At 41.4% G+C, this 115,343-nt stretch carries 101 protein-coding genes, 5 tRNA genes and 3 pseudogenes (2 of these 109 only partly in view); 22 read left to right on the top strand and 87 right to left on the bottom strand.

Features of this window, described 5'->3' with window-relative positions; all coding sequences use genetic code 11:
• The 14 genes from tnpC to srtB all read right to left on the bottom strand — a co-directional run.
• Positions 1–806: the 5' portion of an IS66 family transposase gene (tnpC, locus tag A8805_RS09015; RefSeq protein ID WP_109710252.1), read on the bottom strand. 796 nt of this gene lie to the left of the window's left edge; 806 of the gene's 1,602 nt are visible here — the first part of the coding sequence; its start codon is at positions 804–806; its stop codon lies beyond the left edge, outside the window.
• 62 nt (positions 807–868) lie between these two features.
• The gene (tnpB, locus tag A8805_RS09020; protein ID WP_109710254.1) at positions 869–1,222 is read right to left on the bottom strand and encodes an IS66 family insertion sequence element accessory protein TnpB; all 354 of its coding nucleotides are present in this window, start codon (positions 1,220–1,222) and stop codon (positions 869–871) included.
• A complete protein-coding gene (gene tnpA, locus A8805_RS09025) occupies positions 1,212–1,622 on the bottom strand; it encodes an IS66 family insertion sequence element accessory protein TnpA (RefSeq protein WP_109710256.1) in 411 nt (136 codons plus the stop codon). The genes tnpB and tnpA overlap by 11 nt, the downstream gene beginning before the upstream one ends.
• Positions 1,623–1,755: 133 nt before the next feature.
• Positions 1,756–2,148, bottom strand: a complete 393-nt coding sequence (locus A8805_RS09030) for an EamA family transporter (RefSeq protein WP_109710258.1) — start codon at positions 2,146–2,148, stop codon at positions 1,756–1,758.
• Positions 2,145–2,876, bottom strand: coding sequence for an amino acid ABC transporter ATP-binding protein (locus A8805_RS09035; protein ID WP_109710260.1), 732 nt, complete (start codon positions 2,874–2,876; stop codon positions 2,145–2,147). Before A8805_RS09035 ends, A8805_RS09030 begins: the two co-directional genes overlap by 4 nt.
• Positions 2,864–3,529: an amino acid ABC transporter permease gene (locus A8805_RS09040; RefSeq protein ID WP_109710263.1), complete on the bottom strand. Its 666-nt coding sequence runs from the start codon at positions 3,527–3,529 to the stop codon at positions 2,864–2,866. Before A8805_RS09040 ends, A8805_RS09035 begins: the two co-directional genes overlap by 13 nt.
• 33 nt (positions 3,530–3,562) lie before the next feature.
• Positions 3,563–4,360 (bottom strand): transporter substrate-binding domain-containing protein, encoded by a 798-nt coding sequence (locus tag A8805_RS09045; RefSeq protein WP_109710265.1) that lies wholly within the window; start codon positions 4,358–4,360, stop codon positions 3,563–3,565.
• Between the two features lie 32 nt (positions 4,361–4,392).
• On the bottom strand, positions 4,393–4,935 hold the full coding sequence (locus tag A8805_RS09050) for a CD3072 family TudS-related putative desulfidase (RefSeq protein ID WP_109710267.1): 543 nt from the start codon (positions 4,933–4,935) through the stop codon (positions 4,393–4,395).
• Positions 4,936–5,215: 280 nt separating this feature from the next.
• Complete coding sequence (locus A8805_RS22960; protein ID WP_278321233.1) at positions 5,216–5,386, bottom strand: group II intron maturase-specific domain-containing protein; 171 nt, start codon at positions 5,384–5,386, stop codon at positions 5,216–5,218.
• Between the two features lie 390 nt (positions 5,387–5,776).
• The gene (rpsR, locus tag A8805_RS09060; RefSeq protein ID WP_109710270.1) at positions 5,777–6,043 is read right to left on the bottom strand and encodes a 30S ribosomal protein S18; all 267 of its coding nucleotides are present in this window, start codon (positions 6,041–6,043) and stop codon (positions 5,777–5,779) included.
• Positions 6,044–6,226: 183 nt separating this feature from the next.
• Positions 6,227–6,670 carry a single-stranded DNA-binding protein gene (locus A8805_RS09065; RefSeq protein WP_109710272.1) on the bottom strand — a complete coding sequence of 148 codons (444 nt, stop codon included), beginning with the start codon at positions 6,668–6,670 and terminating at the stop codon, positions 6,227–6,229.
• A 14-nt stretch (positions 6,671–6,684) separates the two neighbouring features.
• Entirely contained in the window at positions 6,685–6,972 is a 288-nt protein-coding gene (rpsF, locus tag A8805_RS09070; protein ID WP_109710275.1) for a 30S ribosomal protein S6, read from the bottom strand.
• Positions 6,973–7,101: 129 nt separating this feature from the next.
• Complete coding sequence (locus A8805_RS09075; RefSeq protein WP_109710277.1) at positions 7,102–7,290, bottom strand: DUF951 domain-containing protein; 189 nt, start codon at positions 7,288–7,290, stop codon at positions 7,102–7,104.
• Between the two features lie 119 nt (positions 7,291–7,409).
• Positions 7,410–8,180, bottom strand: a complete 771-nt coding sequence (gene srtB / locus A8805_RS09080; RefSeq protein ID WP_109710279.1) for a class B sortase — start codon at positions 8,178–8,180, stop codon at positions 7,410–7,412.
• A 152-nt stretch (positions 8,181–8,332) separates the two neighbouring features.
• Here srtB and A8805_RS09085 point away from each other — a divergent pair, with 152 nt between their 5' ends.
• The 5 genes from A8805_RS09085 (at position 8,333) to A8805_RS09105 (ending at position 13,671) form a co-directional block, all read left to right on the top strand.
• Positions 8,333–9,313 (top strand): glycosyltransferase family 2 protein, encoded by a 981-nt coding sequence (locus A8805_RS09085; RefSeq protein WP_109710281.1) that lies wholly within the window; start codon positions 8,333–8,335, stop codon positions 9,311–9,313.
• Positions 9,314–9,403: 90 nt separating this feature from the next.
• The gene (locus A8805_RS09090) at positions 9,404–10,273 is read left to right on the top strand and encodes a helix-turn-helix domain-containing protein (RefSeq protein WP_109710283.1); all 870 of its coding nucleotides are present in this window, start codon (positions 9,404–9,406) and stop codon (positions 10,271–10,273) included.
• Positions 10,274–10,589: 316 nt separating this feature from the next.
• Positions 10,590–12,698 carry a hypothetical protein gene (locus tag A8805_RS09095; RefSeq protein ID WP_109710285.1) on the top strand — a complete coding sequence of 703 codons (2,109 nt, stop codon included), beginning with the start codon at positions 10,590–10,592 and terminating at the stop codon, positions 12,696–12,698.
• A 163-nt stretch (positions 12,699–12,861) separates the two neighbouring features.
• Positions 12,862–12,932: transfer RNA gene (locus tag A8805_RS09100), tRNA-Cys, on the top strand.
• A gap of 214 nt (positions 12,933–13,146) precedes the next feature.
• Positions 13,147–13,671, top strand: a complete 525-nt coding sequence (locus A8805_RS09105; RefSeq protein WP_109710287.1) for a hypothetical protein — start codon at positions 13,147–13,149, stop codon at positions 13,669–13,671.
• Between the two features lie 453 nt (positions 13,672–14,124).
• Here the strand turns inward: A8805_RS09105 and A8805_RS09110 are convergent, their stop codons facing one another.
• Positions 14,125–15,150 (bottom strand): LacI family DNA-binding transcriptional regulator, encoded by a 1,026-nt coding sequence (locus A8805_RS09110; protein ID WP_109710289.1) that lies wholly within the window; start codon positions 15,148–15,150, stop codon positions 14,125–14,127.
• Positions 15,151–15,456: 306 nt separating this feature from the next.
• Between A8805_RS09110 and A8805_RS09115 the strand changes: the two genes are divergently transcribed.
• The 8 genes from A8805_RS09115 to A8805_RS09150 all read left to right on the top strand — a co-directional run bounded on the left by A8805_RS09115 (position 15,457) and on the right by A8805_RS09150 (position 23,425).
• The gene (locus A8805_RS09115) at positions 15,457–16,338 is read left to right on the top strand and encodes a sugar phosphate isomerase/epimerase family protein (protein WP_109710291.1); all 882 of its coding nucleotides are present in this window, start codon (positions 15,457–15,459) and stop codon (positions 16,336–16,338) included.
• A 1-nt stretch (position 16,339) separates the two neighbouring features.
• Positions 16,340–17,275, top strand: a complete 936-nt coding sequence (locus A8805_RS09120; protein WP_109710293.1) for a sugar kinase — start codon at positions 16,340–16,342, stop codon at positions 17,273–17,275.
• A gap of 20 nt (positions 17,276–17,295) precedes the next feature.
• Entirely contained in the window at positions 17,296–18,792 is a 1,497-nt protein-coding gene (locus A8805_RS09125; protein ID WP_109710295.1) for a sugar ABC transporter ATP-binding protein, read from the top strand.
• A 29-nt stretch (positions 18,793–18,821) separates the two neighbouring features.
• Complete coding sequence (locus A8805_RS09130) at positions 18,822–19,802, top strand: ABC transporter permease (protein WP_109710298.1); 981 nt, start codon at positions 18,822–18,824, stop codon at positions 19,800–19,802.
• A 26-nt stretch (positions 19,803–19,828) separates the two neighbouring features.
• Positions 19,829–20,860, top strand: a complete 1,032-nt coding sequence (locus A8805_RS09135; RefSeq protein ID WP_109710300.1) for a sugar ABC transporter substrate-binding protein — start codon at positions 19,829–19,831, stop codon at positions 20,858–20,860.
• A 72-nt stretch (positions 20,861–20,932) separates the two neighbouring features.
• On the top strand, positions 20,933–21,952 hold the full coding sequence (locus tag A8805_RS09140) for a zinc-dependent alcohol dehydrogenase (RefSeq protein ID WP_109710301.1): 1,020 nt from the start codon (positions 20,933–20,935) through the stop codon (positions 21,950–21,952).
• Positions 21,953–21,971: 19 nt separating this feature from the next.
• Positions 21,972–22,748 carry a GolD/DthD family dehydrogenase gene (locus A8805_RS09145; RefSeq protein WP_109710304.1) on the top strand — a complete coding sequence of 259 codons (777 nt, stop codon included), beginning with the start codon at positions 21,972–21,974 and terminating at the stop codon, positions 22,746–22,748.
• A 230-nt stretch (positions 22,749–22,978) separates the two neighbouring features.
• Positions 22,979–23,425 carry an acyl-CoA thioesterase gene (locus tag A8805_RS09150; RefSeq protein ID WP_109710306.1) on the top strand — a complete coding sequence of 149 codons (447 nt, stop codon included), beginning with the start codon at positions 22,979–22,981 and terminating at the stop codon, positions 23,423–23,425.
• 84 nt (positions 23,426–23,509) lie between these two features.
• Here A8805_RS09150 and A8805_RS09155 read toward each other — a convergent pair whose 3' ends face one another.
• From A8805_RS09155 to A8805_RS09240, 19 genes are all read right to left on the bottom strand, one after another.
• The gene (locus A8805_RS09155; protein WP_109710308.1) at positions 23,510–24,109 is read right to left on the bottom strand and encodes a hypothetical protein; all 600 of its coding nucleotides are present in this window, start codon (positions 24,107–24,109) and stop codon (positions 23,510–23,512) included.
• A gap of 18 nt (positions 24,110–24,127) precedes the next feature.
• Positions 24,128–26,527: a glycoside hydrolase family 3 C-terminal domain-containing protein gene (locus tag A8805_RS09160; protein ID WP_181392785.1), complete on the bottom strand. Its 2,400-nt coding sequence runs from the start codon at positions 26,525–26,527 to the stop codon at positions 24,128–24,130.
• An 83-nt stretch (positions 26,528–26,610) separates the two neighbouring features.
• Positions 26,611–29,499, bottom strand: a complete 2,889-nt coding sequence (locus A8805_RS09165) for a glycoside hydrolase family 3 protein (RefSeq protein WP_109710310.1) — start codon at positions 29,497–29,499, stop codon at positions 26,611–26,613.
• 173 nt (positions 29,500–29,672) lie between these two features.
• Complete coding sequence (locus tag A8805_RS09170) at positions 29,673–30,986, bottom strand: ATP-binding protein (protein ID WP_109710312.1); 1,314 nt, start codon at positions 30,984–30,986, stop codon at positions 29,673–29,675.
• Complete coding sequence (locus tag A8805_RS09175; protein ID WP_109710314.1) at positions 30,987–31,694, bottom strand: LytR/AlgR family response regulator transcription factor; 708 nt, start codon at positions 31,692–31,694, stop codon at positions 30,987–30,989.
• A gap of 751 nt (positions 31,695–32,445) precedes the next feature.
• Complete coding sequence (locus tag A8805_RS09180; protein ID WP_109710316.1) at positions 32,446–32,874, bottom strand: hypothetical protein; 429 nt, start codon at positions 32,872–32,874, stop codon at positions 32,446–32,448.
• Positions 32,837–33,073: a helix-turn-helix domain-containing protein gene (locus A8805_RS09185; RefSeq protein ID WP_181392786.1), complete on the bottom strand. Its 237-nt coding sequence runs from the start codon at positions 33,071–33,073 to the stop codon at positions 32,837–32,839. The genes A8805_RS09180 and A8805_RS09185 overlap by 38 nt, the downstream gene beginning before the upstream one ends.
• A gap of 366 nt (positions 33,074–33,439) precedes the next feature.
• Entirely contained in the window at positions 33,440–34,078 is a 639-nt protein-coding gene (dhaL, locus tag A8805_RS22525; RefSeq protein ID WP_242992311.1) for a dihydroxyacetone kinase subunit DhaL, read from the bottom strand.
• A gap of 3 nt (positions 34,079–34,081) precedes the next feature.
• Positions 34,082–35,089: a dihydroxyacetone kinase subunit DhaK gene (locus A8805_RS22530; RefSeq protein ID WP_242992312.1), complete on the bottom strand. Its 1,008-nt coding sequence runs from the start codon at positions 35,087–35,089 to the stop codon at positions 34,082–34,084.
• An 18-nt stretch (positions 35,090–35,107) separates the two neighbouring features.
• The gene (ptsP, locus tag A8805_RS09195; protein WP_109710321.1) at positions 35,108–36,754 is read right to left on the bottom strand and encodes a phosphoenolpyruvate--protein phosphotransferase; all 1,647 of its coding nucleotides are present in this window, start codon (positions 36,752–36,754) and stop codon (positions 35,108–35,110) included.
• Between the two features lie 9 nt (positions 36,755–36,763).
• A complete protein-coding gene (locus tag A8805_RS09200; protein WP_109710323.1) occupies positions 36,764–37,027 on the bottom strand; it encodes an HPr family phosphocarrier protein in 264 nt (87 codons plus the stop codon).
• A 146-nt stretch (positions 37,028–37,173) separates the two neighbouring features.
• Positions 37,174–38,202 carry a PTS fructose transporter subunit IIC gene (locus A8805_RS09205; RefSeq protein WP_109710325.1) on the bottom strand — a complete coding sequence of 343 codons (1,029 nt, stop codon included), beginning with the start codon at positions 38,200–38,202 and terminating at the stop codon, positions 37,174–37,176.
• A 28-nt stretch (positions 38,203–38,230) separates the two neighbouring features.
• On the bottom strand, positions 38,231–38,527 hold the full coding sequence (locus A8805_RS09210; protein WP_109710327.1) for a PTS fructose transporter subunit IIB: 297 nt from the start codon (positions 38,525–38,527) through the stop codon (positions 38,231–38,233).
• A 12-nt stretch (positions 38,528–38,539) separates the two neighbouring features.
• The gene (locus A8805_RS09215) at positions 38,540–39,025 is read right to left on the bottom strand and encodes a PTS sugar transporter subunit IIA (protein WP_109710330.1); all 486 of its coding nucleotides are present in this window, start codon (positions 39,023–39,025) and stop codon (positions 38,540–38,542) included.
• Positions 39,026–39,487: 462 nt separating this feature from the next.
• Positions 39,488–40,402 carry a cupin domain-containing protein gene (locus A8805_RS09220; RefSeq protein WP_109710332.1) on the bottom strand — a complete coding sequence of 305 codons (915 nt, stop codon included), beginning with the start codon at positions 40,400–40,402 and terminating at the stop codon, positions 39,488–39,490.
• A 12-nt stretch (positions 40,403–40,414) separates the two neighbouring features.
• Positions 40,415–41,296 carry a class II fructose-bisphosphate aldolase gene (locus A8805_RS09225; RefSeq protein WP_109710334.1) on the bottom strand — a complete coding sequence of 294 codons (882 nt, stop codon included), beginning with the start codon at positions 41,294–41,296 and terminating at the stop codon, positions 40,415–40,417.
• A 131-nt stretch (positions 41,297–41,427) separates the two neighbouring features.
• A complete protein-coding gene (locus tag A8805_RS09230; RefSeq protein WP_109710336.1) occupies positions 41,428–43,392 on the bottom strand; it encodes a BglG family transcription antiterminator in 1,965 nt (654 codons plus the stop codon).
• A gap of 322 nt (positions 43,393–43,714) precedes the next feature.
• Positions 43,715–44,710, bottom strand: coding sequence for a VOC family protein (locus tag A8805_RS09235; RefSeq protein ID WP_109710338.1), 996 nt, complete (start codon positions 44,708–44,710; stop codon positions 43,715–43,717).
• Positions 44,707–45,711 (bottom strand): Gfo/Idh/MocA family protein, encoded by a 1,005-nt coding sequence (locus A8805_RS09240; RefSeq protein ID WP_109710340.1) that lies wholly within the window; start codon positions 45,709–45,711, stop codon positions 44,707–44,709. Before A8805_RS09240 ends, A8805_RS09235 begins: the two co-directional genes overlap by 4 nt.
• Positions 45,712–46,121: 410 nt before the next feature.
• Between A8805_RS09240 and A8805_RS09245 the strand changes: the two genes are divergently transcribed.
• On the top strand, positions 46,122–48,608 hold the full coding sequence (locus A8805_RS09245) for a LuxR C-terminal-related transcriptional regulator (RefSeq protein WP_109710342.1): 2,487 nt from the start codon (positions 46,122–46,124) through the stop codon (positions 48,606–48,608).
• A gap of 28 nt (positions 48,609–48,636) precedes the next feature.
• On the opposite strand, the gene A8805_RS09250 is transcribed toward A8805_RS09245, so the two are convergent.
• The 12 genes from A8805_RS09250 to A8805_RS09305 form a co-directional block, all read right to left on the bottom strand.
• A complete protein-coding gene (locus A8805_RS09250) occupies positions 48,637–49,485 on the bottom strand; it encodes a class C sortase (RefSeq protein ID WP_109710344.1) in 849 nt (282 codons plus the stop codon).
• Positions 49,482–50,357 carry a class C sortase gene (locus A8805_RS09255; protein WP_181392787.1) on the bottom strand — a complete coding sequence of 292 codons (876 nt, stop codon included), beginning with the start codon at positions 50,355–50,357 and terminating at the stop codon, positions 49,482–49,484. The genes A8805_RS09250 and A8805_RS09255 overlap by 4 nt, the downstream gene beginning before the upstream one ends.
• A 105-nt stretch (positions 50,358–50,462) precedes the next feature.
• A complete protein-coding gene (locus tag A8805_RS09260; protein ID WP_109710348.1) occupies positions 50,463–51,989 on the bottom strand; it encodes a SpaH/EbpB family LPXTG-anchored major pilin in 1,527 nt (508 codons plus the stop codon).
• 39 nt (positions 51,990–52,028) lie between these two features.
• Positions 52,029–53,762 (bottom strand): SpaH/EbpB family LPXTG-anchored major pilin, encoded by a 1,734-nt coding sequence (locus A8805_RS09265; protein ID WP_109710350.1) that lies wholly within the window; start codon positions 53,760–53,762, stop codon positions 52,029–52,031.
• A gap of 167 nt (positions 53,763–53,929) precedes the next feature.
• On the bottom strand, positions 53,930–58,486 hold the full coding sequence (locus A8805_RS09270) for a SpaA isopeptide-forming pilin-related protein (RefSeq protein ID WP_109710352.1): 4,557 nt from the start codon (positions 58,484–58,486) through the stop codon (positions 53,930–53,932).
• Between the two features lie 531 nt (positions 58,487–59,017).
• Positions 59,018–59,088 (bottom strand) — tRNA-Cys (locus tag A8805_RS09275).
• A gap of 6 nt (positions 59,089–59,094) precedes the next feature.
• Positions 59,095–59,166 (bottom strand) — tRNA-Glu (locus A8805_RS09280).
• Between the two features lie 162 nt (positions 59,167–59,328).
• Positions 59,329–60,114, bottom strand: coding sequence for an SDR family oxidoreductase (locus A8805_RS09285; RefSeq protein ID WP_109710355.1), 786 nt, complete (start codon positions 60,112–60,114; stop codon positions 59,329–59,331).
• A 16-nt stretch (positions 60,115–60,130) separates the two neighbouring features.
• Positions 60,131–61,093, bottom strand: a complete 963-nt coding sequence (locus A8805_RS09290) for a transketolase family protein (RefSeq protein ID WP_109710357.1) — start codon at positions 61,091–61,093, stop codon at positions 60,131–60,133.
• Between the two features lie 2 nt (positions 61,094–61,095).
• Positions 61,096–61,965: a transketolase gene (locus tag A8805_RS09295; RefSeq protein ID WP_109710359.1), complete on the bottom strand. Its 870-nt coding sequence runs from the start codon at positions 61,963–61,965 to the stop codon at positions 61,096–61,098.
• A gap of 16 nt (positions 61,966–61,981) precedes the next feature.
• Positions 61,982–63,034 carry an alcohol dehydrogenase catalytic domain-containing protein gene (locus A8805_RS09300; protein WP_109710361.1) on the bottom strand — a complete coding sequence of 351 codons (1,053 nt, stop codon included), beginning with the start codon at positions 63,032–63,034 and terminating at the stop codon, positions 61,982–61,984.
• Between the two features lie 2 nt (positions 63,035–63,036).
• On the bottom strand, positions 63,037–64,482 hold the full coding sequence (locus A8805_RS09305) for an MFS transporter (protein ID WP_109710364.1): 1,446 nt from the start codon (positions 64,480–64,482) through the stop codon (positions 63,037–63,039).
• A gap of 368 nt (positions 64,483–64,850) precedes the next feature.
• On the opposite strand from A8805_RS09305, the gene A8805_RS09310 reads away from it, so the two are divergent.
• Entirely contained in the window at positions 64,851–65,777 is a 927-nt protein-coding gene (locus A8805_RS09310; protein ID WP_181392788.1) for an AraC family transcriptional regulator, read from the top strand.
• Positions 65,778–65,971: 194 nt separating this feature from the next.
• Here the strand turns inward: A8805_RS09310 and A8805_RS09315 are convergent, their stop codons facing one another.
• A complete protein-coding gene (locus A8805_RS09315) occupies positions 65,972–67,099 on the bottom strand; it encodes an ROK family transcriptional regulator (RefSeq protein WP_109710368.1) in 1,128 nt (375 codons plus the stop codon).
• Between the two features lie 231 nt (positions 67,100–67,330).
• On the opposite strand from A8805_RS09315, the gene A8805_RS09320 reads away from it, so the two are divergent.
• Positions 67,331–69,352 (top strand): methyl-accepting chemotaxis protein, encoded by a 2,022-nt coding sequence (locus A8805_RS09320; RefSeq protein ID WP_109710370.1) that lies wholly within the window; start codon positions 67,331–67,333, stop codon positions 69,350–69,352.
• Between the two features lie 80 nt (positions 69,353–69,432).
• Here A8805_RS09320 and A8805_RS09325 read toward each other — a convergent pair whose 3' ends face one another.
• Entirely contained in the window at positions 69,433–70,536 is a 1,104-nt protein-coding gene (locus A8805_RS09325) for a DUF3810 domain-containing protein (RefSeq protein ID WP_109710372.1), read from the bottom strand.
• A 118-nt stretch (positions 70,537–70,654) separates the two neighbouring features.
• Positions 70,655–72,817 carry a methyl-accepting chemotaxis protein gene (locus tag A8805_RS09330; RefSeq protein ID WP_109710374.1) on the bottom strand — a complete coding sequence of 721 codons (2,163 nt, stop codon included), beginning with the start codon at positions 72,815–72,817 and terminating at the stop codon, positions 70,655–70,657.
• A gap of 335 nt (positions 72,818–73,152) precedes the next feature.
• On the opposite strand from A8805_RS09330, the gene A8805_RS09335 reads away from it, so the two are divergent.
• Entirely contained in the window at positions 73,153–73,776 is a 624-nt protein-coding gene (locus A8805_RS09335) for a recombinase family protein (RefSeq protein WP_109710376.1), read from the top strand.
• Positions 73,777–73,824: 48 nt separating this feature from the next.
• On the opposite strand, the gene A8805_RS09340 is transcribed toward A8805_RS09335, so the two are convergent.
• The 14 genes and pseudogenes from A8805_RS09340 to A8805_RS22965 all read right to left on the bottom strand — a co-directional run.
• Positions 73,825–74,673, bottom strand: a complete 849-nt coding sequence (locus tag A8805_RS09340; protein WP_181392789.1) for a TIGR03943 family putative permease subunit — start codon at positions 74,671–74,673, stop codon at positions 73,825–73,827.
• Positions 74,670–76,247: a permease gene (locus A8805_RS09345; protein WP_109710381.1), complete on the bottom strand. Its 1,578-nt coding sequence runs from the start codon at positions 76,245–76,247 to the stop codon at positions 74,670–74,672. The genes A8805_RS09340 and A8805_RS09345 overlap by 4 nt, the downstream gene beginning before the upstream one ends.
• The gene (locus A8805_RS09350; RefSeq protein ID WP_109710383.1) at positions 76,244–77,056 is read right to left on the bottom strand and encodes a metal ABC transporter permease; all 813 of its coding nucleotides are present in this window, start codon (positions 77,054–77,056) and stop codon (positions 76,244–76,246) included. The genes A8805_RS09345 and A8805_RS09350 overlap by 4 nt, the downstream gene beginning before the upstream one ends.
• Complete coding sequence (locus tag A8805_RS09355; RefSeq protein ID WP_242992313.1) at positions 77,053–77,718, bottom strand: metal ABC transporter ATP-binding protein; 666 nt, start codon at positions 77,716–77,718, stop codon at positions 77,053–77,055. Before A8805_RS09355 ends, A8805_RS09350 begins: the two co-directional genes overlap by 4 nt.
• Before the next feature lie 26 nt (positions 77,719–77,744).
• Positions 77,745–78,689: a metal ABC transporter substrate-binding protein gene (locus tag A8805_RS09360; protein ID WP_242992316.1), complete on the bottom strand. Its 945-nt coding sequence runs from the start codon at positions 78,687–78,689 to the stop codon at positions 77,745–77,747.
• A 140-nt stretch (positions 78,690–78,829) separates the two neighbouring features.
• The gene (locus tag A8805_RS09365; protein WP_109710390.1) at positions 78,830–79,138 is read right to left on the bottom strand and encodes a hypothetical protein; all 309 of its coding nucleotides are present in this window, start codon (positions 79,136–79,138) and stop codon (positions 78,830–78,832) included.
• A gap of 134 nt (positions 79,139–79,272) precedes the next feature.
• Complete coding sequence (locus tag A8805_RS09370; protein ID WP_207657684.1) at positions 79,273–80,316, bottom strand: AEC family transporter; 1,044 nt, start codon at positions 80,314–80,316, stop codon at positions 79,273–79,275.
• Positions 80,317–80,498: 182 nt separating this feature from the next.
• Positions 80,499–81,965, bottom strand: coding sequence for a xylulokinase (gene xylB, locus A8805_RS09375; protein ID WP_109710394.1), 1,467 nt, complete (start codon positions 81,963–81,965; stop codon positions 80,499–80,501).
• Between the two features lie 94 nt (positions 81,966–82,059).
• Entirely contained in the window at positions 82,060–83,544 is a 1,485-nt protein-coding gene (locus tag A8805_RS09380; RefSeq protein ID WP_109710396.1) for an L-fucose/L-arabinose isomerase family protein, read from the bottom strand.
• Between the two features lie 70 nt (positions 83,545–83,614).
• Positions 83,615–84,232: a DUF4867 family protein gene (locus tag A8805_RS09385; protein WP_109710398.1), complete on the bottom strand. Its 618-nt coding sequence runs from the start codon at positions 84,230–84,232 to the stop codon at positions 83,615–83,617.
• An 88-nt stretch (positions 84,233–84,320) separates the two neighbouring features.
• Positions 84,321–85,154: an AraC family transcriptional regulator gene (locus A8805_RS09390; RefSeq protein WP_109710400.1), complete on the bottom strand. Its 834-nt coding sequence runs from the start codon at positions 85,152–85,154 to the stop codon at positions 84,321–84,323.
• Positions 85,155–85,187: 33 nt separating this feature from the next.
• Entirely contained in the window at positions 85,188–85,946 is a 759-nt protein-coding gene (locus A8805_RS09395; protein WP_109710402.1) for an ABC transporter ATP-binding protein, read from the bottom strand.
• A 3-nt stretch (positions 85,947–85,949) separates the two neighbouring features.
• Positions 85,950–88,271, bottom strand: a complete 2,322-nt coding sequence (locus tag A8805_RS09400) for an ABC transporter permease (protein ID WP_109710404.1) — start codon at positions 88,269–88,271, stop codon at positions 85,950–85,952.
• Between the two features lie 77 nt (positions 88,272–88,348).
• Positions 88,349–88,456 (bottom strand): annotated as a pseudogene (locus A8805_RS22965) (PadR family transcriptional regulator); the annotation flags it as partial.
• A 352-nt stretch (positions 88,457–88,808) separates the two neighbouring features.
• Here A8805_RS22965 and A8805_RS09410 point away from each other — a divergent pair.
• Positions 88,809–89,123 carry a TetR-like C-terminal domain-containing protein gene (locus A8805_RS09410; protein WP_181392791.1) on the top strand — a complete coding sequence of 105 codons (315 nt, stop codon included), beginning with the start codon at positions 88,809–88,811 and terminating at the stop codon, positions 89,121–89,123.
• Positions 89,124–89,348: 225 nt separating this feature from the next.
• Here the strand turns inward: A8805_RS09410 and A8805_RS09415 are convergent.
• Together A8805_RS09415 and A8805_RS09420 are read right to left on the bottom strand one after the other, a co-directional pair.
• A tRNA-Asn gene (locus A8805_RS09415) sits at positions 89,349–89,420 on the bottom strand.
• Between the two features lie 34 nt (positions 89,421–89,454).
• Positions 89,455–89,527: transfer RNA gene (locus tag A8805_RS09420), tRNA-Ala, on the bottom strand.
• 227 nt (positions 89,528–89,754) lie between these two features.
• Between A8805_RS09420 and A8805_RS09425 the strand changes: the two genes are divergently transcribed.
• Positions 89,755–90,468, top strand: coding sequence for a flagellar brake protein (locus A8805_RS09425; protein ID WP_181392792.1), 714 nt, complete (start codon positions 89,755–89,757; stop codon positions 90,466–90,468).
• A 65-nt stretch (positions 90,469–90,533) separates the two neighbouring features.
• On the opposite strand, the gene A8805_RS09430 is transcribed toward A8805_RS09425, so the two are convergent.
• The 5 genes from A8805_RS09430 to A8805_RS09450 all read right to left on the bottom strand — a co-directional run bounded on the left by A8805_RS09430 (position 90,534) and on the right by A8805_RS09450 (position 95,697).
• A complete protein-coding gene (locus A8805_RS09430; protein WP_109710408.1) occupies positions 90,534–91,562 on the bottom strand; it encodes an XdhC family protein in 1,029 nt (342 codons plus the stop codon).
• Positions 91,563–91,583: 21 nt separating this feature from the next.
• Complete coding sequence (locus A8805_RS09435; RefSeq protein ID WP_109710410.1) at positions 91,584–92,402, bottom strand: CvpA family protein; 819 nt, start codon at positions 92,400–92,402, stop codon at positions 91,584–91,586.
• 8 nt (positions 92,403–92,410) lie between these two features.
• Positions 92,411–93,604 carry a DUF5711 family protein gene (locus tag A8805_RS09440; protein ID WP_109710412.1) on the bottom strand — a complete coding sequence of 398 codons (1,194 nt, stop codon included), beginning with the start codon at positions 93,602–93,604 and terminating at the stop codon, positions 92,411–92,413.
• A gap of 70 nt (positions 93,605–93,674) precedes the next feature.
• Complete coding sequence (locus A8805_RS09445) at positions 93,675–94,814, bottom strand: LysM peptidoglycan-binding domain-containing protein (protein ID WP_109710414.1); 1,140 nt, start codon at positions 94,812–94,814, stop codon at positions 93,675–93,677.
• Positions 94,815–94,929: 115 nt separating this feature from the next.
• Complete coding sequence (locus tag A8805_RS09450) at positions 94,930–95,697, bottom strand: transposase (RefSeq protein WP_109710416.1); 768 nt, start codon at positions 95,695–95,697, stop codon at positions 94,930–94,932.
• Between the two features lie 304 nt (positions 95,698–96,001).
• Here A8805_RS09450 and A8805_RS09455 point away from each other — a divergent pair, with 304 nt between their 5' ends.
• A complete protein-coding gene (locus tag A8805_RS09455) occupies positions 96,002–96,538 on the top strand; it encodes an HD domain-containing protein (RefSeq protein ID WP_109710418.1) in 537 nt (178 codons plus the stop codon).
• A 59-nt stretch (positions 96,539–96,597) separates the two neighbouring features.
• Here the strand turns inward: A8805_RS09455 and A8805_RS09460 are convergent, their stop codons facing one another.
• From A8805_RS09460 to A8805_RS09505, 11 genes and pseudogenes are all read right to left on the bottom strand, one after another.
• Complete coding sequence (locus tag A8805_RS09460; RefSeq protein ID WP_109710420.1) at positions 96,598–97,533, bottom strand: transketolase family protein; 936 nt, start codon at positions 97,531–97,533, stop codon at positions 96,598–96,600.
• Positions 97,521–98,357, bottom strand: coding sequence for a transketolase (locus A8805_RS09465; protein WP_109710422.1), 837 nt, complete (start codon positions 98,355–98,357; stop codon positions 97,521–97,523). Before A8805_RS09465 ends, A8805_RS09460 begins: the two co-directional genes overlap by 13 nt.
• Before the next feature lie 183 nt (positions 98,358–98,540).
• Complete coding sequence (gene fsa, locus A8805_RS09470) at positions 98,541–99,194, bottom strand: fructose-6-phosphate aldolase (protein WP_109710424.1); 654 nt, start codon at positions 99,192–99,194, stop codon at positions 98,541–98,543.
• Between the two features lie 263 nt (positions 99,195–99,457).
• Positions 99,458–100,576, bottom strand: coding sequence for a LacI family DNA-binding transcriptional regulator (locus A8805_RS09475; RefSeq protein WP_109710426.1), 1,119 nt, complete (start codon positions 100,574–100,576; stop codon positions 99,458–99,460).
• Between the two features lie 36 nt (positions 100,577–100,612).
• The gene (gene recR, locus A8805_RS09480; RefSeq protein ID WP_109710428.1) at positions 100,613–101,209 is read right to left on the bottom strand and encodes a recombination mediator RecR; all 597 of its coding nucleotides are present in this window, start codon (positions 101,207–101,209) and stop codon (positions 100,613–100,615) included.
• Between the two features lie 2 nt (positions 101,210–101,211).
• A complete protein-coding gene (locus A8805_RS09485; protein WP_109710430.1) occupies positions 101,212–101,565 on the bottom strand; it encodes a YbaB/EbfC family nucleoid-associated protein in 354 nt (117 codons plus the stop codon).
• A gap of 3 nt (positions 101,566–101,568) precedes the next feature.
• Complete coding sequence (dnaX, locus tag A8805_RS09490; protein ID WP_109710432.1) at positions 101,569–103,143, bottom strand: DNA polymerase III subunit gamma/tau; 1,575 nt, start codon at positions 103,141–103,143, stop codon at positions 101,569–101,571.
• A 63-nt stretch (positions 103,144–103,206) separates the two neighbouring features.
• Positions 103,207–104,286, bottom strand: a complete 1,080-nt coding sequence (locus tag A8805_RS09495; protein WP_109710434.1) for a 6-phosphofructokinase — start codon at positions 104,284–104,286, stop codon at positions 103,207–103,209.
• A 224-nt stretch (positions 104,287–104,510) separates the two neighbouring features.
• The gene (locus A8805_RS09500; RefSeq protein ID WP_109710438.1) at positions 104,511–105,272 is read right to left on the bottom strand and encodes a tRNA threonylcarbamoyladenosine dehydratase; all 762 of its coding nucleotides are present in this window, start codon (positions 105,270–105,272) and stop codon (positions 104,511–104,513) included.
• Positions 105,273–105,274: 2 nt separating this feature from the next.
• A pseudogene (locus A8805_RS23110) lies at positions 105,275–105,394 on the bottom strand (hypothetical protein); the annotation flags it as partial.
• Between the two features lie 286 nt (positions 105,395–105,680).
• Complete coding sequence (locus A8805_RS09505) at positions 105,681–106,301, bottom strand: peptidase C39 (RefSeq protein ID WP_109710440.1); 621 nt, start codon at positions 106,299–106,301, stop codon at positions 105,681–105,683.
• Positions 106,302–106,474: 173 nt separating this feature from the next.
• Between A8805_RS09505 and A8805_RS09510 the strand changes: the two genes are divergently transcribed.
• Positions 106,475–107,818, top strand: coding sequence for an ISNCY family transposase (locus A8805_RS09510; protein WP_109710442.1), 1,344 nt, complete (start codon positions 106,475–106,477; stop codon positions 107,816–107,818).
• 318 nt (positions 107,819–108,136) lie between these two features.
• Positions 108,137–109,071, top strand: a pseudogene (locus A8805_RS23115) (DDE-type integrase/transposase/recombinase).
• A gap of 56 nt (positions 109,072–109,127) precedes the next feature.
• Here the strand turns inward: A8805_RS23115 and A8805_RS09520 are convergent.
• The 6 genes from A8805_RS09520 to A8805_RS09545 form a co-directional block, all read right to left on the bottom strand.
• The gene (locus tag A8805_RS09520; RefSeq protein WP_109710444.1) at positions 109,128–110,279 is read right to left on the bottom strand and encodes a Gfo/Idh/MocA family protein; all 1,152 of its coding nucleotides are present in this window, start codon (positions 110,277–110,279) and stop codon (positions 109,128–109,130) included.
• A 311-nt stretch (positions 110,280–110,590) separates the two neighbouring features.
• Complete coding sequence (locus A8805_RS09525; RefSeq protein WP_109710446.1) at positions 110,591–111,544, bottom strand: phosphoglycerate dehydrogenase; 954 nt, start codon at positions 111,542–111,544, stop codon at positions 110,591–110,593.
• Between the two features lie 89 nt (positions 111,545–111,633).
• Positions 111,634–112,269: a bifunctional 4-hydroxy-2-oxoglutarate aldolase/2-dehydro-3-deoxy-phosphogluconate aldolase gene (locus A8805_RS09530; RefSeq protein ID WP_109710449.1), complete on the bottom strand. Its 636-nt coding sequence runs from the start codon at positions 112,267–112,269 to the stop codon at positions 111,634–111,636.
• An 85-nt stretch (positions 112,270–112,354) separates the two neighbouring features.
• Positions 112,355–112,933 carry a glucose-6-phosphate isomerase family protein gene (locus A8805_RS09535; RefSeq protein ID WP_109710451.1) on the bottom strand — a complete coding sequence of 193 codons (579 nt, stop codon included), beginning with the start codon at positions 112,931–112,933 and terminating at the stop codon, positions 112,355–112,357.
• Between the two features lie 13 nt (positions 112,934–112,946).
• Positions 112,947–113,888 carry a shikimate dehydrogenase family protein gene (locus tag A8805_RS09540; protein ID WP_109710453.1) on the bottom strand — a complete coding sequence of 314 codons (942 nt, stop codon included), beginning with the start codon at positions 113,886–113,888 and terminating at the stop codon, positions 112,947–112,949.
• A gap of 18 nt (positions 113,889–113,906) precedes the next feature.
• On the bottom strand, positions 113,907–115,343 hold the 3' portion of the coding sequence (locus tag A8805_RS09545; RefSeq protein WP_109710456.1) for a xylulokinase. It continues 111 nt past the right edge of the window; only the last 1,437 of its 1,548 coding nucleotides appear in the window; its start codon lies off the right edge, out of view; the stop codon is at positions 113,907–113,909.

The raw sequence follows: 115,343 nt of genomic DNA on the forward strand, positions 1-115,343 counted from the left end.
TCCTTAAGTACCTGAATGGGCGTTTCATCCATCATTAAGAATCTTCGTTTCAGAAGTTCCCGATGGAAGTAATCATACATGGGCTGCATGTATTCCTGACCTGCTGTTAGGATCCAGTGAACCATGGAAGTTCTGCCTATGGGTGCAGACTGCTGCTGGAAGTCCTGCTCCTGTCTGTACAACGGAATGTATAATCCGTATTTTCGATAAAGTATATATGCAAGCAATGACCCGGAAACATAGCTTCCGGGAATCAGTGCAGGAGTGCCGTTATCTTTAATGAACTGAGACTCTTCCGTATCCTTACATTCAGGACAGGTATAGGTGGTAGCGATATACTCAATTCGTTCCAGTTTGGGCGGAATATAGACTATCTCGCTTCGGATAACTTCGGTACCGATGGCTAACATTTCACTGCCACAAAGAGGACAGATCTTATCTTCATCGGATAGAGTATCTGCCAGAACCTGTCTGGTGGGGATATCCTTGAACTGTTCCTCCAGGGTAGGTTTCTTCTTTCGGGATTTCTTGGACTGCTCCACAACTTCGGGCTCGATGAGTTCCACCGGTTTTTCTTCTCCCGGAAGATTTTCAAAAAGACTCATCTGACCAGTCACCTCATCCATGCGACGCTCGCTGGAGGAACCAAACATTTTTTGACGAAGCCATGCAAGTTCAGCTTTAAGGTTATCATTTTCAGACTGCTGTCTGGTAATGGTATCATTCAGCACTTTGATTGTCATATTCAGTTGTGAGATCATATCTTTAAGTTCTGAAAGCTGGATATCTTTGCTGCTCCCTGTCATGCTTTTACTCCTTCATCTGATGGTTTTATTATACCACAAAAGGAGCGAAAAATCCAGTAAAATCAAGGGTTCCAGGCAGTCTGGAGAGCTTTCGGCTGTTCAATATCCAGGCCTGACATCAGCCAGTCGAACTGTTTCCAGGTAATGGATCTTACCTCGGATTTGTTTCTGGGCCAGCGGTATCTACCCTGGACAACATCCAGTTTTTTATAGAGCAGAACATATCCGTCCGGCTCACGTAATAGAACCTTGATACGGTCACAGCGTTTCCCGCAAAACATGTAGAGGGAACTGCCATTGGGTTCTTCCTTTAACTGATCTACAACAATGGCACATAGACCATCTATGGATTTACGCATATCGGTATAGCCGGTTACGATGTAGATGTTTGTTGCGAGCGAAATATCACCAAGCATTGTTTATCCCTCCAATACGTTTCAAGGTGCTTTGAATCAGATGTTCATCGGCACCATTAAAGATCCGGAGTGTGATATTTCCTATCAAAAGTTCTGCAGCAACTGCCGGAACTGTTCTTGGAGTTGGCAAGCTAACATTTTGCTCTATCAGTTGGCTGGAAGCTGGCTTAGGTTTTGGAATCAAATCTACCTTTACAACCTCCTGAATATTTGGTGATGCGTTCGACTTAGCTTCTGATTCAGGAAAGGTATATCCACTTTTGCGGAGCTTACTTACCCAGTTGTAGAAGTTACCGGGATGAACCCCATTCTTCACACACCACTGGTAATCGGAGAACCCGCTCCTGCGGCACTCCATGATCAGTTTGATCTGATCAGCTTTACAAACACGGTTACTCATAATGATTGTACTCCTTCAAAATAAAGTGAAATGCTCGCTTCCAGTACAACAGGTGCGGTGAAATGTTAGCATTTCCTAGCAATCATTATAAAGATAAATTCGGGGTAAGAAAATCTACCCCGAAATTAAACGCTTACGAAATAAAAACATTTGTAGAAGATAAAATCGCCCCTTTTGTCGCAGTTGTATGTGCCAACCCTATATACAGAAATGAATATTGAAAAACCGTTTGACATAATGCAATTATAATAATTTTCATTACTGATTTTACTTTTAGTTCTTTTCTGGTATTTTTTTTTAGAAAACACTGTTCTGACTTAAAACAATTTCCTCCTATAGTTATAATCCCTGAAACAGTAAAAACATAACCTGCAAACAGAATCTGTCCATATACATCCCTGCTAGAAATTTTAGCTATACTATACCCCAGTTTTATAACAGAGAATAGGCTTGCCCATAAAAAATTGCTAATCAATGCAGCAATCCAAAAGAACTTTTTACTATTTATAATTTTTGTTATCATCATAGGTTTCCGAATTCTACCATTTTAAGAAATTCAGTTACATTTTCATTTTTGCTATGATGAAAGATCTCATCACAACTTCCCTGAACTTCAATAACACCATTGTATAAAAAAGCAACTCTCGTTGCAAAATGACTTATTGCGTTTAATTGATGTGTTACTATTAGCATTGTTTGCCCTTCTTGAGCTAATTCATTTATAGTTTGAAAAACTTCATGTGCAAGTTCCGGATCCAAAGATGATGTAGGTTCGTCAAATGCGAGAATTTCAGGATCCATTGCAAGCGCCCGAGCAATTGCAACACGTTGTTTTTGTCCTCCAGATAACGTTAAAGGATATTGGCACGCCGCTTCTTCTAATCTTACTTTTTTTAATAAATCATGCGCTTTTTGTTGAGCATCATTCCTATCTAATTTCTTAGTAATCATTAATGGTTTAATAATATTTTCTTCGACTGTATAATGCGGAAATAGATTGAAATTTTGAAAAACCATACCAATTGTTCCAACAACTTCATGCTTATTCACAATTTTCTTATCTTTTATAAAAAGTTCTCCTGATTGATAATCCTCAAGACCTGCAATACATCTTATTAAAGTACTTTTTCCTGACCCGCTTGATCCAACAATTGCAACAACATCCCCTTTATTAACACTTAAATTTACACCCCGTAAAACTTCTTTTGAATCAAATGATTTTACTAAATCTTTTACTTGAATTACTGCTGCCATGTTGAAGCCCTTCTTTCTAACCATTTTGCAAAAAAAGTACAGGAGTATGTAAGAAGAAAGTAAAGAACTCCTAACAGTATATATATCTCAAACGGATGATATGTTTTTGCATAAACTTGATTTCCTAATTTTGTTAATTCAATGACCGGCAAAACTGATACTATTGATGTTTCTTTAATTATGGAAGAAAAACCATTCATAAACGATGGTATGGCTATTCTCATTGCTTGTGGCAAAACCACATGGATATTTGTTTGCATTGGTGTAAATCCTAACATATGTGCTGCTTCATACTGCCCTTTATCTACAGCTAAAATCGATGCTCGCACATTTTCTGATAAATATGATCCGCTATTTAATCCCATTGTAATAATTGCAGCCAATATTGGTTCTAATCTCATTCCTAAACTCGGTAGTCCATAATACACAAAAAACAATTGAACTAATAGAGGGGTTCCTCGAAACACCTCTACATAAATGCCTAAAACAATTTCAATTATTTTAGGCATTTTTTTACTTCTGCAGGTTCCCACAATAATCGAAATAAAAGTGCCTAGTACAAAACCAGCCACTCCTATTTCAATCGTTATTTTCAATGCTGCAGGAAGTAATGAAGCATACGGTATTATAACTGAAAAATCTAATTTACGCATTACTACACTCCACTTCCAAATAAATTATTCAAACTATGAAAACCATTTTCCCACTATTTCATCGTATTGTCCACTATCCTTCAATTCATCCAACGCTTTGTTAAAAGCATCAGTAAATGCTTTCTTTCCATTTCCGATAACACCAGCAACATTGATGGTATTAATCGGTTCTTTTACGATAAAAATTTCATCTCCATCAGAAACCTTTTCATTTGCCCATGTACCCTCAACTACTTGCGCATCTATGTTACCGTTTTGAAGATCGGCAAATGCTTCAGAATGTCTATTATAAGGAGCTGATGTCACGTGAATACCTTCTTCTTCCAAACTTTGAACTGCATATTCAGAAGTACTTCCTGAATGACTACCAACTTTTTTTCCTTCTAAATCTTCTTTTGATTTAATACTAGTATCTTTTGTCAAGATAACTTCATCAACCGCATAATAATTTTCTGTTACGCATAATATTTGATCTGCCCCGTCAGCTTCTTCTGGAGACATACCAGACATAATAATATCAAAATCTCCGTTTTCTAATCCTGCAATCAAGCCTTCATATGGTGTATTTACAAATTCTAATTTGACTCCCAATTTTTCTCCAATCGCATTTGCAAGATCCACATCAAACCCTTCAATATCGCCACTTTCATTAATAGATTCAAATGGTGGATATTCCGGACACATTCCAACCTTCATTATCCCTGCCTCTTGTAAATCAACTAATGAAGTGTCCTCTTTAGATTCTGACTCTTTACTGCTCCCTCCACATGCTGTAAGTGCACATGCTAACATTGCTACTCCTAGTGTTACTGCTAAAACTTTCTTTTTCATTTCATTTTCTCCCTTGTTTTTTTATGTAATATTTACATCATTTGTAATATACTAAGATAAGATGACATATCCGTTTCCTCAATTCCATAAAACGGTACATCAAGCGAATGTTTTCTTAGTAGCAAAGATAATTCCTCAATCATAATTCCATTTCCTTCTTTTATTTCCACCGAATCTATCTTTTCTTGGTAATTATTAACTTCGTTTAATTCGCCACTCCATTTCCCTTTTGAAGTATAATTTACTCCACATGTAGGACTGTAATCCGCACCAATTACAGCTCTAATTTCATATCCATGATTTGAGTAGTCTACAACTTGTTCTACAATTGGATTTAATAATTCTTTACACTTATTTCTATAGGATAAAAAATCACATTGCTCATAAACAACTCCCCATCTTTGAGAACCATACATCGCCATTTCAATACACGGAAGTTGGATAATTCCATATCCCTTTTCTACTAATTTACCAATTAAACTGGATCCCCCAGCCTCATTTGCTATTCCAATTACCTTTGCATTCACATTTAGCAAACAATGTGCAACAAGAATCATTTTCTTTTCTCTTTTCATATTCCACCTCTCATAATTCGGACTTTTTTATGATAGCATTCTGCTATGCAATTGTAAAATTCATATTTTCTATATATATATTTCTTTTTTCTATGCATCTTATATACGTTATTCTGGTCTCCTGTTTGTGGATATTCTTGTTTTGTTATCACAGTTTTGCGGTTACTTTTTGAATTAATATAACTCGAACGCTTTATTTTGATATGCCCCTTATACGATAGACTGGGCTTGTCAACATTTTTCAGACACAAAGTTAAGTTGATTTTATGAATTCCCTCGCTCAAATTGTACAGAAGAAACATAGGCCAGTGCAGTTTGGGTGACGATGTTTTGCCCATCTTTGAAGTAATAAATATAAAGTATTATTAACATAGGAAAAAGCATAGCTTGCTACCGTGTGTTTATGATAGTTTGTCCATCCTCGGATTACCCCAAATGGATAGGGTAACATTATAGAAATATATTAGGCGACTTCTTGTCGCACTTGGCTGCCCCTATCAGAATGTAGGATGGTTCCTTCCAGCTTATAACGACGTGTGACCCCATGAAGGGTATCAATGCAGAGTTTCTGGATAATTGTCAGCGAATTGTTCATATGCAACCTCCTTCTTTTTTCTTTATAGTAAGACAGAAAAAAGATCCTCAAATGTATGAGCATCTTTTTAATGATTATTTGACTTTATCTCTTAAAATATGATATATGATGAATGAACGTAAAAAAACCGCTATTGCTTACGCAATAACGGTCTTTATCATTTGCTATATCTGTTTTCCAACCGAACCCTTTTGCAATTGCTGTTAAATTGGAACTGCCTGTCCGCAAACGCCCTATTTATAAGGCCTAATCCTGAACGTATGGCATCAAAGCGATATGACGTGATCTCTTAATTGCTACTGTGAGAGCTCTCTGATGCTTAGCACAGTTTCCTGTAATTCTTCTAGGAAGAATCTTACCTCTCTCTGAGATGTATTTTTTCAGCTTTACTACGTCTTTATAATCAATTTCATTATTCTCTTTTCCACAGAATACGCACACTTTTTTTCTTCTGCGTGCCGGGCCTCTTTTCTTGAAGCCGCCTTCTGGTCTACTGCCTTTTTCGTAAGCCATTTCTTTTACCTCCTATATGATATGATGGTATCTGTTCAGAACCATGAACAGATACGCCGCAAGCCCATGAAAATCGCCTTTGGCGATGGGGCTTGCTATTGCATGTTCAATGTTTTCACAGGTCCCGTGAGTAAATGCACAGACCTGTACTGAACAGTTATATATGATGGTACAATCAGTGTTCTAATTAAATGGTAACTCCTCATCAATTCCATCCGGGATGTTCATGAATCCGTCACCTGCATCAACACTTGGTGAAGGGCTTGGCGCTGCCTGCTGGAAAGAGCCTCTATTTGCTTCGCTCTCGCCTCTGCTTTCAGCAAACTCCTGTTCCTCAACAATTACTTCTGTCGTGTATACTTTTGCGCCTTCTTTATTTGTGTAGCTTCCGGTCTGAATACGGCCTGAAACAGAAACGCGCATGCCCTGGCGGAAATACTTCTCCGCGAACTCTGCTGAACGGCCAAACACAACACACGGAATAAAATCCGCTGTAGGTTCATTGTCCCTCTTAAACCTGCGGTCCACAGCTACTGTATATCTCGCAACAGCAGTTGCACTGTCACCTTGTGAATATCTAACTTCAGGGTCTCTTGTCAGACGTCCTACCAAAACCACTTTATTCATATATACCTCTTTCTCTATGCTTCCTGTCTAACGCATAAATATCTGAGTACGTTGTCCATGATGCGGATACGTTGTTCAACTTCTCCGGGGACATTGCTTTCAGATTCGAAGTGGATGAAGTAGTAATATCCTTCTTTCATCTTCTGAATTTCGTAAGCAAATCTTCTCTTACCCCATTCATCGACATCTGTCACATTGCCGCCGAAACGTGCGATTAAACCTTTCACCTTTTCAACAACTTCTGTTCTAGCGTCATCTTCGATTTTTGCACTGACAACAACAGCTAATTCATACTTGTTCATGTCTTTTGCACCTCCTTATGGTCTCTGGCTCCCGCATTGTGCGGGAACAAGGAAAATTAAATATCCGAGGACATAAAAATCCTACGGGTACGTCACGATTAATTATGATACCATAAGAACACGCTTGTATCAAGCCTTTTTTCGAATTTCTTTTGTGTTTTTTTCCACTAATTTGCGCGGAACCATAATCTGATGTCCGCATCCTTCGCATTTCAGCCGGAAATCAGCACCAACTCTCAAAACTTCCCATTCACGGCTGCCGCAAGGATGTGGTTTCTTCATACGGATAATATCTCCAATATCAAATCTGTCTGCCATAATCATCCTCCTCATCTTCTTATAGTAATCTGAATATTCTGAAAACGGACTGCACCCCAAGGGTACCGTCCTTGTTAAGCAACCTCACTACGGTTGCTAACCAACGACATGCAAAAGGGTCAGTCCCCTATGAGTACACCTTGGAGTAAGAATCTGTCATCTTCGTTTACATTTGTACAGGTAGACAGACTTACAATCTTAGACCTGACTCCCACTGCCGCGTCGGTCTGATAATTAGAAGATCTTTTACACAATTCTAAGTAATCAACATAATCCTGCTCTGTGGGATATGCAATCTTGTAATTATTAGTCTGATCATTTACAACTCCCGCTGAAAAAACCTGGTATGTAAACTTATCTCCTTTTGGTGTATATATGTAGAAATACGGATGCTCCTTATAAAACTCTTCACTTGCATATTCATTCAATTGAGAGAACATCTCTCCTCCCATCTGCAGGTTGTGCCCGTAGATGAATGTGTTGCGGTCGACAAATTCCGGGTTGTTACGCATGTCCATAAAAATTGCACCTAATTTATTATCGCTGGCAGAAAATGTTTTTGTAAGGTACTCTTCATTGTCTGCACTTTTCACGATAGGATAACTGATAACAGATGGTGCGTCAAATCTAATCCACCCCACTGTGTCAGGGTTTTCTTTCATCAATGCATCAAAGTCTACCCGAAATCCATCCTCTTCACCTTTATCATCAACTGTAATTGCCAGTTTTTTTACTTTATCATACTCTTTTCCACCAGAGTAATACGGCACCAGTGCCATAATAAGCTGATACACTGAAATAACAAGCACACAAACTGCAACGATCAGTACCACTGTGGACATAACCTCTCCAAAGAGTCCGTTCTTCTTTTGCTTCTTTTTCCTGCTCATTATATATTCCTCCCTTTCACCCTGAGTATTATACCATATCTTATTGAACATTAGTAGTTCAATAAGATATACTTCTTGCACAGGGTCTGGGAATAGTGTAGTATAAAATTATATATATTTGTGAGTGAGTAAGTAAGGGGGATATACTTTTTATGGATGAGATTGCAATTCTGATTCCATGCTACAACGAAGGTAAAACAATTGTTAAGGTAGTGAACGACTGGAAGCAGGCACTGCCCGGGGCAGCGATTTATGTCTACGATAATAATTCATCAGACCAGACTGCAGCATTGGCTAAGGAGGCAGGTGCAATCGTCCGCCACGAATACCAACAGGGCAAGGGAAATGTAATCCGCCGCATGTTCAGAGAGGTTGATGCAACGGCTTATCTGATGGTTGACGGGGATGATACTTATCCTGCCGAATTTGGAAAAGAAATGATTGAAAAGATTTTGAACCGCCATGCTGACATGGTGGTTGGTGACAGGCTTTCCTCCACATATTTTACAGAAAACAAACGCCCCTTCCATAACTTTGGCAATTCTATAGTACGTAAATCCATTAATAAGTTATTTAAAAATAATATTAAGGATATTATGACCGGATACCGGGCATTCAGCTATAATTTTGTCAAGACTTTTCCTGTATTGTCCAAGGGCTTTGAGATAGAGACAGAAATGAGTATACATGCAGTAGATAAAAATATGCAGGTGGAGAATGTTATCATTAATTATAGGGACAGACCGGAAGGCAGTGAATCTAAATTAAACACTTATACAGATGGGATGAAGGTTTTAAAGACGATTATCCGGCTTTACCGCAGCTATAAGCCTCTGGGCTTCTTTTCTGTTTTCGCCCTTTTTCTCACAATTGTGAGTACCATTTTCCTAATTCCCGTAATTACTACTTACGCACAGACCAGGATGGTCCCGAACTTTCCAACTTTGATTGTTTGCGGTTTTGTCTATCTGGCTGCAATGATATCCCTTTTTACCGGGCTTATTTTATCTTCTATTGTCCACCAGGACAGACAGAATTTTGAAATCCGGCTGGTTGCATGCCAGCACCGCTATGAACAAATCAAGAAGGACGAGAATCCGTCCGCTAAAAATGAAGACCTTCTTGAACATTAATAGTTTAATAAATATAGACTCCGAATAAGACAGAAGGATGCTCTGAAACCATTATCTTGCGCAAGGAACGTACACAGGGGGAATGAAACGATGAAATCAGACTTCGATTATTTCGTTGAAATAATGCCAACAGATATGTACTCTGGAACGAAGGCAACTATTTATCAAAATATTGCCATCTTTGAGCCAAAACAATATGTTATAGGAAAGGTGTTCTGTGTTGATGATTACCACTTTATTCTGTTCTTCGAAAAGTCGCCTGTTATAAGAGTCAAGGATGTTGATTACCGTTTAGAAAAGGGTGATTTGCTTGTAGTTCAGCCCTGGGATAAACTCACCACCATTTCCTGCGGTGAATATGGACAATGTAAATATATTCACATTGCAGTAAAAAGAAACTTTTTCCAAAAAATTTCTACCGAAATAGCAGCCGGAGAGGTATTTACGTTTCAGCGCTTCCAGGGGCGTTACAGTCATCACTTACTGGACTTAATTGGTGACTTTAAACTGGAGCTGAAGAATTACGGCAATTCCTGCCCTCAAATGCTTCTTAGCATTTCTACTCAGATCGTGTTTCAGCTCATCCGGGATTTAGGGGGAACTCACACAAAAACCAATGAAAAGATGAACAAGGATAACCCCTGCATCCAGGAAGCCATCCGGTTAATGCAGGAATGTTATGCGACCAACATCAGCATTATTGATATCTGCAATCTCATCTATTTAAGCCCCAATCATTTTAACCGAATGTTTAAAGAGCATACAGGACGCACACCCCACCAGTACTTAATCGATATCCGATTGGAAAAGGCGAAGGAACTGTTGAGAACAAAAGATTTTTCCATTGAAGATACTGCCAGATTATGCGGCTTTATAAACGCAGGACATTTTGCAGTGACCTTTAAGCGTAGTACACAGCTATCACCATCAGAGTACAGAAAAATCCATTCCCAAAAATAAAATAATGTTTTGTTTGATACTGTTTGCCAATCCGGTAAACAGTATTTTTTATGCCGCTCCCCCAAAAAGTACTTTTTGAAAAATGAATGATATTTTTAAAAAGCAAAATGCTTTTGTAATGTGGTAATTTAATAAAAATGTTTATTTAAACCTAGAACAAGTCTGTATTCACACAAGTAACACTGCGAATTGCAAATACTCCTTTAGGGAGGAGGTTAGATGAAATATGGATGATATATCCGGCGGATTTGGTGCTTTAAGGTAAAGCGCAGCTGCCATAAGCCACAGGAACAAATAATAATTGAGGAGGACAGGAATGAAGAAAGGGAAATTATTGTCTTTGGCATTGTCTTTGCTGTTATTGATTGGGCTATGTCCAACAACAGCTTTTGCAGCCGAAGCAGGGGAGAAACTATGGGTAAATGGCGTTGATGTTATCACCGCACCGGGTAACACTGTACCCTGCGGCGGAGGTACAGCTTCTTACAATGCAGAGACCCAAACACTTTTATTGGACAATGCTACAATTGATACCAGCCATAACGGCAACGGAATTGCTGCCGGAGAATACTTTAATGATAAAGAACTTACGATTGAGCTAAATGGTACAAATGTAATCGCTCCGGCTGCCGGACAAGGTATTCATATGGGAATCTATATTTTCGGAAAACTTAAGATTTTAGGAGCCGGCAGTATGGAGATTACTACCGGACCATCAGGCATCACTGAATACACAAATGGAATCTATGCCTTTAGCGGCTGCACCATCAGCGGGGTAGGAATTTCTTTAACAGATACGTCAGAACCTGCTACAGGTAAAGGTAATTCCGGTATTGATGTAAATTCTGTAGGCTCCTCTTTTATGTGCAATGGAGCATCTATCAACATTTCCGGATATGAAGTGGGTATCAACGAACCTACCGGACATGTTAACATCATAAACAGTAACATTTCCATAACAAATGCCAATCGAGGAATAAACGGCGGTGTCGACATTGATGATTTTAAAATTCAAAACAGTACAGTCGATTGCACTACATCCGGCGATAACGGAGTTTCTGTAGCAAACGGGTGTGATATTCTGATTGATAATTCCAGGCTGACCCTGACAAGCGGTTCTGCAAATGCTATTTACTCTGCTGCTTCACTAAAAATCGAAAATGGGTCTGAAATCAATGCAACTGGGGGATGGACTGCTTTATATGGCGAAACCTCCGTCAGCATTAGCAACAGTATAGTAGATGCGGTAAGCACCAATGATATCGGTATTTTCTCCAGGAACTCTATTCAACTGACCGGCGGTCAAATACATGCAAAAGGTGGTACTGGTTTCGCTGCAATTGCAGCAAGAGTTGTAAAAGGCGCAGATGAAACAGCCGAGTCTAAAATTGTACTTACCAGTCTTTTTGAGAAAGATGGCGGAAAAAGTGTTTTCTCCGACTGGTTTGCCCATAGCAGCGGCCAGACCAGAAGCTGGACTTCCTTTGTTGCTAAAGATACGGCTGCTATTGAAGTAAACACAAATGGCGGCTTAGCCAATGCTTTAAACGAAGTCTGGCTGGCCGAAGATCCTTGCTTCTTTGGTCACGATTACAGTACGGAATTCACAATAGACACCCAGCCTGCCTGCACAACAGACGGCTCCAAATCCATGCACTGCTTACGCTGTGGAGACAAAACCGATATAACCGTTATTCCAGCTGCCGGACATACTGAAAGTGACTGGATTATTGATAAGCAGGCAACTTTCACGGAAGAAGGGGCCCGCCATACAGAATGTACTGTCTGCAAGGCCATCTTGAAAACTGAAGCAATTGCAAAGTTTCCTTCCCAGAAAACATTTGTGCATACTGATACAGGAATCAGTATGGAATACGAGGATGGTTCTGTATTTGACGCTCAAGCGGAACTGGTTGTGACACCCCAATCAAAGGACGAAATGAGCAAACTGAACGGCACAATTGATAAGGCTGCCAAAGGACTTACACTAGCCGGACTTTATGATATACAATTACTAAAAAACGGCGTTGCAATTCAGCCTGACGGAAAAGTAAGAATAAGCATTCCTTTAACCGATGCAATGAAAGCAATGACGGATTTAAAGGTAGTTTACATCAATGATGACGGTAATGTAACCATTATCCCCAGTCAAATTGTTGATGGAAAAATTATATTTACAACCGACCATTTCAGCTATTATGGCATAATCGGAAAAGCAGCGGCTACCCCGGAACCTAAGCCGGAGCCCAAGCCAGAACCTGAAAAGAAGACCCCCACTAAGACTACGGATGGGAAAACAAAAGCCAGCGCTGTTAAATCCAAGACCCCTCCGACGGGAGACGCACTTCGAGTCCTCCCACTGGTCATCTTAATTTTTGCCTCTTCCATAATAATTCTTAAAAAGCGCAAACTAATTAGTAAATAAAAATATTTTAACATGCAGAATCACCACCCGCCAAACTATCACTGGCTATTGGGTGGTGATTCTATTTTGTCATTTTCCAATGGGTAATCTTGACAAATTTTCAGACTTTTGGTATAATTTAAGTGTTGTCTGAGTAAGGTATGTTATAAACCTTTTTGGATTCGGCGCAGTAGCCAAGCGGTAAGGCGTGGGTCTGCAACACCCTGATCACCGGTTCAAATCCGGTCTGTGCCTTTTTGTGATGCTCTAAATGCTTGAAAATCAGCACTTAGAGCATTTTCTTTTTGATAAAAGTTGTACAGGCTTGTTCCGTTGGCTTTTTGTGAGCACTTTTACCATATAGTTATTATCTTTGGGATTTCCACCAACATCTCATATAGGGGTACATCGTAATAGATATGGTGGTAGAATATCCTTTCTAGAACTTTTGAAGGGAGTTATTCTTTCTATGCTAAGAAGAGTTAGATTTTATAATGTTGGTAAAGCAGACTACAATTTTATAAAAAAAGAAGAGTTAGTAGTTTACAAACATTTTAGAGGTGAGTCATTATCTGAAAAACAGTATATTTGGTTGGGGTTAAAAGAAGGTAACAAAGCCCCTCATGTTTATTCAGAGTGGAGTAGATATGTACGAAAAAAACATAAGAGTAAAAGCAAAAGTGAGTTAGTTGATTTTTCTAGCTATTTAGAGTATATGGAAGACTATGTAAGTATGGTTATATCAGTATCTAATTTGTTTTATGATGGTGTTATAATTGGTGTAGGTATCACGGCTATTTTTAATGGTATAGGGTTCTCATATAGCAGTGGAGTTGCTTATTGGGTATCGTCAGTTGTAGTTCTTTTGGTTGTAAGTGTGATATTAGTAGGTGTATTGTGGGCATTACATTCGTACAATTCAAAAAAACGTATTATAAAGATGTTCTATAAGGATTATAGGAGAATAATAGACTCTCTTATTGATAAGAAGTAGATGGGGTCTATTCGTATCACCTGTAGTGTACAAACCGCCACTTAAAGAATAGTTTTCCTGGCTAGAGTATGAGGTGTAACGACTTTTTTGAACATACCTAGGTTTTGCAGTTATATTTGCAACTGCCAGCTACATATACCATGATAGTTTCACGTAAACAAAAAAGGTCCCGGAGTTGCAGCTCTGAGACTTTTTTACTTTACGCTAGTTGTGCCGCCGTCTAATCATTTACAGATGATGCAGCAAGCAACACCTGCAATAACAGCGGTATAAAAAGACATAATGGTATCTGTTATGTAATCCAGACTTTCGGGTGTTTATTAGGTTAAGATGAAGTTATTAACGCTACTTTTGGTCAGTATCTTGGATTCTTGAAATAGTTCAAATCTAGTCGCTCCTATAAAAAGAATGTCAGTGCATTAATTCAACCGGCAGTCTTTATTAACTCTTGCATTACAAGGAGTCCTGAGTTGCAATCGTAATTGGAATTTCCACATCTTTATTCTCAGGTTTTTGTCTCTTTATTAAACGTTCAAATAAAATTTTCACCAGTTGATACCCTTGAAAGTCAGGACTCTGACCTAAGGCAAAGTCCACGGTGCCATTTTTTAACAAAACCAAAGTATCCGGAATTAAATCATGGCAAACCACTGCTATTTTATGAGAAAGATTTAGCAGATTAAGGGCACTTCCCACCCCTGCAATCCCCCCGCCTGTAATATATAATCCCTTTAAATCCGGATGCTGATTGCAGTACTCCAGTGTAATTTTAAAAGCATCATCTTTACGGTCCTGATTCTCCTGAACCTCTAAAACATGAAGAGGGGAAGAGGATTCCTTTAACTTATTCAAAAACCCCTGCAGCCGGCTCTGATGGCATGATAACCGGTAGGAACTAATAATGACCCCCACATCTCCTCCTGAAGGCAGAAGCTTCATAAGCAGCCCCGCTGCTGTTCTCCCGCCCTTTTGATGATCTTGTCCTACAAAACAAAAATCATTGGTTCCTTCAATTTTAGAATTAAAAGTAATAAAGGCAATCCCTCTGTCCACAAGCTGATTAATCTTATCTCTGACTGTCTGGTCATCAATAGGAAGCACAGCTATTCCGGCCGCACCTTCTGATTCTAACTCATTTAAAATACTAATCTGCTCAGCAGGCTCCAATGAAATGAGCATTTTTATGACAATCTCAATCCCAAATGCCTGAAATTCATCCTGAGCCTTCTTAATGCCCGCAATCATTTCCTGGATATATGGGTTATATTCGGGAGTCAGAACAATCCCTATTTTAACGCGAGCTTTACTTTGTACTAATGCCTTGCCTAAAAAGTTGGGTTTATAATTAAGTTCTTTTGCGATTTTCAGAACTTTTTGGCGTGTCTCTTTTTTCACACCCGGGCGGTCATTCAGTACTTTATCAACGGTTCCTCTGGAAACATTAGCAAGCTCAGCGATTTCTTTAATTGTAACAGCCATAGTATTCCCTCTCCCCTTAAAGTAATAGTTAGTAATAATATAATATATCAGAAGGCAAATGTCAAAGCATGTGCACGAGCACATACAGCTATTAGGAAATATATAGGGAAACCCCAAAATATGTATAATATGCACAAAAAAAATTTTTATTATTAATAAAAATGCACATTGCAATTAAAAAAATATAATGATAATATATATATACAAAATGTGCACGAGCACAATTGATAGAATCTCATATTTTTGTGAAGATTACATCAAAAATACATTTTATTAGGCACGAGCACAAAGAAAGGATGATTAAAAATGAAATTTGGAACAGGATACGCGTATTGGGGAACTAACTGGGAATGTGATTATTTAACACTAACAAAAAAAGTGGCTGATATTGGATTTGATATTCTTGAAATTGGCGCTGACCACTTATATGATATGTCCGATCAGGAAATTGCAGCCTTAAAAAAGGCTGGTGAGGAAAACGGAATTGAATTCACCACGAACAGCGGACCATCCAAGGAGAACGACTTTTCCTCCGCAGATGCAGGGGTTCGGGAACATGCCCTGATATACTTTAAAAAAGTACTGCAAAACATGAATAAACTGGGTTCTAAAGCCTTAGTCGGCGCTATCTATTCTTTCTGGCCAACAGATTTTGTTGATACAGACAAAGAAGCTGCCTGGGACAGAAGTATTGAAGGCTTAAAGAAATTAAGTAAAACAGCAGAAGAATTAGACATTGAGTGTGCTCTTGAAGTTTTAAACAGAAACGAGACTTATATTTTAACGGATTGTGCAGAATCCATTGAATATGTGGAAAAGGTTGGAAGTGATAAGATTACTCTTTTGTTAGATACTTATCATATGAACATTGAAGAAGATAATATATATGATGCCATCCGCAAGGCCGGAAAGTACTTAGGACACCTCCATGTAGGAGAATGTAACCGCAAACTTCCTGGAATGAACAACAGTATTAACTGGCCGGAGATTGGAAAAGCATTGCGTGATATTGATTACCAAAAAGCAGTGGTAATGGAACCATTTATATTAAAGGGCGGGCAAGTTGGCCGTGATATCCGGGTATGGAGAGATTTAAGTGACCAGGCAACACCGGAGCAAATGGACCACTATATAAAAGAATCGCTGGTATTTTTAAAGAAATGTTGTCTTGGTATAGGAGGAAAATAGAATGCTGGATATTCTTGTTATGGGTGAGATGCTTGTTGAGGTAATGAGAACTAAGGAAGACGCTCAGTTATATGAGCCGGATTTATTTAAAGGACCATTCCCAAGCGGCGCACCTGCAATATGTATAGATGCTGCCGCAAGACTGGGATGCAAAACTGCTTTGATCGGCGGCGTGGGAAAGGACGATTTTGGTAAATGTCTCTTAGACAGGCTGAAAAAAGATGGTGTAGATTGCAGTCATATTATTGAGAGTGAAGAAAAAGCTACCGGTGTAGCCTTCGTTACATATTTTGGTGATGGCTCAAGAAAGTTTATTTATCATATGGGAAATACTCCTGCGGTGGAGGCAAAAGCTCCTAAATCCGGCGAGTTTACAGATGTGAAATTTATGCACATTATGGGGTGCTCTCTCATGGCAAATAAAGAGTTTGCACAGGAAATTTTAAAGACCATGAGAATGCTTGCTAAAGCCGGCACTAAGATTTCCTTTGACCCGAACATCAGAAAGGAACTTTTTACAGATAGTTCTATTCATAAAGTAATTAAGGAAGTCATGGATAATACCAGTATATTTCTTCCGGGAGTCGAGGAACTTCTCATGACATCTGGACAAGCTACTATAGAAGATGCTGTGAAAAAATGTTTTGAAAGTCCCAGGATGGAAATCCTTATTCTAAAGAATGGTTCAAAAGGAAGTACTATTTATACCCGGGATGGGATAAAAAAGGTTGGAGTATACAAGGTGAAGCAGCTGGATGCCACAGGTGCGGGCGACTGCTTTGACGGAGCATTTTTGGCCGGCCTTGTACAGGGAAAGGAAATCGAAGAAGCGGCTAAAATGGGAGCTGCAGCCGGAGCCTTAAACGCTGCTGCTTTTGGACCAATGGAAGGTGATATTACTCCTGATACAGTAAGGAACATGATTGAGAATAACTGAGATATAAGGGAAGGAGATGTATGATGGAAAAGATTGAGTATAAATTGAAATTGGAACATATTTCAAAGTCTTTCCCAGGGGTAAAGGCATTAGATGATGTCAACATTTCTCTAAGGCCAGGTACGGTACACGCTGTTGTAGGAGAAAATGGTGCAGGAAAATCAACGTTGATGAAGATTATTAATGGACTCTATCAGCGTGATGAGGGAAAAGTTTTTCTGGATGGAAAGGAAGTGCATTTTTCCGGCCCTTTGGAATCCTCAGAAGCAGGAGTTGCCATGATATATCAGGAGTTGAACTTTTTCCCGGAACTTACAATAGCTGAGAATATATTTATGAAGCGTCAGCCGGGCAGTGCCGGATGTGTAAAGTGGAAAGAGATGAATAAGCAGGCTCAGGAAATTTTAGATGAAAATGACTTGTCCTATGACCCTAAAATGAAAATCAGGGAATTGTCCATTGCGAGCATTCAGATGCTGGAGATTGTAAAGGCAGTGGCATTTAAGGCACAGGTCATTATTATGGATGAACCCACCTCCTCCATTTCCGATAAAGAGGTGAAGCTGCTGTTTGAGACCATTGAACGGTTGAGATCACAGGGAATCAGCTTTTTGTATATTAGCCATAAAATGGAGGAGATTTTTAAAATAGCGGATGATATCACGATTATCCGTGATGGAAAAAGTATTATATCCGGGCCTGTAAGTGATTTTACAGAAGACAGTATTATAGCACACATGGTTGGACGTTCCATTGACAACATATATCCAAAGGAGGAAATACCCGTTGGAGAAGTTGCCTTTGAAGCAAAGAATCTTTGTAGTGAAGGCATGTTCAAGGATGTTTCCTTTCAGGTTAAAAAAGGAGAGATTGTGGGTATGGCCGGCCTGGTAGGAGCCGGAAGAAGTGAGGTCTGCCGGGCAATTTTCGGACTGGATCCTTTAGATTCAGGAGAAATAGAGCTGCACGGTAAATCTTATACTCCTAAAAATGTATCACATGCTATAAGAAATAAAATTCTTATGATTACAGAGGACCGTAAGAAGGAAGGCATTATTGGAGTCAGAAGCTGCCGTGAGAATATAACAATTGCAAGCCACCGGGTCCGCAAAGGTGTATTCATGAACCTGAAAAAGGAAATAGAGGAAGCAGAAAAGATGTCAGATCTTTTGAAGGTAAGGTTCGCGGGAATAGAAACCCCCATCGGCTCTCTGAGCGGAGGAAATCAGCAGAAAGTACTTCTGGCCAGATGGCTGAGCCTGGAAAGTGACTTGCTGATTTTGGATGAACCTACCCGAGGAATCGATGTAGGGGCCAAGCTTGAAATTTATAATATCATGATGGATTTAGCGAAACAGGGATATGCAATATTAGTGATTTCTTCAGAGCTGCCCGAGCTTTTGGGAATGTGTGACAGGATTTATGTTATGAACCAGGGCTATATGACAGGCTGCCTGAATCGTCAGGATTTTTCACAGGAAAAAGTTATGCAGTTGGCTACCATGGGTGAAAAATAATTAAAGAAATATGGAAAAAGGAGATAGATATGAAAAAGAAAGTAAAGCCAAATGTTAGGAGATATTCTTTAATATTGATTTTAATTGCCATGGTTGGTATTTGTTCCGTATTATCAGATAGTTTTTTGACTACAACAAACCTTACAAACATCTTAAAGCAGGTAAGTATTGTTACCATCTGTGCATTTGCCCAGGGTATGATTATTATCACCGGTGAAATAGACCTTTCCATTGGATATTTAGCGGGAATGTCAGGAACCTTTGCCTGTATTTTATATGTTGCTACCGGCAATCTTGTACTTGCCTTTTTATTTGGGATATTCTTAGGAGCTTTGGTTGGTGCAGTCAACGGGTTGTTTGTAGCACACTTTAAGCTGCCTGCCTTCATCGTAACATTGGCAATGCAGTCCGTTTGCTTTGGTGCTGTTAACTTTTACACCGGAGGACAGAATGTATATAAAATCGGTGATTTCAAGATGTTAGGACAAAGTGATTTATTTGGATTCCTTCCAATTACTGTATTCTTTATGCTGCTTATGCTTGCGATTACTCATGTAGTACTTAGATATACAAAGTTTGGACGTTACTTATATGCAATCGGAGGAAACTCAGAGGCGGCAAATGCCGCAGGTGTGCAGGTCCGTAAGATGAAATGGATTGTCTTTATTGTTTCAGGTATCTTTGCTGCTATCGCCGGTATGGTTATGATGGGACGTCTCAATGCCGGAATCCCCAGTGAAGGAAGAGGATTTGAAACAGATGCGATTACTGCAACAGTCATCGGCGGGACAAGCTTTTCCGGTGGTGCGGGTACTGCTTTTGGAACTTTCTTAGGTGCTCTTATTATCGGCGTATTGAATAACATTATGAATCTGCTTGGGATTGATTCCTATGTGCAGATGATTGTAAAAGGTTTCATTATTATCGTAGCGGTTCTTGTTGACAGCTTCTCCAAGAAGCAAGGCAGAACTATTAAAATTATGGCATCAACTTTTGATGTAAAAAAGTAACCATATATTAAAAAAGGAGGATTTTTATGAAAACACGAAAAATCATGAGTCTGTTTCTGGCAGGCGTACTGGCACTGGGGTTATTAGCGGGATGCTCCGGCAAAAAAGATGCTGCTTCTGAGGACAATACAGCTTCCTCTAGCGAAACAAAGACCGACAGCGAAAGTAAGGATGGCTTTAAAGTAGCATTTCTTCCCACCGATATGTCTGCTACATTTGCAGCATGGCTGGCTGAAGAATTAGACACAGCATTCTCAGCTTATGATGACATGACACTGACCACTATGGATTCAAAAAATCAGTTAGAAACACAGCTTAGCAACCTTGAGACCTGCGTTTCACAGGGATATGATTACATTATTTTATTGCCTTTAGAGCCGGCAGCAGAAGATGATATTGTAGCTGACTATATCGAGCAGGGAACACCCATTATGATGATTAACCTGGATGATTTGGGCGTAGAAAAGGCATCCAGCGTTATTGCAAATCCATATGACCTTGGAACTGTTGTATCAGAGTATGCGAAGGGCGAGTTAAAGGATGATGCAAATGTTGTTGTATTATTAGGACCATCCGGAAATACCGATTCAATTGAACGTAGGAGAGCTTACGAAGATGTTCTTTTCTCACAGACAAAGATTACAATCTTAGATGAGCAGATTGGCGGCTGGGAGAAGTCAAAGGGTATGGAACTGATGGAGAACTGGATTCAGGTACATGGCGATAAGATTGATGCAGTTATTTCTATGAATGACGCTATGGCAATTGGCGCTTATGAAGCAGCTAAAGCGGCTGGTATTGAAAAGAATGTCAAGTTCTTTGGTGTAGACGGACTGGCAGATGCAGCCGTTGCTATTGAAAATGGTGAAATGAATGCTACTGCATTACAGGATGCTCAAGTTATGGCAGAAGAAGGCGCCAGAGTATGTCATGAAGTTTTAACAGGAGAAAACAAAGAAGGATTTGAAAAACTTCAGATTCCGGTAACATTGATTACAAAAGACAATGTTGATGAATTTATTAAGAGATACACCGAGAACGGTATGCTTACAGAATAATAGCTGCGATAAACTTTTACTGGTATTCCTGGCATCTGCCGGGAATACCTGCTATTTATCAGGAGGAAGATCATGAAACAGGCAATATTGACAAGTGCAAAAACAATTGAATTTAGCGAAATAGAAAAACCGGTAATAAAATCAAATGAAGTTTTAATGAAAGTAAAGGCACTGGGAATCTGCGGTTCTGATATTCACGCATATTATGGACAGCATCCTTTTATGTCCTTCCCAATACGCCTTGGACATGAAATGGCCGGTGAAGTAATTGAAATAGGGGCTGATGTTTCCGGTATTGAGATTGGCGATTTGGTAACAGCAATGCCTCAGGACTTTTGTGGTGAATGTGAGCCTTGTAAGGCCGGAAGATATAATATATGCAATACTTTGGATGTTATCGGATGCCAGACTCCGGGAGCTGCATGTGAGTATTTTAATGTAGATGCAGCTCTGATCAAAAAAATGCCTGAAAGTTTAAACGCAGAGCTTGCAGCTACCATTGAGCCTGCTGCTGTCGGCGTTCATGCGGTAAGAAGGGGGCAGAGCGTAAAGGGTGCAAATGTAGTTGTAATGGGTGCAGGTACCATTGGAAACGTAACAGCTCAGGCCGCCTTGGCAGAAGGCGCAAAAAGTGTGTTGATTTCAGACCTGTCTGACTACCGCTTAGAAATCGCAAAAGAATGTGGAATTCCTCATACAGTTAACACGGGAAATGTTTCCCTGAAAGACGCCATTGAGGAGGCTTTCGGCGGGGAAGGTGCAGATATCTTCTTCGAATGTGTAGGCGTAGGCGCAACAGTAAACCAGGCCATTGAGCTTTCAAAAAAGGGCCATGATATTATAATAGTTGGAGTATTCGGATCTACACCGGCTATTAACTTAGCATGGGTTCAGGATAGAGAATATAGACTTATAGGTTCTTTAATGTATGTAGAAAAAGACTTTCAGGATACCATTGACTATATGGAAGCTGGAAAAATTAATATGAAGCCCTTAATATCTAAGAAGTTTACATTTGATGAATATGATAAAGCCTTTGAATATATTGAGCAAAATAAGGATACCAGCTTAAAAGTAATTATAGAAATGTAAGGGAAAAGGCAGGTTAATTATGAGCGATTGGAAATATAAAAACTTTAATGAAGATTTTTCACTAAAAAATAAAACAGCAGTCATAACGGGGGCTGCGAATGGAATCGGAATAGAAATAGCAAAAATGTTTGCCAGAAAAGGTGCTGACATCGTTAGCTTCGATATGAAACGTTCCCTTGAACTGGAGGAATATGTCATAGCTCAGGGAAGAAAAGTACTCTCTGTCACCGGCGATATTACCCGGCAAGCAGACATTGACGCTCTTGTAAATGAAACAATACAGACATTTAAGAAGATTGATATACTGGTAAATTGTGCAGGGGTAGGCTTTTTAGAAATGGCTGCAGAAAGCACAGATAAGGTATGGGATTTAACCATGGCTGTTAACCTTACAGGAACTACCAACATGTCACTGGCAGTTGGAAAGACTATGATTGAAAATAAAGAAGGATGTATCATTAATATAGCGTCACAGGCAGGGGTTGTGGCCCTGGAACGCCACCTGGCTTATGGAACTTCTAAAGCAGGCGTTATCCAGATGACAAAACAACTGGCATTGGAATGGGGGCAATATAACGTTAGAATCAATGCTATTTCCCCTACTATCATACTGACTCAAATGGGTGAAATGAACTGGAATAACGAAAAGGGCGAGGCTTTTAAGAAATCCATACCCTCCCGCCGGTTCGGTTATCCTGAGGAGGTTGCCGCTTGCGCTGTTTACCTGGCAAGTGATGCTGCCAGCTTGTTCAATGGGGCTAATCTGGTGCTTGACGGAGGGTATACAATTACCTAAAAGCTGGGACAGAATTACATAATTTAGAATCTCTGTAAAAACCGTTTTTATATGATAATAGCCGGACATGAAACCTAAATTATAAGGTATCTTGTCCGGCTATTTCTAACTGCTTAAAGTATTACCAGGCTATTGAGCATTAGAACTTCACATCGTACCGTTTACAGTAGCTGAAAATCCTGTTAAGATGTGACATATAAATTAAAATCCATCGAGAAGGAGCAGAGCTTATGAACATAAAACCTTATGTCAGGAAGACGCATTATTACGAAACTGACCAAATGGCCATTATCCATCATGCCAATTATATCCACTGGATGGAGGAGGCAAGAGTCGACTTCATGGAACAAATGGGCTTTAGCTACGAGCGCGCGGTAAGCACAGGAATTGACTTTGCACTGCTTGGTATTTCCTGTGAATATAAATCTATGGTTCGTTTTGGAGACACTGTAAACATCCAAGTCTCCATATCCGCCCTGTCTGCTGCTAAAATGACAGTTCAATATGAAATCACTGACGCTGCTACCGGCAAGCTAAGAACAGTCGGGGAAAGCAGTCATTGCTATTTTGATGCCAACAAAAAGCGCCCGGTTTCCTTAAAAAAAGTACTGCCGGAATTATATGATTTATTTGCTGAGCTCTATGAATCCACTACAAATTGTATGGATAAACGATAATAATAAACTCAAAAAGCAATAATTCTTTCCTTAACTATATGAACGGAATTATTGCTTTTATTATTTAACTGTCAAACTAAGATACTATGCTTTTTTCTGTTTAAAGATAATTTTCATAATCGGAAAGAATACCCAGAAGGATATAACAGAATTTATAAGCATTGTTATAATATCTGCCGCAGTCATCCCGGCACCTTTTCCCATTACATCCATACAGAAGTTATAAATCGGGGTTTTATAAAGTCCCTGGAGAGCCGCAGCACCTACGGAGATAATTACCCATGCCACGAAATACCAGAATGCTGCCTTTCCTACACTGGAGTTGGACTGAAAGGTTACATTCCTCTGTAAGAAAAAGTTGATAATCTGAGCCAGCAGCAAGGTAATTTCTACTGCCAGAAAATAAGCCAGACCACCTCCCCCTCCGTTTGCAATAGATCCGGCTGCATAGTCAAACACATAATAAATACTTCCATCCAGGTTTTGTCCCACCGGTAATATTTGAAAACTGGTGCCGACCAGTGCAGTATAACTGAATACCCATTTAATTGCAGGCATCAGAACCATCTGAAGCACAGTCACTCCATTGCTGATAACAAAAAATATAATAAACTGGGCAATCCCAGGATGCTTCTCTTTAAATTTTTCCCAAAAGCTCCGGCTGCTTTTTGCTTTTTCTTCCATATTTATTCTCCCTTTCCATTACTTCCGGTTTGCAAAAAACCCTTTTATTAAATGCCCCATCCCTTTAAAGAAATGTCCATTCACGACTTCCGCCATGGCTCTTGCCATATCCATACTTACCATGCCGCCGGTCATTTTCGCAATTCCACGGAATGGAATATTATAAATGAACAGAATATTTAAATCTGGTTCTCCTTTTGCCATACTCTTATTTTTCAAGTGTTCCAGTATGCGTAAAATCAGTCTGGCAAGGCCGCTTTTTGCATAACGCATCTGGCAGAGAGCGTCATTAATATCTAACCCTTTATTTCTATCCCACCTGCCGTCAGGTATAGGCCCGCCCAGAAGATCTTCAAATTCTTCATCTCCTACTTCTGCAACCTGCCCTGTATAGTAAGAAGACAGCTCTTCTTTCTTATATGGAAGCCTTGCTTCCGTACCTTCTATACTTACTTCTGTACTCAGGGAAACTTCTGCCACATTAGGGCCTGCCATAATCCTGTACGAACCGCCTTCTACTTCCCATTTATTTGTTATTACATTATAATAGCGGAATGCCTTATCATCCAGAGGGATCGTGACTGTCTTGCTCTCCCCTGCCTTTAGATACACCTTTTGAAAACCTTTCAGCTCTTTGGCAGGACGGAAAATTTTACCGTTTGGCTTTGATATATAAATCTGCACTACCTCGGCACCATCTACACTTCCGGTATTTTGAATTGTAACATGGACTTCGTTTTCATCTGCCTGGATATCAGAGTAAGCAAATGAGGTGTAGCTAAGTCCATATCCAAAGGGAAATAATACGGGTATGTCTGCGGTTTCATAATAGCGGTATCCCACAAACAGCCCTTCACGGTATTCAGAAGTCTTCTCTTTCCCCGGCCAGCAATGGTAGATAGGGGTATCTTCGTAGCTAACAGGATAGGTTTCACTTAATCTTCCTGACGGGCATACTTTTCCTGTTAAAACATTTGCTACAGCTCCGGCTCCGGCCTGACCTGCCAGATATCCATGTACCATACCCTTTACCAGATTCAGCCAGGGCATCTCCACAGGTGCTCCGGCGGACATCACAACAACTATATTGGAATTGGCCTTCTGCACTGCTGCCAAGAGATCAATCTGATTATAGGCAATTTTCATATGCTCCCTGTCCATCCCTTCGGTTTCGGCCAGTTCATCCAGCCCCAGGTAAAGCAATACTACGTCTGCACGTTTTGCCAGCTCTGCTGCCTTTCTTTCCAGCTCCTCGCTCATTTTTCCATTCCGGATAAAACCTTGCTCATAACCTGCAAACTCTACCCATTCCTCAGTCTTCCATACATCCAAAGGACTGTCCAGCTTTGTGGAATTTACAATACTGGAGCCTGCCCCCTGGTACCGGGGTTTATCTGCAAAATCTCCAATAACTGCTACCTTTGTGCCTTGCTTCAGCGGGAGAATATTATCCTCATTTTTAAGCAGAACCACACATTCCTCAGCTGCTCTTTCTGCCATCCCATGATGTTTCTCAATGTCAAATCCTTTTCCGGTTTTTCCTTCCACCGCCTTTTGTGTATCAAAAATGACACTGAGAAGTTCATCCACTCTTCTATCCAGCAGCTCTTCGCTTAATGTCCCTTCCTTCACAGCCGCCATCAGTTCTCTCATGCCATCCTTTCCGGTTGTGGGCATTTCCAGATGACTTCCGGCTTTTACTCCATCGGTATGGCTGTTGCTGCCGCCCCAGTCAGATACTACAAAGCCGTCAAATCCCCATTCATCTACAAGAATCTCCTGCAGCAAATGCTCATTCTCATTGGCATAGACACCATTAATCCGGTTGTAGGAAGTCATAATGGATTTTGATTTCCCTTCTTTTACCGCAATTTCAAACCCGGTTGTATAAATCTCGCGGAAGGTCCGCTCATCCAGTACAGAGTCATTGGACATACGTCTCAATTCCTGGCTGTTGGCCGCAAAATGCTTGGGGCATGCAGCTACTCCCTTGCTCTGGATTCCTTTTACATATCCTGCTGCCATCTTGCCTGCCAGATATGGGTCTTCGCTGAAATATTCAAAGTTTCTTCCACACAAAGGGCTTCTCTTAATGTTCAGTCCCGGCCCAAGAAGTACATTTACTCCCTGAGACACGGCTTCCTCTCCCAGGTAGCTTCCCAGTTCTTCTCCCAGTCCGGGATTCCAGCTATTGGCCACGGTGGCTGCTGTAGGAAAACAAGTTGCGGGAACACTGGCATTTAATCCAAGGTGGTCCGATTCCCCGGCCTGCCTGCGGATGCCGTGAGGCCCGTCGGACAAAGTCATAGATGGGATTCCCAAACGCTTTATATCTACAGTCTGCCAGAAATCTTTCCCTGACAGCAAGGATGCCTTTTCCTCCAATGTCATCTTACCAATTAATTCCTGGTATCTCAAAATGTTACCTCCTATTTCACACCTGTAAGGAAAAGGGAACCGGATGTATTATCCGATTCCGCATTTCCTATAGATGACTTGTTTTATTCCAATCTTGCATCTTTTGTTTCTACTGCTCTTTTCCGGAACCTTTTAATTAATACAACCTCAAGTGCAACAACAACTGCTGCAAGAATTACATCAATTACAATTGCTGCAATCTGCCAGGACATTAACCCTGTCTGAATATTGTCTGCATCATAAGCACGGCTGTTTACTACAGTGTACAGAATATTATGAACTGCATTTCTCATTGCCTGAACACCTGTTGCACTCTTCTGGTCCACGACATGGTTTGTTGCTGTGTCATAAGCCACCAGCATGGCATCTGTACCATTTCTGATTGCTTGATCAGCAGTCATATAACCGTATACACCGAAATAATCTGTAAGCACAAATCCTTTGAATCCCCATTCGTCACGAAGTACGGTATTACAAAGTTCTGTACTGCCGCCAGCCCAGCGTGCTCCGATATAGTTGAAGGAAGACATAACAGCCTTTGCGCCTCCGTCTTTTACGGCTATTTCAAAAGGTTTCAGGTATATCTCACGGACAGCCTGTTCATTTGTCCATGTACAAAGCATATTGTTACGGTTTGTTTCTTGGTCATTTAATGCAAAATGCTTAAGATAAGCATACACACCTTCTTTTTCAGCACCAATTACTGATTGTGCCGCTATATGCCCTGCAAGAACTCCATCCTCTGAATAATACTCGAAGTTACGTCCTGCAAATGCACTTCTGTGTGTATTCATAGCTGGTGCATACCAGCCGGATACTCCCATCTCATCCGCCATTTTTCCGATGCTTTCTCCGAAACGCTCTGCAATCGCTTTGTTCCATGTATTAGAAATCATCACTGCTGACGGAAAGCCGATAGAACCTGTTCCGGTAAAGTTATTATTGATAGAGGCAGGTCCGTCACAGTCGATAGTCTGCACCTTAGAAATACTGCTTGCTGCCGGTGTCTGATATCCTGACAGAGCAATAACCGTATCCATCTCACTGAGTGTCATTTGATCCAGCAAAGTATCCCACTGAGGATCATCATAGTCAGCACCACGCAATGCCTGCAGCTCAAGACCATTGTCAGCCCCTGTAACAGGCATTTCATCTGCTTCATTATTGTAATCCTCTGGGTTATAATTACTGTTGTTAATAAATTCTGCTTTTTTCTCATCCGAAATAGACAGGCTTGCAGGAGCAGCAGTTGCCTCCTCATAATTTGCAAATCCATCTGTACGTGACAGGTATGTTATATCTCCTACCGCATAGTCAAATTGGTTTGTTGCAACTGTCTCATCTGTAGATCTCTTATTATTTTCATCATAAACAATTGTATTGTCTACAGTATAGGTATCCTCGTCAATCACATGGTGAGAATCAGAACGAATAGAAATTCCATACTCTCCACTTTCCAGTACATAGGCCTTTGCACCCTTATCATCATAAGAAGCCATGTCCTCTGCCTTGAAGGAAACCGTAATTGTCTCGGATGCTCCGGCTTCCAGCATATCTGTCTTTTCAAACGCAACCAGATTTGCCACAGCCTTTTCAATTCCTCCATTTGTATACGGTGGGTTATAATACACTTCCACTACGTCCTTACCAGCAGTATCACCAGTATTTGTCACTGTGACATCAAAAGAAATTACTCCATCCGCCTCTGTGATTTGTCCCATTTCCTGTTCAAAAGTAGTATAGGACAGTCCATATCCAAAAGGATACAGAACATGCTCATCATAATTGATAAGCCCTTCATCTGCCGCCGTTTCCCAGAAACGATATCCTACGTAAATACCTTCCACATAATTAACAAAGGAAGGGAGCGTAGTTACCTCCTCATCAGAAGCGAAGGTCTTTGCGGTATATGCAAATTCATCCATATTGTCATAATCGAAGACTCCAAAGTTATTGGATGTAGGTGTGTTATCTAAATCATAGACAAAGGTATCACTTGTCTTTGCTGACGGATTTACATCACCGCTCAGCACTTCTCCCAATGCCGTAAAGCCAGACTGGCCTGTACCCGGGCACCATACAGCACTTTTAATCTGCTCATAATCATTGATAAACCCAAGCTCCATGGCATTTGCACCATTATATACTACAATAACATCATCAAAATTGGAACATACCAAATCCAGCATATCTTTCTCTGTCTGACTTAACTGAAGATAATGTTCTCCATCCCCGAAATCTTTATAATCTGAAGAATTATCTGTATATGTAACCTGACTTACATCTACAGGAAGGTCTGCACCTTCACCGCCTACACGTGTAATCACAACCATTGCCGTATCAGAAAAATCTTTTGCAGATTTCAGCAGCTCATCACTGTAGGAATCCGCAGTCGGCTCCGGCAACGTCCAGTCCTGAGCCCACATTCCTACTTCCGGGCGGTCTGAACGGAAGGTTGTATAGAAATCAGAAAGCTCATCATTCAGTTCAAATCCCGCATCTGTCAGTCCCTGCAGCAAAGTCTTTGTCTCATAAGCATCGGACAAAGAACCCGATCCTGTTCCCCCGTAGCATGGGTTTGTGGAAGCCCATCCAAATACGTTCAGATTCTTATTTTCTGTTACTGGGAGAAGGTTATTTTCATTCTTTAATAAAACGATTCCCTCCTCGGCAATTTCAGTACACAATTCTGTCGCTGCATCTGAAGTTTCTTCTGTAATTGTTCCATTTCCTGTTGCCAGCGAAATCATGCTGTACATAGGTCCGAAGCAAATCATGTTTACGACGATTACCAGAGCCAGCAGAATTGCAATTCCTGCTTCTCCTCTGATGAACTTCTTCTTTGCCTTTTCCAGCTTCATACATGCAACAATTACAATAATTGCAAGTACAAGTACAACTCCAAAACCGATAAGATACGGTTTACACGAGTTCAAGACGTTTATGACGTCATCCATGTTAATTTTTAACATCTCATTTCCTCCCTTGTCATCTTTTATCTTTATTCATTATATTGCTTTACACGTATTTTTCACATTTTTAACACAAACTGTACTTTTTATGAATAAACTGTTAATACCTTGTATGTTTCTAACAAATTAGAACGCTGGATTTTGTACATTGTGCACTATCCAGCGTTCCAACTTTATAATGGTATCAATATTTTTAAGCAAAACCAATCATCTTCTGCAGTGATATCAACTTCTCCTTTATACTTATGCACTGTATACTGCAGGCTCTTCAGCCCATATCCGTGAAACTCTCTTTTCTTTTTTGTAGTAACCGGAAAATCCTTTTCAAATTGCAGCGTACCTTCATAGTAATTTTCGAATCTTATTATTAAGAAACTTCTTTTAGAAAATGCGCTTACGTGTATCAGCCGTTTTTCCTTATCCACAATTTTCTTCTCACATTCAATGGCATTGTCCAGCGCATTTCCAAAAATAGAGCAGATGTCCATAACATCCATAAAATCAAACAATGTGCCGTCAACAACGCAGGTAAAAGATATCTCATGCTGCTGGCAGTACAGGCCTTTACTCATAAGAAGCGTATCCAGTACCTTATTTCCTGTTTTATACTGGACTTCATAATTAATAATCTCCTGTTCCATCCTGTCCAGGTACTCATTCCGTTTTTCCCTGTCCTCCTCAGCTCTGAGCGCAATAATATGATGCTTTAAGTCATGATATTTATAATGAATCAAATCCAATGTCTTTTGGGACTGCCGGTATTGCATATACTGGCTCTCAAGGATTTTCTGAATACTTTCTAATTCTCCCCGCACCTTCTGATTCCGCCACTGTACATGAAAGGCATATAAAATTGCCAGACCTGCCACATCCGCAAAGGTACGGATATTAAAAATCTCCCGGCTGTACATGCCGCTAAATGGTGTGTTAATGGCCACAAACCCCAGATTACTTATAAAGAAGATGCCGCCTGTTATAATAACGACCTCCCAGAGCTCCCGTACATCTATATCCAGCCTCTCACCCCGGGGCAACAGAAGCCGGTTCATTCTCCAAAATACAGCATAAATGATTCCATAAACAATGATCAGTATCATACACCTGCTTAAAAGTCCTTTATCATCATATACATTTCCCCAATAAAGAGAAAGCTGCCATTCCATAGAAGCTGCCGTCTCTGCCATGATAAATGCAAAGGCTCCGCAATATACCGCATCTTTCCAGTTTACTTCACAGGTCAGGTAAAGAAAGAGAATCATCAGAAAGATGGCTGACATCATACATAGAATCCACCAGACTCCATCCAGCCCTCCGGTAAAGCCAAGAAAAAGCCCCTGAACAAGAAGGGCTGTTACGCAGAGTACTCCCAGCTTCACACCATGGAGCTTCCTTTTCATATAAAAAATGAAAACCATACAGGACAGCCACTCCGCCAGCGCCGTATAGAACCGCGGAATATCCGGCAAGGTTATTCCAATATCATTCATTTACTTCACCTCTCCCCAATATTTCGTCAGATCCTGCATAAAACTTTTCAAACCGGAACGGCTCAGCAAAAGCGCTTCCCCTTTCACTATGGCACACTTATCCTTTATCCCCTCCACATGCTCCAGATTAATCAAATAACATTTGTTCCCTCTGGAAAAATTGAGCTTTTTTAACTCTTCCTCTATAGACTTCATAGTGCCACTGGAAACAACCTCCTCATCTTTCATATGAAAAATCAAATTATGCCCCTGGCTCTCTATATAATAAATGTCGGAACTCTCCAAACGGCGGATTCCACCCTTGACCGGCACTATAATATGTCTGGCATGACGTTTTTTCATTCGCTCAATTGCCCTGCCCAACTTCTGCGCAAAGGCAAAATAATGAACCGGCTTCAGGACATAGTCAAGAGCATCCACTTCATATCCCCGGATGGCGTACTGTGTCATATTCGTAATGAAGATGATAATTACCTCGGAATCCTTTTTACGGATTTCTTCGGCAGCCGTCATTCCATCCACAAACTTCATCTGAATATCCATAAAAATAATATCAAATTGCGCCCTATATTCCGCAGTGATACCATCTCCATCCCGATAGACGGTGATCTGCAGTTCCTCTTTCTTTTCTGCCTCATAACGCTTCAGATATTCCACTATCTGATGTGCATAAATTTCTTCATCTTCCACAACTGCAACTCTAACCATATTCAGACTTCCTCATTCCACAAATTCTGTCCTATGCCACCCATGCTGGATTCTTTCATCCCCTCAGTAACATGACTGCACTTTTCTTCTATTATATATATTTCACAGATATATTCAATGGGGAAGTTTACGGATGATTTATACGAGATTTGTAGAACTAAACTATTTATTCACCGAAATGTCAATGATGTAGTACATCATAATGTAAATCAGATGTAGATTTATTGCCTGTAATTGATTATAATAAGAATTACCGATTACATTGGGAGGAAAGAAAATGTTGAAAAATATTGTACTGATTGTAGCTCTTTTATGTTCTTGTGTCTATATGACACTGTTCTGGATTTCTAATAAAAAAGCAAATCAAATTGCTAACAAATTTCAAAAGCTGTTTATAGCCGTAAGCGCAATTTTATTAGTGCTGTATATTATTTTATAATAGCACAATTTTGATTCTCTCGTTTTCCGGCTTATAATTTAAGGTCTCCTATGAACTTATGTTATCATAGAAGACCTTGGCGGTAATTCTCGCTTTAATTTATAATCTTTACTCTCACATTTTGACCAAAATTAAACGGCTTTTACAAACTGATAAAGTTAAGTTGTGATTACCTATATTGAGTAACTCTCTAAATCAGAAAGTATAATATCCTTTTTGCACTCGGAAATACCGATTCTACAGTTGTTTATGGATAAATAGTTATTGTTTCTGATACATAATTAAAATCACTTTTTCGCTGATATGCCACTGTTATTCAAGGTTACTAATCTCCAAGATTTGTAAAGGCCTTATCTCCGTTTCCTCCCCCCTTTCTATTACCTCTCCCTTCTTGTGCATATATTTAATTTTAAGCCTTTTTCCTTTTTCAACATCAAAGCCTCTCTGAATCTCACTTCTTTTTATTATTATTTTGGGGGCATACCATCTTTCCCTGTCATCATCATAAGCAGCATCTTTCTGAAAGATTAGATACTCTTTATTAAAATCAATAACTTCTCCTCTAGAAATACCGATAATCTCTGTTGTATAATCCCTATAGAAAAGATAGCCACTAATAAAAATAATTGATAAAATCAAAACTATGGATAAAATAAAAGCAATTCGTTTATATTTTTTTGTTTTATCTTCTTTCAGGGCAGTTTTAAGGGCATTGCTGGGAGTATTTTTTTTCCTCTCCATAGCCTACAAATTCATATAAATCAATTTTTAAAACGTCAGCCAAACCCTTCCAAAAAGAAATATCCGGGCTGGATACACCCCGTTCCCATTTAGAAATAGTTTTACTTGATACGTTTATTTTGTTTGCCACTTCTTCTTGCTTTAGACCAAGTTCACGCCTTCTGTTCGCCAGATTTGTTCCCAATTTTGTCTTATTCAAAATACCAAAACCTTTCTTCGAGATATTATATATTTGCTATTATATTAACAATGTTCAGACAAAAAGTCACTCTATGAATTGTAGAGTGGCATAAAATGGGCGATAGCACCACAAGAATGGAGGCAAAACCAGGAAAATTTGGAGGAAAGAAAATATTAGAAAAGAAGAGTTCTTTGACAACAATATATTTAAGCTTCTGTGACAAACGTAAAAAATAGCCGTCCTACCCTAGTAAAGTAAACGGCTATTTCATAACAAATTATTTTGCCGGAGTAGGTGAGACGCATTCACCTGCCGACTGTCTTGTTAAGTATATTATAGTCAATATCATTAAACATGTCAATCATCTGAAAATTGTATAGCAGCCTATTTGCTTTCCACATATTCCCGCATTCCCTGGAATATCAGATACACAGAGGTCGCCCCTGCATCCTGGTGTCCAATGGCCCGTTCCATCAGGGATTTTGCACGCCCAAACTTTGCGGTGTACCCTTTTGTATCCTCCAAACCTTTTGCTGCGGCTGCTTCTGCAGCTCTCAGCATTTCAAGGAGTCCTTTTTCTGCATTTTCTTCCATAGCAATCACAGCAGGTTCAAGAGCATCTACCATAGTCTTATCTCCCACCTGTGCTTTACCGCGCTCCTTGATGGCCTCCAGACTTTTACGCTCCATTGCAGCTAAATCTGAAGCAGTCAGCTCCGGCTTAGCTTCCATGCCTTTCGCACCTGACAGATAGAGACTTCCGAAAATTACTCCTGAAGCGCCTCCCATGGACATAAGCATTGCTTTTCCTGCTATGGCAAATACATCGTATACGCTTTCAAAAGTCTCCTGTTTATTAAGCTTATCCTTTGCCTTCTGCATCCCTCCTGCCATTCCAATTCCATGGTCACCGTCTCCAATGGCACTGTCAATCTCTGTCAGATAAGGCTTTTGTCCTATGATTTTATCAGCAATATAAATCAGCATCTCTTTTGCATTCTGTATATTGATTACGTCTAACATAGCTTATTTCCCTTCTTTCGCATAATACGGGCAATAACACGGAGCATCGTAGTATTTCTTCAATTCTTCATCCAGTTTAAACAATGTAATAGAAAAACCACCCATTTCCTGTGAAGTACAATAATGATTCAAATCTGAATCATACACCTTAATGCCGTCACGGTCCAAAAGTTCGCGCAATTTACGGTATACAATACTCATCTCAATCATGGTAGTAGAACCTAAGCTGTTTACCAATACACACACCTCATCTCCGGCCCTTAAATCAAAATCCGGGATAATATGATTATAAAGAACTGTTACAAGTTCGTCTGCCGGCTGCATTTCAGTACGTTTTACCCCAGGTTCTCCGTGAAGCCCCATACCATACTCAATCTCATTTTCACCCAATTCAAAAATCGGTTTATCAAGCCCAGGTATCTGTCCCGGCTCAGTGGCAATTCCAATTGAGCGAATATTTCCGGAGGCTTTTTGGGTAACACCCGCGGCTTCTTCCAGGGACAGTCCTGCATCACAGGCCGCTCCTGCTATCTTTACTACAAATACATCTCCTGCAATACCACGCCTGTCAAAAGCCCTTGATCTGGGTGCAGATGCAACATCATCCATTACACGCACATGAGCAGTGGGGATACCCTCATCATTTAAAAACTCCTCACCCATATCAAAATTCAAGTTATCTCCTGCATAGTTCCCATATACAAACAAGACCCCCTTTCCATCATTGACCTCACTTGCAGTCTCATAAATTGTATTTGGATCCGGAGACGCAAAAATGTTTCCACAGGCTGCGGCATCAGCCAGCCCCTTCCCCACAAACCCGGCAAACATGGGCTCATGTCCGCTGCCGCCCCCGATAACCAACGCGACCTTTCCTTTCCGGGGGTTCTTAGAAATGACACCATTAACTTCCGGGTGCTTCGTAACATACTTTTCATTAGCCAGGATAAATCCTTCCATCATCTCAGATACGACATCATCCGGGTTATTAATTATTTTCTTTGTACTCATTTTCATTTCCTTTCTTAACTATCTGCACCTATAAGTATCTGCGTATTGCTTTGCATCCTGATAAGAATAGCTTCTGATTAAATCTTTGATAAGAGGTATCGATGCGGCGGACATACTGAATTCATCAAGACCCATACCCAGCAATAACTTTACAGCCTGTTCGTCACTTGCAAACTCTCCGCACATTCCCACCTTAATTCCGTTTGCATGTCCCGCTTCAATCACCTTTTGAATACTTTTAATCACTGCCGGATGAAAAGAATTATATAATGGCGCCACCTTTTTATTTCCACGGTCCACTGCCAGCATATATTGCGTCAGGTCATTGGTTCCAATACTAAAGAAATCCACTTCTTTGGCAAACTCTTCCGCACACATAACCGATGCTGGAGTTTCGATCATCATACCTACTTGAATATTTTCATTAAACGGGATATCTTCTGCCCGCAGTTCTTTTTTACATTCTTCTACCAGTCCCCTGGCCTCTCTAAGCTCCTCTACTGCGATAATCATGGGAAACATAATGCGCACCGGGCCGAATATACTGGCCCGCAGAAGCGCACGTATCTGTGCCCGGAACATTTCTTTCATTTCCAGGGAAATACGGATGGCCCGCCAGCCCAGATACGGATTTTCTTCATGCTCAAATTCAAAATAAGATAAGGTCTTGTCGCCCCCGATATCCAGGGTCCTGATGGTAACTTCCTCCTCCAGTTGGCAGGCGATTGCTTTATATGCTTCAAACTGTTCATCCTCAGTAGGAAAGTGTTTACTTTCCATATACAGAAATTCGCTCCGAAGCAATCCCACACCCTTTATATGAAGGGCAGCAAGTGCATCTGCTTCCTCCACACTTCCAATGTTGGCATATACTGAAACCTCATGCCCATCGGATGTAACTGCGGGGAATCTGCTTTTACGGACCAGTTCCGCCTCAGCCTGATCAAATACTTTTTTTTGCTTCATATATTTCAAAATAACAGACTTTTCGGGATTAATCAAAATCTGACCAGCTTTTGCATCCATAATGATCATATCTTCCGCCCGCACAGAATCTAATATCCCCTTTACTCCTACAAGAGCCGGCAGGCCGATGTTCTTAGCCATAATAGATACATGGCTTGTAATGCCGCCCTCCTGAGTAATAAATCCCAGAACATACTTTAAATTAAGATTTGCAGTATCAGAGGGGGCCAGATCTTCTGCCACAATAATTACCGGCTCGTTTATACCATCAAATGGATTATGGTCAATTCCCTTTAAAATGCGCATCAGGCGGTCACAGATATCTTTAATATCCGCAGCCCTCTCCCGCATATATTCATCCTCCATGGCTTCAAACATAGATATCCATTCTACTGCTGTTTCCTTCAGTGCCCGCTGCACATTTATACTCTGCTGCAGAATTTTGTCATGTACCCCCTGAGTTAACACGGCATCCATAACAATTTCCAAATGGGCGCCAAATATGTCATTATCCTCAGCCAGCAATTCAAGCTGCCTTACTGCCTCAGACACTGCCTCATCATACTTTTGTGTTTCATTTTTCAAATCTTCCTGAGACACGTTATAGGAATCCGGCTCTAAAGATATTTTTTCAACTATAAAAGCCTTTCCTATAGCGATTCCTCTTGAGGCTGTCCGGGAAACACGAATTTCTTTCATATCTTCCTCCTACTCTCCCAGCCCGGATTCAATGGCGTTAACCAATACTTTTAAGTCCTCTTCTTCAGTCTCACCGCTGCACTCAATTGTAATTTCAGAGCCACATGTAATTGCAGCCGCCATAATCATCAGCACGCTCTTGGGGTTAATCTTTTTTTCTTTGAAGAAAACTGTAATATCTGATTTACACTTCGCTGCCAGTTTTGAAAATTCTACCGCTGGTCTTGCATGAAGACCTGATTTATTTTTTACTATAATTGTCTGACTTACCATAATCCATATTCCTTTCTAGTTCAAGTATATTCTAGTGTACTGTTCAGAAGGGCAGCCCCGATTTCGCCTTGCTAATTGCAAAAGGCCGCGAAGTCTATTCCCCGCAGCCTCCTTTAATCTCTACCCTATAATTTGAACATCGTTATTTATGAAACTGCTTCCTCTTCAGGAGTTGGTGCCTTTTTAAATGCCAATACCAGTGCTGCACTAACTGCAGAGCCGATAAGCAGCGCCAGGAGCAGCATAAGCGGTCTGTTGCAAAGGCCGATAACAAAAATACCACCATGAGGTGCCTGCATTGTGCACCCAAACAGATAGGAAAGAATTGCACTTACCGCACCGCCAGCCATAAAGCAGGGAACATACAGCCAAGGTTTTCCAACTGCGAAGGGGATTGCAAATTCAGAAATCATAGCCATTCCGCCTACGATACATCCGGCTGTTGCAGAACGCTCTGACTCTGTAAATTTCTTTTTAACAACCAGCATTGCTATACCAATTGCAAGGGGTGGCACCATGGATGCTACGAAGTTTGCTGCCATAGGTGCATAATTTCCTGCTTCCATTGCAGCCAGAGCAAACGCATATGCCGCCTTATTAACTGGTCCGCCAAGGTCAAATGCAAGCATCATTCCCTGTATAAGGCCCAGGATAATCAGGCTGCTCCCCGTCATGCCACTTAAGAACTCTAACATGGTATTATTAATAGCCGCAATGGGGCCGCCCAGCACAATTCCCATGACAAATCCAATAGCCAATGTAGATATTACCGGAATAATTAAGGTTGGCAGTAAAGATCTCAGCATAACCGGAATCGGAAGCTTCTTAAGCGCACGTACTATGTAACCTGCAATAATACCGCCAATCAGACCTGCCAGGAATCCGCCGCCGATAGCATCGGCTATCACACCTGCTACCATACCGGGTAAAATCGCCGGTTTATCACCAATAGAAAATGCCACATATGCTGCCATAACCGGCACCATCAGTCCAAAGGCATCTTTGCCCCACCAGAAGATTCTGGACCAGAATCCTGTCTGACTCTCTGTTACCGCCACAGCTCCGCCTCCGGCGAAACCAATTGCAACTAATATACCCCCTGCCACTACAAATGGCAGCATATAAGATACACCCGTCAATAAGGCTTGTTTAATATCATTCAAAAAATCCTTCATAAGTCTCACTTCTCCTTTTCCTTAGTAATTATCCAAACAATAAATCTGGTTTCTTAATTACATCATGGGGCTTCACCCGCATAATTTTTCCTTCCGGAAATTTTGCAAACCGCTCTACTTTCGTAATCCCCACATCATTTGCAAATATCAGCAGGTCCGCAGTTTCAATATCTTTCGGAGATAACTGGTTCTCAATTCCAAGAGCCCCCTGAATCTCTACCTTACAGGTATGGCCGTTCTTTTTACAGGCTTTCTTAATAGCCTCAGCCGCCATATAAGAGTGAGCAATACCCGTTGCACAAGATGTTATCGCAATTACAAACATAAAACTACCTCCTTATTCTTCCGCTTCTATTTTTTGAATACCCACAAGCAGTTCTTCGTAACTTTGTACATTGGCAATCAACTCCCGGAAGTCGTCCCTCATCAGGTATCCAGCCAAAGTAGCCAATATTCTCAAATGCTGATTGTCTCCGCCAGCCTCATCCACTGCAAGTACAAATATGTATTTAACCGGACCTTCTTCTCCATGGGATTCATATATGAAGCCCTCCTGGCATCTGATAAACCCAACTCCCGGTTTTAATACTTCCTTACATTGGCCATGAGGAATGGCAATAAAATCTCCCATATAGGTAGGTCCCAGACTCTCCCTGTATAACAGAGATTCCCGAAACGCCTCCTTATCTGAGACAACCCCGCTCTTTTCGAATTGTTCGGACATAAATTGAAATAACTGGTCTTTGTCTGCAAATGGTTCATGATCCAGGATCATTAACTCCTTTAGCAATACGTCCGCTATATCAATTCCATGAGTTTCCATTGTGAATGCCTCCTTCATAGTTAAATACAGTGATCTCACTCTTTTCTCGACAAGTGCCGTTTTCAGGTGCGCGCGCTCATACCATACAAAGCATTTATCTTATTTATATTCTAACAAGTCTTTTGCAAAAAAGATACCAGCCATAATCTCATATTTTGCACTTATTTTGTTGTAATAGTCCATATTAAATCATTATAAGCCTTTTCACAAGGTACAATTGCATAAAATTATTGTTTATTATTTTTAAGTTTTATGTATTTTATATACTATTACACATAAAATTCCACTTGTAAAATTCTCCGGCTATGGCAGATTTCAGCAGCAACAACTTCTTTTCCGTCGCAGTGCAATCCCCCGGAGGGTTTTTATGTAATACGAAAAGAACTTTCCTATTACATAAAAAAAGGCCCCCGCAAATTTGCGCAGGAACCCTTTTTTATATAGTCTAAGTATAAAACTGTTTTATAACTCTGTGATTGCAAATACAACTTTTGCAAGTGTTTTTTCAAAGTTTACCAACTGGTATTTTGTGCCTGCAGGCAGGAAGAAGGTGTCTTCCGGTTCCATAACAAAACTTTCCTGAAGATCTACCAGATTTACTGTTACAGGACCGTCGATACAATACAGGGCACCGTCTCCGGCATGGCTGTCCGGGTCAGAACAACGGGGACCATACCCGCCTGCCGGAAGAATCATCTCTCCGAAATGTCCGTAATTATTGCTGGTGATAAAACGCATCAGCATAGGATGTGATGTTCCATGCACGTTGTTCAGCTTTTCAAAATCACGCACTGCATATACTGCTCCGGTTTTTCTTGCTTCTTCCGGATCTACCGGCCAGCATCCGATATCATCGGTACAGCCTTGTCTGGAAATATCCTGAATCTTATCCCGCATGTTGGGTAGATTGTTGTTATTTGGCCCTTTGTAGAACTTAGTTTCTTCATCCGTCGGAATTACAGCCGGAGGAATCGCATCACTCCATGCCTTAGGGGTAATGAAGTAAAGGATTCTCGCCTTATCTTCCGAGAAGTTATGGCAGCAATGCCATGCGCCTTCCGGCATAAAAAGGCCTTCCCCTGTCTCCAGATATGCAAACTGTCCGTTTCCGCTTCTTTGAACAACCGGACCATTCAGAATGTAGTAAGACTCATCTCCCGGGTGAATATCTAGGGGAGCAAATACACCACCCGGTCCCAGTTCATAGATACCCAGCATAAAAGTATCTGTTGTAACCATTGTAAATGTATTATCCGATGTCAGCGCATTATCCGGCGGATAAAGAGCTGTGGAATAGTCATGCTTGCGAATCAGCATGGGTCTCTTTTCGTCTTTTTTAAATGGAAAGTTCTCTAAAATATCAAATAATTTTGCCACCTCTGTCTCCTCCTATTTGCCATTTCTGAATGCTTTTAATACATCTTTTGCATAACCCTTCATGAATACATACGCTTCTTCCTGTAATTCATGATAGGCAATTTTACCTTCTTTCTCTATTACAAGGTCACTCACAAATTTGCTGGCTGCTTTTGCCATATAAGAGTAGAAGTTTACCTTGGAACATCCTGCTGAAATCGCCTGCTGAACCTGGCTGAATTCCACACCGGAAGCCCCGTGCATAACGATACGGCAATCTGCCGGCACCGCAGCCCGAATCTCTTTTACACGGTCAATGTCAAGTACCGGAGGTTCTGCATAGATTCCATGCATTGTTCCAAAACATACTGCCAGAGCATCACAGCCTGTCTGCTCCACGAATGCCTTTGCTTCTTCCGGGTCAGTAAAGAATTCACGGATATCTTCGTTGGTGAGTACACGGCTCTCGGCATCCTCCTCATGTGTATCCTCTGCTGTGGACTTCATCATACCAAGCTCTGCTTCTACTGTAATATCTAAGTTATGAGCAATTTCAACAAAAGCTTTTACTCTTTTCACATTCTCCTCAAATGGAAGTGCACTGCAGTCATACATAATAGAAGAAAAACCAGCCCGAATCGCTCTCATTAAGAATGTATAATCCGTTCCATGATCCAAATGTACGCAAACCGGCACTGTAGCTTCTTTCGCATATTTCACCATCTCAGGCCCGATCCGCTCAATGGGAATCAATGGATCGTGTACCTCAGCATGGTCAATGATAACTGGTGTGTTAAGCTCTTCCGCGGCACCTATTACCGCACGCAGAGTCTCAATATTTGGTGTGTTGATACATGGAATTGCATATTGTTCCTTTTCTGCAATTTCCAAGATCTGTTTCATGTTCACTAACATCTTCTTTTCCTCCTTTATACAAGGCGCATCTGGGTTTCTAAACGCCGGTCTTCTTGATATATTTATCATATCTGCTTTTCACAACAGCGTCTACCGCCCATAATTCCTGATTTTGCACCCTATATTTTTTATTAGGATAAGATAAGGATGTTTTGAAGCATTTCTTTTTCACTCCCTGATTCTTTCACCTTTTTTATCTGCTCAGCATCCTCGATAATATCATACAGATACTTAAAGAGCATCTGAATCTTATCAGAATCTTTAAAATTATTTGCTATTAAAAATACTAAGGACACCTTCTCCTTCGTCTGCCATGTTATCCGGTGTTTCAGTTTTGCCACTGCAATTCCGCTCTTTATAATATGGTCTCCATAATGATGGGGTATGGCAATCTCCTTGCCGATTGAAGTCGCACAGAAATTCTCACGTGCAAGTACCTGGTCACAAAATCCCTCCTCCACATATCCATTTTCCATCATTACCTGACTCATTTTCATAATAGCATCTTCTTTTGTTCTCGTATTTAACTCATAAATCATCAGTTCTTCTTTAAAAATTTCAGATACAAGCTGCTGAATCATACGTCCCTTTTTCTGCTCCTCTAATTTCTCAAGCTGCTCTTTGATATGCTCAATATCACTTTCATAAATATGTTTGGTCACTTCTATAATGTTTTTCTGCTCCTCTTTCATAGGAATCGTGGAAACAATCACCATATCTTCCTCATGTTCACTTCTGTAATCACTAAAAAAAACACATTCTGTAATGTGGACCTGAGGAATCTTTTTTTCTATTTTACGTTTTTGATATAATGCCGTATGTTTATCCGTTGCATGCAGAAATATTACCTGAGTCTTATTTTTTACATCACTCATAAAGTTATGGATCAGCAGAGCCACCCACGCCACATCGTCCTGCCGGAGCATAGTGTTAACCCTCTCCTCTACAATAAACAGATTTGCCATGCAGGCAGCATACAATCCAGACAGCTGCTTCTGGATATCACGGTGCAATTCGTTCCATACCAAAATCTGGTAATCCTCTCTGACTTTCACCTGATGAAAGAATACGCCAAGCTCGCTTACCAGTTCTTCATCCTTACTTAATCCCTTCATTTCCAAAACTTGTTCCAATGAGCGCAGATAATCCACTGCTATCTTCCGGTAGTCATAGCTGCTTTCAGCACTAAAGTTTTCACATGTATGGTTTGCAAACAGACACGCTGCCAGATAAAGACATTCTGAGCGCAGAGATTTCTCCATTTTAGGTACAAGCTTATTCACAATATCTTCACTTGTTTCCAGAAAACGTACATTAATTTCCGGCAGTTCTTCATCCCTGTCCGTTTTCAATATCATATTAAAGCCTGTTATCCGCTGCTGTACAATGGCCAGATATTCTATCAGGCGGCAGAATGAAATATCTACCAGAGTGATGCCCAGAGACTTTTCCGCTTCACATAACAACTTCTGAATTTTAAGGAGGTTTGCCTCGGAATAAGTTCCCGAGAGATAAGTATACGCCTTTCTGCTGATGCGCTTATCAAACCCGTCGGCCACCTCCAAAATGGTATCCGGATTCCAGTTCCAATATTTAGAGTTATTATGCTCAATAATCGCCTGGCGGATATTAAACTCCTCCCCCACCAGCACAACTCCCTGATTACGCACTTTCTTAATATCCACATTCAGGGGCGCCAGTTGTTCTTTAATCTGCTCCAAATCCTTTTGAATGGTATTACGGCTCACAGCCAGCTCTTCCGAAAATAACTGAATCGTATAATTAGCTTTAAAATCAAACAGAGTCTCCAGAATGTATCCCTTTCTAAATACAAACGAATCCTTATGTCTGCTTGTCTCCTCATCTAATTTTTGAAGGGCCTTTATGCGTTCCCCCTCTGAGGCAGTCAGACAGAACCCTTTCTTAGGAGTGCTCTGTAAACTAATGTCAAACTTTTCAAGTTCCTCCCGGATCCAATTCAAATTATGCTTAATACTGCTCACCGATATCCCGGTCATATCAGACAGAGAAGCTGTTGTCACATAACCATCGGTCTCAAGCAGGCACCGTATTACCTTTTCACTTATTGCATCCATGTTCCCTTCCTCCTTTTCCCGGTCTGTATACACTGTTACATACTTTGATACCAATTTGCAACCATTATAACCATTTATTTTTATTTTGCATATAAGGTGAATCTTGCAAGCAAGATTCTCCGCCTGCGGCGAGTTGCGATAGCAACATCTTCCTTGACGCCGCAGTGCGATCCCACGGAGGCTTTTTATATAATAGGAAACGCACAGTTTCCTATTATATAAAAAAGCAGCCAAATATAGAAAGTACCATAATTGACTGCTCTTTATTCTGAATTTAAACCTGTTTATAAATTCATCCTGGGGGTACTGGTTTTTTTAAGTGTTATTTACTATCCTCCGCATAAAATACATAGTCCGGTGCTTCTATTTTTCCCCCATTTCCAAATTCTACAATCATATGCAAAAGGTCCTGCGTATCCATGTAGTAATGGCTGTCCCCGTCAATCCAGCCTGTCTGTGTCACGCTGATGCCAAACTCTTGCAGCCTGTCATACTCCTCTTTAATTTCCGCATCTGGAAATACATCTTTGACGTGATGGAGTCCCGGACCATACTTTCCAAGGAAATCCCAGTAAATGTTAGGTCCTTTCACAGGCTGTATGAGTTCCATTTCCATATCTCCAACCCACTTTACCGCACAGATAAAATCGAAGTCCTCTGTGACCTCCTTGCCATGCACCTTAAAGTCTCTTAACTTTTCAGGTGTAAAATGCCTCACATCCCAGCCGTCAATTCCCATGTAGTAGGCAAAATTTTTCATATATTTCTCTACGTCATCTACCACAATTGCAACCTGTTTCACATTCTGTCTGTGAGCTACCGGCCTTTCGGCTCCTTTTTCAGGATAGACCTCTTCTGCCTCACCAATTTTTCCCCCGTTTCCAAGCTCCAGCGTAAGTCCAAGCTGCTCTCTGGAGTCCACATAATAGTGAACATCATTGTCAATCCACCCTGTCTGGATTACCTCCAGTCCCTTGACCTCAAGTCCCCGGACATATTCTTCCAGCTCTTTATCATCCTGGATAACAAGTTTAAAGTGGTGCAGCCCACTTCCATACTTCTCCAAATGCTCCCAATAAATATTAGGACCTTTTATGGGCTGAATCAGCTCATATTCCACATCACCTTCCCAGGTAACCGCACAAATGAAATCAAAGCCCTCTGTAAGATGCTCGCCGCGTACATAGAAATCCCTCACTGACTCCGGTGTAAAGTGGCGGATATCCCATGGTCCTATTCCGAACTTCTCCCAGTAATTCTTCATTGCTGTATCCAGATCATCTACCAGGATACAAATTTGTTTGATTGCGCCTTTCATGACTGCTTTTCTCCTTCCATATCCGCTTTATAAAAAATACCCCAGCCTTTTCTAGTCTTTTCAATTAACTCTGCTATCTTTCTGGTCTCCTCCCATGTAAAATGAGGACACTGTGTCTCACCCTTTCTAATACATTCCTGTACTGCCCGGATTTCAAACTGAAATCCAGATGCAGGATAAGTCTCCATGTATTCCACTTTTGTACCATCATTCATGATTATCATTGCCGTTGTTGGATGCCAAAATTCAGGTCCGATGATAATTCTTCCGTTTTCACCCACAATTTCTACTTCCGGCGTACTTACCTGATTGAATGCACCTCCCACAAAAGCCGCTTTTCCATCCTCATATTCAAGAAGCATATGGAAACTTTCGTCCACTTCACCATTGGATTTCATCGTTGAATACGCATTTGAAGGTCCCTCAGGAAACACCATATATGCCATAGCCAGAGAATAAATTCCCACATCTCTGAGTGCTCCTGCCGCATGCTGTATGCCGCCCTTCCACGGCTGCCAGTCCTCGATATCCGGCTTGATATTAAAGGCTGCATGTACAGACAACGGTTTTCCTATTCGGCCTTTTTCAACCCAGCTTCTTGCTTCCATTACTGCCGGGAAACATCTTGTCCACATTCCCTCCATCAGGAATACATGCTTTTCTTCCGCCTTTTTTAGAACTGCATCTAACTGGAACTGATTGTCAACCATAGGTTTCTCACTTAACACAGGGATTCCCCGGTCAAGTGCAGACATGATATAGGAGTAATGGATATCATTCGGAACTGCAATATATACCACAGTTATGTCCTCCTGCTCAAGCATTTCCTGAAAATCTGTGTAAGTCTTATCACATCCATATTTCTCTGCAAATGCCCTGCCGCCTGCAACACTTCTTGAAACAACTGCTGTAAGCACAGCATCATCTACTTCCTGCATCCCTTTTGCAAATTCATTGGCAATGAATCCTGTACCAACAATTGCCCACTTTACTAGTTCCATATCTGCCTCCTGTCTGAATTATTAAATTTACGCGTGGGGTGTTTATATGGCCATTATGTGTATTATCACCATTTTTGTCAACGGTATTTCGTCATTTTTATGTATTTATTACTACTGTCCATTATCCGGCCGCCCTCAATTACTTTCATAATCACAAGATACTCCGCCAGCAGCCGTCTACCTTTGCGGTGGTCTGAGTGTATCCTTCTACCGGTGTCTCTCCGAGAAGCGGAAGGAAATCCTTTCGCTCTGCACGGTAGGATACCAGGATGATACAAGACCGCTATCTATAATAGATAATATTCCAAACTCATATAGTCTTAATTAGAATCCTAACCTTTTGGGCAATGTAATTGACATACATCTCTTTTTTTCTTATAATAAAATTTAATTAAAGGCGGGGGTATACAGTGGATAATCAAGAGAAGCACATTTTAAGACCAAGAGTTGCCGGCCTTCTGTCAAGAGGAATAAAGAATTCCTGTGTCTTAATAAGAAGCACATCAGGCTTCGGAAAAAGCGCCATTGTTAGTGAATATTTAAATACTATAGGATATCATAAGGTTTGGTATACGTGTTCTACATTTGATAATGAAGAGGACCGCTTCTTTTATAACCTTTCGGATATATTTAAAAAACACAGACTTAAACTTGGAAAGTTCATGGAAAAAATGGGATTTCCTGATAATGAGTCTGAGTTTTTTGACTTTTTAAACATATTAACAAAGGAATTATATACCGATAAAAAAGTAGTTGCATTTGTTTTTGATGATTTCCATCTCATAACAAATAAAAAGGTAAAACGGTTTGTTTTACAATTAATCAATTCAAATCTTGAGAATTGCTGCTTTTTTGTATTGTCAAGAAATTGGGAAATATTTGATGAGAGTATTGTAGTTCCCTATAGTTCGATTAATAATGAAGATTTAAAATATACCGGCGATGAGGCAATTGAACTTTTTAATGCAATAGGTAAAACCGTCTCTGATGAGAGCGTTATAGAGATTAACCAATATGTGGAAGGCTGGCCGATTGCACTCTATCTTATTGCAAAAAGCATGAATCAAAAGATACCTGTTTCTATTACACCACTAATTAAAACTAAGCCCAAGTTGTTTTCGCTTTTTGAAACAATTGTATTTTCTCAATATACTGATAAGGAGAAAAAGTCTCTGATAAATATTTCTATTTTAGATTCTTTTCCCAGGGAACTTGTCAGTGCAGTAAGTAATGAGAAGAAGCGAAGCTTAAACGACTTAATTGCAGGAAATGTATTCTTTAATTATGACAATATAGATGATCGCTTATATATTCATCCGCTTTATCTTGAGTTCTTAAAAGAAAAACGTGTTAGTATTCCAAAATCACAGCAAGAAAAAACGCTTTTAAAGGCTGCAAAATGGTGTCTGAGAAAAAAACATTATTATGATGCAATTAACTATTTTAAGGCATTTGATTGTCATGACGGTGTTTGGGATACAATACTTAAGTTCAAAACAAAGAGATATAAAATGTCAGAAGCAGATTTTTTGCTGAAATGTATAGATGATCTTCCAAAAGAATTTATAGCAGCTAATCCTATGGCGGAAATTATAAAATCCGGATTATTGGCAAACAATCTAAGGTTTGATGAGGCTTTTGAGTTGATAACCGGGGTTCAAAGGAAACTTGAAGCAGCAAATGCTGCTGGACTTTTAGGTGAGTGTTACGCTACATATGCTGTGATTTTACTTTTATATGGAGCCGATAACTTTGGAGAATATTTTAAGAAAGCAAATGCGCTTTTATCTAACGGAAGTACTATATGGAGCAGGCACTTCCTTGCCGTTGATCTGGGACCGGGATTCCAGTTACATGACGATAATTCCGGAGCACTTACAAAAAGCCTGAACCTTTATACCGAAGGTGTGCCTTATATGGTAGAAGTTTTAAATGGTGCAGGTGAAGGTCTTGAACTGCTGTGCAGAAGTGAATCCGCTTTTTTACAAGGGGATATTAAGAGAACTCTGGAATTTGGATATCAGGCACTTTATAAAGCACATGCCATGTCTCAGTGGGATATTATTGGAAATGCACTTCTGATACTTCTAAGATGTTATACCATACAAGGAAATTACGAATTAATCCTCGAAACGCTGGAACACGTTGATCGATATAAGAGGGACCCTCGATCCTCTAATTTAGGTATATGGGACATTATCTATGGGTGGTATTATTCCGAAATAGGAGAGGCTGATAAAGTAGTTCTATGGATTAGAAATGCAATTCAATATGGATATCCTCCGGTCAGTATAGACCGGGCAACTGTTTTAAGAGCAAGATGCCTTATTTCAAAAGGACAGTATTGGGAAGCCAAAGCATTTATGAATCAGTGTACTACTCTGGCAAAAAATAAGAATTCTATTATCCACCTTATACACATTGAAATCCTTAACAGTATCATTCTTTATGAACTATCCGAAAAAGACGCTTCCATAAAGGCATTCGAACGGGCATATTTGCTGGCATATAAAAATAAATTGTTGACCCCGTTTGTAGAATACAGCAGTCGGCTTCGTAAAATAATACTCTACGCAAAAGGGAGTAAAAACCACAATGTACCAAAAGAATGGGTCGACGGGCTTTATAGGAAAGTAACTACTGTAGCCAAAAAATATTCTGTTTTAATAAAGATGCTTAAGGAGGAACAGCACCATAAAACAAACCTCAAACTTAGTAAAAGGGAACTTGAGATTCTATTGAATTTAAGTTATGGCTATACCAGAGAAGAAATTGCGGAACATCTCTATTTAGGCGTAAACACCGTAAAGAGCGTTCTAAAACAAATATATGCTAAGCTTGGTGCAATTAACAGTGCCGATGCAGTTCGAATTGCAATTATTAACAAACTTATATAAGAAGGTATAACAGATAACAATCCAATCTTCATACCGGGCTGCCCTTTTCCGCCGTTTTATCTGTCTTTTTGTTTTGGTGTCTATTAAGAAGAATTACACTAAACAGAAAAATCAGTGCTGCAGAAACCAGCACAATCAGCTTCCACGGAATCAATATGTCCTTTTTTCCGCTACCTATATCCTCATTGATAATCCTTGTTCCTCTAACCAGCAGACGATGGCTGTTTACACCATATGGGGTACAGGTTACCAAAGTAACATAATCTTTTTCTTCTACCGGCAAAAGATTCTCAATCTTTTCCGGCTCAATGATGCGAATATCGTCAACCTGGTATGTCAGCGTTTGATTCAATACCTTGATTTTAAATTTATCCCCAATAACGATCTCTGTCAGACGGTTAAACATTTCTGCTTCCGGAAGTCCCGTATGCCCTGTAATCACCGGCATATTACCTTCTCCTCCGGTCGGGAACGGAGTCTGCTCAATGTGTCCGGCCCCTTTCCCCAACACTTCCTCCGATGTGCCATGGCGGATTGGCAGATATACATTTATTTTAGGAATATCTACATATCCCATTACTCCGTCTCCCTGGTCAAGAATCGACAGATAATTTCGCGGAAGAACACGGCCGCTGCCAATTACAAAAGGGTCCGGAACCGGATCCCCGGCCAGATTATTGTTGTATGTAACCGCTGCATCCCACATTTCAGAGATCTCCTCGTCACTCAAGCTTGACACCCGCTGTTCATATTGAGTTGCTCCCCTCACAACATTTCTAAGCGCAATATAATTACTCAAGGCCGGGTAGATGAATATGCCCATCCCTATCAAAAAGCCAATTATCAAAATGATCAGACTTTTATCCTTTTCCTTCATCGCTTAATTCCTCTCGTTGTTGTTTTCATGTACTTTTTCCTTTGCAACAGCTTTCCTGTCGCCAGTAATATGACCAGCAAACCTATAACCAGAAATACACTCCACCAGGGAAAGGCGGTTTTTTCATTTTCAAATGTATAGGTATTATCCAGATATTCGATGCGTTCTCCCATAACCAAAAGGCGATGTGTATTGATACCATATGGGGTACATGTAATCAGCGTTGCCAAATCTTTGCCTTCCTCCCTTTTTAACCTTGAAATATTATCCGGCAAAATTGTTTCTATTGCATATACTTGATATGCCAGTGTTTGATTCAGAATCTTCAGATAAAAGACATCCCCGGTTTTCATTTTTTCAAGATCGTTGAACATCTCCGTGGATGGCAGTCCTGAATGTCCTGTCAATATACTATGTGTTCCTTCCCCTCCTACCGGCAGCGCTGAAGCAGGGATATGTCCCACACCTTTATCCAATACCTCATTGCTGACTCCATGATAAATCGGTAAAAATATATCTGCTTCCGGGATATAGATATTTCCCATCATCCCGCTGCCTATATCAAGGGTCGTATAATATTTATCGAAGGGATCAATTTCATCAATGCTGGCAAAGGGATCCTTAACCACACTTCCCGCCAGCCGTTCGTTATATTCCACTGCCTCTTCCCATAGCTGTATTCTTTCTTCAGCACTCAGCCCTGCCACCTGATACTCATAACTTTGCACGGCTGAGCGCTGAATCCGTTTTAAATACCAAGAACTAATTTTCGGATAAAATAATATCAATGCTCCTATTGTGAATATGATAATAAAGACAACTACCGAAAGTCCTCCCCGGCAGCCATTTCCCTTTTCTCTATTAACTGCCATACTGCTCCCTTCTTCCATAATAGTACCCCTGCTAAAAAAGAGACACCTTTAGACGAAAGTAGTTCCATAAACTTCCAATCGCTCAAAAAGGTGTCTTGTGATAAATTATAACTGTTTTCGCTGTTTCGCCTTGCCAATTACGATAAAAATAATTCCGCCACTTGCTATAAACAGTAGTACTGCACCTAAAATATTTACTACATCCCCCGTTTTAATACTACCTGTGACTTTATTGCCCGTAGATTCTTTGCCAATAATACTTTTGGTGTTCTCAACAGTCAACTTGGTCACCCGATACATAGGGTCATTAGAAACTGTCACTTTTACCGGCTTTTTATTTTCCTGATAACCAGCCGGTGACTTTGTTTCCACCAAATAAAACTCCCCCGAACCTATTGCACTGATATCTGCAAAACCTTGTGCATCTGTTGTTACTTCAACAACATCCAGCCCTGCCGCCCCAGTCTGTTTTATAAAATCGCCTGCCAGTGCCTGTTCCTTTGTCCTGGCCAAGGCGAATGCCGCACCTTGAAGTTTCAACACTTCATTGTTACTGTCAACCTTATATATATGGATATTTCCCGGATATACCTTCGGCACTCTTGCATCTTCAACATCTGCCTCCGGAGGAAACACTTCCCGCTCATAAGGGGAACCTGTACCATTTTCAAAGTGTATCCGGGCATTATTCCAGATTGGCGTCTCTGTTCCTTTTGCCTGATAATTTACTATCGTTTGAAGATTCAGTCTTATAGATGCAATATTACTATCTGCCAGTTTTATGACTCCTGATTCATCGGTAAATGTAACCTTCAAAACATGCGCTTCAGAATCATATTCAACAAAATAATCCGTCCCTTCATTTAATTTAAAATCATCAAATTCGTTGCCCTTAATATCGTAATAGGAAAGCTTTGCCGAATTTTCAACATAATCCAAACGGAAATCCATTTCATCGGTAATGTAAAAGTTTTTTGCATAAGATACCTGCAATCCTCCATTTGCGTTATTAGTGATTCTTGTATCACTGCCAATCGGATATTGTATGCTCCAGTCTACTACATCGTCAACCCCCACCACCTGCTGCTCACTTGCAAGTTTTTTTTCCACCTTAACCTTAATATTCTTGGGATAAACCGTAACATTATATTCATCATATTCCTCGCCGCTGGCATCCTTTGCACGCGCTGGGATTTTTACAACAAATCCCTCTTCATCAGGGGAAGTATATTCCTCTCCAAGTGTTTCTGTAACTAAGTAATAGCCTGCGGCCAGGGAGCCAAAACAGAGCTCCCCATTCCCATCAGTTCTCCCTGATTGTTTCGTAAAACCAGTATCCTTCAGTGTCTTTACCGTAACTTCTGCAGCCGTTTCAGCTACCTCCAGACGTTCAATCGAGAATTGAATATTCTCCAGCGCTTCAGCTCCTTCAGGCACGTCTTGTACATCTGAAGACTGACCATTATATTCCTTCAAATTTTCATAGTCGCCGACGCTGAACTTCTTAATCGTCAGAGACCCTGATTCCTTCGGTGCCGCCATTACCGATTTACCAAATATCAAACATGCCAACAAGACCATTAGGGCGATTCCTGATACATATGTATTTTTTTTATTAATTAACACTTTCACGTTTCTATCTCCTCCCTGTTCGGTCCGCCAAGGCCTGCGCTATATGTCTTTTCTTCTGCTTTTGATAAAAAATACAGCTGCAACTGCCATAATCAATATACCAAGAAGTGTAAATACCATTGTTCCGGTTCCTCCTGTAAGCGGTAAACTAAATGTCGGATCCGGTTTTGGCTCGTCATGCTTATAGTTGAGAATCGTTGCAGTCTCATTAACTCTGACATCCTTCGTCCAGTTTTCACCCCCATCAAACCACTCCGGATGAGATGAAAGGTATCCGTCTTTTGTATCATAAGTAACTTCCACTGCTGTTACCGGAAGATCGTATCCAGCCGGCACTTGTGTCTCAATCATGTAAAATACAACACCAGCCGCATCCTGATACCCCGGTAACTGGCTAAAGATAATATTCCCAGAGGCATCTGTTTTCGCTGTCAGCGGAAGTCCATCACTGCCCAGCACATACTGCGCTTTGTCTGCCGTTGATACACCTGACCACTCACTTGGTTCTGTGAGTGAACTGTACTTATAATTAGGAGCGGCAGCCTTTGCCAGAACAAATTCCACATTGGCAAGAGGAGTTGTACCGTTGGATGTAAACTTATTGATTTTAAGCTCCAGGGAGGGGATTTCAATTTCAACCTCTGCCTCTGGCTCATCCGTACTCCCAGCCTTAGTAATAGTTGATTGTGCTGTATTGACTACAGGTTTAGATGTACTGCCTGAGTTTGCTTCCGGAAGACCAATAAATTCCGCATTAAACACAATTGCAAAACCAGATTTACCGCCGGCAATTGCTGTATCAATTCCAGCATTGCTTAAAGACACCAGCAGCTCTCCGCCACCGCCTGCTGCCGGATTCGTAACTGAATAATACTCTGTCGGCAGGACGCCCCCTGCAATATCAATATTTCCACTGTTATCCAACCAATATACTTTAAGACTTGATTGAGCATATTCAAATGTATTATCCAAGATATCCTTAATGAGAGCCGTACCATAAGTATATGCTCCTGGTTCTCCCGCTCTCAAATCATTTACACTCGTCACTTTATCCGGTTCAGCCTGAGTGTTTAGGAATTTAGCACTAATCTCAAATGGTACAATATCCCCCTGGCTGACCGGAGTAACGCCATCGCCAATGTCTTTTACTGTCTGGTCAGAGGTGTTTTTATTTTTCGGATACACATGCACATCATAGTTATAATCCTCGCCGCTTTCCTTTGTTAAAGGCATGCGGATAAAGGATGGATTGGCGCCAATGTGTCCTTCGGGTGTAGTTGTTTCTGCTAATACATAGTAACCATCCGGGATATCCGAATTACCAAACACGGTTTCACCGCTTACACCTGTGAACTGTTCCGCAATATATACGCTCATTGTTCCTGATCCTGTGGATACTGCCGGAGTTCCTGCACCATCCAGAGTAAAATTAACAGTTGTTCCACTAACGTTATAACCCGTTATTTTATTGCCGTTTCCGATTGCCGTTTCAACTTCCGACATGTCAACCGAATACAGTGTAAACCCTGCATTCTCCAACGGAGTATAACCATTCTGGCTAGGGTGATTGGAATCTGACGGATCAATTTCTTCACCCGTATATTGGCTTGGATTAACCTCAATTCCATTCCCGCTGCCGGCATACTTGTGAACTGTAATGGTTCCCGTATCCTTTTGCGCCGGTGCAGCACTGACCGGAATTACCAGTCCAAGCAGCATCAAAGCCGCAGCAGCCAACGCTGTCATTCTTTTCATAACCTTATTCTTTGTCATATTTTTCTCCTTCCTTAACTCTCTTCTTTTTAGTTCGCGGATGGCATTGTTCGGGGTAAGTCAGTACACCCTGTGCCACTTTCGCGCCCCTCTATATAGATCACTTTTATTGTCAGGGAGGTGTGACTTTAAAAGTGTACCTACCCGTTTAGGTAAAATTGGGCTTTCTAAGCTATCCGTTTACGCTTTTTATGCTCAGATACAATGTATTTAAGTAAAGCCGCCAGCATAATCGTCATGCCCAGCAAAAGATACTTACGGCTCCCGCCAAGTCCTGAAAACCCCATGGAAAACGGCGTCGTGTTTACCACCTTATAAGTAACTGCCCCGCTCTTTATATCACGAGTAACTGCCGGAGGCATAATTGACTCTGTCTTCGCAATAAACTCAATACGATAATCATCGCTTCCCGTGTCGCCTTTTCCAGAATCTACGATTAGAATCCACTGGCCTGCAGGCAGCTCATACGGCGACGGGGCCTTTGTTTCAATCAAAGTATAAGTAGCATCTTCCAGCCGTCCCAAATCAACCTTTCCGTCACTTTCAGAAATAAACTTGTCCGATAAGACAGCAGCTGTTTCACCATTTTTTTTCACTTTTATCCAATCACCGTCTATCAGTTTCGTTGAATCGACAATATGATCATCATTCCCAGACGTGCCGTTCTTGCGGTAGAGTACAAACTCCGCACCCGCCAGACCGGTTTCAAGGTCATTTGCCCCAACCTTGGTAAACACAACCGGTGAGTTTAACTTATTAGTTATTTTAATTCCAGTTAAATTCTCTTTTATCCCTGTTCCAATAACCAAATCTGGATATTCAATTTGCGTTTTATATGGTGATATCTGCACTTCTTCAATCCGATACGTGTATTCATAATTCTTATAACTTCCAAAACTAAATGTCCATTCATCATCCGGTGCAACACCATCGTCTGATACAGTTATAGTTGTAATAAATGTTTTCGTGTCCTCCTTTGGTTCTCCACTTCCGCTGAGACTGCCATCGGGTTCAGCCGTAACATCACGCTCATAGCGATAGAGCGTTAGCTCAATGTCTCCCGGACGAAAACTTGTACTACCGTTCTCCTCCCAAAGCTTAACACCACTTATCTCCGTCCAGTAGTCACTATCCCTTTCATATAAAAATGTATGAACCTCCACCTTGAGCTGCCCATTCAGAACGGAATAGCTCTTTGTTTCGTCCAGAACCAATGTCACAATTTTTTTCTGCTCCGTAACATTGTCAAGCTCATGCTGCCGCCATTTATAGTAAGGACTTATGCCTGCCGGCTTCGGAACTGCTGACGAAGTATCTTCGTAGCTGACAATCTGTACCTCATCATATCCAAAGGTCGGCTGATCACTGGTTGTACCAATGACATTTCCGTTTGCATCCAACGGTACCCCATAACAGGCGCTCTGTTCATCTGGGTAAGACAACAAAGTGTCTGCCTCTTGATTAGAAATACGAACATTGTCATCCGTCTCCCCGTATACCTCCGGCGTAACAGGTGTATCATCCTTAATCTCAACACCTTTGTGCTTCGCTTCGGTAATTGTATAAAAACTATCTATCGTCACTGCCACCGAGGTCTTATCCTCATTTACATACTCTTTTTCGCCTTCGGATGTAAGAGAATAACGTTCACTTTCTATCATCGTAAATATTTTACAATTATCTGACACCTTAATATCATACTCAAACGTTTGCTCCGTGTCCGTCGCAATAACCTGAGCTGCCAGCAGGCTCCCTTTATTCTCTGCTGGACTGCTGCTGTATAAAGTGTTAAATTCATTAATAGTTAAGCTGCTCTTGTTAAAAACTGCATCATTTGTATCGTACGGTATCACCACATAGCGAACCGTATTTAAGGCAGAGGTTACATCCTGGCTTAACGCGGTGCTATATTTCGCTGCCGGCAGCACTGCCGTCAGCTTAACATCCGCTGTTTTCCCTTCCTCAATGTAGGTTTTCTTACCTGGTGCACTCATGTAGCCGTTTAGAACATCCATCCGCGGAGCACCACGCATATACATTAACTCGTAGGTATATTTGTCATATAATCCTTCTGCTGCATTTCCTGTTGTATCATAGGCAGAATCATAGTCCCAGCCCCAGGCTAACGTACCTGAGCCATCTACACTCCATTTGTAAAGATTTCCATCACAATCTAATGCTGTATAATTTGAGCGATACCCGTCAATGGACGCAAAGTACGGCGGCGGATTGTCAAGCACCGCTTTTCCACCGGCACCATCGGCATCCCATGCTGCATGCACCAGCGGAACTAAATTACTAAGGGTCTTATCCAAACCGCCAAGCGCTATGCCAATCCACTCTTTTTCATCTACGGCACTTGCCGGAACTGCCGCATCTCCGATTGTTACACCATCCACTACTGTAGCTATTTTACTTCCACTTGAATCTATCTTGTAATAATACCCCTGATAATAAGTCACACCTCCTGCCGTCTGGTTAGAACTTTGATATAACAGCCGGTTACCCTCTGTATCTAGAATATAACCCGAATCGTCCTTCATCATATACTTTTCATCATAAATGGTAGGGTTTGTCCCATTGTTTCCATACCCCATTCTCCCCACAGGTGTTTTCCCTTTCTGGGCATTCTCCGCTGTCGCCGGCAAATACAAGTAGCGCGGGTATTTCCGGTACAAATTCGAGGTTGATGCGCCGGCCGTATACTGCGTATTTCCGTCCCCCATTTCTTTCGGCCACTGCTGTGCAACTGCCGTCCGGTAGTATACATTTTCGTTATAGGCACCTTCAATGGCAAATCCATAATTTACACCGCCGCCCCATGCCCAGCTCCGTCCGTGCTGGTCAATAAAGTAATACACAAACTCACCAACCCCCAGGGAAACAGCTTTTGGGGTATATCCTACTGCGGATACTTCAGCAGAATCAAGTATCACCTTTGCCGGTACACTCACCGGAGTACCTGTTGAATGAGAGGCTGCATTACCACACACATTTCCCCATTGCCACACATCGCCGTTTTGATCAATTGCCAGCGTCACACCCATACTGGAATCTACATCGGAAAAAGTATAGCCGGCAGGGGTAACGTCATTCCAGCTTGTACTATACCCTGCTGTTATCCCATTTCCTAAACGTCCCCCCAACTGATACCCAATCGTATAAATATGACCGTCATCTCCTATGATGGTTGTCATATAATCCCCCGCTGTCACATCTACCACTTTATTAACACCACTTGGGAGCGTTACCTGTTTAGGCGTTGTATATGCCGTTGCAGAAACAGGGGTATAACCCAGTTGACCATAACTATTCTGCCCCCAGGACCATAAACTTCCATCCTTCTTAAGGGCATAGATAAAACTTCCTATTTCTCCGCTGTTTGGGTAGATTTCCGCTACATTATCCAGACCTTGAACCGCCATCGGAATATAATTACGGTTAGCGTCCGTAGAATTGGTATTTCCTTTTCCTAATTGACCATTAAGATTATATCCCCAGGCATATACATGCCCGGATTCCGACAGTGCATAACGGGTATGATAACTGCTCCGTACTGCTATAAACTTAACTCCCTTGACATCATTTCCATCTTCATTCACAAATTCTTTAATCCGCGTCATACCTCCGGCATAACTTACAGCAGCAGGTGTATTGTTTGTGCCTAGCATTCCATGACCATTCCAGCCCCATGTCCAAATATTTCCCGAGCTATCCAATGCCAGTCCGCCAAGGTAACCACTCGCCGCATCGGTAAACTTCACCAATGATATCTGCCCATAGGAGGGCGCATCGCTGCCACTTCCATAAAGTACCGACAAGCCGCTCAAGCTATTGTTTAATGCCGCACCCGAAACCTCCTGTGCCACACTCTCGTCTTCTGCTCCCGCCGCTTCATCCGGTTGCTTGTCACCTTCCGTCTCATCACTCGATTCTTCGACTTCGATATTATAAGCTAACGAAAGTTCCTTAGCACCTTCGTATAGATACATATTCCCTTCAGCATCCACAGCCACCGTTTCACCTTCACCGGTCGTTCCCATTCCTTCAAGCTTCCCCTGAATTGTAAATGTCCCCGCCTCTTTTGCGGTAAAGGTGTAATCCGTAACGGAATCAGTGTCCCATGTAAACGGGAACTGCACCACCTTGGCAATTACCTGTTTCTCCTGATCCAAAGCATACCATCCAAGGACACCATTCAACTCGCCATAACTGCGATAACCGATAGTCTTCTCGCCCTCTTCCGCTTCAACTAAAAAAGCAACCCCCGAATCAACAGCCTCTTTAGCCCACTTCTCATCGGTATAATTGTAAATGTAAACATTTTCCTCCAGCTTTTCATAGCCATATTTTTTCACTACCTCTTCTAATGTTTCCTCTGCCGCAAATCCACTCACATCAACCTGTGGCAGTGAAGCAATTCCATATAGATTCTTCGGAAGTTCAACACTCTCCGTTTCTTTTACCTTCACACTTAGCACTCGCTCTCCTTCAAATCCCAAAAGCTGCGTTGACTCCCCACTAGCTGTCTCTTCTGTTATTCCTTCTATTGATTGGAGCCCCTGTTCTACTTGTTGAGATACCTGTTTTTCCTCTGAAACCAGCACCGGCCTGTTCTTCGTATTGGCTTGCGCCTCAGCGGAACCCAGTACGGTTTGTCCCAGCATGCCAACTGCCAGCAACAGGCCTATGGTTATTTTTGTCACATTTCTTATTTTACTCATTTCTTATGCTTCCCCTCCCTTTTCTCTCCTTTATCCCTACGTTAGTGAAGCTAATTTTTGTAAAACCTCTACTATTTCTTGGAATGAATCTTTCTAAGAAAACGGTGTGTTTTGCTTATCCAACAATTATCCAATTTTCTTAACTTTTGATACCAGCATGTATTGTAAAGATTGAAAGCTTTTCATTCCTCTAAACAGCTGACATGTTAAGAATATTTTAGTTCATATGCAATATAGCAAAGATAAAAATCGCAAACTACACCCTAAAAGGTAAAATATGTTTATTCACTGATATTATATTGAAAGTATTCCATTAAATGGCATAGGCAGGGGACTCAGAGATTCAAAAGAAGGGCAATATTAATCTGCTCTTTCAGGCAGAACTGGAAGAAATTCTAAAATATCAATCTATTACAAAGAAAAAAGTGCCAGAAAGCTGACCGCTTCGATTGGCACCATTTTATTTGAGAAAACACTATTTGAAGACAATAAAAAAAGCCCCGAAATCCTTACGATTCCTGGCTTTCCAAAAGGCACAGACCGGATTTGAACCGGTGATCAGGGTGTTGCAGACCCACGCCTTACCGCTTGGCTACTGCGCCTTACTATGACTCCTACGGGAATCGAACCCGTGTTACCGCCGTGAAAGGGCGATGTCTTAACCGCTTGACCAAGGAGCCATATATTATATTTTATTGTGGCCTCTGACTTCGCAGTGACCGTTTTTTATATTATCACATAGCCAAACAAAATGCAAGACTTTTTTTGAATAATATTTCTTTGAGCCGGACAGCCATAAATAAAGCTGCATCAGCCTTGGTTCCTGATGCAGCTTTATAAATTTATAATGTTGTGGTAAACCCACCGTCTACACTAATACTCCACCCATTTATATAATCAGATGCTTTGCTTGCCAGATAGACTACTGTTCCCATTAAATCTTCCATCTCTCCCCAGCGGCCCGCCGGTATCCGGTTGGTAATTTTATCATAAAATTCCGGCTCTTTCCTGAGTTCAGCATTCACTTCTGTAGCAAGGAACCCGGGGGAAATGGTATTTACCTGAATGTTATACATACCCAGTTCATTGGCAAATACTCTTGTGAGACCAATAATCCCGTGTTTTGCAACCGTATAGGGAGGACAATGTTTATCTGCCGTATAAGATAGCGCCGAACCAATATTAATAATTTTTCCTCTTCCCTGTTTTTTCATGATTTTGGCGACTGCGTGGGACAGAAAATACACTGCATTTAAATCCAGATTGATACACCTATTCCAATACTCATCGGGATAATTATCAAAAGGGGCAAAGGCACTCGCTCCCGCATTATTTACAAGAATATCTATTTTATTATATTTTTCCATGCATACTTCTGCCACCCGCTTTATGTATTCCTTATCCGTAAGATCACCCTGAAGGAATTCGATTCTTCTCCCTTCAGCTTCAACTATCTTTTTGATTTCTTCAATATCCGGAGTAAAATGCGGGACAAACAAGTCGGCACCTGCCTTTGCAAACGCTGCTGCATAAGCCATACCCAGCCCCTGATTTGCTCCCGTAACCATTGCCACCTTTCCCTTTAAGCTGAAAAAGTCCAGTGAAAATGTCTTGAAATTTGTGTCCATTCTTATTCCCCCTTTTCTATCTCAGCATACTTCTGATTTGCTCTGCAATCCCAGTCCGGTCCATTCCGTAGAATTTATATATCTCATCAGGATCTCCAAGCACAGAAAACTCATCCGGCATTGCCACTCTTTTAAATTTCCCGGTATAACCCGCTTCGCACAAAGTTTCTGCAACTGCACCTCCCAGTCCTCCATTCACAGAATGGTCTTCTACTGTAACAACGTTACCGGCCTTATATGCAACTCGTAAAATAGCCTCCCTATCCAGGGGCTTAATTGTATGCATATCTAAAACGCCTGCTGAAATCCCTTCCTCCTTCAACATCTTAGCTGCCATCATACACTCATAAAGACTGGATCCCGTAGAAATAATAGCTGCATCTTTCCCTTCTATTAATTCAATGGCTTTTCCAATTTTAAACTCATAGTCTTCCGCATAAATATCCGGCGATCCGGCACGGTCAATTCGAATAATCATGGGACCTTCATATTCCATAGATGCACGTATTACCTTACGGCACTGCCCTGCATCTGCCGGAACTACAACAGTCAGATTGGGAATTGCCCGGTAAAGAGCCAGATCTGCAATATCATTGTGGGTTGGCCCTCCTCCTGCCGTAACTCCGGAATGGGTTCCTATTAAACGTACATTCACATCATTATATGCAATATCCGTGTGAATCTGATCTGCAGCACGCAGGGGAAGAAAAGGACCGAACACCTGGGCAAATACGATGTGCCCTGCCAGTGCCATTCCTGCTGACGCACCTACCTGATTGGGCTCCGCAATTCCGAAGTTAAAACATCTGTCCGGATATTTTTCTATAATTTTTCCCGCACTGGAAGAGGGAGCCACATTATCACTGTATGTAAACAAAAATTCACGCCCTTCTTCTGCCAGTTTCATCAGTTCTTCCCCGTATGCTTCCTTTGCATTGGATAACATCTGATCAAAATCAAACGTAGTCTTTACTGCCATAATTATCTCACCTTCCTATTCTTTTCTACATCAACTAATGCCTCTTCCAACTGTTCTTTTGCAATTCCGCCGCCGTGCCATTTATAATTCCCCTCCATAAAATTGACACCCTTCCCTTTTACCGTGTTGGAAATAATGAAAATAGGTTTTCTTGGTGTAACGGGATCACATTCCGGCAATTTTTCCAATGCCTTGCATACCTGGAGCATATCATTTCCATCCTCAATCTGGATTACCTCCCAGCCAAAGGCTTCTATTTTTTTATCCAGCGGGTCCAAATTCATAACTTGTGCAGTAAACCCAGTCATCTGGACCTGATTTTTATCCACAATTGCAACCAGATTCCCCAATTTATAGTGACCTGCAGCCATAATCGCCTCCCAGTTTGTGCCCTCATCCATTTCTCCGTCTCCGACCATCACTATGGTTCTCCAGGGCGCCCTACTTGCTCTCGCTCCTAAAGCCATACCTACCGCCGCAGGAAGTCCATGTCCAAGAGAACCTGCCGATAATTCGATAGCCGGTACATACTTTCTATTGGAATGCATTCCAAACCTCGCTGTATTTAATGTTTCAAAATGTTCTACCATGTATTCCATGGTAAACATACCCATGTCCTGAAATACAGTATATAATGTTTCACTGCAATGTCCCTTACTTAAAATAAATCTGTCCCTATCTTCCATTTTGGGGTTCTCAGAATCATATTTCATATATTCGTAATACAGAGCAACTACCATCTCCACAATAGACAGCTCGCCTCCCAGATGCCCCATCCCGATTTGATAAATAAAATTCAAAAGGTCTTTTCTGATTTTTAAACATTTATCCTCCAGTTCAATGATTCTTTTTATATCAATACTGCTCATCATTATTTCCTCCTGCTTTTTATAAATCCTTATTGCAATGAATTAAAATTTTGGGATATTTCCCCGATATCTGTGCTTCAAATGCCGCTTCTGCTTCCTCTATCTCAAATACTTTGTTTATAAAATCCTCCAAACGGTACCGGGACAGCATTTGAATTGCTCTTGGAAAAGCATAGGGCGCCACATAAAATCCTGTTATAGTCAATTCGTTAAAATAACAATATTTATAAAGATTAAGCGGCATCTCAAAATCATTGGGATACATGGCCCCATAAATCAATTTGCCCCCTCTTGCCGTAATTTGCGGCAAATCTCCTACTGCTTTCACAGAACCAGAGCAGTCAATTACTGTATCAAATCCTCTTCCCCCTGTAATTTTCATCGCTTCTTTTACCGTATCTTCTAAAACAGGATTAATGGTATATTCCGCACCATATTTCTGAGCCAGCACTCTCCGCTCTTCAATAGGCTCAATAAGAGTGATACTAGATGCCCCGAACATTTTTACAGATTGCAGGATAAGCAGACCAATAGGACCTCCCCCTGAAATCGCAATCCTCTCTCCGTATCTGGGCCTCACCTTATCCATTGCCCTGACTGCTATAGATATAGGTTCCAACATACATCCTTCCTTTAAGCTTACTTCATCCGGTAACTTGTAGACCTGCGATTCATGCCATACAATATATTCGCTCATGCCGGGACGGTTGTACTCATCACCATGTTCGCAAAATTGCTGCTGGCCATTTTGACAATAGTAGCAGGTCCCACAAAATTTAAGAAAATTCCCGGCTACCCTGTCCCCCTTCTTTAGTCCCTTGCGGGTTGCTTTTTCGCCTATATCTACAACAACACCTGAGATTTCATGACCCAGCCCAAAGGGAGGTTCCCAGCCAAAAATATTTTCCACCAGATGGGGATCTGAACCACAAATTGCACAATAGGCTACTTTAATTTTTACATCTTCCGGGCCCATTACTTGTTCAGGAATATCTACTGCAGCAACTTTCCCTCTTTTCTTTTCATCCTGCTCTTTTAAACTTCCTACTTTAACAACAGAAATTGATTTCAACTCTATACCTCCTTTTCCATGTCTGACACATTCTCTGCCTTTTTTGCATTTCTCTCTGCAATCTGTTTTTGAATCTCCTCTACCTTTTCTTCATTTAAATGATAAAACGCTCCGAAAATCACCATGGTTACTATAACTACTGCTAACGGGAGCAGTGCTGTTAAGTTTCTAATTGTCTGTATAACTGTATCGGTCTGCACTTCATTGGCTGCATAACCTCCGGCCTCTAACATAGCAGTTGGCACGGAGCCTCCTATAATCATTGCAAATTTTATTCCCAGACCTATTAAAGTCATAACAATTGCCGTATATCGTTTCCCAGTCTTCCAGTCTGCATATTCTACCGGATCCGTAATAATTGACCATAAAATCCCCATTAGAATTCCATATCCAAATGCAGTAATACCACGTGAAAACATCATCCCGCTCAGGGCGCCAGGTGGCATAAAATATAAAAGTAAGGAGCCTGCTGCTGCAAGAAAAAGCCCCAGCATAACCGTGCCCTTTTTCCTGATTCTTTTTGTCAGCCATGGGACGCACGGAACTCCCAATACCGAAGGAAGCATCATCATCATGGAGAACCATGAAAGCATATCCTCGCGGCCTGCAAAATACTTGATATAGTATGCCCCCATTGTTGACTGGACCTGACTTAATGTATAGACGCCAAGGAACAAAAGAAACATTAAAAATACCGGACCAACCGTAAACAAAATACGAAATACATCCTTAATATTTGCTTTATTATGAGGATCAACAGGGGGTGCCGGAACTCGTTCAACAATCTGATGAGATCCCCATAATAAAATTCCAACCATTATGATTGACATAATAGCTGTTGTAACCATATACCCCTGCTGCAATGTCATATATTTTGTAAGAAAACCACTCAGATTTGGCAGCATAATAGCGCATACTACTCCTCCTGACTGGGCGAGCATCATACGGGTAGACTGCAGACGGGTTCTTTCATGCTGGTCATTTGTCATCAGGGATGCCGCTGAAATATATGGCTGGATAATAAAAGTGTAGAGCATATTCAGCAAATTATATGTAATGGCTGCCCAGACAAGCTTCATATTATAAGAAACATCCGGCGTAGTATAAGTAAGAACAGCCACTGCTCCAAAGGGTATGGCTCCCCACATAACATAAACCCAATATTTCCCTTTCTTAAATGAGAGCCTCTCACATATGGTTCCCATCATTGGATCATTGATAGCATCCCACAGCCTTGAAACTGCAAATAAAACTGCCACATGCCCTGGTTTGATACCAAATATATCCGTATAAAAATAACTGATATATAAAGCAATACATTGAAACACAAGATTCATTGCAAAATCAATAGACGAGTAACCCAAAATTTCCCGATTCGTCAGCTTATAATACCCATACTGAGAACTAGTTTTAACCCACCCTCCCGGATCCTTTAATCTGCTATTCATTTTCTTTTTCCCTCCTACTAGTCATATAAAGACAACCTCAATATTTGTGCACTATTATGGTATTCCCAAGATATTCTTTTGTTTTTTATTCATATTGACGTTATTATTTTATTTTTTAGACGTCTTTTTCATCAATATGTTTATATATCTTGCAAGCTTGCCTCTTGTACTAGTATATGTTTCACATTCCCTAACTTCAATTTCTATAACGGACTACAAATATTAGATTATTGTCCGTTTCAAACAACTTTGTTTATTAATTATTAAATTTATTCCTTTTATTTTTAGACTATTTTTTCTTTTAAATTATGTTATAGTAAAATTATCCCTCATCAATCTTTTTTCTATGAAGGAAAGGAGTGAATATCTTGTTTCATCAGCCTTTACATTTTTTATACGACCCAGGCCATCATACTATTTCTCTTGAAGCATACGAACTTATTATCAGCTATGTGGATAGACACGATGAAAATACCGTTGAATTTTCTCACGCACACCCTAAAGAATATGAAATCTATTATGTTTTGCAGGGAGAGATTGACAACTTTGTAACAAATGCCAGCTGCCACCTGGAATCGGGAGATTTTCTCTTCCTGGCTCCTGGCATCAATCATGGCACACTCTATAAACCTGAACAGCCAAAAGAATATTTGACCTTTGTATTTTCTTTTCATAAAAAATCCACTATTTCTGACAAGACAAAAAATCAAGCAATGGAGACATTTTTCCACGCCTTTGATAAAAATAAATTTATTCTGGGTAAGGATCATTTTAATTGCCGCAGATATATTGATGCCATGATGAACGAGTGCTCCTCCAAACAGTGGGGGTGGGACCTACAGCTTCCTTTTCTTTATACTAACTTTATTTTTACCCTGATTCGTAATTTCGTTCAACCTGCACAAACCTCCACTATATCCTCCACAACCTCACTGGCCATTGAATTCACAAAGTATCTGCATGCTAATTACCAGAACAAAGAACTGTCACTGCAGCATGTTGCCGACCATTTCTTCATGACTCCACGGCATGTAAACCGCCTGTTTCAGGAATATTTTAAGTCCAGTCTTTCCAGGACACTGACCCGGTACAGGATTAGTTACGCAAAAAATTATATTATAAATACCTCCTATTCTGTAGACACTATTGCGGAACGGGTTGGTTTCAGCTCTGCCAGTACTTTATCCCGGCTATTTAAAGAAAACGAAGGCATGACTATTACAGAATATCGTTTTTTATGTAAGCAGGCCAACACCTCCTCTAAGAGAGATAACGCTGCCAAAATATCCGACTAATACGTTCCCGGTAAAATGCAGAACTTGCGGAAGATAATCGTTGCTGATGGTGGATATAAAACAGCAGCGATGGCAGAGTTCTTACTGGATGATGGATGGAGCCATTGCTTCTGTATAAGCGTTCAATGACAAAGAAAGCATTATGTAAAAGGAAAGCTTCCAGTACCTGAGGCTGTGTACTGAAAGCTTTCCTTTTACATAATGCTTTTTTTATATTTTTCAATAAAGGGCAGGGCCGCCCCTATGCAGAGAGGAATATTGGCGCAGGAACTTATACCGATATATTGCTCCGTAGTAGGAAACGCAGTCCGCTTATTAACTAATTCATGTAATTTTATGATATCCTCATTCACCAGATAACGGGAAAGATTCCCGCCAAGTATAATGTTACAGTTAATTGCCATATGCAGGTTATCCACTGCCATTGCCAGATATTCCAGATACTTGTCCCAGCGTTTTTTATAAGAATCAGTACCTTTGCGCAGCATAAAGAAAAATTGCTGGATGTCTTCCTGGGGTTTCAGCAATGCAGATATAGAACAATATGAATTCACGCATCCCCGTTTCCCGCAGTAACAGGGAGCTCCACCCGGAACAATGGTCATGTGTTCAAACACACCGCTCTTATATTCCCCGCCTTTAAAATACTTACGGTCTATAATAATAGCACCACTCAAATCTGAGCGAATATTAAAGTATATCGCATTCTTCAGCATCGGGTTCATCCATAATTCTACATTAGCATTGGACTCCGCATCATGATTGAATGTACATGGATAGGGAATCCGGCTGCCGAATTCCTCAATATCCAGTCCGGTACAATTCAAAATCTTGCCGTAAATAATACGTTTTCCATCAGCAGAAATCAATGCCTGGAGGGCAATGCCTACCCCCAGTATCCGCTCTGGACTGATCTTTAAACTTTCAATAAATTGATTAACGGAGGTGCAGACTTCCTCAAAATATTCTGCACTATCCGAGAAGGAAAGTGTGAATTTTTCAAACTTTAAAGTTTCTGCATATAAATCAACGGCTACAAGCTCGTAATGGTCCGCGAGGAGTTCCAGCCCGATTGTAATCTTAGTAAAAGGATTGAACTCATACAGGTTCGCCTTACGCCCTCCCGTAGAATCCGCATGCCCGCTCTGAAAAATAAGTCCTTCTTCCTGAAGCTCCTTAAGAATCTGGGCAATCGTAGGACGGCTGAGCGAGGTAGCCTTATGGAGCATCTGAGGGGTGGCACGTTTCTGCCTGTATATGTAATTTAGTATATTCTTTGTGTTATTAATCTTTAACGTAGCTACTGTATAATTTTCGTTCATAGAAGAAACTTCCTGTAATAAATGTTTTTATTTATTATAACAAAATACAAGAACAATAGCCAGTCATATCGGATTTTTATTAAAACAGGTTCTTTTTTTTCATTTCAATAAGATTTTGGTATGATTTAAAATCATATTATAGATAGACAATTGCTGGAAAAAGTTGTAAAATAAAAAAACATAAAATAATGCACAGGCTATAGGCAAACATTTACAGAAGGAGATATACACATGAGACGTAAGAAGAAACGTAAGGGTACACCAAAAGAAATGAAAGTAACAACAATCAAACGAGAAATTCAAAGAATCATCATTCTCTTGCTGGCAACAGCATTGGTATTAGCAGGCGGAATCTCCTGTTACCTGAATTACATATCAACCTCTGATGCATTGAAGGGAAGTATGCCGGTCACCGCAACGGAAGCGGCCAGCGAGGTACAGGCCCACTTACATGCCACAATGAACATAGTGGAGATGATTGGTACAATTCCACAGTTAGCATCAGGCACTCTTACCCCGTCTCAGAAACACACTCTGTTGGATGGATATAAGAAGAATTACGGATGGGAGACCGTGTTTGTTACAAATAACAGTGGTGTAGATAATGTAAACCATACAGATATTTCCAACACTCAGTATTTCAAAACCGCCTTATCCGGTACTACGTCCATAAGTGATCCTGTTTACGACAAGTTAACTGAGAAATTAGCTGTTGTCATCACGGCTCCCCTGTGGAAAGACGGCAGGCAGAATACAGAAGTTGTAGGTACTGTGGGCATCACCATTGACGCCAGGTCTCTTACAGATATTGTATCGGATATTAAAGTAAGTAAAAATGGCGGAGCTTATATCTTAAACGCGGATGGCAGAACGATTGCACATGAAAACTTTGATTTAGTCATAAATGAAGAAAATGACATTGAGGCTTCCAAAGAAGATGCCTCTTTAAAAGAGATTGCTGTCCAGGAGAAAAAAATGACCCAGGGTCAATCCGGGTTCGGAAAATATAAATATAACGGTCAGTCGAAATATATTGCCTATGCTCCTATCGGAATTAATGGATGGAGTCTGGGTGTCACCACTCCGGCTTCTGATTTTATGGACAGCACGATTAAAGGTCTCATCATTATTGCTGTATCTTTAGCAATTATTTTACTTATTGGTGCCTATGTAGCAAGAAGAACCGGCAAACACATTGGCGAAGCCGTCAGTTTATGTACGGAACGCCTGAAACTACTGGCTGCTGGAGATTTAACCACAGAAGTCCCGGAAATCAAATCTAAAAACGAGACCCTGGTTTTGGCACAATCAACTTCTGAAATTGTTTATGCCCAGCAGAACATTATCGGTGATGTAAGTTATCTTCTTTCAGAAATGGCAGGGGGCAATTTTAATGTACATTCTGGAGTAAACGAAGAGATGTATGTTGGAGAATATCATGAAATATTACTATCAATACAGAAATTAAGACTGACACTTTCCGGAACAATCCACTCCATTAAGGACGCTTCCGAGCAGGTGGAAGCAGGAGCCGCCCAGTTATCCTCAGGAGCTCAGGGACTTGCACAGGGAGCAAGCGAACAGGCCAGCGCCGTAGAAGAACTGCTGTCTACCGCGACAACTGTAACAAAACAGGTGGAAGACACCACAAAGGCCACAGATGCAGCCCACGACAAGGCAAAATTAGTCGAAAAGGAAGCAACTGTCAGCCAGGATAAAATGACCGAATTAACCGAAGCAATGAAACGGATAGAAAGTACTTCCAATGAAATCAAAAATATCATCGGCGGGATAGAGGATATTGCTGCTCAGACGAACCTTTTATCTTTAAATGCCTCTATTGAGGCGGCAAGAGCCGGAGCCGCAGGAAAAGGATTTGCTGTTGTTGCGGATCAGATTGGAAAACTTGCAGAGCAGAGCACACAGTCCGCAGTTAATACAAGAGAGTTAATCGAAACATCTATTTCTGAAGTATCTGCCGGAAGCAGGATTACAGATGAAACTGCCGAGGCACTGAAACAAGTCATTGATGGTCTGGATGAAATTGTACTGTCAGTGGCAGATGTCCGGAACGCCTCCGATAAACAGACCCTTGCCGTAGAACAGATTGAGCAGGGCGTTGCACAGATTTCAAGCGTTGTACAAAGCAACTCTGCGGCTGCCGAAGAAAGCTCGGCAACCAGCGAGGAATTATCCGCACAGGCACAATCACTGAACCATTTAGTATCCCAATTTAAACTGGGTGAGAATTAAAATTTAAGCAATTTAGTTTCTTAAATGATACACCTGATTACAGGACATTTTTTAAAAGGGTCAGACCCCTCTCAAAAGGGTCAGACCCCTTTGAGAAAATGCGCCACAATCAAATCTACCATTCTGTCATAACTTTCTACTCCGTCTGACTGCCCATTCACTTTCAGATAGGTATCATTCACTTTATTAGACACCTCCGCCACAGTACCCTCATAGGAATTCCAAAACCGGCTGTTTTCCTTCAAGTCAGCTGCCGCTTTTTCATCCAGCCCTGCACTTACATCTTCCCAGGCACCTGCATCTATCCGGCGCAGTGCATTTGTGCTGTATATCCAGCTCATCAGGTAGCCACTATACTGAAAGTCCTCTCCTGGCGCATCCTTACATGCCAGAAAGGCTATAAAATTTGCTTCCTCTTCCTGCATAAATCCACGCAGATGAGACAGTTCATGGCAGGCTGTAAATGGGATATTGTACGCCGTCATATCCGCATTATAATTTGCTTCAACAGTAAAAGGGGAATATATACCCGTCAGGCCCTGATAGGATAAAATTTCTGATACACGAAGCCCTTTTGGACGGGGATAATATCCGGAAAGAGAAGGATACTTCTTCCCTAACTGCTCCATCGCCTCTGCCACCGCTTTACCATTATCATCTTCCAGCTTCATTCTTCCGGCTTCGTCCCGGCTTACCAGCCCTGCCCTTTTATTTACCTCTTCCGTCAGCCAAAGACACGTCTGTTTTAAATCTTCTGCCGTATATGCCACAGCCTGTATTCCCGCTTCTTTTGAAAACGGAACTCTCTTATAGTTGATTCCGCAGTTTAAAACATATAAAAATACTAGTACCGATACCCCAAGAAAAAATCCAGAGGCCCACTGCAGGATAACCGCACCTCCCTGCTTTTCCCGCACAGACCGTACAGCCGCATGGAGTAAAGAGCCAACTAGTAAAATGGTTAGCCCGTACAATCCAAGTTCAGACAGGGAGAATGGAAATAACCCTGCAACTCCCCCAATTATCCTGACAATGACAGGATAAATATGTGTGGAATACCACTCTGCCATTCCCGGCAGTTCTCCCGCTGCTACTGTAAGCCCTGCCCCTGCTGCCAGCAAAATACAGCCTGACAACAGACGCTTTTCTGTTATGCCTATACCTTTACGTTTCCTCTTTTTCATCTTCACACAGCCTTATGTATACTTGTTTGAGCCTGCCTCACACTGGCTGAAGAACTGGCCCGTATATACATAAATCATACTGTATCCTTTACCAAAAGACAAGCCGCGGGGCGATTATTTACATTCCTTTTATTTCCATAGTTTCCTTTTCTCTTAACTGGAAATGTCCCACAAGGTCCTTAAGCATTTGAGCTTGTCCACTAAGCTCTTCACTTGCCGCGGCACTTTCTTCCGCAGTTGCAGAATTCGTCTGAACTACTGCAGAAATCTGTCCAACCCCTGCCGTAATTTGTGTAATTGCCTGTGCCTGTGCTTCCGATGCATCAGCAATATGCTGAATTGTTTCGTCAACAACCCTGGATTTTTCCACAACATCCTGCAGTGATCCTTCAGTTTCAGCAGCATGTTTTGTACCATTTGAAACAGCACTGATTGCACTTTCAATTAAACCTGTAGTATTCTTTGCGGCTTCAGCACATTTTCCGGCAAGATTACGAACCTCATCAGCAACTACAGCAAAACCCTTTCCCGCCTCTCCTGCACGTGCCGCCTCAACCGCTGCATTCAGCGCGAGAATATTCGTTTGGAATGCGATATCATTTATTGTTTTAATAATCTTACCGATTTCACTTGAGGCGTCTGCAATTTCTTTCATTGCCGACATTAATGTTTCCATGTGCACATTGCTCTCTGCTACACCTGCACCAGCTTCACCAGACAGCCGGCTTGCAGCAACCGCATTTTCTGCATTTTCTTTTACACGCAATGATATTTCCTGAATCGTAGCGGAAAGTTCTTCCACAGAACTTGCCTGCTCTGCTGCACCCTGGCTAAGGGATTGCGCCCCCACAGATACCTGATCAGACCCCATAGAAACCTGACTTGCAGCTATATCAATATCCGAAAGTGTACTGCTGAGGTTTTTGTTTATTTCGCTCATAGCAAGCCAAATACCCCGGTATTCTCCCACATATCTCTCCTCATATTGGGTTTCAGCGCAAAAGTTGCCTCTCGACATTTCTCCCAACAAATACCCTACATCTGAAATGATGATTCTGAGGTCATCGGACATATTTTCAAAGGCCCTGGAAAGAATACCAATTTCATCCTCTGATTTAACGTCAACATGAATATCCAGTTCACCCTTTATGATTTTTTCCGCTGCTGTTACAACACCTCCGATAGGCTTTAACATTTTTTTCAAAAATAAAGTAATAGTAACAATAATAACCACCAGCACACAAACCGCCACAACTACCATAAGAATACTAAGATTTATGACAGATCTATGAAGGTCGGCTTCACTGACTGCGGTAGAAGACCACCAGATTTCATCACCGGCTTTAATCGGATAATAATATTCCACCAGCTTTGAACCGTCAAAGTCCGCTTCTATTCTAAATGGGGTCCCCTCTTGTGCTTTTTTACTAATTTTCTCATATTGTTTACTCCCCAGCAAATCGCTGATTGTCTGGCCAACAAATTCTTTAGAATCACTGTCATAAACGATAGTGCCATCCTGTGTAATAATATCTGTAAACATATCCGGGTACTTTTCATCTTTAGACTTCATTTTTGAGAAGTTATCTACATTGATATCCACAATAATTACACCATGCGTTTCCCCCTCATAAACAATTGGAAACGCCCCCGTTACCATTGTAGCATCTTCTTCTACATAAGGCTTTGTGAAATAGACCTTCTGGCTTGACGCTGCCTGTGCATAATAATCCTTTTTACTGTACTCCTCGTAAGTACCATCGGACTGCGCTGTTTTATTGTCTGCATTCTCATCATTCACATAGATACTATAATCCTTAACAGCCTCATCAAAAGCATATGGCTCAAAGAGTGCGCCTACACCTATAATATCCGGATTGTTTTTGACCGCTGTCCATGCACTATGTAAAAGTTTGTCCTCCACCTCATAGTTTAACTCCATGAGATTCACGTTGTAAATACTACTCTTTTTTGTAGGGAAGAGAATTTTATTTCCACTTTCGTCTGCGTCCTGCGCAGCAAGCATTTGATCATATGCCTCATGAGACTCCTGCAAATATTCCTGAAACCCTTGTGCCGTTTTTGAAGCATCATCCATGATTGCCTGCACAGTGATTCCATTTTGAGCGGCAAGATTAGAAAATTCACCATTAATCGCCTCTGTCATTTCCTTGTTTACGGATAAAACAGATACAAGTATCAAGATGGTAAGAGAAACAATCAAGATAATTGCAATTACTAAAGATGTCTTCGCGGCTAGTTTCATTTTTTTGAAATTCATAATACCCTTCTCCTCTTATTCCGTATTTTGTGCCGGCCAATCAGATCCTCCAGCCCCTCTGAAGTTGCTAATGTTCAAAAAGGTTAGCTTCTTGAACTGCTAACATTCAAGAAGGTACACCTTCTTATAAAAAAAAAACCTAAAACCCAGTATCTAAATTATAACAAAAAAGAAGACAAAAGGCAATAAAAAACAAGAAAAATTTGTCAAATAAGGTACAAAAAACAATACAAAATAGATCTAAACAAAAAGGTGTACCTTTTTGACACATATTTCCAGTGATACTCTTTGTGTTCTCCTGTATAATTATGAAACGACAGGAGGATTTTTTTATCATGAATAATTTTTATGGATATATGAGAGTGTCTACGCTAGACCAAAATGTTGAAAGACAGCGCGTGGAGCTTTCGCGTTGGGGGATTATTGACAAGAATATATTTTACGACAGACTGTCAGGAAAAGATTTTAACAGGCCGCAATACCAAAAACTGAAACGTAAACTTAAGGAAGGGGACGTGCTTGTTGTAAAAAGCATTGACCGGCTAGGCCGAAATTATGACGATATACAGGAAGAGTGGCGGGATATTGTAAAAAATAGAAAAGCAGATATTGTGATTTTAGATATGCCGATTCTTGACACAAGAACAAACAAGGATTTAATTGGTACACTCATCTCTGATATTGTCCTGCAGCTTCTTTCCTATGTGGCACAGGCGGAAAGAGAAAATATCCGGCAGCGGCAGGCAGAGGGAATCGCCCTGGCAAAAGCACAGGGGAAGCACCTTGGACGCTTTCCCACTCCGATTCCAGAAGAATTTTATCCGGTTTATGAAAAATGGCAGCAGCGTGTTTATACGCTTAATACCGCCAGCAGGGCATTAGGAATTACCATAAGCCAATTCCGCACAATGATTAAAAAACATACTCAAGAAACAGGCGGCAATGCGCACCATTCGTAAATGGCCGCATTGCCGCCTTCCCGGCTTAGTCAAATTTTCTTTTCTTATTTAATAGCTAAAAGGATATACGTACTCTTCCTCAGCTGGCTGTGCATCTTCAATGTAACTTACACTAATTTCCATCCCTTTCTCTTGGTCAAAGTGATAACTCCCTATCACATTTACCCATTTATCAGATTCCAGGCTTTCCGCTTCATCCCACAGACAGATAGGTCCGCAGGGTGTAAGGTCCGCCGCACAGCAGCTCATGAGAAGCCTGGTCAGGGCAAATTCATTCCCGGCCATAGTTTCATCTCTGTATATAGTTCCATGTAAATGAATTTCAAATCCTTCATATTTCTCGGGATGATAACTCAGTTCTACCAGCCACTGGTAAAAGTCTTCATCGGATACAGTTATAGTTCTATTTTCCTCATCCAGCCCCGGAGGAACAATAGTTTTCAATTCACCTCCAGGTGAAGTCTGTTGTGTCTGATCAGTGGACTCTGCCGCCTTATCAACTTCTTCTTCAATTTCATCAGCCTGTTGTGCAGCTTCTCCGTTATCTTCTTTTGCATCCGCCCTGGTACTTCCTGCCGCATCCTTTGCCACATTGGAATATCCTGACTGTGTAGAGCTGGCTGACAGTGTATTATATGGCAGAAACATAGCCATAAGGGGTAATATCACCACCAGAGACCTAAACAAATGTATCTTATATTTTGGTTTTCCCGCTTTCAGTAAGCGTAATACCGCCCAAATCAACAGAACCACGGAAGCAAAGTACAGATAAGGCTTTATTTTAGGAGTTACAAACAAAAGATATTTGCCGCTGAACGCCAGATAAAAAATTCTTGCAGATAACAACAGACAACTCAGACCCTCTATGATTGCCTCCACATTCAAATATCGTTTCATATAACCATACCTCCGCCTAAAAGTCCAAAGATCAGAACAGCAGCATAACATACCAGCAGAGCCGTGACCGCAAGCCGTAATACAAATTTTCCTTTAAAATATCCCTTGAGCATCATAACATTTTTAATATCCATCATTGGTCCAAACACCAGGAACCCAAGCATAGGTACGAAAGAAAATGTTCCCGACAGGCTCCTTGCCACTACCGCATCTGAAGAAGAACAAAGGGAAAGTAAAAAGGACAGCAAAATCATAGCAAACAAGGCTATTGGCATACTGCTGTTGCCCAGGTTTTTTAACCCTGCCAGATTAGCAGTCTGAAAAAGTGAAGAGATAAAAATACCAATCAAAAGATATTTCCCAACATCATAAAATTCCAACTGGGCATGACGTAAAAACAATTGAGACTTTCCCCAAATCCCTTTTCCTGTCTCGCTCTCCTCATAACAGCCGCATGTACAGTATGAAAATGTCTCTGTGCCCTCTTTCAAAAAATCAGCCGGTTTTTTGATAAGGAAAGACAATCCAATCAGAAAAGAACAGATAAGTCCTAATCCTGTACGGTAAAAAACAGCCCGTATATCATTGTTGAAAGCATAATATGTAGAAATCAGTACTACAGGATTTACAATAGGTGACGCTGTCATAAAACAGACAGCAGCCGGCAGCGCGACTCCCTTTTTCAGCAGACTCTTAAACACCGGTATAGATGCACAGTCACAAACGGGCAGAAAAAAACCTGCCGCCAGACCTGCTGCCATACCCAAAACAGGGCTTTTCGGAAAAACCTTTTCTATCCATTCTTTTGGAACAAAAATCTGAATTGCAGCTGAAAGCAATACTCCCAAAAGCAAGAACGGCACTCCCTGAAGGAATACTCCCATAAACATTGTAAGCACTGCGTTCACCGGTATTCCCCTTTGCTCCAGGAAAGGCAGCATAAAAAAGAATAAAACTCCTGCGAGGAGTATAATTTCGGCCCATATAATGTTGGGATTAAACTTTCTTTTTATAGCTTCCTTTTCAATACTCTCCTGAGGCAAAAGCCGGATATCCAAAGACGAGGAGATACTTTTTAATTTTTGTTTAAACTTATTTATGTCTTTAATATTTTTTTCATTTCTAACAAATACAATATCACTGGAAGCCACCTGAGACATTGGTCCCTCTCCGGTTTGACCAAGCAATATTTCTGCCTGCTGCACGTCTGCCAGATAAATCACCTTTTCAATATATGAATATGGCAGCATACGCAGTTGGAGAAAAATACGTTCCAACTTTGAAAAAGCTTCCATACCGTTCCATTCTACCCATATCTCATGGTATTCATGTGCCTCGATTTCTTTTGTTATCTCCGATATGACATGTTCATAATCCTTTTCCAGTTCCTCCTTTGTCCAGCACATTAGATGTAACCCGCCTGTATTCGTTAAGTTTGTATCCAGCTCTTCTTCGCCGTCTTCAAACTGTATAATTAAAACTTCTTTCTGATAAGAACTCAGTATTTTAGAAAGAAATGTAGTTTTCCCACTTCCCAAAAAACCTGACACCACATATATCGGTGTTGTCATCATACACCTCCCAGCTTATTTTTTACTGTTTTCCCTGCTATAACAATAAGGAACCATGCAACCTCTAAAAGAACAATAGCCCCGCCCGGTTTCAAGCCAATATAGTAAGACAGAAAAAGGCCTGCTATTGTTGTGAACACTGCTACCAAAATTGCACAAATCAGAGTCTTCCGGTAGCTTCCTCCCATCTGCATTCCACATGCAACTGGCACTACCAGCATGGAAGACACAATCAGCGCACCCACCGTACGGGATGCAATGGATATAGTTAAAGCAGTCAATATCGTAAACATAAAATTAATCCGGCGCACTGGTACACCTGAAATACGCGCCGCACTTTCATCAAACCCTATATAAAATAACTCCCTGTAAAATCTCAGAAGAGCCGAAAGTACTAATAAACTCACAACACAAACGAGGAAAAGCTCCTCACTGCTGATAGATACAATACTTCCAAATAAAAAGCTATTAAAATTTGCACTGTTCTTTACATATCCGGACAGCACCCCGGCAAAACCAATGCCTGCCGACATTACAATGGCAATCGCCATCTCCGAATATCTGGGCAGCTTTTTACGGATGCTTTCAATTCCAAGGGCAGCGGCTATACAAACAGCTCCCGCCCCAAGTACAGGATTGATGCCTAGAAGAAGTCCCAGCGCCACGCCAGCCAGAGAGGCATGGGAAAGAGCATCTCCTATCATGGACATCCGCTTGAGTACAATTGTAATACCAATACAGGGAGTAACCACCGCCAGCAAAATACCAACCAGAAACGCCCGCTGCATAAATCCATACTCCAAGATATTCATGCTTCTATAATCCTCCCATCTTCGGCTTTGAGGAATCTCTCCGCTCCCGAAAATTCTTTTATATTTCCATGAGTAACCATAAGAATCGTAAGTCCCTGTTCCTGATTCAGCCGTTTTAAAACTTTGCACAGTGATTTTAAAGAGACAGAATCGATCCCTGCTGCCGGTTCATCCAATATCAGGAGTTCTGGCTCGCCAGCCAGGGCCCTGGCCAGCATAACTCTCTGCTGCTGTCCCCCTGACAATTCTCCTATTCTTTGTTTACAAAATATCTCCATTTCCAATTCTGTCAAAGCTGCTGCTATCCGTTGCTGGCATTGCCTTTTGGATAGACGTTTCTTTCCAAAGGGCTGATACAGTCCGGTCATCATGATTTCTTCCACAGTTGCGGGGAAATTTTGATTTCTGCCAATACCGTTCTGGGGAACATATCCTATTTTCATTCCCTGGAACCCATTAGAAATATCTTTCCCAAAAAGTTCTATGGTGCCCTGCTGGGGAATCAACTCCCCCAGCAAGAGCTTTAGCAGTGTACTTTTACCGCTTCCATTTTCTCCGGTAAGAATCACATAGTCTCCGCGCCTTATATTCAAATTTACTTCTCTTAAAACCGGCATATCTACATACCGGAATGACAGCTCACTTATATTTACAATTTCCATAAGGCTTCCTTCCTCCATATGATTTCTTAACCCTCCTTTAATGCCGTCAGATTCTCTTCCATAATAGAAAAATAATCTTCTCCAGCCTTAAGTTGTTCATCGTTTAATCCCTCCAGCGGATTTAACACGCTTGTTTTGGCACCAATCTCTGCCGCAATCGTCTCCGCAACCTTCGGGCTGACTAATTCTTCAAAGAAAATAGTCTTTATCTGATTTTCTTTCGCAAACTCTATGATTTCCTTCATTCTTGCAGGGTCAGGCTCAGAATCCGGTGAGAGTCCTTCAATTCCAACTTGATTCAGGCCATATGCATTGCACAGATATCCAAAAGCTTCATGTGCAACAATAATATCTTTCCCTTTAATATCTGCAAGCTCTTCCTTGTATTTCTCATCGAGCTGATCAAACTTGACAGAATATTTTTCATAATTCTCTGTATAGTACGCTTCATTCTCCGGGTCAGCTTCCACCAAAGCATTTTTAATGTTTTCCATTTCTGCCTTTGCATTTAACGGGTTAAGCCATACATGAGGGTCATAGCCGGTATCATGGTCATCCTCATCTTCATGCTCCGCCTCGTCCTCTTCATGGGCCTCTCCTTCTATAAATTCCAGCCCCTTGGAGGCCTCTACTATGGTTATTTCCTGATTATCCAGGGACGCCAGTATGTCTTCCGCCCAGTGCTCCATACCTGCACCATTGTAAACAAAAACATCGGCATCCTCTAATTGCCTGATGTCTGTAGCTGTCGGTTCCCAATCATGAGGCTCTGTTCCGGCCGGTACCATATTCGTCACTTCAACCTTATCTCCTCCGACTTTCTGAGCAAAATCATACATAGGATAAAAGCTGGCCAGAACCTTCAGTTTTTCATCTCCGGATTCGGACTGGCTCTTTTCTTCACCCGCTTCATTCTTTTCCGTTGCTTTTGATTTCTCACTTCCGCATCCCACGCTCCACGAAACCGTCATTAAAAGTATCAATAAAATATACAATGATTTTTTCATCTTAATCCTCCTACTCTATCTGAAACTTAGTATCTGATAAAAATGGGCATAAAAAAACAAGGAACTGTTCTACAAAATTATAGAATTCCCCTTTATATGCCGATTCAATTATTAAGTCTTACCTTTTCAGATATTAGAGTTTCCCTCTGAATAAAAGAATAGATTAATGGCAGGAAATTTATGACAATGGCAATAATACCAATCATCACCATAACAGGGAGTACCGCGCCTCCAATCTGATTTATCATACTTTCCGCATGTTGAATTTCCAGGCAGACCGTACAATCTTTACCGGTACAATGATGTTCTATATGTTCACTGATATATAAATCAGAAAGAAGAAAAGCACATAAAACTGCGCCTGCAAGAATCAAAGATATTATATTTTTTTTTAATGTTTTTATCTCACTCACGACAGCTTTTCTGCCTCCTTTTATTCAAACTGCATATAACATTCTTACTTACTTTTTATTATATTATAACTTAGAAAAATATTTTTGTATACCCAAGCCCCAAAAATCTCAAACAATGCAAGGCTGTGCATCTTCTACAGAAAAGCAAATGCATCCAGGAAATAGATAAATATAAAAATTGTAAAACATGATATAATAGACGATAAAATCACAATTTCTGCTGCTAACTCGCCATCACAATTCATTTCCCGCGCCATAACATAGGATGAAACCGCTGTTGGTGTTGCAAAAACAGTTAAAATTGTCACCAATTCAATATTTCTAAATCCCAGCGCTATTGCAGTGGAAACAACTGCCAACGGAACCACCAGCAATCTAAATAATATTGTTCCAAACAAAATTTTGCGATTATTTTTAATGCTGAAAATATCTAGACTCCCTCCAAGAACAATAATAGAAAGTGGGGTGGCAACATAGCTAACACTTTTTATCGTTGAAACCAAAAAGGTTGGCAATGTGATTTGCAACAGATAAAATGTAACACCAATTGCAGAAGAAATAATCAATGGGTTTTTTAGAATACTTACTACAAGCATCTTATAATTTATACGCTCCTCACCGTGCACTACTAGCGTAATAACCGCCAGAAAATTGAACAATGGCACTATAACAGCTGCTAATATCGATACAATAGCAATATGTTGTCCAGCGCAAATCGCCGTTGCAATCGGAAAACCTAAAATAACAAAATTGCTTCGAAATACACCTTGGATAACTACACCCTGCTGTTTTGAATCCTTCACAAAAATAGGTGTACAAACCATCATAATAAAAAAGACAACCAAAACCATAGCTACACAAAAAAATATCAACTTCCACGGAATCCATAATCCTTGGTCTGTTGTATAGATATTGCAAAACAGTAATACTGGTAAAAAAAGTTTAAAACATATTTTATTTAGTTCCTGAAAAGTTGTTTTTCCTAATATCCCATGTTTTTTTATGTAGAATCCAATGGCTGTTAAAATAGCAATTGGAAATATTGCATTGATGGAAACGAAAAGACTATCCATTATAAAATCCTCCTCTATTAGCACACCCACTTTTAATATAATATCTAACAAAGGCAGAAAAGTATAGCTATAACAAACAAATAATTCCATGATTTCAATATTCATAAGCTTTTCAGAATATTTTCCAGTATCCAAACAGTGCCGGCAGAGCAAGTGAAGTCTGCGGAATAAAGACAATTGGTAATACTGTAATTAATGAATGACAGTTTAATACCGGATATTGAATGTGTACTTAAACTAACATTCAATATCCGGTATCCAATTTTGTTTATTTCTTTGCTATCCCTCTACAGAGACTGGAACAGCTCCTTTACAGCCGGGTAAATCTTCCTGAATTTTTGATATCTTTCCTCATATCTATCCACCAGTTCTTCCTCCGGCTCTACAGTTTCCACGATTTTCACCAGTTTCTCTGCCGCTTCCTCTACAGAAGCATATGACCCGCAGCCCACCGCTGCAAGTATGGCTCCTCCGTATCCCGGGCCTTCCTCACTCTCAATGACATCCACTTTCAAATCCATAACATTTGCAATGATTTTCTTCCAAAGGGGGCTTTTCGCTCCTCCTCCGCAGATTTTCGTGCGTTCAATCTGAATCCCAAGTTTCCTTGCAACTTCCAAAGAATCTCTCAATCCAAATGCTACACCTTCCAGCACTGCCTGTGTCATTTCCTCTCTTGTGGTATCCATTGTCATACCAATAAACGTAGCGCGTGCCTTAGGGTCATTATGGGGGGAACGTTCTCCCATCAGATATGGAAGATAGAACACCTGATTCTCACCCAGTTTTACAATGCGCTCTTGTTCCGCAGCATATTCCTTTGTACGCAGAATTTCATCCATCCACCATTTATTGCAGGATGCCGCACTTAACATACATCCCATTAAATGATAATTTCCGTCTGCATGAGCAAAGGAGTGGAGTGCATTGTTATCATCCACGCCAAAGGATCTGCTGGAAATAAAGATAGTTCCTGATGTCCCAAGGGAAATATTACACATACCATCCCCTACAGTCCCAGTCCCCACCGCAGCAGCGGCATTATCGCCTGCACCTGCAACCACCTTTACCTCTTTTGTAAATCCAAAGGTTTCTGCCAGGTCCGCTTTTACATCTCCCACAACTTCATAACTTTCATACAGTTTAGGCAGTTGTGCCTCTGTTACCCTGCAGATTTCCATCATTTCCTCTGACCAGCACTTATGCTCCACGTCCATAAGAAGCATGCCGGATGCGTCCGAATAATCTGTGCAGAATACACCACTCAGTTTGTATGCAAGATAATCCTTGGGCAGCATAATTTTTCTAATCTTTGCAAAGTTGTCCGGCTCATTTTCCTTCATCCAGAGAATCTTTGGAGCCGTAAATCCTGCAAAAGCAATATTGGCAGTGTAAGCAGACAGTTTTTCTTTTCCAATCACCTGATTCAGATACTCCGTCTCCTTGCCGGTGCGCCCGTCATTCCATAAGATGGCAGGGCGTATCACTTCATCATTTTCATCCAGCACCACAAGACCATGCATCTGTCCCCCGCAGCCAATACCTGCAATCTGAGATTTATCACAGCCTGCGGTCAGCTCCTTGATTCCCTCCACCGTCTGCTCATACCAATTCCCCGGATTCTGCTCCGACCAGCCTGGGTGAGGAAAATACAGCGGGTACTCCTTTGAAACAACATTACAAATCTTTCCACTTTCATCCATTAGCAAAAGCTTCACTGCTGATGTACCTAAATCTATCCCTATATATAACATAACTACCTCCATTAAAATAAAGCGGACTCAAAGGGGGTCAGTCCCTTTTGAAAAGGGACTGTCCCCTTTGAGCTCCATTTTCAGAATATTCTGTCTAGTTCCATGGGTTTTCTGTGGGGTATCTTACGCCTGCCGGCTGGTGATATCCGATCTCTTCCACAGGAACTCCAATATACTTAAATACTTCAAACAATGCCCTTCCATGATTTCCGAAGGCTACCGCTCCGTGGTGCGGGTAGTTTCCTTCTATTAATACATGTCGGTAGAATCTTCCCATCTCCGGTATGGCAAATACACCGATGGAACCGAAGGATTTTGTGGCTACGGGAAGTACTTCTCCCTGGGCTATGTATGCACGGAGTTTACAGTCTGCTGTGCTTTGCAGCCTGAAAAATGTGATGTCTCCTGGTATAATGTCGCCTTCCAGTGTTCCCTGTGTTACTTCTTCGGGAAGTGCCCTTGCCATAATCATCTGATATTTCATCTCACAGAAGGAGAGTTTGCTGGAAGCCGTATTTCCGCAGTGGAAGCCCATAAAGGTGTCCTTCTGTGTATAGTTAAATTCTCCTTCAATGTCTTCTTTGTACATGTCTGCCGGTACGGTATTGTTGATGTCAAGCAGTGTTACAACATCTTCGCTCACGACTGTTCCGATAAATTCGCTTAATGCGCCGTAAATGTCTACTTCACAGGATACCGGAATTCCTTCTGCCGTCAGACGGCTGTTGATATAACATGGTACGAATCCAAATTGTGTCTGGAATGCAGGCCAGCATTTCCCTGCAATTGCAACGTACTTTCTATATCCTTTGTGCTCTTCAACCCAGTCTTTCAACGTAACTTCATACTGCGCCAGTTTCTCCAGAATCTCGGGTTTTTTGTTGCCTGTTCCCAGTTCTTCTTCCATCTCTTTTACAATACCTGGAATTCTTTCGTCACCGGCATGTTTATTATATGCTTCAAATAAATCCAGCTCTGAATTCTCTTCTATTTCTACCCCCAGGTTATAAAGCTGTTGAATCGGAGCATTACACGCAAGGAAATTCAGCGGGCGGGGGCCGAAGCTGATAATCTTCAAGCTATTCAAACCTACAACTGCCCTTGCAATTGGCTTAAACTCCTGAATCATATCTGCACATTCTTCTGCTGTTCCAACGGGATACTCCGGGATATATGCTTTGATATTACGAAGCTTTAGATTATAGCTGGCATTCAGCATCCCGCAGTATGCATCTCCCCGGCCCTGAATCAGGTTATGTCCTGTCTCCTCTGCCGCTGCAATAAACATCTTTGGCCCATCAAAGTGCTTTGCCAGCAATGTCTCAGCAATCTCCGGCCCAAAATTCCCAAGGTAAACAACAAGAGCGTTGCATCCGGCATTTTTTACATCCTCCAGCGCCTGTACCATATGAAGTTCGCTTTCTACGATACAAATGGGACATTCGTAAACTTCCTCATCACCATATTTCTCTTTATAAGCTTTCATCACTGCCTCTCTGCGTGTTACGGACAGGCTTTCCGGGAAACAATCTCTGCTGACTGCTACAACTCCAATTTTTAATTCTGGCATATTATTCATTGTATATTCCTCTCTTTCTTAACAAATAAACTTATTGGCTGCCTTACATTTTCTTACCTTAGATGTGTAACTAATCCAGAGTAATATTCTCTCCCTGCAAACCACAGAACGCCCCCGGGATTTCAGCCTCAGGGTGTGCAATCAGCCATTTGTTTTTTGCTGTAATCAGCCGCTCCTCTCCCTGTGTGCCCGGCACAAATGTCAGCTCTGTATTTGTATCCTTCGGCAAAACCACAACGCACCGGAAACCGCCTGGCTGTGCAGTACACGGGGCGTAGTGCAGTGTGGTGGCATACATCTCCACAACTGTCCCTGCCGGAACCAGAAATGCTTCCACCAGAGAAGTGTCATATGTATAGTCTGCCTGGATATCCTGCTGTGCTCCTAACAACAGAATCAGATTCGTCACTGCAATATTAATCTCAGATGAGCGGTGATATTCCAATGCATTCAGCTTATGGTTATCCCCATTGCAATATCCAATCTGAATTGGCAGACCTCCGAAAGCACCGTTTTTAAGAGCTTCTGCTTCCTCCAGAACCTCCATCTCTTCCACAGACGGCACATAAAGCACCTCTTCCGGCAAAGGTGTATGTTCCATTTCCTTCAGTATTCTGCTAACAGAATATCCTTTGAGAATTTTCCCGTATTTGCCGAATGAGGAGTCTGTAACTTTCTGAATGTTCATCCTTCTACCTCCTAAGAATTTTTATTAACACGGATTCCTATGGAGTTATTTTATCAATTTATTTCAAAATCTTCGACCAAATACTTAACTAAACAATGTCACTTTCTTGTCTTTTTCTAAATTCACTTGGAAGTATGCCATACTTTTTCCGAAATACTTTTGCCATAGCCTTACTGTTAGGAAATCCATTTGCCAGGGCAATCTCACTAATTGTATATTCCGTGTTTAACAATTCCTTCAAAGCATACTCCATGCGTATATTCTGCAGGTAGGATTTATAATTAATCCCCGCATATTTCTGAAACATCCTGGAAAGATAGGTGGGAGAATATCCAAATATTCCACCCAGACGTTCTAAAGAAAGTTCTTCTGTGTAATGCTCCTTTACATAGGAGGTAATTACAGACAGCCGGTTCAGCTTCCGGTTTTTTCGAAGCATATCCTGACTGACCTCTGTCTCCCTGTACTTTGTCACCATCTGGTATAAAAGTTCATAAAACAATCCCTGCACCCTTAAATCATATCCACATTTTTTCTCTGAGTAAGTCTCATAAATACGGGAAATCAATGACATCACTTTTTCATCCTGGGCCTGCGCGTCGTGGGTAAAACTGATAAACTGCTGGCCCGTATAATAATTCTCGAAGGTCTTTAGCGGTATTTGGATAACCACAGTCAGGTTCGGCGCAGGTGAATCTATAGAATGAATCTCATTCGAGTTCACCAATACGAACTGCCCTGGATGCAGAGGGTATTTCTGCTTATTAATATAAAAGGTAAGAGAACCCTCAAACACAGCAAATATCTCAATGGACCGGTGCCAGTGAGCATCCCGGAAGTAATTCCCCTCTCTTCCTTCAAAAATAAACACCTTAAACGGTAAATCCTCATTTGGTACAATTAGCTCATGATTGAATTCCATATGATTCCCTCCTGCATAAATAAGATAATAAATTTATATCTCGAAATTCCGCATTTGTAAAGCCACCCGATTCATTCTCTTTTGCATATCAACACCATTAAACTTACCAAACCCAAGCTCTGATTTAATCACACCGTCTTTCATAAATAGTACCCTGTCCGCTCTGGACGCTACTTTGATATCATGGGTAACAAGTAAAATGGCTGTGCCATTTTTATTGATATCTGAAAACAGCTCCATAATCCCTTCCGATGATTTTGAGTTGAGTGCTCCGGTAGGTTCATCAGCAAACAGAATTTTAGGTTTGTTCATGAGGGCCCGGCAGATACCTGCACGCTGCAGCTGCCCGCCGGAAACCTCGGTAATGTCACGTCTCTCAAGCTCCGATATGCCGGTTTTGAGGAGCAGCTCCTTCGCTTTTTCAATATGACGGGTGGTATCCTTTCTATTTTCCCGCAAGCTGGGAAGAATAATGTTATCCAGGATGTTCAGGTTTTTCAGCATAGTGGGCTGTTGGAACACAAAACCCATTTTCGTCCGGCGTATATCCGCAAGCTTGTTTTCATTTAGACGGGACAGCTCTGTGCCGTCAAATTCTATGAAGCCGCTGCTAATGCTGTCCGTACCGCTTAGTGCAAACAGCAAAGTGGATTTCCCACAGCCGGACGGTCCCATAACCGACACAAACTCGCCCGCAAGTATCTCTACATCAACCCCATCGAGAGCGTTGGACGTTTCCTGCCCTTTTCCATAAGTTTTTACAATATTTTTTCCACTTAATATTTTCTTCATAGCTTACTCCTTTATATGTTCCGATATCTTCAGTAAAAAAATATCAGAAATGCCAAGCCGCGTTGCCAGATACACACAAACCGCCATAAGAGCAGGTGAAAACAGATAGGCAAACAGTGGGTTAATTTCAAAATGGAATGTAGATGCGCCAAAGGACGAAATGAGTCCGGCACCTACCAGCTCTCCTACAGTATTTGCTAATACAGTTCCGATTAGCACACCAATAACAAGAACAATAACAGACCGCGTTACATATTGTCTGCAAATATCCCTGTTATTAAAACCGGAGGATTTTAGTACAGCAACCGGATATCTGTCTTTTGTGACCAGCATTTTCATAAAGAGCAGCGTCACCAGCACGGTAAGAAGCGCAGCAGCGGCAATAGAGGCATAAGAAGCCTTTTTAATTGCAGCAACTGTCGTACCAAATGACTGATTCAGATATTCTTCTATATCGGATATTTTAGCATAGGAAAACTGCTTTTTGTACCCGGCTGCTTTCACATCTGTCAAAGCCCTGTCCCGCAGTTCCACCGGGATGATGCTCCAAATAATGTGTTCCTGGCTTGTCTTAAAAACCGCTTTTGCCGTCTTTCCCCCATTGGTAATGTCGGAGTATATTCCACACACGGTAAGCACCCTTTCCTGCCCGTCAATCAGAAGTGCTATGGTGTCTCCAACTTCTTTTTGGGTATCATCCGCAATGAGTGTAGAGATGGCAATTTCCGATTCACTCCGGGGTGCTGTGCCAGCCGAATATTCTATGGGAAACACCGAATGATCGCCAAGCTCCACCTTGAGCTTTCCCGTGGAACCATCCTCAAGCCGCATATCAAACATATAACTGGTAAGTACCGTATACCGCGTGATATCCTTATCCTTCTCTATCACGCCTGCAATTTCCGATGCTTTAGCTGCGATGTTGTCCGCCTGCTGAATGTCAATCCGCATATCGCACTCACCAATGCCCATATAGGTCATAAAGTTTCTTTTCGAAATGGTGTTGTGGATATTCTGTGGCACAATCATCAGGAATGTTGAAATTACCAGCACCAAAAGCATTGTTACATACAATTTCTTTCTGGACAGTACATCCTTTATTCCGAGAAAAACGTTCGGTGAGAGCACCCGGTTTTCGCTTAACAGAAAGCCTTTTACTGCTTTGGATTGTTCCTGGGGTGCACCAAACCGGATTGCCTGGGCTGCCGATATCTTTTTAAAGCGGCGCAGAGTAGCGTTTACATAAAGTATTACTATAAAGAAGATAATACCCGCTCCTGCCATTCCCAATGCTATACCAATACCGGAATCTCTTTCCCCGCCCATATATAGCCGTATATTCTCCATCAATGGGTCCTTTGCAAACAGGGAAAGGATAAAGCCCAATATGCAGCCGATACCTGCCAGCACACTATACTTTGCCAGATAGAGCTTTTTAATACTCCAAACCCGCAGGCCGATAGCCTTTAATACACCAATTTCCCGATAATCCTCCTCTATCTTGGCAAGCAGGGTAAAGCGAATACACAAGAAATTGATAATAATTACAAGGGCACTGATAAGAATAAGCACTGCTATCATCATACCGTCACTAATAGCATTTGCCATTCTAAACAGGGCGTGGGTGATGGCAGGAGGTCCGTTTGCCTCAAGCCCCGCCTGGAGATAAGCGGACTCAAAGGCGGAAACAGCAGAACTGTCTGTAAGTCGGAACTCAATCAGGTATTCCAGCTTTCCAACCCCCTGCAACTTTTGAAAATCATTTTCACTGATTAGGAACCGCTTAGAAGAAATCATAGCAGCGTTCATCTGGGAGTCCCTCAGGAAGCCAGCAACGGTAAACGGCATCCCGTGAATGGTCACCCTGTCACCGACACTGGCCGTTCCCTCCTTCATATAATAAATAGGGACATAAATCTCCCCATCTGCCGGAGTAATGATATTGCCATTTAAATCCAGCAGAAAGTCAAATCTCTTACTTTGGACCGAAAGACCATTATCCTGCACGGAACTGGCAAGGGAGTTTTCACCAATAAATATCTCGGCCCCTTCAATATTGAGGAACTTCAATACCTGAAAATCCTCTACCTCCTCCTGCGTACCCGCAAAAACAGAAAGCCGCTCCATATCAATATCGCCAGAATGCATCTGAAGGAAATGGGGTGTTTTGGCGCTCAGCATCATATTGTCAATGGCAGTGAACAAGTTTATCGTAAGCATGGCGGCAAGGGAAGTAAGCAGTGCCGCCAGAAGGATAAATACAGTAATAGTTATTGTAAGCAGCCTGCTCTTATTAATATCGTTTAATATTAATTTTCTATACATTATGACCTCACCTCACTATCAAAAATTGCGCTGATATGGGCCATGAAAAGCTCTGCAGGAACATCCGGAATTTCATTCTTACGCACATCCTGGGTAATCTTGCAGCCATAAGTACCTTCCATATCCCGTGACACAGCTCCCGGCACAATTGCATCCAGCAATGCTGCTCCAGTGTTGAATACCATATTATCACTCCTTTAATATTATTTTCTTTCATATATTATATTATGTATAATATAATCCGTCAATCATTATTATATGTTTTTATAAAAACAGAATTGAGTAAAACTATATCAAGAAAGAATCTCGCTTGCGAGATTCTCCGCCTACGGGGAGTTGCGACAGCAACATCTTCCTTGACGCCGCAGTGCGATCCCCCGGAGGTTTTTTCTTATAACTGAGAAAAACAGCTGTAATAAAATTAGTGTATCAGAGATTTGCCGTAAAGCAGAACTTGATAGACGCACGTTCTACCGAAATTTTGATTCAAAACATGATGTACTTGAACAATATATAGCCCAACTCAGCAACGAATACATGTTGGAATTTAATAAAAATAATAAGCCGGACAAGTATTATGCAATTTTGACTTTTTTTCGTTTTTGGGAAAGACATCTGCATTTTATCAGAAACATGCAAAATTGTGGATTAAGTAATTATGTGTTCGATCAATTTAGGAGGTTTTCAGAATTGCAGCAAGATCTCTTAATCGGTAAAAAGAAAGAAAGTACAACAACAGATTATGTTTTAGCATTTAGGATAGGCGGCTTTTGGAATGTTATGTTGACGTGGGCTTCTAACAATGCAAATTTATCTCCAGAAGAACTGGCCACTATTATTTTTCAAGTGTGACAAGGAGATTTCTTAGTTATATTTGTACACTTCTTGGTGCTTTCTTAGCGGGAGATTTGTCCATGGATTTAGATTGACACACCCTTAGCGCATCCCATAAATATGTAATTTAATTTTGGGTTAACAAACACCTTGTGCTTTAAATTATGTTCTTTACTACTTTTAATATGGTTTCTCTAAACAAAAAAGTCCTGCAAACATTGATGTTTACAGGACTTTTCATAGCTCCCCGAGTTGGGTTTGAACCAACGACCCTTCGGTTAACAGCCGAATGCTCTACCGCTGAGCTATCGAGGAATATATATGCCCAACACTTTTGTGCGGGTTTTAGTGGAGAATACGAGAGTCGAACTCGTGACCTCCTGCTTGCAAGGCAGGCGCTCTCCCAACTGAGCTAATCCCCCATGGATTTCAATTACTTCCGATAACTTCCATATGATATCACACTTCACCAGAAGTGTCAATATATTTTTTTTGGAATTTTCACAGCAATTGCTTCTGTTTTCAGGGCACCGGCGCAATAAAACGTTGAATAAAAAACTCATGTCCTTATATATTGACAAGAGTGATTTTCTAAACTATATTAAGTATAAAACCATCGCTTTTGCAGAGTGATTGAATGGAGAAGCCTATGGCAAAGAATAATAAAAATGAGGCAGCTGTTAAAATTAAACCCGGGATGAAGGTAGCCTTGGAAGTCCCCCTTAAAAGTGGTGCCGACGGAATAGAAAAGGTTCTGTCACTCAATTCCATAGTGGAAGAAATCCTGGCTGATGACTGTGTGCTCATACAAATGCCCATGTACCAGGGATACTATTACCCATTACCGATAGATGAAGACATTGTCATGTACCTTTTTGCAGAGCCAATGATGTATGCTCTGCCTGTTCAGTTTCAGGAACAGATATGGCAGGGAAATTTGCTGTACGCAAAGATATTGCGTGCCGGCAAGATAAGCTCATCCCAGCGCAGGAATTGTTACCGTCTCCCCTGTTCTTTTCCCATTACGGTTAAACGTCTGCAGATACAGGAAGGAAATAGTACCCCTGAGCCTCAGACTATACAGGGAAGGACAATAAATTTCAGTGATAGTGGTATGCTTTTTGCCACTGATGAATACATAGAAAAAGGCGAGAATGTAACTCTCACCTTTAGTATAGGCAGCACAGAAACCGCTGAAGCATTGGTATTCCGCGCCGAAAAGAACATAGAAGGGAAATATAAGTTCAAGACGGCGGTCAAATTCCTTAGTAATCCCAAGGATCCAACACAGAGGCAGCGGTTTTACCGATATATTGTGGAAAAACAATTGGAAGAACGGCGGCGGCATACACAGGGATCTTAAACTGCTGAAGATCATTTTCCGGCACTTGCCTATGTGTTTTTAAGGCTGGCGCCGGGATATTTGTGCTAAATAACTTCCAGAAGAACATCTACAACGCCTCCGCACACCATGCCCTCATCTTCTGCATCATTCCCCGTCATATCTACGTGGCAGACTCTCGGCTCCCGGCTTTCGCTTCTAATCATCAGCAGTGCTTTTTGCAGCACATCAGATTCCATGCATCCGCCGCCAATCGTACCGATTGCCTTTCCATCAGACAAAATTAACATTTTAGTTCCTGCACCCCGGGGAGCAGAACCATGGCGGGTTACGATCGTAGCAAGCACCTTGCTGCCCGGATAGGAGTCTACATCTAGAATCGCTTTCATTAATTCTTTTGAATAACCATAGTTTCTTTTCTTCTTATTTTTCACTTCAATAATCTCAGCCATAATTGCAACTGCTATTTCTGCCGGAGTTTCCGCACCGATATCCAGCCCTATCGGGGTATAAACCTGATCCAATATGGCTTTATCACTTCCCCGCTCAAGTAATGTTTCTTTTACTTTACGAACCCGGAGCTTACTCCCTATCATTCCGATATAGGCATGTTTCTTTTTTGCAATCCTCTCCAGGCAAACCTGATCGTAACGGTGTCCCCTGGTTACAATCACAAAGAAAGTATCTTCATTTCCCATAATCTTATCCAGACCATCTTCAAAAGGTTCACAGATAACATTGGAAGCTCCTGCTCTCCTGGCATTATCAGCAAACTGAGGACGGTCCTCCAGTACAGTTACCGCACACCCCATCATAATTCCAATTTGAATGATAGGTATGGAGACATGTCCCCCACCGCAGATTACTAAATGCTTCTCCAGACCCAAACTGTCACAGAAGAGTTTGCTGCCATTAATTACTGTCAGGCTCTCATTGAAGCTTTGTTTAAGAGCCTCCTTATTCCCAGTGAAAAATCCATGCTCTTTACTTTCCCATAGCAACTGTCCGTCTGAAACCAGTGCTTTCTCTCCAAAAGCTTCCCCATCCAGAACAGTCAGCACCACATTTTGGGCATCCGGATTACAATTCTCTATATTTTTATATAATTCCAACATATCTTTACCTCTCCTTATATATTAAAACTTCAGCAACTTTTGAAGTAAAATATTTTTATTATACAAAAATGTGAGTATTCTGCTCTCATCTATCATTTCGAAACATGCCTTTCCGGCTGCCGTGGAATATAGCATGGTAATGACAAGGAAGCCAATCCACACAAAAAGCAGCGCTCCAGCAATTCCTGCAAGACCGCCCGCAAAATGGTTTAAAAATCCTACTCCCGGAAGTTCCCCTATAATATCCACTGCCACCATGAGTGCGTTTACAATAATGATTACCAACAAAAATGTAACCAGGAAAGATACGACTTTTATGACCATACGTGAAATATAAGCAGCTACATATTCCGTAAAACTAGTAACACCCAGCTCTTCATAGATTGCCGGATTATTATTTTCCAATATTATATTTTTAAGAAAAGACGGGAGCCCCGAATCCTCTATCTGTTTTATCTGGGCATCCTTGGGTATCTCACCTAATACTTTGAGAACATCTTTTTCCGTAATCCCAAGCCTCTCCCAGTCCAATTTCCCAATATCCGCCAGTTGTTCCGCGCTCAGTCCTTCAAGGGGGGTACCGCTCAAGTCTATCTTTGCAATATCCTCCTCTGAAATTTTGGGTATAAACGCTTCAATACATTTTTCTTCTATCATGTCATCAATCGGAGTATATTTTATCAGGGCCTGTGCTACATAAGGATTTAAAATAACCATAAGGACGATGGTCAGCACCGCTGAAAGAATGGAAAGTCCTATTTTGAAAAATCCCCTGACATACCCTACCACAATTCCTATTAAGAAAATTACTCCAACAATTATCAATAACCAGTTATTCATATTTTCTCCTATTTCGCTAAATAAATCACCCTTAATTCATTTGCGTTCATCACCAGGTACCTATTAATTCCCCATGAAGGAATGACTTCTAATGCATCGGTCTTTAAATCCCCAGAAAATCTCTGGATACCATTTCTTGTAATAATACAGCACCTGGAACCGTCGAACATGATAATTTCGTCACCCTTCATTTTAACATTGTTGTATTCTCCGGTGAAGGCTTTATTCATAACCTGCCTGCCGGATTTATCATACAACCGTGCCTCATATCCTGATTTATCCTTATTCAGAAGTACAAAACCTATGTATTTATCTGTGTGAAATACACTTTTAATTTCCTGGTTGATTTCTACTTCCTTTTTCTTTTGCGGCACATCTTTTCCTTTATATATAATAAAGGAGCTGTCACTTACTGCCACAGAAGTGCTGTCATCCATAAAATATACTTCAGGGATGATTGTTCCGTCATATTCTTCCATACTCACTTCATTATCTGTCTTAGCCTTCCCCGCCTCACCAAAGTTATAGTATGCGACTTTCGATTTAATTATATCACCCTTCATGGAAAGGTAAGAAACAGCCAATGTCATTCCGTCCCGGGACATGTCCAATGCAAGAGGGTAACCTGTGCTGTTCACCGTGACCTGATGCTCCACCAGAATATTTCCCGCTGCATCGTACGAAACAATCATCGGAGAACCTTCATTCTTCAAAATCGTACTTACAATTCCCTGATTGGAAACTGATACCTTTTCGATTGGAAGAGTAGTCTCTATCTCACCCTTGAGACCGTTTTCTGTAAATACGAGAATAGAATTACCGCCGCTGTCAGCCACAGCAAATACTTCCTCATTCACATCAATTATCGGATTCTTCATCTGACATGGCTGAATCCACTGTTCTTCATTCTTCCTGTCCAGAAATACAATCCCATCCCTGCTGTAGCGGACAATCCCGGCTGCAAACTGGGTATACTTGTTATTGTCTTCTGTCTCATTGGTATAAGCCGCCGCTTTATTTACACTGGTATAAGAATGATTCTTCACCAGCAGAAAAGTCCCCCCCACTATCATAGCTCCAAGCACTGCGATAACAGTTCCTCTTTTTACCTTGCCTATTTTGCGCTGCTTTACTGCGAGCTTTAATTTTTCTAAATCCACCGGTTCTGCTATCTTCAAATATGGATTCTTCTTCCGCGCCATTTTAAACCCCTTGCTTCTTTTGTCTTATCAGAAGATTATATCATATCTTACCAGACATTAGTAGTAGGTTTTATGGCAAAACCAATTTCTGCCCTACGTAAATCAGATTTCCGTCAGTCAGGCCATTCATTTTGCATATTGCATCTACATGGCTTACATCCCCATATGTTTTCCGGCTGATAACAGCTAATGTATCACCCTGCTCTACTATGTACACACCATCACTGCCATTTGCCCCTGAACTTGTCTGAGATGTGTCAGCATCCTGTGCGCCGTCATTTGAATTCTGTTCATCGGACGCATCGCCAACTGCTTGTCCCTCTTCTTCCTGAGCTTTATTTTCCTGACTGTCATCCTTGACCTGCTGCTCTGACGGTTCACCTGTGACAGCAGTCACATTTCCATTTGTTTCTCTCGCCTCCACCGACTGGGTATCGGATGAAGAAGAATTTGAAAGGCTGTTCAGCGTACTCTGCACAGACTTCATCTTATCAAAATTATTAAGCGTTGTAACTCCCATGATAATAACAACCAATACCAGGCATGCACTGACTGCATACATCAGCCTATTGGTTCTTTTTTGGTGCAGTTGTTCCTCTCGGGTTCTAACCAGACTACGAAAATCCTTTGCAGCTCTATCTTCAACAGTTTCCGAGGGACACACCCCATTCTTCTTTCTAGTCGAGATCATATAGTTCTGCATACACGGGTTCTTCTCATAATATGTATAGTGCCCGCCGATTTCCATCAAATCATTGAGTTTCAGGACATAATATACCTCGTCCTTCTCCACAGGATCTTTCATAATGAAAACTGTATTTTTCTTCGGGAACGATTTTTTATGAAACTTTACCGTATTGTGTTCCGGTTCCAGCGGCACCCCTTGATGGGCAACAAACCAGCCGAGCATCTCCCCATCCTCAAAATACTGTTTACACTCCTCATATGCCCTTTTCCACGCATCATCATCAATCACGTAATCCTTACCGGATATTTGCAGATCATGTATCTGAATCGCTCCATATATGTAAACATATTCTTCATCATTCGTTTTCTGCATATCCCCAACCAGGAATGCACCAATTGGCCCTTCGCCCGCTTTTTCGCACAACTGCGCAAAAAATGTGTCAACATAATCTTCCACATAAATCTTCGGGGTGTCACTTACGTTCCCGATTTGACGTACATTTTTAGGTATCTGTCTTTCCATTACACTCACCTCTGAATAAAATTTTTCTAAAGCATATCACAACGAAAAGGCTGAATTTATCGGTTAGTGTCATGTGCGTTCGACAAAAGCGGACCCAAAGGGGGACTGTCCCTTTTCAAAAGGGACTGACCCTTTTGCATTCCATTTTCAGAATATTCTCAATTTTTCTCGCGGACAATCCTGTCTCCCGCTTACAGGCCTCAAAGAATTTCTTTTTTATACCCCCTACTGTCAGCAGTATCTCAACCTCTTCTATACGGTTATCAAACAGATATCGCTCTGCTAATATTCTAACCCGTTCACAGTTGTGAACCTGTTCATCCTCAACGGTATCGAGAAAGGATTTTTGCTCAAACAAACGGTGAAATCCCCAAAATTCATCCATGTTCTGAAAGCGTGTTCTTAATATCTTAAGAGCCGCCTTTCCTATCAATTCTGAAGCCTCTTTCTTATACTCCACAGCACTGCTGAATGGATAGTCAAATGGTACTTTGGCAAGGTAAACTTTTACTGGATTATTATGTATATAACGAAGACAGCACCAGTAATATTCCTCGGTTTCTACGCAATCACTGTAATAACGCCCCTGAAATACATGGCCGCATCTATCATATTTGCCGTTATAGCTCTCTGCATATGTCGAATTAACGCGCTGCATAAACCTGGGAAGTACGTTGTATACAGCCTCCAGCATGATATGAACGTGGTTTGTCATAATACAATAAGAATAAATTGTAACCGGATACTCTTCCAACGCCTTTCTCAGAATATTTTTAAATGCAATCTTATCACTATCCTTCTCAAATATTTTTTCTTCATTGTTTCCTCTTATTATAATGTGATAAAATCCTGTTCCGCTTTCTCTTCTTTTTTCTCTCGGCATGTGTCCTCCTTAATTATAAATTTTCTGTTTTAAATATATTTTGTGAAATATTTGTTCCGGAATGGAACTAAGATTTTGATGAATGTTTTACCGTTATGAATGATCATATACCTTCTTGAACATTAGTAATTCAAGGAGTATAGTTTCTATCATTGAATTTGTCTGCCCATCTGGTATAAAATAAGACATAAGGTAATAGTAGATGGGATTAGAATATCATATTTTTATTAAAACTTCCATCGTAAATTGAATCTGTAAATACAGCGTGCTATTATAGAATAAATAAAAATAGAGGTGTTTTATCATGAGATTTGAAAATAAATTACTTACAAACCTGCGGCGGGAAGCTTCTGAGAAGAAAGAAGACCTGCGCCGGGACTGGGGCGACGATTTTTATGAATGTATCCGCGATATTGCCCACCATCCGGTTGTCCTGCGGATGAAGCTGTATCCTCACCACGGTCATACAAACTGTTATCAGCATTGCCTGCATGTAGCATATTACAATTATATCTGGTGCCGCTTTTTGGAACTGGATGCACGTTCCGCAGCCCGCGGCGGGATGCTTCATGATTTATTTTTATATGACTGGCATACCCATACTGCCAAAACAGGGGATCATTTTCACGGGATGACGCATCCGAAATGTGCTTATAAACATGCAAAGAAATTTTTTGAATTGAATGCCATAGAAGAAGATATCATATTAAGCCATATGTGGCCCGTAACCCTTTTCCGTGTGCCCCGTACAAAAGAAGGCTGGATAACTACCTTTACAGATAAATACTGCGGTACACTGGAGACAAGCCAGCCGTTTATGAAATGGTCAAAGAATTGTTAAACTATTCTGAAAATGGAGCTCAAAAGGGTCAGTCCCCTATTAAGAACTGACCCTTTTTCTTAGAAATTTTTTACTTTCTCATATATACTGTCTACGCCGAGTCCGTATTTCTCCACCAGCTCTACTGCAGGTCCGGATTCTCCGTACGTGTCATTGATACCAATCTTCATTACTTTTGTTGGAGCATGCTGTGCCAGTGCATCGCATACTGCGCTTCCCAGCCCGCCTATTACGGAATGTTCTTCAACCGTAACAACTTTTCCGGTTTCTTTTGCTGCTGCAATAATGAGTTCTTCATCCAAAGGTTTGATTGTATGGATGTTAATGACTTTTGCATCGATTCCATCTGCTGCCAGTTTTTCTGCTGCTGCAAGGCAGTTGGATACAGGAAGTCCTGTTGCAACGATGGTAACATCTTTACCTTCTCTCAGAACAACACCTTTGCCAAGTTCAAATTTATAATCTGGTTTATCGTTGATGACCGGAACTGCCAGTCTTCCGAAACGCATATATACCGGACCTACATGTTCATATGCCGCTTGTACTGCCGCTTTTGCTTCAACATCGTCAGCCGGATTGATAATAACCATTTCCGGAATCGTGCGCATCAGGGCAATATCTTCGTTACACTGGTGTGTAGCACCATCCTCACCTACAGAAATTCCTGCATGTGTTGCTCCGATTTTTACATTCAGTTTCGGATATCCAATAGAGTTACGTATCTGTTCAAATGCACGTCCTGCCGCAAACATTGCAAATGTACTTGCAAATGGTACTTTTCCTGTTGTCGCCAGTCCTGCTGCCACACCCATCATATTACACTCTGCAATACCACAGTCGATATGTCTTTCAGGCACTGCCTTTTTGAACACACCAGTTTTTGTAGCTGCAGCAAGGTCCGCATCCAGTACCATAACGTCTTCATGCTCTTTTCCTAACTCGGCTAAAGCATTGCCATAACTTTCTCTTGTTGCAATTTTCTTTACTTCTGACATAATGCTTCACCTACTTTCTCTAAATCTTCCATTGCCACTTTATACTGCTCTTCATTCGGAGCAGCTCCATGCCATGAAGCCTGGTCTTCCATGAAGGAAACGCCTTTTCCTTTAATTGTCTTAGCAATAATTGCCGTAGGACGTCCTTTTACAGTCCTTGCTTCTTTAAAGGCAGCATCAATTTCATCAAAATCATTTCCATCAATATTAATTACATGGAAATTGAATGCTTCAAATTTCTTATCAATAGGATAAGGAGAGTTTACTTCATCCACTGCACCATCAATCTGAAGGTTGTTGTTGTCTACGATTACAACCAGGTTATCCAGTTTTCTGTGAGCTGCCAGCATGGAAGCCTCCCATACCTGGCCTTCCTGAAGCTCCCCGTCACCAAGCAGAGTATACACTCTGTAGCTGTCTCCTGATACCTGTGCTGAAATTGCCATACCAACTGCCGCTGAGATTCCCTGTCCCAAAGAACCTGATGACATGTCTACTCCCGGAATATGCTTCATATCTGGATGTCCCTGAAGATAAGAACCTGTATGACGGAAGGTTTTTAAGTCCTCAACCGGGAAAAAGCCTCTGTATGCCAAAGTCGAGTATAGTCCTGGACTTGTATGTCCCTTCGATAATACAAATCTGTCACGGTCTGCTTTTTTAGGGTCCTCCGAATCAATGTTCAATTCTTCAAAATAAAGATATGTGTAAATGTCTGCTGCTGACAGAGAACCGCCCGGATGACCGGATTTTGCACTGTATACTGCTGTCACGATTCCCTTGCGGATCTCATTTGCAGTCTTCATTAATTCTAACTTGTTCATGAAATTCCTCCTGCTTTTAATATTATTATATGACACCTACGGATTCTACGCACTTTGTGCTCTCGCAATCCTAAAACATTCGAAATCCGCCCTATTCGGGCTACTTTCTCATGTTTTGCGGGTCCCAAAGTCATGTTTTTCATGCAAGTATGAAAAACATGACCTTTTGACCCTGGTATCATATTATTCACCAAATACTGCTTTATAGTCTGCCTGGAACTTCTCAATTCCTGCATCTGTCAACGGATGATGTGTCATCTGCTCAATAACTGAGTATGGCACTGTTGCGATATCTGCTCCTGCAAGAGCGCAGTCTGTTACATGGATTGGATTACGCACGCTTGCTGCAATAATTTCTGTCTCGATTCCTGATACTGCAAAAATCTCAGCAATCTCAGCAATTAAGTCTGTTCCGCGGACAGAGATATCATCTAAACGTCCCAGGAACGGAGATACAAATGTAGCCCCTGCTCTTGCTGCAAGAAGTGCCTGGTTTGCTGAAAAAATTAATGTTACATTTGTTTTAATTCCTGCGTCAGAAAGAGCTTTACAAGCTTTCAGACCTTCTACTGTCATAGGAATCTTCACTACCATATTCTTGTGAATTGCTGCAATTGCTTTTCCTTCTTTAATCATACCCTCAGCATCTACTGTTGTTGCCTTTACCTCTCCGCTGATTGGACCATCTACTATAGAAGCGATTTCCGCGATTACTTCTTCAAAAACTCGTCCTTCTTTTGCAATTAAAGAAGGGTTTGTAGTAACTCCGCAAATGACACCCATGTCGTTTGCCTTCTTAATATCCTCTACTTTTGCTGTGTCGATAAAAAATTTCATTGTCCGTTCCTCCTTAGACTTGAATCCCTATATTTCCATGTTTCTAATTATAGCCTTTGCAAATAATCGGGTCAATAGTCCAACAAATTATCAATAGTTTTCATCAATTAATATTATCAAATTATTAGTAGCCCATTTATTATAATCCTATACTTCATTTTGAATATAAAGCGATTTTCCGCTATCATTTGTAATATCCCAAACACTCAACTTAATTTGAAAATGAACTTATTATTAATAACTTACTCCATTAAATTAATTTTTTATTCCGGCTGGACTGTAACTGCTTTTCTTTTTTTACTTCTTGGATATGAGGTGGTTCCTCTTGTAACAAGCCTTGGCTCATATTCTACATGGTAAATACTGATCGGCTCCATTTCCGAATACTGCCTGTCCCTTGTTTTAATCTTTTTCATAATAATATCACAAGCATCCCGGCCTTTATAAATCACAAAATGCTCTATCGTTGTCAGTGATACCTTGTGCATCCTGGCAAACAGGGTATTATCACACCCCATAACCGACATATCCCCGGGAACTTTATACTTCTCATCATAAAGAGCATCCAGTATCCCAAAAGCAATCATGTCATTCAGCCCGACAATAGCGGTCAGCTCCTTATTCTCAGCCAGCAGCTCCTTTGTCAGATCGTATCCGATGCGGTACTCAGAATCGATACCGGGAATATTTTTATCAATCTTTTCATTGGCCGCCTTTATAACCACATTCTCACCAATTCCGGCATCTCTAAATTCCTTGAGAAATCCTTCCACCCGCTTGGAGCGCTGTTTCTGCCTTACAGTCAGGGGCGGTGCGATATATGCCACATGCCTGTGCCCCAGCTCAAGCAGATGCTTCGCCATAATTCTTCCCAGTTTCGAATTATCAAGTTCCACCGCATCTACATCCAGCTTTTCATTCTGATTGTTAATAATAGCAAAGGGAATCTGCTCAGAAAGCCCCTCTACTATAGGCATGAAGCACCGGCTGGGATTGCAGGTATAAATAACTCCCTGGGGATTCAGGGAGGGCATCATTTTTAAATATCTTTCTTCCAGTTCCAGGCTTCTCTGTGTATTGCAGACAAATAAGCCAAAACCCTGTTCCGTTGCCCGGGATTCGATTCCCTGGAGCAGCATCACATAATAAGGATTGGTCAGATTCGGACAGAGCACTACCAACAACTTTTCCCGTTTGTTTTCTTTATACCGCTTCCTTTTGGGCAGTTCATAGCCCAATTCCGCCGCGGCTTCCTCCACCCTGCGGACCACATCCTTAGAAAAAGAAACATTATACCTTTTATTTAACACCATGGAAACGGTAGACTGAGAGACTCCCGCTTTTCGTGCCACGTCCGAAGAAGTCACTTTTTTCTTATACATCATCCTACACCCTTGTTCTGATTCAAGTACCGCCTGCTACAACTCCATCCGGCCTTCCAAAGCCCTTAAAAGCGTTACCTCATCAATATATTCCAGGTCACCGCCCACCGGAACACCGCTGGCAATCCTGCTCACCTTAATCCCTGTGGGCTTAATCAGTTTACTGATATACATGGCTGTTGTTTCACCTTCCAGGCTGGAATTTGTTGCAATAATTACTTCATCCACATCTCCCCGCAAACGTTCCATAAGCTCTTTTAGACGGATATCTCCCGGTCCAATGCCAAGCATGGGAGAAATGGCCCCATGCAGCACATGGTAAACGCCATTGTATTTTCCCGTCTTCTCATAAGCAGCCAAATCCCGGGGGGTTTCTACCACCATAATCATCTTCTGGTCCCGGTCCGGATTCTTGCAGATCGGGCAGATTTCATGGTCTGTCAGGGTACAGCACTGTGCGCAGTACCTGACATTATTTCGTGCATCCACGAGAGACTTTGCAAGACTATCCACCTGTTCCTTTGGCATATTAATAATATGAAAGGCAAGCCTCTGGGCTGATTTGACTCCGATTCCCGGCAAACGGGAAAATTCCTCAATCAGCCTGCTGATTTGATTACTATAATAGTCCATTGTTAGAACATTCCCGGTATTCCGCCGCCGAGCCCTCCTGTGAGCTTATTCATTGCAGAGCTGGACACTTCCTCCACCTGCCGTAATGCCTCATTCGTTGCTGCTACAATCAGATCCTCCAGCATTTCAATATCTTCCGGATCAACTACTTCCTCCTGCAGCTTCACTCTCATTACCTCACGCTTGCCGGATATGGTAACTTCTACAGCCCCGCCGCCTGCCGCAGCCGTAAATTCTTTTGTTTCAAGTTCTTTTGCCTGTTCCTCCATCTGACGCTGCATCTTCTGTGCCTGCTTCATCAGATTTGCCATATTGCCGGGCATACCACCGCCTGGAAAACCGCCTTTTTTTGCCATAATTTAATCCTCCACTGTTATTTCCATATTAATTTTCTTTTCAATGTCTACAAATGTATCTTCAAAATGGCGTCCTTCCTCCACATGGCAGACTTCCACTTCTACTTTCTTTCCTATCCTGTTTTCAATCAATGCTTCCAGCTCCTGCTTATGTTCAGCCCTTCCTACCATGTCCGCTTCCAAAGTTCCGGGCATAACAATCATCAGCCTGTTATCCCCGCCAAGACTCAGCCTTGCTTTCTTCAAAAATGTGCGGATCATTCCAGGGGCTTCATCTGCAATGGGTCTGAAGTTCTTCACAACTTCCTGGACATCTTCGGGGATGGCATTTGGAAGTTCCGGTTTCAGAAGTTTCTTAGCTGCTGCACTGCCTCCGCCACCGTCTGCATATACAGTCTGCACTTGTACTGCTGCTGCCGGGATCCCCTGCTCCAGCTTTTCTTCCACCGCACGTATACGGTCCAGCAGTGTATCCTGCTCTACCTCCATTGCCGGTGTACAGAGCTTAATCAACGCAACCTCCAGCAGGACTCTCTTTTGCGCTGCATATTTAAGCTGCCCTGACAGTTCAGAAAAAATGCGGATATACCGAAGCAGCATGTCTGGCTCTATCATCTGAGCCTCTTCCTTTAACTGCAGCATATTCTCCGTAGACACATCTAACACATCCTCTATATTATCAGATGTTTTCACCAGAAGCAAGTTCCTGAGATACCAGGTAAAGTCCGTTGAAAGCTGTGTCAGTTCCCTTCCCTGCATAATTAATTCTTCCACTGTATCCAGCACCTTTGGTATATCCCGTTTCATGATATTACGTAAAAGCTGGCTGAACACATCTGTGTCCACTGCTCCCAGCACTTCCAGTACATGATCATAGGTCAGCTTCTGCCCAAGATAAAATGCGATGCACTGGTCCAAAAGGCTTAAAGCATCACGCATAGAGCCGTCCGCCGCCTTCGCTACATACCGGATTGCCTTATCTTCCACCTCTACCTGCTCCGCGGTCATAAGCTCCTTCATCCGTTCTGTAATGGTATCAATGCTGATTCTCTTAAAATCATAACGCTGGCACCGGGACAGAATGGTAATCGGTATCTTATGCACCTCAGTCGTTGCAAGGATAAAAATCACATATTCCGGCGGCTCCTCCAATGTTTTTAAGAGCGCATTAAAAGCACCTATGGAAAGCATATGCACCTCATCTATAATATAGACCTTATAACGTCCTTCTGTGGGCCGATAGGTTACCTCTTCCCTTATTTCACGGATATTGTCCACACCATTGTTAGATGCAGCATCAATTTCAATCACGTTCATGGACGTCCCTGCCGCAATGGTTTGACACATTGCACACTCACCGCAGGGACTGCCGTCTGCCGGTTGTTCGCAGTTCACTGCCTTGGCAAATATCTTTGCCACAGTGGTTTTTCCGGTCCCCCGGGTTCCGCAGAACAGATAGGCATGTCCAATACGGTTTGCCTTAATCTGGTTCTGTAAAGTTGTAATGATATGGTCCTGCCCTTTCACATCCTCAAATGAGATAGGGCGGAACTTTCTGTAAAGTGCCGTATACGACATGAATTACACCTCTGATCTATTCTTCTTTTAAAGTATCTGTTCAGAACCATGAACAGTTACCTTTTAAATTTCATCCCCAAAGCTTATTCCGATTCTCTTTGCTTCTTGAATCAGACTGCAGTTCGGGTCCACTGTTTTCAGCCTGCCTGCTACATTCTGAAGCGGAACCTTTTGTGTCTCTCCGTTCTTTATACCAATCATGTAGCCATATTCTTTCTTCAAAATCAGCTCCGCCGCAGCTGCTCCTACTCTTGTAGCAATAACACGGTCATATGCACAAGGAGAACCTCCCCGCTGTGTATGTCCCGGAACAGTAATACGTACTTCCTTATCCGTCTTCTGCTGAATCTGCTCTGCCAGCTCATAGGCGATAGAAGGATATTTCCGTTTCGCCAGCTTGTCTTTATATTCTTTCTTTTTCAGCTGCGCATCTGTCTTCGAAACAGCCCCTTCCGCCACTGCCAATATAGTAAACGATTTGTTAGATCCGCTGCGCTTTTGAATCACGTCTGCAATCACATCAATATCGTAAGGAATCTCCGGAAGCAAAATGATGTCTGCCCCTCCGGCCACTCCCGCATGGAGGGTCACATGACCTACCTTATGTCCCATAACTTCTATAATAAATACACGGCTGTGTGAAGTAGCTGTTGTATGAATTCTGTCAATAGTATCTGTGGCAATATCCACCGCACTCTGGAATCCAAATGTCATCTCGGTTCCCCACAGGTCATTGTCTATTGTTTTCGGAAGGGTAATTACGTTCAGTCCCTCTTCTCTTAATAAATTTGCCGTCTTATGCGTACCATTCCCCCCTAAAACAACCAAACAGTCCAGGTTCAGCTTATGGTATGTATGCTTCATAGCTGATACCTTGTCTAATCCATTTGCATCCGGAACACCCATCAACTTAAATGGCTGCCTGGAGGTTCCCAAAATCGTTCCGCCTCTTGTCAGAATCCCCGAAAAGTTTTTAGCGGTCAGCATATCAAAATTAGCATAAATTAACCCTTTATATCCATCTCTGAAACCATATATCTCCACATCATCCCGTTTTGAGCACACACCCTTTACCACACCCCGCATCGCTGCATTCAGTGCCTGGCAGTCTCCACCACTGGTCAACATCCCAATTCTCAACATACTTGAATCCTCCTTTTCCAAAGTCCTGTAAGGCGAAGCTTTTCTTATTTTTATAATTATACCCCATTTCAAACAGCGTAACAAGAAGGAATCATTTTACGGAAGACAAAATAATTAACATCTTGTTGATACAGAAACGTATATAACAAATAACAGCTGCCGCAAATTTTGCGAAAGCTGTTGCCAGAACTCCATTATTAAGGAAGCTTCTTAATCTTCTTTCTTTACTCCTGCATTTTCACCAAATCCTTTATTACCTCTCCTGCTATAATCAGCCCCACAACCGATGGTACAAAAGCATTGCTCCCCGGTACCTGGCGGCGCTGGGTACATTTCCGGGCGGTTCCCGGCGGGCAGATGCAATTTGTCCGGCAACTGTTTGCTGTATCATCAAGGGGTGTAATCGGCATTTCTTTGGAATAAACGACTTTCAATTTTTTGATTCCCCGCTTCTTAAGTTCACGTCTCATAACCTTTGCCAGCGGGCAAACGGAAGTTTTGTAAATGTCCGCCACTTGAAATGCGGTAGGATCCACTTTATTCCCGGCCCCCATGGAACTGATAATGGGTGTACCTGCAATACCTGCATTTTCCACAAGTGCCAGCTTCCCGGTGACAGTATCGATAGCGTCCACAACATAGTCATATTCTGCAAAATCAAACTGTCCTGCAGTATCAGGAACGTAAAATGTCTTATAGGTGCGCACGGTCACATCCGGGTTAATCTCAGCAATCCGTTCAGCGGCAACATCAACCTTATATTTGCCTACTGTTTTTCGCGTAGCATAAAGCTGACGGTTGATATTCGTCAGACAAACTTTGTCATCGTCAATCAAATCTACTGCTCCCACACCGCTTCTCACCAGTGCTTCCACAGTATAACCGCCCACTCCCCCTATACCAAATACAGCTACCCTTGCAGCCGCAAGCTTTTCCATGGCATCCTTGCCAAAAATTAATTCTGTTCTTGAAAATTGATTCAGCATATCTATAACTCCTCAACATAGAACTGTACGCCGTCTTCCGAAAAAACTGCACGTAAATTCTTTTTCTTAAGATACTCTATAATATATTCGCGCAGTTCATCGTTCTCTTGATCCAGAGAAAAATATTGGCTGCCTCATGTATCATGAAAATGAACCGCTGCCTGAAAGTATTTTCTTACTTCTGCTCTTAGTTCTATTACTTCGTCTAATGTAATAACCACTCCAGTTGTCTCCTATACCTGAAATTGCTTCTATAGAAAATAAAGAGTTTGTTTCGCAAACTCCTGCGTCTGGGTTGGTCGCATAGCAACAGCTTCTACTTACGCCGCAGTGCGATTCCCCAAAAGGTATTTATGTAATAGGAAACGCAGTTTCTTATTACATAAATATAGAAACCTTAGTTTCTTATTATATAAAATATTCAATCGTTTTATCCGCAGTCAGCTTAGTATGCTCATTGAACATCAGAACTGCCTCACGTCCCTCTATATCTCCAAGGGCATATAGTTCCTGTGACTCCTTGTTGAAATAGGAAAAAGGGACAACGCGGTTATAAGAAAGAGGATGCTCCTGAGTTACCAGGACATCAGTTTCAGAAAATGGATCCGTTTCGTAATAGGGATCAAACATTAATATACTGCCATCTTGTTCCCCGGTTAAAAGAACATAATGTGCTACGTCATAAAACAATCTTACTACCACCACGCCGCCTCTACGCAGTGCATCGTTAACCATACTTTCTTCCCCGATAAACACATTTTTACCAGACAGGTAGCTGCTCGAAATAGGCAGATGCCCCGCCGTCCCAAAGCCTTGAAGCCAGTTGCTCAGAAACATCATGGCAGTACAGGAAGTACCGCTTTTTCCCAATACACCTTCCGAACCGTAACAATCGAGACAGTACAGCATAATATTACGAATCAATTCGGGCGGAATTGTCTCCCGCTCAAAAAGATAGCTGACCGCGTTCAGCATGGAAGTCGGACCACAATCATATTCAGATAACTGGTAATGCAATGGATTTTTCATGACAACTTACTCCTTTAGATATCAGCCCGGCAGGCATCTGATGTTATTCCGAAGGATTATAGCATAATATGTAGAAATTTTCAATTACAATGAAATTTAACTGTTATTAACTTGTGATAATGTCACCTTAGGATTCTCTTGAGATAATGTCACTTTCTGATAAACTATAAAACATGAAAGAAGGAAAAATTACATTGTCTCAAAAACAACTAAAAACTTTTAGGGTTATTAACAGCTTCATCGACAAATCCATTACTAGACAACAAGCTGCTGAGCTACTTTCGCTTTCTCCTCGCCAGATTACTCGCTTAAAGAAAGGACTCTTAGAATCTGGTGCTGAATCTTTGATTCATAAAAACACTGGCAGAAAGCCCGCTCACGCTGTTACTGATAAGACGAAGGAAGCCGTCCTCGCAATTCATTCCTTACCCGAATTCTCACAAGTCAACTTCCTCCACTTTAAAGAAATACTCTTAGAAGACTACGAGATTGCCCTCTCGTATTCCTCTCTTTCTAGTATACTAAAAAGTAATGGAATTGAAAGCCCTAAAAAGAAAAAAATTCGTCATCGTACTCATCGACGCAAACGAAAAGAGCATCCCGGACAGCTTATACAGATTGATGCCACTCCTTATGAATGGTTTACTGAGAATAAGAAATACACCTTACATGGTGCCATAGATGACGCCACAGGTAATATTGTTGGACTTTACATGACCCAGAACGAATGCCTTTTTGGCTATCTTGAAATGATGCGTCAATGCTGCTTAGACTTTGGTGTCCCACAGTCCGTTTACTCCGACAGACACACCATCTTTCGTTCTCCGAAGACAGGAAAACTTACTGTTGAAGAACTAATCGATGGTAAAACCGTAAATCTCACTCAGTTTGGTCGCTCCATGCACGAATTGGGGGTGGATATGATTTTTGCAAAAACACCCCAAGTAAAAGGCCGTATAGAACGTCTATGGGTAACCCTGCAAAGTCGACTCCCTGTAGAATTCGCAAAACATAATATCAAAACCCTTGAAGAAGCCAACGCTTTTCTTGCAGACTATCGCTTTTCCTATAACCGCAAGTTTTCTGTGGAACCGGAGGGTAATACTCTCTTTGTACCACTGAAAGAAAGCTGTGATATCGATGAAATCTTGTGTGTAAGACACCAGCGCAAGACAGATCATGCAGGAACCTTCGCTTTTAAAAATCGATGCTTTCAGGTTCTGGACCAAGGTTTTCCCATCATTTCAGCAAGACGTGAAATCACGGTGCTAATCAACCCAAGGTTTGGAATACGTGTTACTTATAAAGGAAAAGCCTACGCAGTCATACGGTATTTAAAGCCACAGAATAAAACCACCAACACAAATGTACCAAAGAAAGCAATAAAAACGGTTATGCCTCATCTTCACCACAGCACTGATGAGTGGAAAAAGATTTGGTGGCAAGAAGACTATAATCTATCATTAAAGTTTCTGTTTGAGCTGTTCTTCGAGAAACAGCAGTCTTCGGCTTCTTAATTGGCTTGACTACGAAAGAATTATCAATTGCTACTGTGTCAAGGACAGCTTTGCTGTTCATATCATCCTTGATACAGTTGCAATGATAATTAAAATTAGGCATCCAATTAAAAAGTGACATTTTCACAAGTTAATGTTGCCTTAAAAAAGTGACATTTTCATAAGTTATTGACATTACAATGAAATTTAACTATTTTTTGAATTTGTAGGATTACAATACATGTGTTACAAAACTAAATAATTAAAAAGCGAGAATACCTTTTTGTGTTATATTTAAGTCACCACAACAAAAACCAACGCAAAGGAGAGTATTCTCGCATGGCTAGTATAACACAGGATATGAGGTATCGTCTATCTCTCATTCAATACGCTGATAAGTATGGGGTTTCCAAAGCCGCCATCAGATATAAGACTAACAGACAGTACATCTACCGTTGGAAACGACGCTTTAATGGTTCCATGGAATCCCTTAGGGATCGTTCCAAAAGACCTCATCATCACCCCAACCAGCATACCGATGCCGAAATAAAACTTATCGCAGATATGCGTAGACGCAATCCAAATGCTGGGCTTGTTGTTTTTTGGATCAAGCTCATGCAGCGGGGATACTCCCGCTCCATCCCTGGACTCTACCGTTTCCTTAAGAAACAGGGGTTTCTGCCTGTAAAGCCTCAAAATCCCAAGTATATCCCTAAGCCTTACGAATCCATGAGTTACCCCGGACAGCGTATCCAAATCGATGTCAAATTTGTTCCTTGCGTCTGCCTGGTCAATGAAGCAAAAGGAAAACGTTTTTATCAATATACCGCATCGATGAGTTTTCCAGGTGGCGTTTTGTGGAAGCCTTTGAAGAACACAGCTCTTATTCCTCCGCACAATTTCTGGAACATCTGATCCAGGCATTTCCATTACCAATCGAGTGCGTGCAGACCGATAATGGACAGGAGTTTACGAAACGGTTTGCTTCTTATGGTGGCTCAGACAAACTCACGCTTTTTCAGGTAAAGCTACAACAGCATGGCATCCACCATAAGTTAATCCGTCCCTACACTCCCAGACATAATGGGAAGGTAGAGCGCAGTCACAGAAAGGATAATGAACGGTTTTATGCCACTCATCGGTTCTACTCATTGGAGGACTTTCGCAGACAGCTAAAACTCTATAACACAAGGGATTATAACCGCTTTCCCATGAGACCCCTTGGATGGAAATCTCCAGCAGAGGTATTAAAGGATTATTTACGCTCACTGTAACATATGTTTGACAAACCAACAAATGAAATTTAACTATTTTTTGAATCTAATTAAGATCAAATTACAAACCATTCCGAATCATTTCTAGCACTTTCTACAACTGCAAAAATAAATTTTACACCTTCAACCCCATCTTCAATTTGGGGGAAATCCAAATCTTCTGCTGTTAGCTCTTCTCCGTTAATAGTTTTTAAAATGGCACCAAGATACGTTTTGTAGACATTGGCAAAAGCTTCATAATAACCTTCAGGATGCCCACTGGGTATACGGTTCAGTTGGGCAGCTCTTCCTGTAATATATCCCGTACCTCTTTCATAAATAGCTGAGGGCTGTCCTTTCAGGGTGACCTTTAGCTGATTCGGTTGTTCCTGCCGCCACTCAATGGAGCCCTTAGTGCCGAAAACCCTTATAGTTAAGCCGTTTGCATATCCCACAGCAACCTGCGAGCAGGAATAAACTCCGCTGGCACCATTATCAAACTCAACCAGCATGTTTGCATTTAAATCCAAAGGCTGATTGAAATAATCCAGTTTGGCAGCGACACGTTTGATTTTCAGACCAGTCATATACGATACGGTGTTTTCAATATGAGTTCCGATGTCGCCAACACAATTGGATATACCCACAACGTCAGGATCCATCCGCCAACCAGATAACTTGGCAGTTTTGGAAGCATCGCTGCCAATTGAATCTATAAGCCATTCCTGCAAATATTCCGCATTTACGTTGATAACCTTGCCGATGTTTCCCTCCTCAATAAGCTGTTTTGCCTGTTTTACCATCCCATAACCGGAATAAGTGTATGTTATGGCAAACAACAGCCCTCTTTCAAGTGCAATTTTTTTCAATTCCTCTGCCTGACTGATTTCAGAGCACAATGGTTTTTCACATACTACGTTAATATCGTGCAGCAGAAATTCTTTTACTATTTCATAATGAGATGAATTGGGTGTAACAACGCAAACAAAATCAATCTTATCTTTTCTCTGGCTTTCCTTTTCTGCCATTTCTTTATAATCTGTGTAAACCCTGTCTGTTGGTAAATTATAATAATTTCCAGTTTCCAGATTGTTTGATTTGTTTGAGCTGAAGCACCCGGCAGTCAGCTTTGCATTGATTTCGAAATTGATAGCATTTTTATGTACTTTGCCAATAAAAGAGTTTAAACTCCCCCCTACCATACCATAATGGATTGTGCTGCGTTTCATAATATTCCTCCTTAGCCTTTAATCGCATCGTCAAATTCAACATTCGAAAGAGCGAAAATTTGAATTTAACATATTAACTGTTCATATCATATCACAATCCATATAAAGCTCCCATGTTTTTTATTGAATTTTAACAAACCTTTGGATGAAAATCAGGTTTCACAGTTCTATCCTGCCGGCGGCCGTAACTTGCGTGATTGCACTTATATTAGTATTACTGCAAAAAAATCCGAAGAAATAAACGGAATAAAGAAGGACTACTGCAAAGATAGATGAAAAATCTAAAAAAGCAATAGTCCTTCTTTTTTTAGTTATCTGTTGACAATAAACGGGCATTCCTTTCCGCTTAAAACATCAATGAGGTTCCTGATAGAACCGTAAGCCATGTTTTCCGTGGCTTCTTTTGTGTGGGCACCGGTGTGGGGGGTTACCACCACGTTGTCCAGTTCAAACAGTTTGGATTCCGTGGGCGGCTCAATCTCGAACGCGTCAAGCCCCAGTCCTCCCAGCCGGGATTCTTTTAACGCATAATAAGCGGCATCTTCATCAATGATTCCGCCTCTTGAAGTATTGATAAGTATTGCGGATGGTTTCATCTGGGCAATGGTATCACTGTTGATGAGATGCCTGGTGGAATCTGTAAGCGGAAGGTGAAGGCTGATCACATCTGCTTCTGCTATCACTTCATCAAAGGTGCGGATTCCAATCTTGTGCTCAGTACAGTAATCCTTATCTACATAAGGGTCGTAGGCCAGGACGTTCATTTCAAATCCTCCGGCGCATCTTGCAACAACCTTTCCAATTGCACCAAGCCCCATGATTCCAATGGTTTTTCCTTTTAATTCCATACCTGTAGAGCGGACCCATCCGCCGCTGCGTGTGGACTGGTTCAGATAGGGGATCCTTCTGGCCAGGGAGAGAATCAGAGAGAAGGCAAGCTCCCCGACTGCTTCTGCATTTACTCCGGGAGTGTTTGTTACCGGGACTCCCGTGGCTTTGGCAACAGCGATGTCAACCCGGTCATATCCGGCCCCGTAGCGGGAGATGACTTTGAGATTTGGGCAGGAGCTGATGACTTTTTCCGTAACATAGTCCAGGCCAGCCACATATCCGTCGCAGTCTTTTAATAGAGGGATTAGCTCGTCTTCTGTTAAAGGACGGCCCAATTCATTGAATACAAGGTCATTGGAAAAGTCCTGCAGCACTTTCAATGCCTCACCGCCCTTATTTGGCTGTAGAGAAGTTGGTGTTACTAATATTTTCATAAGAATAAATGCCTCCTATTATTCTCACGAAGGCAGCGGGCCAGGAGGATATGTGTGCATATCCATTTGGCGGCTGCCCGTGAGGTGTTTTACTTTGATACAAGTGCAACTGCTTCCCCGGTCAGACGGGTGATTTCTGCAAAGTTTCCTTCCTTAATAAGGCTATCCTTTACCATCCAGCTTCCGCCGCAGGCAATAATCCTGTCAAAAGCCAGGAAGTCTAGAATATTAGAAGCGTTGATTCCCCCTGTGGGCATGAATTTCATAGCCGGAAATGGAGCAGCAAGTGCTTTGATTGTGTTCAGGCCGCCGTACTGTTCCGCCGGGAAGAATTTTACAAGAGAGAGTCCATACTCCATTGCAATCATGACTTCAGAAGGGGTGCAGGTTCCTGGGAAAACTGGCAGTTTGTTGTCCAGGGCAAATTCTACCACCGTGCGGCTGATTCCGGGAGATACCAGAAATGAGGCGCCTGCATCCAGTGCCCGTTTTGCCTGCTCTACATTTACGACCGTGCCTGCGCCGACCATCATTTCAGGAAATTCTTTCTTCATAATTCGGATGGATTCCTCGGCTGCATCTGTACGGAAGGTCACCTCAGCTACAGGCAGCCCTCCTGCACATAAAGCTTCTCCCAGAGGTTTTGCATCAGAAGTACGGTCTAATTTGACAACAGGTACAATCTTCTTTTCTGCAACTTGTGCTAATAAGTTTGTTTTGCTCATAATAAGTTTACTCCTTACAAATGTTGGTTACGGCTCAGACATACAGTTATAGACGCATGCCTGAGCTTCTAAGAAAGAATCTTCTCTATTTCCAATGAGGATTATCTACAATTGCTGATTTTCCGTTCTCTTCAACAATAAGTTTATGATAGCCCTTTGTTTCAATTGTCCCGTAGTCGTGTCCCGCCTCAGCGCCAAAGCTGAAAAACATAACAAGCGGTATGTTTCCTGTATTCACGGACCTATGTGCATAACGCTTCGGAACATAGATGACCTCTCCCTTGCGAAGCGGAACTTCCATGGTATCACCTTCCGGATTTTCCATTACCATATACCCCTCTCCGCTTAATGTATAGTAAACCTCGGCAGTTTCCAAAATAGTGTGAAAATGGCCCTTGGTCATGTAATATTCGTTACCGATAGTTCCTGGATGAACGATAGAGGTTCCGAATGCAATATGTCCCGCCTCTTCAGGAAATCCAAGTTCATGGAATTCATAGATGACAGGGTCTTCGTTTTCTAATATCTTTTCAACAGCTTCTGTGTCGCTGAACATATTTTTCATTTGAGAAAGATACCGTTTGGTAACCTCGGATGTTTTTGACTCCCCTGTATGTAAATCAAAGTCTACCAGAAAGCTGGTATCCCAGTTAAAGTTGTTCATGAATCTGTCCTCCTTATGATTTAGCGATGTCACTCAATTTATTTAGTAAGTCACCCTGGATATCAATATGGAAGACTTCAGAAATGACTTGTGTCCAGCCGTGAATGAAATAAATCCAGCCATCTTCCACGTGAAGGTTTTTCTCTGCCGCCTGAGCCTCTGCCTGATGTTTAAATAATAAGTCTCCGCGGTAATTGATTTCCCATACAAGGCTGTCTTTTGGGAAAATACAGTCATTCGTAAGAGGGGACCCCGGGCCATCTTTTCCCAATCCGGTGGCATTTACAATGAGAGAATGAGGCTTTAAGGAAGCCAGTGTCTTATCATTATCTTCCGGTGAAGGGTTATGAATATATTCAAATTTAATATCAGGATGAATGCCATCCAGGATTGCTTTTGCAGACTCCAGGCGGGGAACGCTTCTGTTTGCGATGATGATTTTCTTAGGAATGTTATTGCCAAATTTCTCCTGGGAAAAATACACGGACATTGCAAGTGTACTTCCGCCCGCACCGAGAAGCAGTACATCACCGTCGTAATCTGTCCAATAGTTCTCGGGCACAAAGTTTTCCAGTGCGAGTCCGCTGGAAATGGGATCTTTTGCGTGTGCGCATAACTTACCATCCTTCTTTGATATAGAAGAAACTTCTCCCAATTTTTCTGCATAAGGATCTACATATTCAAACAAATCCTTACAGGTGTTGAATAAATCAATTTTGTGCGTAGTGACAAGTGCTCCCATCGAAAGCGGGTCGTTCTTAATAAATGTAACTGCTTCCCTGTATTCCTCCGCGGAAGAGTGGGGGGCAAAATCGATTCCTTTGATAACGGCATCTTTCAGACCAAGTGCCTTCGCCCATTTTGGAAAAACCTTCATAATAGAGGACTGTTCTGTTGTCACTCCTATAAAATAAATCGTTGGCTGTGTTGCTTCTATATATTTATTTCTTTTCATTTCATTTCCTTTCTGTAATTAGATGTCCAGTTCATGTAAATGCTGTCCTGTAAGAGCCATATAATGTGAGACCTCTCTGTGCAGAGGATAAAGTCTTTTATATATCACCGTATTTTCTTGATTTGGCTTTGCGATAGCATTGACTTTGTGAATGGTATCGAGAATATCGTAATCTTTCCAGTATCCCAGTCCGTATGCTGCAAGTGCTGCTGCACCTAAAGAGGCAGCATCCTGGTCAATATTTGTCTTGATAATTTCCATATCAAAGATATCTGCAAACATCTGCCTCCAGATTGGGCTTTTGCTTCCGCCGCCGGCAAGAAGCATCTGTCTGATCCCGGGACGGTACTGGGAAAGCAGATCCATTGCGTATTTAAGGTTAAATGTAATCCCTTCCATAGCCGCCCTCACCAAATCATTTTTTGTATGCCCGAGGGTAAGACCGATATAACCGGCCACAATATCCTTGCTTTCTTCAAACATGGAACCGCCGGCCATGCTGGGATTAAAGATCAGCTTATTCGCACCAAGGGGAGACTTTGCAATCATATTATTCATTACGGTGTAGGCATCTTTTATTTTTCCGTCTTTCTCCTGTTCCAGAAGCTCGGAGCAGATTACATCTCTGACCCAGCGGAAACTATTTCCAGCTGAGAAAATACTTGTTGCGGAAGTATAAAGTCCCTCAATACAGTGCTCAAATACAAATGGTTTACATGCGAAATCCAGGATAGGCTCTTTGCCAATGACAGCAATCCAGCTGGATGAGCCGAGAGAGGTATAAGTACGTCCGTCTTTGGTGCCTTTTGCACCAAGAGCCATGCAGGAGTTATCGACTCCGCCGCAAATCACTTTCACTGTGGCAGGAAGGCCAAGCAATCCGGAGGCCTCATTAGTAAGGGTTCCGACTACTGCATGAGAAGCAATAATATCAGGAAGAATGGATGCGCTGATCCCAGCATGGTCAATATACTCTTTCATATATGTATGTCTTTTTAAATCATATACACCACTTCCCGATGCATAAGAATAATCGGTGAAACAACGGCCTGTTAAACGGTAATTACAGTAATCTTTTGAGCCAAGTACTTTATATATTTTTTGAAATAAATCAGGTTCGTTATCACGGTACCACATAATTTTAAAGATGGAATAGCATTCGGGAGGGAAGCCATTACCGGTATGCATGTACCAATCCTCGTATGAAACAGTCTCAAAAAAGTCTTCTGCCTGTTTTTCTGCACGTGTATCCGACCAGATTGGAATACGGTTCCTGAGAAGCTGCCCGTTTTCGTCAATGGGGACGACGCTTAGAGAGTGGCCGGAAATAGACAGCCCGACAATATCCTGAGGGCATATTCCGGTTTGTGCCAATAACTTTCTTGTGGACTGAATAATTCCCTGCCACCAGTCTTCCGGGTTTTGCTCATGAAAATCGGCACCGGCATAGTATGT

It is taken from the genome of Faecalicatena contorta, assembly GCF_003149105.1.
Taxonomy (GTDB): Bacteria; Bacillota; Clostridia; order Lachnospirales; family Lachnospiraceae; genus Muricomes; species Muricomes contortus_C.

Coding starts and splice junctions, on each gene's coding strand:
- tnpB (WP_109710254.1), bottom strand. CDS start 1,222: ATGCTTGGTGATATTTCGCTCGCAACAAACATCTACATCGTAACCGGC.
- tnpA (WP_109710256.1), bottom strand. CDS start 1,622: ATGAGTAACCGTGTTTGTAAAGCTGATCAGATCAAACTGATCATGGAG.
- A8805_RS09030 (WP_109710258.1), bottom strand. CDS start 2,148: ATGATGATAACAAAAATTATAAATAGTAAAAAGTTCTTTTGGATTGCT.
- A8805_RS09035 (WP_109710260.1), bottom strand. CDS start 2,876: ATGGCAGCAGTAATTCAAGTAAAAGATTTAGTAAAATCATTTGATTCA.
- A8805_RS09040 (WP_109710263.1), bottom strand. CDS start 3,529: ATGCGTAAATTAGATTTTTCAGTTATAATACCGTATGCTTCATTACTT.
- A8805_RS09045 (WP_109710265.1), bottom strand. CDS start 4,360: ATGAAAAAGAAAGTTTTAGCAGTAACACTAGGAGTAGCAATGTTAGCA.
- A8805_RS09050 (WP_109710267.1), bottom strand. CDS start 4,935: ATGAAAAGAGAAAAGAAAATGATTCTTGTTGCACATTGTTTGCTAAAT.
- A8805_RS22960 (WP_278321233.1), bottom strand. CDS start 5,386: ATGTTACCCTATCCATTTGGGGTAATCCGAGGATGGACAAACTATCAT.
- rpsR (WP_109710270.1), bottom strand. CDS start 6,043: ATGGCTTACGAAAAAGGCAGTAGACCAGAAGGCGGCTTCAAGAAAAGA.
- A8805_RS09065 (WP_109710272.1), bottom strand. CDS start 6,670: ATGAATAAAGTGGTTTTGGTAGGACGTCTGACAAGAGACCCTGAAGTT.
- rpsF (WP_109710275.1), bottom strand. CDS start 6,972: ATGAACAAGTATGAATTAGCTGTTGTTGTCAGTGCAAAAATCGAAGAT.
- A8805_RS09075 (WP_109710277.1), bottom strand. CDS start 7,290: ATGGCAGACAGATTTGATATTGGAGATATTATCCGTATGAAGAAACCA.
- srtB (WP_109710279.1), bottom strand. CDS start 8,180: ATGAGCAGGAAAAAGAAGCAAAAGAAGAACGGACTCTTTGGAGAGGTT.
- A8805_RS09085 (WP_109710281.1), top strand. CDS start 8,333: ATGGATGAGATTGCAATTCTGATTCCATGCTACAACGAAGGTAAAACA.
- A8805_RS09090 (WP_109710283.1), top strand. CDS start 9,404: ATGAAATCAGACTTCGATTATTTCGTTGAAATAATGCCAACAGATATG.
- A8805_RS09095 (WP_109710285.1), top strand. CDS start 10,590: ATGAAGAAAGGGAAATTATTGTCTTTGGCATTGTCTTTGCTGTTATTG.
- A8805_RS09105 (WP_109710287.1), top strand. CDS start 13,147: ATGCTAAGAAGAGTTAGATTTTATAATGTTGGTAAAGCAGACTACAAT.
- A8805_RS09110 (WP_109710289.1), bottom strand. CDS start 15,150: ATGGCTGTTACAATTAAAGAAATCGCTGAGCTTGCTAATGTTTCCAGA.
- A8805_RS09115 (WP_109710291.1), top strand. CDS start 15,457: ATGAAATTTGGAACAGGATACGCGTATTGGGGAACTAACTGGGAATGT.
- A8805_RS09120 (WP_109710293.1), top strand. CDS start 16,340: ATGCTGGATATTCTTGTTATGGGTGAGATGCTTGTTGAGGTAATGAGA.
- A8805_RS09125 (WP_109710295.1), top strand. CDS start 17,296: ATGATGGAAAAGATTGAGTATAAATTGAAATTGGAACATATTTCAAAG.
- A8805_RS09130 (WP_109710298.1), top strand. CDS start 18,822: ATGAAAAAGAAAGTAAAGCCAAATGTTAGGAGATATTCTTTAATATTG.
- A8805_RS09135 (WP_109710300.1), top strand. CDS start 19,829: ATGAAAACACGAAAAATCATGAGTCTGTTTCTGGCAGGCGTACTGGCA.
- A8805_RS09140 (WP_109710301.1), top strand. CDS start 20,933: ATGAAACAGGCAATATTGACAAGTGCAAAAACAATTGAATTTAGCGAA.
- A8805_RS09145 (WP_109710304.1), top strand. CDS start 21,972: ATGAGCGATTGGAAATATAAAAACTTTAATGAAGATTTTTCACTAAAA.
- A8805_RS09150 (WP_109710306.1), top strand. CDS start 22,979: ATGAACATAAAACCTTATGTCAGGAAGACGCATTATTACGAAACTGAC.
- A8805_RS09155 (WP_109710308.1), bottom strand. CDS start 24,109: ATGGAAGAAAAAGCAAAAAGCAGCCGGAGCTTTTGGGAAAAATTTAAA.
- A8805_RS09165 (WP_109710310.1), bottom strand. CDS start 29,499: ATGTTAAAAATTAACATGGATGACGTCATAAACGTCTTGAACTCGTGT.
- A8805_RS09170 (WP_109710312.1), bottom strand. CDS start 30,986: ATGAATGATATTGGAATAACCTTGCCGGATATTCCGCGGTTCTATACG.
- A8805_RS09175 (WP_109710314.1), bottom strand. CDS start 31,694: ATGGTTAGAGTTGCAGTTGTGGAAGATGAAGAAATTTATGCACATCAG.
- A8805_RS09180 (WP_109710316.1), bottom strand. CDS start 32,874: ATGGAGAGGAAAAAAAATACTCCCAGCAATGCCCTTAAAACTGCCCTG.
- dhaL (WP_242992311.1), bottom strand. CDS start 34,078: ATGTTAGACGTAATCAATATACAGAATGCAAAAGAGATGCTGATTTAT.
- A8805_RS22530 (WP_242992312.1), bottom strand. CDS start 35,089: ATGAGTACAAAGAAAATAATTAATAACCCGGATGATGTCGTATCTGAG.
- ptsP (WP_109710321.1), bottom strand. CDS start 36,754: ATGAAAGAAATTCGTGTTTCCCGGACAGCCTCAAGAGGAATCGCTATA.
- A8805_RS09200 (WP_109710323.1), bottom strand. CDS start 37,027: ATGGTAAGTCAGACAATTATAGTAAAAAATAAATCAGGTCTTCATGCA.
- A8805_RS09205 (WP_109710325.1), bottom strand. CDS start 38,202: ATGAAGGATTTTTTGAATGATATTAAACAAGCCTTATTGACGGGTGTA.
- A8805_RS09210 (WP_109710327.1), bottom strand. CDS start 38,527: ATGTTTGTAATTGCGATAACATCTTGTGCAACGGGTATTGCTCACTCT.
- A8805_RS09215 (WP_109710330.1), bottom strand. CDS start 39,025: ATGGAAACTCATGGAATTGATATAGCGGACGTATTGCTAAAGGAGTTA.
- A8805_RS09225 (WP_109710334.1), bottom strand. CDS start 41,296: ATGTTAGTGAACATGAAACAGATCTTGGAAATTGCAGAAAAGGAACAA.
- A8805_RS09230 (WP_109710336.1), bottom strand. CDS start 43,392: ATGGATGCAATAAGTGAAAAGGTAATACGGTGCCTGCTTGAGACCGAT.
- A8805_RS09235 (WP_109710338.1), bottom strand. CDS start 44,710: ATGAAAGGCGCAATCAAACAAATTTGTATCCTGGTAGATGATCTGGAT.
- A8805_RS09240 (WP_109710340.1), bottom strand. CDS start 45,711: ATGGAACTAGTAAAGTGGGCAATTGTTGGTACAGGATTCATTGCCAAT.
- A8805_RS09250 (WP_109710344.1), bottom strand. CDS start 49,485: ATGAAGGAAAAGGATAAAAGTCTGATCATTTTGATAATTGGCTTTTTG.
- A8805_RS09255 (WP_181392787.1), bottom strand. CDS start 50,357: ATGGCAGTTAATAGAGAAAAGGGAAATGGCTGCCGGGGAGGACTTTCG.
- A8805_RS09265 (WP_109710350.1), bottom strand. CDS start 53,762: ATGACAAAGAATAAGGTTATGAAAAGAATGACAGCGTTGGCTGCTGCG.
- A8805_RS09270 (WP_109710352.1), bottom strand. CDS start 58,486: ATGAGTAAAATAAGAAATGTGACAAAAATAACCATAGGCCTGTTGCTG.
- A8805_RS09285 (WP_109710355.1), bottom strand. CDS start 60,114: ATGGACACAAATTTCAAGACATTTTCACTGGACTTTTTCAGCTTAAAG.
- A8805_RS09290 (WP_109710357.1), bottom strand. CDS start 61,093: ATGGCAGTAAAGACTACGTTTGATTTTGATCAGATGTTATCCAATGCA.
- A8805_RS09295 (WP_109710359.1), bottom strand. CDS start 61,965: ATGATGAGCAGTATTGATATAAAAAGAATCATTGAACTGGAGGATAAA.
- A8805_RS09305 (WP_109710364.1), bottom strand. CDS start 64,482: ATGAATAGCAGATTAAAGGATCCGGGAGGGTGGGTTAAAACTAGTTCT.
- A8805_RS09315 (WP_109710368.1), bottom strand. CDS start 67,099: ATGAACGAAAATTATACAGTAGCTACGTTAAAGATTAATAACACAAAG.
- A8805_RS09320 (WP_109710370.1), top strand. CDS start 67,331: ATGAGACGTAAGAAGAAACGTAAGGGTACACCAAAAGAAATGAAAGTA.
- A8805_RS09325 (WP_109710372.1), bottom strand. CDS start 70,536: ATGAAAAAGAGGAAACGTAAAGGTATAGGCATAACAGAAAAGCGTCTG.
- A8805_RS09330 (WP_109710374.1), bottom strand. CDS start 72,817: ATGAATTTCAAAAAAATGAAACTAGCCGCGAAGACATCTTTAGTAATT.
- A8805_RS09335 (WP_109710376.1), top strand. CDS start 73,153: ATGAATAATTTTTATGGATATATGAGAGTGTCTACGCTAGACCAAAAT.
- A8805_RS09340 (WP_181392789.1), bottom strand. CDS start 74,673: ATGAAACGATATTTGAATGTGGAGGCAATCATAGAGGGTCTGAGTTGT.
- A8805_RS09345 (WP_109710381.1), bottom strand. CDS start 76,247: ATGATGACAACACCGATATATGTGGTGTCAGGTTTTTTGGGAAGTGGG.
- A8805_RS09350 (WP_109710383.1), bottom strand. CDS start 77,056: ATGAATATCTTGGAGTATGGATTTATGCAGCGGGCGTTTCTGGTTGGT.
- A8805_RS09355 (WP_242992313.1), bottom strand. CDS start 77,718: ATGGAAATTGTAAATATAAGTGAGCTGTCATTCCGGTATGTAGATATG.
- A8805_RS09360 (WP_242992316.1), bottom strand. CDS start 78,689: ATGACGGTTTCGTGGAGCGTGGGATGCGGAAGTGAGAAATCAAAAGCA.
- A8805_RS09370 (WP_207657684.1), bottom strand. CDS start 80,316: ATGAATATTGAAATCATGGAATTATTTGTTTGTTATAGCTATACTTTT.
- xylB (WP_109710394.1), bottom strand. CDS start 81,965: ATGTTATATATAGGGATAGATTTAGGTACATCAGCAGTGAAGCTTTTG.
- A8805_RS09380 (WP_109710396.1), bottom strand. CDS start 83,544: ATGAATAATATGCCAGAATTAAAAATTGGAGTTGTAGCAGTCAGCAGA.
- A8805_RS09385 (WP_109710398.1), bottom strand. CDS start 84,232: ATGAACATTCAGAAAGTTACAGACTCCTCATTCGGCAAATACGGGAAA.
- A8805_RS09390 (WP_109710400.1), bottom strand. CDS start 85,154: ATGGAATTCAATCATGAGCTAATTGTACCAAATGAGGATTTACCGTTT.
- A8805_RS09395 (WP_109710402.1), bottom strand. CDS start 85,946: ATGAAGAAAATATTAAGTGGAAAAAATATTGTAAAAACTTATGGAAAA.
- A8805_RS09400 (WP_109710404.1), bottom strand. CDS start 88,271: ATGTATAGAAAATTAATATTAAACGATATTAATAAGAGCAGGCTGCTT.
- A8805_RS09410 (WP_181392791.1), top strand. CDS start 88,809: ATGTTGGAATTTAATAAAAATAATAAGCCGGACAAGTATTATGCAATT.
- A8805_RS09425 (WP_181392792.1), top strand. CDS start 89,755: ATGGCAAAGAATAATAAAAATGAGGCAGCTGTTAAAATTAAACCCGGG.
- A8805_RS09430 (WP_109710408.1), bottom strand. CDS start 91,562: ATGTTGGAATTATATAAAAATATAGAGAATTGTAATCCGGATGCCCAA.
- A8805_RS09435 (WP_109710410.1), bottom strand. CDS start 92,402: ATGAATAACTGGTTATTGATAATTGTTGGAGTAATTTTCTTAATAGGA.
- A8805_RS09440 (WP_109710412.1), bottom strand. CDS start 93,604: ATGGCGCGGAAGAAGAATCCATATTTGAAGATAGCAGAACCGGTGGAT.
- A8805_RS09445 (WP_109710414.1), bottom strand. CDS start 94,814: ATGGAAAGACAGATACCTAAAAATGTACGTCAAATCGGGAACGTAAGT.
- A8805_RS09450 (WP_109710416.1), bottom strand. CDS start 95,697: ATGCCGAGAGAAAAAAGAAGAGAAAGCGGAACAGGATTTTATCACATT.
- A8805_RS09455 (WP_109710418.1), top strand. CDS start 96,002: ATGAGATTTGAAAATAAATTACTTACAAACCTGCGGCGGGAAGCTTCT.
- A8805_RS09460 (WP_109710420.1), bottom strand. CDS start 97,533: ATGTCAGAAGTAAAGAAAATTGCAACAAGAGAAAGTTATGGCAATGCT.
- A8805_RS09465 (WP_109710422.1), bottom strand. CDS start 98,357: ATGAACAAGTTAGAATTAATGAAGACTGCAAATGAGATCCGCAAGGGA.
- fsa (WP_109710424.1), bottom strand. CDS start 99,194: ATGAAATTTTTTATCGACACAGCAAAAGTAGAGGATATTAAGAAGGCA.
- A8805_RS09475 (WP_109710426.1), bottom strand. CDS start 100,576: ATGTATAAGAAAAAAGTGACTTCTTCGGACGTGGCACGAAAAGCGGGA.
- recR (WP_109710428.1), bottom strand. CDS start 101,209: ATGGACTATTATAGTAATCAAATCAGCAGGCTGATTGAGGAATTTTCC.
- A8805_RS09485 (WP_109710430.1), bottom strand. CDS start 101,565: ATGGCAAAAAAAGGCGGTTTTCCAGGCGGTGGTATGCCCGGCAATATG.
- dnaX (WP_109710432.1), bottom strand. CDS start 103,143: ATGTCGTATACGGCACTTTACAGAAAGTTCCGCCCTATCTCATTTGAG.
- A8805_RS09495 (WP_109710434.1), bottom strand. CDS start 104,286: ATGTTGAGAATTGGGATGTTGACCAGTGGTGGAGACTGCCAGGCACTG.
- A8805_RS09500 (WP_109710438.1), bottom strand. CDS start 105,272: ATGCTGAATCAATTTTCAAGAACAGAATTAATTTTTGGCAAGGATGCC.
- A8805_RS09505 (WP_109710440.1), bottom strand. CDS start 106,301: ATGAAAAATCCATTGCATTACCAGTTATCTGAATATGATTGTGGTCCG.
- A8805_RS09510 (WP_109710442.1), top strand. CDS start 106,475: ATGAAAGAAGGAAAAATTACATTGTCTCAAAAACAACTAAAAACTTTT.
- A8805_RS09520 (WP_109710444.1), bottom strand. CDS start 110,279: ATGAAACGCAGCACAATCCATTATGGTATGGTAGGGGGGAGTTTAAAC.
- A8805_RS09525 (WP_109710446.1), bottom strand. CDS start 111,544: ATGAAAATATTAGTAACACCAACTTCTCTACAGCCAAATAAGGGCGGT.
- A8805_RS09530 (WP_109710449.1), bottom strand. CDS start 112,269: ATGAGCAAAACAAACTTATTAGCACAAGTTGCAGAAAAGAAGATTGTA.
- A8805_RS09535 (WP_109710451.1), bottom strand. CDS start 112,933: ATGAACAACTTTAACTGGGATACCAGCTTTCTGGTAGACTTTGATTTA.
- A8805_RS09540 (WP_109710453.1), bottom strand. CDS start 113,888: ATGAAAAGAAATAAATATATAGAAGCAACACAGCCAACGATTTATTTT.